Here is a 115,343-nt window from a genome sequence, read left to right as displayed (position 1 = left end):
TGTGGTAGCCACGGGCGAAAAAATTGAGGAAAGCTATCTTGATAATGACACAAAATTGACCATTTATAGGGAACCTGCGCCCGTTGCCATGAAGGTCGTAACCATTGGGGTCACAAGATTTGCCAGTAGGTTGTTGGGGGAAGTGTATGATATTCCCGTTACGGCATGGGTGTATCCGGAGAATCGTCTGGAGGGCTTTTCGGATTATGGCGTTGCCACGAAAGTCCTCCGATATTTTATTGAACAAATAGGTCCGTACTCCTATGCCAAACTGGCCAATATGCAAGCAAAGACCCAGTGGGGAGGCCTTGAAAACGCGGGAACCATTGCCTATTTTGAAAATTCGGTCAACGGGAAAAATGAAGTCGAGGGACTCATTGCCCATGAGATAGCGCATCAGTGGTTTGGAAATTCTGCTTCGGAAAAGGATTGGAACCATGTGTGGCTTAGTGAAGGTTTTGCAACCTACTTCGCCATTTTGTACCAAAAGAGCGTTTACGGGGACGAAAAAAGAAAAGAGGAACTGCTTTTGGACCGAAACCAAATATTGGATTATTACAAGAAAAACCCATCGCCCATCGTAGACCCTAGCATTAAGGACCCAATGAAGGTCCTGAGCGTGAATACGTACCAAAAAGGGGGCTGGGTGCTTCATATGCTCAGGCGGGAATTAGGGGACACCTTGTTTTGGGAAGGCATTGTAGCCTACTATAAAAAATACCAAAACTCCAATGCACTAACGGAAGATTTCAAAACCGTAATGGAAGAAATTTCAGGAAAAAATCTGGATACCTTTTTTCAGCAATGGATATACACAAAGGGTTATCCAGAAATAAAATGGGGATGGAATTATGAGAAAAACAAGCTTTTTGTAGACATAGAACAGGTGCAGGAACATGCTACCTTTTCCTTTCCTTTGGAAATTCAAATTGGAAATGAGCAGGGAAGAACCTTTACATTGGACGTGGTAGGCAAAAAAACCATTTTTGAAATACCCATGAAAGAAGCTCCCAAGTCCTTGACCTTAGACCCAAATGTCTGGTTGTTGTTTGAGGAAAAATCGTAATTGGGTCCCAAAAAAATCTTTCAGAAATATTATCTTACATACGTCATGGGTAACTTAGGTCCATGAAAAAAATTGGTATAATTATAGGGGTAGTAATTCTCATTTTTATTTTGCTTACCTATATCTCTGTTTCCTCTACCGAAAAGGAAAGTAAAACTTCCATAGTTCTGAATATCGAAGATTTAAAATCTATGGATTTTTCCAGAATAGATTCGGTTCTTATTGCCCCAACTACACTGTATAAAGCAAATAAATTAAAAACGATAATGCAAGGACAGCAATATCGTAAAGTATGGTCCACACCCTTTCAATTTCCAATATTACAATTGGACACTTTACATGGAGGTGCCAAGATTTTGGAGGAAGGCGGTGGAAAACAAACCCATAGTCTCAAACTAGAAACCAAAGATGGGTATATTTTTACCCTAAGAAGCATAAATAAAAATCCAGAACCATTAGTTCCAAAATGGGCAAAAACTCTTGGTTTAGAGAATATAATTGTTGATGGGATTTCCGCCCAGCATCCATATGCCGCCATAGCGGTGGCTAAATTGGCCGAAAAGTCAAATCTCTTGCATACCCAGCCAAAAGCTGTTTTTCTTCCTAGACAAAATGCTTTGGGTACTTACAACAAAGACTATGGCAATAAAATTTACTTGCTGGAACATGAAACGGATGGAGGAAAAAATTGGACACCCTTTAAACAGGTAAAAGAAATTGTGGATACAGAAAAACTACAAGAATCGAAAATGGAATTGGGTGCTATGCTAAAGATAGACAAATCAGCATTTATTAGAGCTAGGCTATTGGATATTGTAATCGGCGATTGGGACCGCCATTCCAAGCAATGGGGGTGGGTAGTGATTGAAAATGAGACTGGTCATATGGCAATACCACTTGCGGGGGATAGGGACAATGCATTTTTTAGTATTGACGGAATCATACCCTCGATTATTTCAAACAAATATATATTGCCGGACCTCCAATCCTTCCAAGAAGATATAGATTATCTACCTGGATTAGTTATGCCCATTGATATTTATTTTCTAAAAAATACCTCCAGGGAAAATTTCATTAAAGAAGCGGACCTACTACAAAATAAACTTACGGATTTGGCTATTGAAGAAAGTTTTAAGGCTTGGCCAAATTCCATATTTGAATTGGACGGTGAAGAAATTATCAACTCTATTAAATCAAGAAGAGATAAACTTCCCCAAATAGCAAATGAATTTTACGAAATCATAAAAGATAAAGATTACCTAACAGAGCCTCTTAAAGGTTCAGAAGATTTAAAACTACCTAGTTCCTTGATTAGATGTTTTGATTGTCCCTGATTTGGACTTAGAGTGTTTTCTTTTTCTGTTTTTCAAGTATTTATAGCCAATATACCCAAGTTGAGCTCCAATCAATATTAATTTTGTCTTCCTGCTTTTTACCAAAAGTTTAGCAAAACCTAATACGGGTGATATATTCATGATTTGTCCTTTTTGACAATTTCGCATAATTGACAAAAAGAAGCTACCACATTCAAATCAAAGTTTGGTTCAAAAACCTTTCCCTTTGATTAGAAGATTATGAATAAATGTCAATTTTGACTTTACAGGCTCTGATATTACAAAAGGGTAGGCATCGTCCTTTCCCATAGACCTGTTCATACTGTTCAATGTATAAAACAATGGAATCGCAGTTCGTAAAATAGCTTGAAAATCGTTCTCCATGTAAGGGTCGAAATTGGCATTCACGTCCAGGTCATTTGTCCCTCTCAATTTCGGGTATGTTTTTAGTCCAAAATTATATGCGGTTTCCAAAGTATCCATTAGATGGAGATAATGAGACCAGGTTTCTGCCCAATCTTCCCAAGCATGTGAAGATGCGTATTTGCTAATGTGAAAATTCTGCCAATCATGACGTGGGCCGTTGGTATAATAATTCTGTAAGGAATTCTCGTAAGAAATGGATTCGTCACCAAAAATTTCCCGAAAGTTTGACAACGTAACTTTATCATTGCGTATCAAAACATCCCAGTAATAATGACCTACTTCATGTCTAAAATGACCAAGTATCGTTCTGTAACGCTCTTCCATATTTTGCTTAACCTTTTCCCTAACAACGGCATCCGCCTCAGATATAAGAATCGTAATAACACCGTTGGCATGTCCAGTTTTTAGGTTGTCCCTGTTTTTTGGAGATAGGAAATCGAAACATAGTCCCTCGACAAAATTTTCCTTTTTGTTGAAAATGGGTAACCTTAATCGTAGGAGCTGATAAACGAGCCTGTGCTTTGCGATCTCAATTTTCTTCCAACTTTCCTGGTTCTTTATTATGGATAAATCAGGTATGGTCCTATTTAATGAACAGGCAAGACAAAATCCGGAAGGGCTGTCTAGGGGGACCAGCCAATTGCAGGTTCCATGTTGGCTATTGACACAATACTTGTATTGCCCATCGCCCAGGGAGGGTGTGTTCCATTGTGAAAGATTTGGGGAAAGGGAAACCATTTGATTATAGAACGAACTATAGGCCAGGTAATATCCGCAGGAAACACATCTATTATTTTCAAAAACAATTGAATTTCCACAGTTGGAACATTGGAATAATTTCATAGAAACTTAGGCATGGGCTACATTCATTTTATCATCTTAAAATTAATGACCTCCTGCTCGGTCAAGTATCTCCAATGACCTCTGGGTAAATCCTTTTTTGTGAGACCTCCATACACCACACGATCCATTCTTGCGATGGTATACCCCAATTGCTCAAAAAGTCTGTTTACAATTTTATTTCTGGAACTATAAATCTCTATGCCCACTTCCCTTTTTGGGGCATCGTCTATAAAACTGATATCCTGTACTTTGACGACCTTCTCATCCACCACCACGCCTTCCTGGATCTTTACCAGGTCTGCGTTTCTAAGATCTTTGTCCAATACCACATGATAAATTTTTCGCAATCCGTTGATAGGACTTTTAAGGCGTTTGGTCAAATCTCCGTCGTTGGTAAAAAGAAGAAGTCCGGTATCTTCCTTGTCCATTTTGTCAACTGGGAGTAGTTTTGATTTTGATGCACTGGATATCAATCCGGAAACATGACGTTTGCCCTTTTCGTCGCGAATGGTTGTGGAGAAATCCTTCGGTTTGTTCAAAAGCACGTATTCCTTTTTTACGGGATTCAACAACTGTCCGTCAAACCTAACTTCATCAGAAAGTTTCACTTTGTAGCCCATTTCGGTAACGGGTTTCCCGTTTACGGTAACATTTCCCGCAGAAATATAGATATCCGCATCCCTTCTGGAACAGACCCCGGAATTGGCTACATATTTGTTCAGGCGGATGGAGTTGGGGTCGCTTACCTGTTTTGGAGCGGTGTTTTTCTTGATAGGCGCATTGCCCCTAGCGTAACTTTTTTTCCTAAAAGTCCCCCCTTGTCTTCCCGATGCTTTATCCCCTTTGTTTGACTCTCCCCTACTCATAACGGTTTTATTTTGGACAAAGGTAAGAAAGGCGAGCCAATGCGTACACTAATTCCTGTACGTATCAAATATTATATTAAATAAGTACTTCTATATATTGAAGAAAATGAAAACATCCAATACTAAGGATTAAAGAATGCGATTTAAAACCAAGTCTACATCGATCAAGAGAATACTAAAAACGCCCACCACAATGACCAGTTTCAGGATGTTGTGCAGCCACAAAAAATGCTTTCGGGTGCTTGATTTAAAGAGGATGCCTAAAAAGAGCATAAAAAGAAGGATACATCCGGCAAAATAATAGTTCATATACCCCACATCGAACTTAAAAATCAGCAATAAGGCAGGTATCAGGGTCAATAACATCAGTATCGCTATCAGGAATTTGGACACGTTGACCCCATAAATAATGGGTATGGTTCGGTAATTTTGGGCGACATCCCCAGAAATATTTTCCAAATCCTTGATCAATTCCCGCGCCAATATCAACAAAAAGAGAAACATCGCATGCACAAAAATGACGGTTTCAAAATTCTTGTAGTACACAAAAACCGCAAAAAAGGGGGTGATTGCCAATGTAGCCGATACAAAGTTGCCAAAGAACGGGATTTTCTTCACTTTGTGGGAGTAGAACCATATACCGAAAATATAGGCCGAAAAGAAAAGCACTGCCCGAAAAGAAACGTAACTGGCCGCAAAAACGGCCAAAAAATTCAAAACGAAGTAGGTGCTCAATTTAAATCGCTGGCTCACCAAGCGGTCCAACATGGTCTTTCGGGGCTTGTTGATTAGATCTTTTTCCGCATCGTAAAAATTATTGATAATGTAGCCTGCGGCGATTACCAGAGCGGAAGCAATTACGATTACAAATAGATTTACATCAAAAACAACCTGTCTCAAGGGTAAATTTGGGGAAAGGATATAGATGGACGCCAGGTACTGTGCCAGAACGATCATCAAAAGATTATACCCACGTACCACGGAAAACAGACTCAATACTTTTAATAGCAAGAGTTTGTTTTTTCTACTAAGCATGAAAATGTTGGGTATATACTAGAAGTTGTAGACCACCTCCAATTTGTAATCCTTTAGGGCTTCCTGTGCTTTTTCAAAATCCTCTGTAAACCCAAGAAAGTAACCTCCGCCTCCAGAGCCACATAGTTTTAGATAGTAGTCATTGGTCTCGATTCCTTGTTTCCAAAGGTCATGAAATTTGGCGGGAATCATTGGTTTAAAATTATCCAATACCACATGGGAAAGCTTTTTCAAATTCCCGAAAAGTGATTTAATGTTACCGTTCACAAAATCCTCCACACAGGCATCGGTATGCTTAATAAATTGGTCTTTAAGCATATTCCTAAAGCCTTCATTCTTCATTTGTTCCATAAAGATTTGAACCATTGGGGCCGTTTCACCAATAGATCCACTGTCCAATAAAAATACGGCTCCCTTGCCTTCCAAATTTTGGGAGGGGATACTGGTAGATTCAATATTATCTTGGGAATTGATAAGTATAGGCAAACTTAAATAACTGTTCAAGGGGTCCAGACCGGATGACTTACCGTGGAAAAAGGATTCCATTTTACCAAAAATGAGCTTTAAAGATAAAAGCTTTTCCCGGGTCAGGTTCTCCAATACGGTAATCTTGTCCTTTGCATATTTATCGTAAATAGCCGCGACCAAAGCACCACTGCTACCTACTCCGTACCCTTGCGGGATGGAACTGTCAAAATACATGCCTTCCTCAATATCGGTATCCATCGCACTAAAATCAAAGGACACCAAATTTGGTTCCGTTATCGATAATTCCTTTAAATAGGACGCAAACTCACGCAACGCCTGATTGGATTTATTCGCCTTTTCAGAATCGTTATTGGTTTTCAAAGCACCTTTAAAAAAATTATACGGAATGGAAAGTCCTTTGGAATCCTTGATGATACCATACTCCCCAAAAAGAAGAATTTTTGAATAAAATAATGGTCCCTTCATTTGTTTAAGTAAACCGGCAACGCCTTAGACAATTTAAATATAGACAACTAATTTGCAACTTAGGTGCTATAACATCAAAAATATTATTTCAAATGCTTAAAATCCTACCTCAACAACGCTTGAATTGAATTAGAAGTGTAGCAATTAATTTAATTTTACCGCACCCTGCCCAATTCGATCACAAATATACTGCTGGTTTTCGCAGTATGCAACCAACTCATTCACAATAAATTGATTTACTTTTTCCTTTTCAGTTTCAGGATAAAGCACATGAACATTTGCACCTGCGTCCAAAGTGAAGCAAACATGTGATCCGGATTCCTCCCTAAACGCCCAAATTCTATTGATAATTTCCAGTGTATTAGGTTTCATCAAGACAAAATAAGGGTCTCCTGTCATCATAATGGCGTGCAAGGTCAACGCCTCACTTTCAATAACCTGTATAAATTCTTCCAAGTTGCCAGATTTTAAAATCGGTTTTAATCGGACCAAATTCCTATGCGCCTGCTGAAAACGTTGCTCGGCAAATGGATGCCCGTTGACCAAATCGTGCCCCACGGTACTACTTACCTGTTTTTGTCCTTTGTCCACTAAAAGGATGGTATCGTGATAGTTTTTGAAAATAGGGTGTACCTCCCCTTTATAGGGAATTCCGTATAAATCCGTACTGTCTGGAATTTCCTTATGGACACCCCAAGTTACCAAGGGTCCTTCCAAACTTCTACAGGCACTTCCAGAACCCAAACGCGCCAGAAAAGAGGCCTTTTTTATGAAGAAATCATCATCCATTCCAGGGTAAAGCATTCGTTCGATTTCCATGAGACAGAGGGCCAAAGCCGACATACCACTTGCCGATGAAGCGATGCCACTGCTGTGGGGAAACGAATTGGAGGTTTCTATGGTGAAGTGATATTCCGTTAAAAATGGACAATAGGGGCTTATACGTTTGAAGAAAGTCTCGATTTTTGGTCTGAAACTAGGCTTAGGGCTTCCCTCGAAAAAAAAATCAAAAGTAAATCCATGAGAAGGACTATCCAGTTTTTTAAATTGGATTTTGGTGGTTGTGGCACAGGCACTCAAGGTAAAGCTGATGGAAGGGTTTGCAGGAATCTGTCCTTCCCTTTTCCCCCAATATTTCACCAAGGCAATATTACTGGGAGATTTATAACCGACTTTCCCCGCTTCGATAAAAACCTTGGGCTTTGAAGGGATAAAATCTTTTTCTGTCATGAAGCCAACAATTTCCGCAAAGATAGTTTTTAGGAGGAGCAATAAAAATAAATGATTATTTTAGGGCATGAACACAGCCCTACTTAGAAAAAGACTCCCATTTGTTTTTATAAGTGTTACCGTGTGTCTCATAATTGGGTTCGTATCCAGTGTGGTTACCCAAAGTTCCGTGAACGATTGGTACCTTACGTTGAACAAGCCCGGTTTTAATCCCCCTAATTGGCTGTTCGCCCCTGTTTGGACTACACTGTATATCCTAATGGGCATTTCTGCAGGTTGGGTATGGGCCAAGGGTTTCCATCATAAATGGGTAAAGACCGCCCTATATCATTTTGGTTTTCAGCTTCTATTGAATGCCCTTTGGAGCATTGTATTTTTTGGGCTGCAATCGCCTTTTTGGGCCTTATTGGTCATCTTGACGCTACTGGTCATGATTGTATTTACCATAAAATGGTTTAGGCTGGTGAGCAAGATAGCGGCACTTCTGTTGCTACCATATTTGGCATGGGTCTGCTTCGCGACTATCTTAAACTACAAAATCTGGGAACTTAACTAGTTTCTCCCATTTCGATTAACTTCATCATCGTACGATAGTTTCTGGTGGTTGCCTGGACGTTTAATTTTCGTTCCACAAGATTGTTGTTCAATTTGGCGTTTCCATACCCATATTTGCAGCATAAATAGAGGCAATCTTCCACTAGCTCCCATGATTCGTCCGGATAGATTTCTTCCTTGAAAGAGGCTAATTTTTCCTTTTCCGGAGGACCGAAAAGCATGACAAAGTAAACCCTGTTGAACTCCAAATCCTCCTTTTTTGAAAAGGGATTATTGAGGATGATGTTTTGCAAATCGGGTAGGGACTTCACTAAAACGGGCACCTCAAAACCAAAATGGGCCCTAATGGTTTCTTCCAAAGTGACTTTTGCTTCTGGGGCCGAAACATGGGCTTCCTCAAAAATAATGTTGCCACTTTGTATATACGTACTAACGCCCTTAAACCCATTGTTGGTCAAGAGCGAACGCAATTCTGCCATGGGCACTTTCTTTTGTCCGCTCACGTTGATTCCCCTTAAAAAAGCGATTTGCTTGGGCATGTTTCTAGGTGTTATCAAAGCTATTTACGATTCCTTGGGCGGCCAAAAATCCGCCCGTCCAGGCATTTTGGAAATTAAATCCGCCCGTAATCGCATCAATGTTCAAAACTTCCCCCGCAAAGTACAAATTGGGGAGGACTTTGCTCTCAAAGGTCTTAAAATTGACTTCCTTTAGGTCTACGCCCCCGGCGGTCACAAATTCCTCCTTAAAGGTACTTTTCCCGTTCACAAAAAAAAGACCTTGTGTCAGTTGAGTCGTTAATTCCTGTAATTGGGCCTTGGTGACGTCTGGCCATGTAACATTGTCATCGATACCGGAAGCCCTTACCAAATTGGTCCAAAGTCTTTTAGGGATATCCAAGACCTTGGTCCGTAGAACGGTCTTTTTTTCCACCAGCTTAACCTTCAATAACAATTCCAGGAGTCCGGCCGGATGGTATTCCGGCACCCAATTGACCTTAATTTTGAACTCGTATTTATAGGAATCCAAAATTTGGGCTCCCCAAGCGGAAAGTTTCAAAATTGCCGGACCGCTCATGCCCCAGTGGGTAATCAACAAAGGACCTTCCGAAGAAAGGATTTCACTTTGGGAGGCGTTGTCGGTATTCCTTCGGGATTTAATTTTGTCCAAAACGGCAACTTCGGCGTGCGTACTTATCCCTGGAATATTTTTGATGCGTTCGTCCTGAATGTTAAACGTAAACAAGGAAGGAACTGGACTCACGATGTTGTGGCCCAACCTATGCAACAAATCCCAAATTTTGGGATTACTGCCCGTAGTTACCAATAGTTTTTTGCACTTGTACGTTTTTTTGGTGGTGTTGACTTGCCAGTAATCGTCTTTTGCGGAAGTAATATTTTCAAATCCCGTAACGGTACAAATCCTAAAAATTTTTACACCCAATCTTTCCGCTTCGGAGGTAAAACAATCGATAATGGTCTGTGAGGAGTCGGTTGTTGGAAACATTCTGCCATCCTCCTCAATTTTTAGGGGGATACCCCTTTTTTCAAAAAATCCGATGGTATCGCCTGTGGCAAAACTGTGAAAAGGACCTAACAATTCCTTTTCCCCTCTTGGATAATTGGACGCAAGGTCCGCGGGATTGAACTCGGCATGGGTAACGTTACATCTTCCACCGCCCGAAACCTTTACTTTGGTCAACACCTGTTTTCCGCGTTCCAAGATGGCGATTTTTACGTTGGGCCTAGCTTCGGCGATATGGATGGCCGCAAAAAAACCGGCCGCCCCGCCCCCGACGATGACCACATCGAACATTATTGTAGCCTTTCCGGGTAGTTGGTAATGATTCCGTCGACCCCAATACGCTTCATGGCGTCAATATCAAAATCCTCGTTGACGGTCCATACGTAAATTTTGAGTCCGGCTTCCCTAATTTTATTCGCAGTTTCCAAATCCAGATTTTTAAAATAGGGATTTATGGCAACCGCGTTCAGCTCCTTGGCCACGGGAATGGCGTCCACCGGGTTTTCCTCGGTCAACACCGCTATCTGTACATTAGGGTTCAGTTTTCGCATTTCCCGTAACTCGTCCCATTTGAAACTGGAAATGATAAAATTTTCGGGCGACCATCCTTGTTTCTCAATGTAATAGTTCATGATATGGTTGACCTTATCGGCTGTATCTTCCCCTTTTAATTCGATGTTTAAAGCGACTTTATTGTCTATCAATTTGAGGACATCCTGTAACATGGGTATTTTATGTCCCCCATTTACTATTAATCTGCTTAGGTCGAAAATGTTGTATTCCTCGATCTTTCCCGGGCCGTTAGTCAATCTGTCCACCGTTTCGTCATGGAAAACAACGATTTCCCCGCTCTGTATCTTGAACACATCGATTTCTATCATATCAACGCCCAAATCCATGGCTTTCTGAACGGAAGCCAAGGTATTTTCGGTCTCATGCCCCATGGCACCCCTATGCCCTATTACCAAAGGTTGATTCATATTGCAGGAAGATAATAGTATCCCAAATACCAAGGTTAATAATACTCTTTTCATTTGCTCTCTATATATCGTTTTTATCAGTCAAATATAAGTAACCCTGTTGATAGATATCAGGAGGATTGATCACATATTTATAAAACTTCAAAAATAAAGGACTCCAATGGGTCCAGATGCACATCTATATGCCCTTCATTATTAATGATTTTCAAGGTATATGTTTTTCCGTACAGTGTATCCCTTAAATCGTAGGCAGCTTTATTGAACCCCCATGATTGCAAGATCTCTGGCGGAACTTTTAAATCGAAGGAAAAAGAATCGGTCACATCAAAATTAACGATGATGATCAATTTTTGATTTTTGGACCATCGCACATACGAAAGCACCCTATGGTTATAACCTTTTGTACGCTCCTTGTTGTAAAAATGAATTTCCCTATATTTTCCCATTAGGGCTTCGCTTTCCAAGGTGAAATTCAACAACCTCTTATAAAAATCACGCAATTCCCGCTCCTGTTGGGTCAATTGACCCCCGTCAAATTTTTTATTGTTCAACCATCGCTGATGATGTGGCACGCCCACATAATCAAAAATGGAAGTTCTGGAAGCGCTTCCAAACCCGGGATTTTCAGCGGCAGGTTCTCCCACTTCCTGTCCGAAATAGATCATGGTGGGGGAAGTACTGATGGTGGCGGAAACCACCATGGCCGGTTTTGCTATTTCGGCCTTGCCCACAAATTTCGGACTCGCAATACGCTGTTCGTCGTGGTTTTCCAAGAAATGGAGCATGTGGTGTTCTATATCCTTCAGATTATTCTGCACTACCGGGATATGATCGGACCAACCATAGCCTTTCATGATATGTTTGAGGCCGTCATAAAAATCGACTTTATCGTACAAATAATCCATTTTCCCATTATGGATAAAGGTCCTGTAGAGATCTGGGTTATAGACCTCGGCCATTAAGAAAGCATCCTCGTTCCGCATCTTGATGTAGGAATTCATAAAGCTCCAAAATTCCACGGGTACCATTTCGGCCATGTCGTATCGGAAGCCATCCACTCCAAAATCCATCCAATACAGGGCAATGTCCCTAAATTTTATCCAGGAATCCGGAACGTCCCTATGCTGCCAAAACCGGAAATGTTCGGTATAATCCTTCTCCCCAAAATCATATGGCAGGAGGTCAAAATCCAAACCTCCATCGGGTCTTACCCCATAATTTACGCGTACGGTTTCGTACCAGTCGTTCATATCCGGCTTGGGACTTCTGGAACCGTTCCCTGTCCATTTGGCCGGATTTTCCTTGAGCGTACCGATGGATGTATGCTGTTCCCCGCCCAAGGGTTTATAGCCATCCTTCCAATCCGGCACTTCAAAACGGGCGCCGGGTATGTAATAAAAATCGTTGTTTTTCCGATACTCGTGATCGGTATCGTCATCGGCACCAAAACTGCGTACGCCATTGGGATTGGAGATACCTTGATAATCCCGGGCTACGTGATTGGGCACAATATCCATGATGACCTTCATACCATGTGCATGGGTCCTATCAACGAGCTCCTTGAATTCCTGTAACCTATATGCCGGATCCAGGGCCAAATCCGGATCCACATTGTAATAATCCTTTACGGCATACGGAGAACCTGCGCGCCCTTTGACCACGTTGGGGTCGTCATTGGAGATGCCATAGGCCGTATAATCCCTGATTACGGCGTGATGCGGAACACCGGTGTACCAAATGTGGGACACGCCGAGTTTCTTAATTTCGGATAAAGCCTTATCGGTAAAATCCGCAAACTTGCCCACCCCGTTCTCCTCGATGGTACCCCAAGGTTTGTTGGTGGTATTGGTATTTCCAAAAAGTCGGGTAAAAACGTGGTAGATAACGATTTTTCCTTGCATTTCAATTTCCTATTTCCAACAGATCGCTGGGAAGCCAAATTACGGGATTTTAGTTAACTTTTAAGGGCGTGTTGGGCAATAATTCATATGCTTCACCTCGCACCAGAATGGAAATTCCGTTGTCCCCGTTCAGTTCAAAGGTCAATTCGTTGGAAGCGACCTCTACCTTGATGATGCGGTTCCTAAAATTCACCTTAAAGGAATAAGCGTCCCATTGCTTTGGTATGCGGGGCTCAAAGGAAAGTGTATCATTGACCACACGCATACCCCCAAAACCTTCTACAATGCTCATCCAGGTACCAGCCATGGAGGTTATATGGAGTCCTTCCTCCACTTCTTTGTTATAATCGTCCAAATCCAATCGGGAAGTCCTCAAATAAAAGGTATACGCCTGCTCCATCCTTCCCAATTTTGCCGCCTGAATACTATGCACACAGGGCGACAAGGAAGACTCGTGCACGGTGAACGGTTCGTAAAAATCAAAATGCTTCTCCAGTTCCTCAGTGGTAAAATGATCCTCAAAAAAGTAGAACCCTTGTAGCACATCGGCCTGTTTTATATACGGCGAACGTAGAATACGGTCCCAGCTCCATTTTTGGTTAATAGGTCGTTCCGTTTTTTCCAAATCGCTCACCTTGACCAAATCCTTGTCCAAGAATCCGTCCTGTTGCAGGTATACGCCATGTTTCTCCGAATACGGGAAATACATGGAATCCGCCACTTTTTTCCAGGCATCGTATTCGGTAGGCGTAAGTTTGGTCTTGCCCATTATCCTTTTGTAATCCTCCGGATAGCCTTCCTTAACCTTGGTCAATTGTTCCAGGGTAAAATGGATACACCACTGGGCCAAGTAATTGGTGTACCAATTGTTGTTGACGTTATTTTCATATTCGTTGGGACCGGTTACCCCCAAAATGACATATTTGTTCCTGAAGGTGGAAAAATTCGCCCGTTGATGCCAAAAACGGGCAATACCAATGAGCACTTCCAAGCCCATCTCCGGTATATAGGAGTAGTCCCCTGTATATCGATAATAATTGTAAATGGCGAATGCGATGGCGCCGTTCCGGTGGATTTCCTCGAACGTTATTTCCCATTCGTTATGGCACTCCTCACCGTTCATGGTCACCATGGGATATAGGGCCGCCCCATTGGTAAACCCGAGTTTCTCAGCATTCTCAATGGCTTTTTCCAAATGGTTGTACCTATATTTCAATAATTTACGGGCAACCATTTCGTCCTTGGTGGCCATGTAAAAGGGAATACAGTAGGCTTCGGTATCCCAATACGTACTACCCCCATATTTTTCTCCTGTAAATCCTTTTGGACCTATGTTCAGCCTGGAATCCGTCCCTAAATAGGTTTGGTTCAATTGAAAGATATTGAACCGGATGCCCTGTTGGGCTTTCACATCGCCTTGGATGGTAATATCGCTCATTTCCCATATACCTGCCCAAGCCTCCTTTTGCTTTTTAAGCAAGTTTTCAAAGCCAAGCGACGAAGCCACGTCCAATACCTCGTTGGCAGCATCTACCAGTGCATCCTCGGGATGGTTTCTGGAAACGGTGTATCCCCCAAATTTTGTAAGGGTCAGTTTCTCCCCCTTTTCAGCTTTCTGCGAAAATCGTAAGGATACAAAGGTATCCTTGGATATATCCAAATTTCCGGGAACCGAAACACCTTTGTAATCCAAACTGGCCTGCATGAAAGTGCAGGTCTTGAAATTCGTTTTTAGGGTATGGGCTTCAATAAAGGCCCTGTTGCCTGATGAGGATACGTTGGTAGTGTTCCAGAATTTATCGTCCCAATTGCTATCCTCATTGGTGATACCGCTATCCAGATACGGAAGGAAAGTTATCTCTCCGCCTGTATTCTTCAAGGATATCTCAAATGAAATGGCCCCTACCTCGTCCAATGCCAAACTAAGGAATCTGGTAACAAGGACCTCAACTTGGGCGTCGTTGGCTAAAACCGCATCGTAGCTCCTTTTGTACCAACCTTCCTTCATATTAAGTTCGCGCCTAAAACCCGATACTTTCTTACAGGTAGCCAAATCGAGTTCGGTCCCATTTACCAGCACCTGTATACCAATCCAATTGGGCGCGTTCAAAACCTTGGCGAAATATTCCGGATAGCCATTTTTCCACCAGCCCACTCGGGTTTTATCCGGGTAGTAGACACCTGCGATATAACTGCCCTGGAACGTTCCCCCGGAATAGGCTTCCTCAAAATTGGCGCGTTGGCCCATGGCCCCATTTCCTATACTGAAGAGACTTTCGGAGGATTTTACCCTTTCCGCATCAAAGCCTTCCTCTATAACGGACCACTCGTTAGCTTGTATGTAATCCTGATTCATTATTTATTTGGGATAAAATTTTTGTTTCATTTTTAGTTAGCCGATACAGCCGATTTATGCTAGCAAGCCGTTCAAAAAATCGTCGGTCATTTCGGTGAAATCGTTGAAATTATAGTTCGCTTCGGTCAAGGTATTCGCATCCCCAATACCTATACTTGTCATTTGGGCATTGTTGGCTGCTTGTATTCCGGCCACTGCATCCTCAAAGACCACACAATCCTGGGGGGCTACTTGAAGATTTGTGGCGGCGATCAGGAATACTTCCGGATCTGGTTTCGCCTTGGTTACATTATTGCCATCAACAATACTCTCAAAATAGGGAAGCAACCCCACCTTTTCCAATATGGGCTTTGCGTTTTTACTTGCAGATCCCAAAGCGATTGGAGCCTTCTTATTTTTTAGAAATTCCAGGACACGCGGCACATCTGGTAAAATCTCCGATGCGTCCATCTTTGTTATATATTTCAAATAGTCCTCGTTCTTTTCGATCATCCAACGATCAAACTGCTCTTGACTGGCCTGGATGTTGCCTAATTCCAGAAGAATTTCCAGGCAGCGCTTTCGGCTTACCCCTTTAAAAAGTTCATTCTGTTGCAATGTAAATTCAAAACCTAATTCATTGGCCAGTTTTTTCCAAGCGAGGTAATGGTATTTAGCCGTATCCACGATAACGCCATCCAAATCAAAAATAAATCCTTTTTTCATGCGCTTAAAATTAGATTAATAGCTTTAATTAAAACATTTTCTATTTTAGTGGTATTTTACTTACCATAACAAGTCTCTCGCTAAGGGTCTTACAGATTTATATTTAAGGTCAACTATCCAAGATTTAAAAATTTCCCTCTTAATTTTGAAATAAAGGTTGCCTTACCCTATCCCTCGAAGAGGTTTTCATGCCGGCAAAAGTAACTAATTGATTGTGGATTCCCTATGGATGATAGTAGCGGATATCACTTCTGTTTTATGGTTTCCTTCCAAATCGTTTTCTATACGGTCTATCAACAATCTGGCAGCAGTTTCGCCCATGAGCTCTCCATGTTGGGCCACAGTCGTCAATTTGGGCGTTGAATATCTGGACAAAATTCCGTTAGTAAACCCAATGAAAGAAATATCCTCCGGCACTTTCTTTCCCTGCCTTTGAACCACGTCCATGCATTTGATCGCAAAAATTTCGTTTACGCAGAGTACGGCATCGATATCGTTGCTTTCGAAAAAGTCCCAAATTACCGTATCGTCCTCACTTTTGTAAGGCAAGGTCAAGACCAAGGCCTTGTCCACATCCAATCCGTTCATCTCCAGGGCCCGTTTATAACCCCTTGCCCGATCGAAACTTACATTAAAATAACCCTCCGTGGTTACCAACGCAATTTTCCTTTTTCCAGAACGGATCATGCCCTGTACCGCGTCATAAGCTATCTGCTCATCGTTCAAAATGACTTTATCGCATTCGATATCTTCTGTAACCCTATCAAAAAGGACCAAAGGAATACCTTGACCCAATACTTCCTTAAGATGGGTGTAGTCATTCTTTTCCTGAGTTTCCGCGGATAAGGACATTATAAAGCCATCGATACTACCATTGGCCAACAATTCCATGTTCAAAATCTCCTTTTCAAAGGATTCATCCGAAACACAAATCATGACATTATAACCCCTTTCGCCTGCGTAGTGTTCAATTCCCCTAAAAACAGTAGTAAAAAAATGATGGACAATATCAGGTATGATAACTCCTATATTCTTGGTCTTTTTGTTCTTAAGACTTAAGGCTATATTATTTGGTCGATAATTGTAAAGCTTGGCGAAAGCTTGAATCTTGTCCTTCGTATCCCTACTAATCTCTTCGCTGTTTTTCAAGGCCTTGGAAACAGTTGAAACTGAAACGTCCAATTCCTTCGCAATTTGTTTTAAAGTAACCCTTTTTTTCAATGTGTACGTGAAGTTCTAAGCTGAATTTTTTGGAATTTACACAAAATTTCAAACCTTAAATGAACGTGAACAATAAAATTGAAGATTAGATAATGTTAATAAGGGCTTAACGAAATTTAAAGAAAAATAAAATTTATATATTTGGCTAAAATTGCATTATTACATTAATAAGCCCTAACTTATTACGAATAGATTAATTAATAACTTGTATAATTAAGAATCCATAATTTAAAAAAGTTATTAACACGAAACCGTTTTCGTGAGTAAGCCTTTAGACTTACGATGTTCTTTATTGCTGTTTTTACATATTTTTAACGCTTGAATAAAATTAACTCAACTTAAATTAACATTTTATGAAGATTACGCTACTAAAATGCTTAGTTGTACTAGGAGCCTTTTTGACTTTTGGTATGGCTCAGGCTCAAGAGGTGTCTGGAACTGTTTCAGATGCTAGTGGTCCTCTTCCTGGGGCCAGTGTGGTCGTCAAAGGAACGACCAACGGAACTCAAACCGACTTTGATGGTAATTATACCATTGATGGTTTGGGTGATAATGCAGTATTGGTATTTAGCTACATTGGTTATAAAAACCAAGAAATACCAGTAGACGGTCAAACAACCATCGATGTAACCCTAGTGGAAGACACACAGGCATTGGATGAAGTAATTGTTGTAGGTTACGGTAACCAAGCAAAAAAGGAAATCACATCTTCAGTGGTAAGTGTTAGTACAGAAGACTTTAACCAAGGGGTGGTTCAGGAACCTACCCAGTTATTGCAAGGTAAGGTTGCCGGTTTGAGTGTTGTTAACAGAGGGGGAAACCCCAATGCCGAACCCGTTATACGGCTTAGAGGTATTTCTACCGTTGGAGGTAACCAACAGCCCCTAGTGGTAATTGACGGTATCTTGGGAGGTTCGCTAGCTAGTGTGGACCCAGCCGATATCGAGAATATTACCGTACTTAAGGATGGATCTGCCGCTGCAATCTATGGTTCACGAGGTTCTGCCGGTGTTATCGTAGTTACTACCAAAAGAGGTAAAGGCAATCAACCCTTACAAGTCACTTACAATGGACAAGTGGGTGTTTCTACCATTGCCAATCAAATAGACATAATGAATCGTGAAGAGTTTTTAGCTACTGGTGGTAATGATTTGGGAAGCGATACCGATTGGAGAGATGAGGTAACCCAAACAGGAGTTGCCCAAGTTCACAATATAGCAGCTTCTGGAGGTGGCGATGGTTTTAATTACCGTATTGCCGGTAACCTAAGGGATACCGATAATATCTTAATAAACACAGGTTTTCAACAGTTCAACCTTAGAACCAATTTCACCGGTTTTCTTTTTGACGATAAATTAAAGATTGATGTGAACGCTGCCTTTACACAGCGTGATTCACAAATAGGTTTTAACGAGGCAATGCGTTATGCCACCAGTTATAATCCAACCGCACCTATTTTCGGGGATGACGCGCCTTTTGCATTTAATTCTTCACAATTTGGTGGTTATTTTGAAACATTGGGGCTTTTCGACAGTTTTAACCCCGTTTCAATTGCCGAATTGAACAGAAACGATGCGGCCGCTACTACATTAAATTATGGTGTTAATTTAAATTATAAAGTTACAGATAACCTGACACTCAATCTGAATTATGCAGCACAAAACATTAAGAGGGATAATAACCAATACTATCCAACTACCAACTTGTGGAGAGGCAATGCTTTAAGTCCTACAAGACGTGGGCGTGCAGATTTTAGAAGCGAGGAAAGAAAATTTAGACTGTTGGAAGGTTATGCAGCCTACACTGGTTCTGCTGAAAAGTTTAATTACACGGTAACCGCAGGTTATTCGTTTCAAGAAAATGATTATAATTTCAATTACTTCCAAATTGGAGATTTCCCTCCAGGGGTAGATTTTGATTGGAGTAACAATATTAGTGTTGCACAAGACCTTTTGGAAGCTGGGCGAATCGTAGCTGACAGTGGCCGTGAAGACGGAGACCGTATTATTCGTTTCTTTGGTAGGGCCAATGTAACCTTTGATGATGCCATCTTCTTTGATGCTTCCATTGCTCGAGAAGGTTCCAGCCGATTTGGTTCTGAGAATCAATGGGGTATATTCCCATCGGTAGGTTTAGGTGCTGATGTGAATAAGTATTTGGAATTACCAAATGTTAATCTGTTGAAGGTACGTGCCGGTTGGGGTCTTACAGGGGCTATTCCACCTTCTGTAGGTCTTTACCAACAAATTTTCAACGTTCAAAATGGAGCCGATGGATTTAGCGGTGCAGCTACCACACAAGCTGGGGGTCGTGCTGCCAACCCAGACTTAAAATGGGAGGAAAAGTCCGAGTTCAACTTTGGGGTTGAATTTGCCATGGATCGCTTTGGAGCCACTGCAGATTACTTTGTTCGAGATATAAAAGACTTTATTACACTTGCAAACATAGATGCTGCAGAAAACAACGGATTCAGCCAAAGATGGCAAAATTCAGGTCAGTTAGGAGTAACAGGTATTGAGTTGTCCGCTAACTATGATGTTGTAAGAAATGATAAACTGAAGTATAATACGGGTCTAATCTTCACACACAACAAGAACATTTTGGAAGAGAATCCACAAGGAGACCAAGTTTTGGGTAACCTTGGCGCACCAGGTCAAAATAACACTTTCGTTGTACGTGTAAAAGAAGGCGAGGAAGTTGGACAAATTTGGGGGCCCGTTTTTTCAGGGGATGTTGATGCCAATGGAACGCCAATACTTGTAGATATTAACGGAGACGGTAATTTGGTTACCGGCCAAGGTAGTGCTTTGGACGATGATGCCGACTTTAGAGTATTGGGAAGTGGTATTCCAGATTTTGAATTGGGTTGGACAAACCAAATAAACTACGGTAATTGGGATGCCAATGTATTCTTTAGAGCCGTGGTAGGTCATAGTTTGGTAAATAGTTTCAGGGCCTTCTATGAACCCATCATTGGTTCACAAGCCTCCTACAACTTTGTAAATACCAGTTTGGCAAGGTCGGATATTAGAACAGCACAGTTTAGTGACTATTATGTAGAAAAAGCAGATTTCTTGCGTTTGGATAACATGTCCGTAGGCTATACCTTTGATATGAAGGAAGATAGCTATATTAAAGGTTTACGGTTGTCATTAGCCGGTCAAAATCTTTTTACAATCACTGGTTATACTGGCGTCGATCCAGAACCTTCTTTACAAGATGGTGGTTTGGGATTAAGTAATTTGGAAGGGTCTACTCCCAACCAAAATATACAACAGGTACAGGCGAACCCTCTAATTGCAGGTATCGAAAGAAGGGAAGCCTATTTTACAAGCACCACGATTACTTTAGGTGTTAATGTTAATTTCTAAAAAAAAACTATGAAACGTATACTAAAACTAACATTGGCAAGTGTAGCATTGATTGCCTACTCTTGTACTGATTTAGATGATGAATTGGAAGATACCGTTACCGAAGAATTCTCTATTGAAGGAGTTTCTGTAGGTGGTGGTGGTGCAGATGGAGGTCCTTTGTTGGCACCATTTGGAAGACTAAGGTCTGGATCTGCCGGCAACACGGGTTTCTTTGCTTCGCAAAGTGTACCTTCCGATGAAATGGCCGTAGGTCAAAAAGGAGGTGACTGGTTTGACGGTGGTATTTGGATTCAACTACACCGCCATACATGGGATGCTGCCCACGAAAGAATTGGTGAAGCTTGGAACGATGCCTATGGGGGAATCGGAGAGTGTAATATTGCTTTAGCCGGAGGTAATTTGAATACAAACCAAACCGCTCAGGTAAGAGCTTTAAGAGCTTATTTTTATTGGAGGTTATTAGATTTATTCGGACGTGTAAAAATCGTAACGGCACCGGGTGGTGATGCACCACAATCAGAACGTACTGAGGTATTTGATTTCGTAGAGAGCGAATTGTTGGCCGCTTTGGGGATTCCAGCAGTAACTGCAGGAATGGATTTATCCGGCAGTGACTTAGGAACTGAAGTCAATAATTATAGAATCAACCAGTATGCTGCATTGGGTCTATTGGCTAAATTGTACCTGAATGCAGAAGTATATACGGGCACACCAAGATACCAAGAAGCCGATTGGGCTGCATCCTACATCATTGACAACAGTCCATACATTCTTTGTGATGAGGGGTGCGTTGCACCAAACTTGTCGAAAAGGCCGGAAGTAGATTCTGACCCAGAGACTCTAGAAGGTTATGCAACCGTTTTCGCTCCTAATAATGAGAACAACCCAGAAATCATTTGGTCTATTGAATACAATAGTGTAGGGCTTGGGGGTATGAATTTTAATCAAATGACATTGCACGGCCCCAGCCAGTTGACTTACGGATTGGACGCCGCTCCGTGGAATGGATTCCAGGTTCTAGAGGAATTCTACAACAGTTATGAAGATGGGGATGCACGTAAAGAAGCAAATTTCTTGGTGGGTCCACAAACAGATTTCTCTGGGAATGCCTTAATTGATTTCGCATCGGATGACGATGATCTTCAAGTGGTTTACACTCCAGAAATCAACGAGTTGGAGCCCAATTCCATTAGACAATCAGGAGCCCGTATGAAGAAATTTAGTTTCGAAGTATTGGGAAGACAGGATATGAACAATGACTACCCAATTATACGATTGGGAGATGTTCACTTAATGCGTGGGGAAGCTCGTGCAAGGGCAGCTGGGGATTGGAGTCTTTCCTTGCCTGATGTCAATGCAATAAGAGCTAGAGCTGGGGTAGCACCGCTAACATCTATCGATGCAGCTGAATTCTTGGCGGAAAGAGGACGTGAAATGTTCCAGGAATCAAGCAGAAGAACAGATCAAATTCGTTTTGGAACCTTTGACGATGTGTGGTGGGAAAAAACCAACACGGATGCTTTTAGATCTTTGATGCCTATACCATTTTCACAAATCCAGGCTTCCAACGGAACCTTGACCCAGAATCCTGGATATTAAGAGATTTAGTAGTTATAATTTTGAAAGGGTTGTTCGTAAGAACAGCCCTTTTTTTACTAAGATATATACCTTTGTAATAAATTCTTGCTACCCAAGACAGGTTATCAATACCCATGAAAGCTATTCGTTCCCTATTCTTTTGGAATTTTATTTTCGCTTTTCTAACACTATCACTTTTTAGCTGTAAAAAGGAAGAAGCTAACCCATTTATTCCTCTATTTAATTTGCGTGACAGCAATACGGGTATTCATTTTGAAAATAATTTAGTGTACGATGAGCAATTTAACCCCTACCTCTACAGAAACTTCTATAATGGCGGAGGTGTAGCCTTGGGCGATGTAAATAATGACGGCCTTATCGATATCTATTTTACAGGCAACATGGTAGATAACAAATTGTTTCTGAATAAAGGAAATTGGCAATTTGAAGATATTACAATCAACGCAGGAGTAGCTTGCCCTAACGTGTGGTCCACAGGAGCTACCTTTGCAGACATAAATAAGGATGGCCTTTTGGACCTATATGTATGTAAAGCTGGAAAACCAGAGGGTTCCAATCGCCACAATGAACTCTTCATAAACAACGGTGACCTTACCTTTACGGAATCTTCCAAAGAATACGGTCTGGATATTGAAGGACTATCGGTGCATTCCGCCTTTTTTGATTATGACAAGGATGGGGATTTGGATGTGTATATCCTGAACAACTCGCTTCGTTCCATAGGCGGCTTCGATTTGAAAAAGGACTTACGAATGATACCCGATAAAAATGGCAATAAATTTCTTAGGAACGATGATGGCAAATTTATTGATATAACCCATGAGGTTGGAATATACTCCAGCAAAATTGGTTTTGGACTTGGAATAACATTAGGCGATTTCAACAACGATAATTGGACGGATATTTTCATTTCAAATGATTTTTTTGAAAGAGACTATTTATATATCAACGATACTAAAGGCGGTTTTACCGAAAATCTAGAAGAATACTTTGAATCGATATCCATGGGGTCCATGGGGGCGGATCTAGCGGATTTGGACAACGACATGTTGACAGACCTTATCGTTACAGAAATGCTGCCCGCCACGGAAGAACGTAAAAAAACCAAAACCCTGTTCGAATCCTGGGACAAGCAACAGCTTGCAGAAAAACAGGGCTATTTTAACCAATTTGCTAGGAATGCACTACAAAAGAATCTTGGTAACGGATCCTTTTTAGAAGTAAGTAGACAGGCCAATGTATCCGGAACGGAATGGAGTTGGGGTGCCCTCATTTTTGATATGGACAATGACGGATTCAAGGACATATTTGTAAGTAATGGAATTTACAAGGATCTATTGGACCGTGACTATTTGGCCTTTGATGCCAATGAGGAAAAAATTAGAAATAGAATTGCCCAAAAAGAAAAAAATGTCATCACAACGCTTATAGATGCCATGCCTTCACAAGCAGTCGCAAATTCCGTTTTTAGAAATAAAGGAAACTTTAATTTTGAAAACACTGCAGAAACTTGGGGTTTGGACACTCCCAGTTTTAGTAACGGAAGTGCTTATGGAGATTTGGACAATGATGGAGATTTAGATTTGGTAGTGAATAACGTAAATATGCCTTCCTTCCTCTATGAAAATACAACCGATACACTTAATCAACGAAGCATACAATTAGAATTTTTTGACAAAGAATTAAGGGCTATCGGTGCCAAGGCCATGATTAAGTCCAATGGCAAAGTCATAGGGTACGGAGAGAACTTCGTATCAAGGGGTTTTCAAAGTAGTGTGCCCTATGGCCTCCATTTTGGAGTTGGAAATCGCACAAAAATCGATTCCTTGATAATTACATGGCCAAACGGTACCGTTAGTACACAAACCGATTTAAGAACAAACCAAAAATATAGAATCGACCAACCCATTAAAGAAACCTCTCGATTGGAGTCCCTACCTAGCATGGAAAAGTATTCCTCTCCCCTTGGTAGAATCAATCCATTATTTCATTTTATGCATACGGAGAACCGTTATATTGATTTTGACAACGAAAGGTTATTGCCCCATATGAGCAGTAATGAAGGTCCAGCCCTGACCACAGCGGACATAAATGCGGATGGTAAACCCGACTTCTTTGTTGGAGGAGCAAAAAACCAAGCTGGTAAGTTGTTCGTTTCCAATGATAATGGGTATACTGAACATGCTACACCATTTCTAAAGGATGCAGGCTCCGAAGATACTGATGCCGTATTTTTTGATGGGGATGGGGATGGGGACCTAGATTTATATGTCTGTCACGGAGGTAAGGCTTTCTCTCCATATTCCATAGAACTTAATGATGCCTATTACATCAATGATGGCACTAGTTTTATAAAATCCCAAAGCTCGCCCAATTTTAGTTCTACATTTAGCTCTTCGGTTGTAACAGCTTCGGATTTTGACAAGGATGGAGATATTGACTTATTTGTTGGTGAACGCTACAAAACCAATTTGTATGGTCTGCCAGTATCGGGATATATTCTGGAAAATGATGGAAAAGGGAATTTCACCACAAAGGAAAAACCGCATTTTAAAAATTTGGGGATGATTACCGATGCCCAATGGGGAGATGTCAACGGTGATGGATGGGATGACCTTTTAGTGGTTGGCGAATGGATGCCTATAAAGGTTTTCATCAACAAAGGGGGAATTTTTGAAGATCAAAGTACTGCTTTTGGATTCTCGGGGAGTTCAGGTCTCTGGAAGGCCATCGAGTTAAAAGATATTGATGAAGATGGGGATTTAGACCTCATTATTGGGAATATTGGCCGCAATGCTTTTTACGAGAAGAATATGAAGATATTCATTGCCGATTTTGATGGGAATGGTTTTCAAGAACAATTGATTTGTAAAGAACGGAACGGTAAATATTACCCAATAGCGGATAAGGATGAATTGGTTTCCCAAATACCTTCCCTGAAAAAGAAATTCCTATACTATAAGGATTATGCCAAAGCCGATATGACCATGATCTTTTCCAAGGAGCAACTTGCAAAATGCTATATCGCCGAACTTGATATCATTGAAAGTACGTTATTTATTAACCAAGGCGGAAGCTTCAAAGCAAAGGTACTTCCAGATGAAATACAATATGCGCCAGTTTATGCAATCTCCATAAAGGATATTAATAACGATGGATACCAAGATCTATTTCTTGGTGGAAATCAATACATGGTAAAACCTCAATTCGGGAGGTATGATGCTTCAAAAGGATGGGCTATCTTTGGACCGATTATTTCTCAAAATTCTGAAGCTAACGTGAATCCTCTTTTTATAGAAGGGCAAATACGGGCTTTGGAATGGGTTACATTAAAAGGAAAAAAAATACTAACGATAGGTAATAATAATGAAGAAGTTCTTTTTTATGAGTTCAAGAATAATCAATAGAATTGGCATCCCCTTATTGTTTTTATTAATCTTGAACTGTTCTACTGGTTCAGAATATTCGAAACTTATAAAGCGTGAAATGGCTACCGGCATCATTCACGACTCTCTACTTTTTAATTTGAAATTCGGTCAACATAGAATGGAATTTTTTAGTGCTTGTTGGAAACTGAACCAGCAAGGTTTGGTCTCCAATGGCCCCCAGAATGAGTCCGTAAAATATAAATTACCTTTGAGGCCAGAGGCACCCATGGAATCAGAAATTACCCTTCTCTTTGCAGGAAATTTCAATAATGAAAAAATTATGACAGGAATGGATCTTCAGTTTTTCTATACCGCATGGTCCATTTGGAACAAAGAGTTGCAAGCAAATAAATTGGTTCCAGTAGTTATGGATACCTTAAAAAAGTGGTATCCTGGAAATGATTTCATTAAGGTTCCTTTAGAGAAGGATAGTACCCATCTACTCGTAAAAGTTGACGGAAACCGCAGAATAGTGATAAGGCCCTTGGATGACGATCGCATTGTAAAGGCAAAAATAGACGACCTAAGGTATGTGCTTGAAGAAACAAAATAAAACGACGTTTGATAAGATGCTTTTAAGAGTAGGTGCATTTGCTTTTTTGACTTTGCTCCTGCCCTCTTGTAAAGACAAAACCAATGAGCCCGCCAATGATGTAAAAGGAACAGTTTTCAAATTACTATCGGCCCAAACTACTGGCATTGATTTCGTAAACGATTTAACATATGACCAAGAGTTCAATGTCTACAGATATCGTAACTATTACAATGGTGGAGGTGTTGCCATTGGCGATATAAACAACGATAGTCTGCCCGATATTTACTTCATTGCCAATCAAAAAGAGAATAGACTCTATCTCAACAAAGGCAATTTTCAATTCGAGGATATTACAGAAAAGGCCCATGTTGGGGGTACAAGGCCATGGTCAACCGGTGTAAGCATGGTAGATATCAATGCAGATGGTTATCTGGATATATATGTTTGTAATTCAGGTGACTTAAATGGCGAAAACAAACAGAACGAACTTTTTATCAACCAACAGGATGGTACCTTCAAAGAAATGGCGGCCGACTATAATTTGGATGATAAGGGTTATTCTACGCACGCGTCTTTTTTTGATTTTGACAAGGACGGGGATTTGGATGTCTATATACTGAATAATTCCTACAAAGCCATCGGTGGTTTTGATCTAAAAAAGAACGAACGTAACAAACGCGATATCCTTGGTGGTGACAAACTCATGGAAAATGTAGATGGCACCTTTGTGGATATTAGCGAAAAGGCTGGGATTTATGGAAGTGTCATAGGTTTTGGACTGGGGGTTACCGTTGGCGATGTGGACAACGATGGCTGGGAGGACATTTATGTTTCCAATGATTTTTTCGAGCGTGATTATCTATATATCAACAATCAGGATGGCACTTTTACGGAATCTCTGGAAAATCAAATTACCGCCACAAGCGTCGCTTCCATGGGAGCGGATATGGCGGATATCAATAATGACGGCTATAACGATATCTTCGTTACGGAAATGCTTCCATCGGAATATGATCGATTAAAGACGGTAACCACTTTTGAAGATTGGAATAAATACCAATTAAACCTTAATAGTGGATATTACCATCAATTTACAAGGAATACCTTCCAGCTAAACAATGCGGACAATACTTTTAGCGAAATAGGTAGGCTAAGTGGTGTGGAAGCATCAGATTGGAGTTGGGGCGCCTTGATATTCGACATGGACCATGATGGCCTTAAAGACCTTTTTATCGCCAACGGAGTGTATCAGGATTTAACGGACCAAGATTATCTAACTTACATTTCCAATACCGAAATTCTCAAATCCATGATTACAACAGATTCGGTGAACTATGCCAAACTCATTGACCTAATTCCTTCGAACAAAGTTGAAAACCATGCCTATAAAAACCTTGGTAATTTGGAATTCGAAAAATACGAGGAATCCGGTTTACTTGTGGAGAGTTTTTCAAACGGGGCTGCCTATGGGGATTTGGACAATGATGGTGACTTGGATCTAGTAGTAAATAACCTTAACATGGAATCTTTTGTCTATGAGAATACCACCATGGATTCCAAAAAATCGAATTACCTCAAGTTTGATTTACGGGGCGAAGGCAATAACACCTATGCCATTGGTACTAAAATTGAGGTGCTACCGTACAATATCTCGGTGGAAAATCAGCCCGTACGGGGATTTCAATCCAGCATGGACATTAGGCCGAATATCGGATTGCCCAAGAATCAAAACGTTTCGGTAAGAATCACTTGGCCCTCAGGAAAGATTACCAAACTAAATGACGTCAAAGTAAACCGGACACTTATTGTTTACGAAAAAGATGCGCAAGACCCAACATTGGATAAATCTCCTTCGGAACCCAAACTTTTCGAAAAAGTAGCGGGGCTATTGGATTTCGTCCATCTGGAGAATCGCTTCGTTGACTTTGACAGGGACCGTCTTCTTAATCACATGGTAAGTACCGAAGGTCCTAAAATGGCTTTTGGCGATGTCAATGGTGATAAAAGGGTAGATTTATTCATAGGTGGGTCAAAAGGGAACCCCCCAAGTCTTTTTATGAACACCGAAAATGGTTTCATCCTAAAAAAGACCACCGACTTTGACCAAAGCAAAAATTCTGAGGATATGGAAAGTATTTTTTTCGATGCCGATGGGGATAACGACCTGGATCTGTACGTGTGCAGTGGTGGTATCGAATATTCACAGTATTCCGCTGAATTCTTGGACCGTCTCTATGTAAACGATGGTAAGGGGAATTTTAAATTATCCGATCAAAAGCTTCCTGTTAGCAATACCTTTCATAGTTCTTCCACTATCGATGTTTCTGATATAGACCAAGATGGTGACTTGGATATATTTGTGGGGGAACGTATGATTCCTTTAAAATATGGCATGGCCGGTTCGGGCTTTTTGTTGGAGAATGACGGAACCGGCAATTTTACCGATATCACGATGACTGCCGGAACAGATTTTCAGGGCATGGGTATGATTACCTCGGCCCTCTTCCAAGATCTGGATGATGACGGGGATGAAGATTTGATCATTGTTGGTGAATTTATGGCAATCGAAATATTTATCAACGAAGCAGGAAAATTTGTTAGAAAGGCAGATAATCCGTTATTGGATTTAAAAGGCTGGTGGAACACCATTGTCCCCAGTGATTTGGACTGTGATGGCGATGTTGATTTCATTGTTGGAAACCATGGGTTAAACAGTCGGTTTAAAGCCAGTAAAGACCGGCCTATACGCTTATACGCTGCCGATTTTGACAAAAACGGATTTATTGACCCCATACTCACATTTAGAAGAGAGGATGGACAGGATTACCCCTATGCACTTAGACATGATTTGATCGAACAAATAAAGGCTATTACAAAAAAATATCCAGATTATGAGTCCTTTAAAGATGCATCTGTGTCAGCTATTTTTTCGGAGGAGGCCTTGAAAGAAGCAAGAACATTGGAAGCCAACACCCTTGAATCCGTTATACTTGTAAATAACGGTAACTTGACTTTCGAGGTTTTGCCACTCCCCATCGCTGCCCAATTTTCAACTACCTATGCAATTGCCACGAACGATTTTGATGGAGATGGCGACCAGGACATCGTGTTGGGAGGCAATCTATACAATGTAAAACCAGAGGTGGGACGATATGATGCTTCCTATGGTGTATACCTGGAAAACAAGGGAGGACTTAAATTTGAAACAATAAAAAGCGGAAAGGGCTTCAAAGTTAAAGGTGAAATTAGGGACATGGGCATCATCGACCAAAAGTTATTCGTAAGTAGAAATCGAGACTCCTTGGCAATATTTAAATTCAACTAATGAAAGCTAATCTCCTACTAGTAACAGCTACATTCCTATTCTTAGCGTGTAACAAAGTACCAGAAGATAAGGCTACTTTGGAAAAGGCTCCTATTTACTTCAGGGATGTTCCTTCGGATAGCAGCGGAATCGATTTTTCCAATGACCTTGAGGATACGGGAGATCTAAACATCATCGAATATTTATATTACTACAATGGTGGTGGCGTGGCGATAGGGGATATCAACAACGACGGATTGGAAGACGTCTACCTAACGGCAAACCAAAAACCGGACCGTCTCTATTTGAATTTAGGTGGGTTAAAATTTAAGGATATTACTGAGGACGCTGGCCTTCTTATGGATACTAGCTGGTCAACCGGGGCTACGATGACCGATGTCAACAATGACGGCTTTTTGGATATCTATGTCTGTAAGGTTGGCGATTACAAAAGTCTTATGTCCCAAAATGCACTTTATCTAAATAATGGTGATGCTACTTTTAAAGAGGTTTCCAAAGAATATGGTCTGGATTTTTCCGGGTTTTCAACCCAAGCCGCTTTTTTCGATTACGATAATGACGGAGATCAGGATATGTATCTCTTAAACCATTCCGTTCATACGCCCAGAAGTTATGGTAATATTTCCCTACGCCAAGAAAAAGATTCCTTGTCCGGCGATCGGTTCTATGAAAACAAGTTGGATGAAGGGGCTTCCTTTTTTGTTGATGTGACAGATGCCAGCGGTATTTACAGCAGTGCCCTAGGATATGGTCTGGCAATAAGTGTTTCCGATATCAACAACGACGGGTTTTTAGATATCTACGTAGGCAATGATTTCCATGAGAACGATTATCTCTATATAAACCAAGGTGATAAAACGTTTAAGGAATTTGTGGCAGATTATTTTAATCATACCTCACGTTTTACGATGGGTGTTGATATTGCCGATATAAACAACGATTTGCTTCCCGATGTCTTTTCGCTGGATATGATGCCTTTTGACGCACAAATCTTTTTGAGATCGGGCGGTGAGGACTCGGATAAGGTGAACCTCATCAAAAAAGGTTTTGGTTTTGAGGACCAATACGCCAGAAATACGTTCCAACTGAATACGGGCCAAGGACATTTTGCGGATGTTACCCTTTTAACAAATACACATGCCACGGACTGGAGCTGGTCTCCATTGATACAGGATTTTGACAATGATGGACAAAACGACATATTTATAACCAATGGCATCTATAAAAGACCCAACGACCTGGATTACATAAATTATCTAAGCAATATCGACTTTTCAAAATACCAACAAGAAGAACAAAATGAAATTGAATCCAAGCTCATTGCGCAAATCCCTACGGTAAACATTCCCAATATAATCTTTAGGAATACAGGAAACCTGACCTTTGAGCGCCTTTCGGAAGCTTCTGGACTCAGTGCCTCTTATTCGAATGGAGCCGCGTATTCAGATTTGGACAACGATGGTGATCTTGATCTCTTGGTGAACAACATCAATCAAAAGGCAAGCCTTTTGGAGAATACAAGTAATCGTGGCGGAAACAACAATTATGTCTCTGTCAAATTGCAGGGAAATCAGGAATATAAGAGTCCATATGGGGCCAAAGTACTGGTGTTTTCAGGAGAAAATCGGTTTATAAAAGAACTGACGACCGTAAAAGGGTTTCAGTCTTCTTCTACGCATAGGTTGCATTTTGGATTGGGAAACAACACTAGCATAGATTCTATTCAAATTCGATGGTTGGATGGAAAAGTACAATCGGAAACAAGATTAGGCATCAATCAAGAACATGTTATTACAAGAAAATCGAACTTACCTGATACACCAAAAAAGGAACTGGGAGAAGCCACCGATTATGAATTTTTCAATTTTGTCCATTTAGAGAACAATTATCTTGACTACGAGCGAGAACGCCTAATTCCTGAAAAATTGTCCACCGAAGGCCCTGCCTTGGTCAAAGCAGACTTTAATGGCGATGGTTTGGAGGACCTTTTTATTGGCGGTGCCAAATATCAATCCCCATCCCTTTACTTTGGAAATAACGATGGTACTTTTTCCGAAGTTAAAAATACCAGCCTTAGAAAGGATGTCATTTATGAAGATGTTGATGCCGTCGCATTCGATATTGAAAATGATGGCGATCTGGACCTTTATGTAATGAGTGGGGGCAATGAACTTGTGGAAGGAAATCCCAATTTGGAAGACCGTATCTATGTGAACGATGGAAAGGGTACATTTGAACGCCTCAACATCCCTTTGATTAAAACCAATGGAGGTAGTGTTTCTGCCGCGGATTTTGATGGAGACGGCTATGACGATCTTTTCATTGGCAATCGTTCCATTCCCGGTGGTTATGGATTGTCTCCCGTTAGTTATATTTTAAAAAATGATGGTACCGGAAAGTTCGTGGTTTTACAACAGGAAAGAATAGGTATGGTAACGGACAGTGAATGGGCGGACTTGAATGCCGATGGTCTATTGGACCTAGTAATCGTAGGTGATTGGATGCCCGTTACGGTTCTCATAAACCAAGGCGGTTCCCAATTATTGAACGAGACCCAGAAAATGGGCCTGGAAAACACAAACGGAATGTGGAATACCGTATCGGTAGCGGATTTGGACAACAATGGCCAACCGGACCTATTGGTGGGGAATGCCGGTTTAAATTTTAAGATAAAGACAAGTGTAGAGCGTCCCTTAAAATTATACATCGATGATTTTGATGAAAACCAACAACCGGATCCTATTATTTTTTATGATTTCTTCGGTAAATATGTACCTTTTGCCTCTAAGGATAAGCTCACGGAACAACTACCCTATTTAAAGAAGAAGTTTTTGAGCTATACCAAGTTTTCAAAAATTGAAGGTATCGAGGATTTGACGGGTAAAAAGGAAGAAGAAATTATGGAGACCAAACAGGTACAGGAACTTCGTTCCATGGTCTATCTAAACCTAGGAGAAAATATCAAAGCAGTTCCATTACCAATACCTGCACAAATGAGTAGTATTCAGGACTTCTTTATATCGGAAGATGGGAGTATATACTACGTTGGAAATTTCAAGGGGCAAACAAACGAATTGGGCCAAAACATTGAAAACCCCGGGGGGATTCTTCAAATGGATTCCAATAGGAACTTTATCCATAAAAGATTCCTGGAACTTCCGAAAGGTTCAGATTCGAGAAAAATAGCCCCAATTTCCCAAAACAAACTTCTGATTTTGACAAATAACGATCGTTCCTATATCCTTAAAGGAAATTGATACTTGGATTGTTAGGATTTGCCCAGCAACTCCCATAACACAATATTCTTTCTGTAATGCGCGTATCTTTTATTTTTATAATTCAGGTAGGCCATTTACCACTGACCGGGACTAAATTCATCGATAAGACTCGTTAGAACTAATAGGACCATTTATAATAAGAATGAAGCCCAATGTCAAAGTTTTACTCTTAGTCACAAATTGGATTAGAACATTTTACATATAAAAAACTAAAAAGGTTTAAGGAAAGTTTAATGTAGACCTTTTAGTCTCATTTTTAACCCTAAAGAATTGATTGGCAGTCAAAATAATGTAATTTTGTTGCTAAATCGAGGGCAAATTGATGATGAAAAATAAAATGAAATTAAAGATGTTCAAGAAAGTTTTGGCAGTATTGCTTTTAGCGGTCTTTTTTTCCTGTTCCCCGGAAAAGCAGCCTAGCACTGAACCGATCAAGGTAACGGCAGAAGACCTGCATACATCCATTGATAAGGTGGTAGAGATAATGATACACGACATTTTTTCCCCACCTGTGGCCAGTAGAATATTCGCCTACCCCAATATTGCGGCCTACGAAATCATTGCACAAGTAAATCCGGAATATAATTCCTTGGCCGGACAGGTAAATGAATTGACCCCGATACCAAAGATGGACTCCTTACAAAATGTGAATCCCAATTTGGCGGCACTTATTGCCCACATGAACATTAGCAAACAACTGATATTTTCAGAGGACAAATTCAACGTTTTACAGGATAGCCTTTTCAACAAATGGGAAACCATCAACAAGACGGAATTTGAAGCCTCAAAAGCCTATGGGGAAAAAGTTGCGGAGCATATTAAGGCATGGATGAACAAGGATAACTACCCGCAGACCCGCACCATGCCCAAATTTACGGTGGATACGGACGACCCTGCAAGGTGGCAACCCACCCCACCTGCCTATATGGACGGTATTGAACCCCATTGGAACAAAATACGTCCCTTTTTCCTGGATTCCGCAGCACAGTTCAAACCGGTACCGCCTCCGGCCTTCTCCATGGACAAGAACTCCCAATTCTATAAGGAGCTTCTGGAGGTCTACGAAACCAGTAACCGGATTACCGCCATTGGCGATGCGTCCGAAGAAGTGGCCATAGCCAAATTTTGGGACTGTAATCCGTATGTATCCGTAACCCGCGGACATTTGATGTTTGCCACCAAAAAGATTACCCCAGGGGCCCATTGGATCGGTATCACCAAAATTGCCTGCAGAAAGACAGATAGTGATTTTCAAAAATCACTTTATGCATATACCAAAACTTCTATGGCCATCGCAGATGGTTTTATCAGCTGCTGGGACGAAAAGTACCGGAGTAATCTTATCCGCCCGGAAACTTTGATAAATCAACATATTGACGAAAACTGGGTTCCCATACTTCAAACCCCTCCCTTCCCGGAATATACAAGTGGGCATAGCGTTGTTTCAGGTGCGGCCGCCACTGCCTTAACGGATATCTTTGGGGACAATTTTAGCTTTGATGACGATACGGAGCTTCCTTATGGTCTTCCCGTTAGAAGTTTTACTTCTTTCAACCAAGCTGCGGACGAGGCTGCAATCAGCAGAATGTACGGGGGTATCCATTACCGGGCCGCTGTAGAAGTGGGCGTGGGCCAAGGAAGAAAATTAGGTTCCTTGCTTATTGACAAGATAAAAATGAAAAACGACAACGCGGTCGCAACAAATCACGAATAAAAAAGTACCAAAGGAAAATTCTCGAAGTACAGACCCCTTTGGCGATGCCAATAAATTTTAGATTCGTAAATTCATACGTTCGTATCAAGATGTTACCCTATGATTAGAACGTTTCTTTTTTTACTATCCCTCACCTTCTTTTCCTGTACAAATTACGGTCAACTAAAGGTCGTTACAGATTTGCCTAGCAGCCTCAAGGAAAACTCAGGAATGGTTAGCCTAAAGGATTCCACGGTTTGGATTATTGAAGATGGAGGGAATAAGGATGAGTTATATAAGGTCGATTTTAAGGGAAATATCCTAAAGACCTTGAAGATGAAAAACGGGGACAACGATGACTGGGAAGATCTTACCAAAGATTCGTTGGGAAATGTATATATCGCCGATATAGGCAATAACAACAACAGCAGGAAAAACCTGAAAATTTACAAGGTTCCCAATCCGGAAATAGAACCTGGCGATAAAATCGATGCCGAGAAAATTGAACTAAGCTACCCCAACCAAAAAGAGTTTCCCCCTAAGAAATCGGGCCGTTATTTTGATGCCGAAGCTATCTTCCATCATAACAACAAACTGTTCATCGTAACCAAAAACAGGGCCAATCCCTTTACCGGTAGTGCTTACATCTATAGTGTCCCGGATCAAAAGGGAGTATACGAGGCCAATTTAGTTGGGGAAATCAATGTGTGTAAGAATTGGAAGACCTGCCAAATTACGGGCATAGCTATTTCACCAAGCGGCAAGAAGATAATCGCACTCAGTTACGGAAAGCTGTTCATTTTTACGGATTTTACCTGGGATAATTTCTCTAACGGAAAAATTGAGGAAATAGATTTGGGCATTAGGACGCAATTAGAATCTATCTGTTTCTTAAATGAAGATTTGATTTTATTGTCCGATGAAAGCTCTCATGGTTCTGGCAACAATCTATACTCCCTGGACTTAAGCAAGGTCAAAATCCAAAGCCGAGACCAAAGGTAAAACGAGGTCCGTCCTCGCTATGGAACAGGGCAAGGTTCAAGGTCAGGATATTCGCACTATTCAGATAAAAACCACCACCATAGGAAGTATGCCAAGTGTTTGAGGAAATTCCGGGCGACCATACCCTACCATAGTCAAATCCTCCGAAAAGCCCCAATGCCGAAGGTAAAATTCGGGTGCGCATTTTACGTAAGCTAAACCTCACATCCGTATTTTGGTAATAGGAAGCCTTTCCTGTAAAGCGTTGGTTTCGATAGCCCCTTAATCCATCGGTTCCCCCTATACTGGCAGCCTGATAGAACTCATAACCATTCCCCATATTTATGTGCCCTTTCCACTTGGTCGCCAAAACGAGTCGGCCACTAGGAATCAATTTATAGTCGAGGGAGATACTTGGAATCAAATATCCAAAATTCCTATTGGCCACACCAATGTTCTCCTTGAAGCCCAAGGCAATGGAGGTCGCCATGCCCATGGTAGGAAAGCTCCGGTTGTCATGGTTTTCATAGGAATAGGTTCCTTGGACGCCTACAAAACTATTGCCAGTCTCCTGTCCGTTCTGTTGGTAAAACGTATTGATGAAACGATTTGAAGTTTCCTCTACTTCAATGGATTCATATGAAACCCCCAGGTCGAATTTGGCACCCAAAGGGCTTCTCCATACCAATGATGGGGCAAATTCAAAATTCTGGATACGTACCCTGTTATAATCCAAGCCCAAGTCATCGTCCAAATTTTCGCTTTCATTCCCAAATCCAAAAAAGTTTATGGCAAAATTAGGGGTGGTAAATCGTGTATCCAGCGACAAGTTCCAACTCTCGAATACATTGGCAAACTCCCCCTTGTACCGTAGTTCTACGCCACTTGTGGCAAAATAATAGGAAGCACTTAAGGAATGTTGTTGGGTAAAGGGGTTTTGCCTGAAACCATTGTAGGTGTAGGTATCCATAAACCCTATTTTGACACCATCATCTGGATTGAAGCCTACCGTTGGGATCACTTGGTTATTGCTACTTCTAATATTTAAGGGGTTATAGGTGTTCACCGGATAATCGTCAGTCAGTTTGACCTTGGTTTTTGTCACCTCCTCAAAGGTGTTCTTTTTACTTTTGTAGTCATAGACAGCTACTCCCCTACCGTTCCCAATCCTATAAATATCATTGTTCTGTCCGCCAATGATCCTGACTTTAATACCACCGTAATTGTCTGGATTCTTTACCTCAAAAATATCATCGTCATCCAGGCCATAAACCCAGATTTCATTGGTGTTGGAAGTGTAAAAGACCTTATCAAAAAACTGCTTTTTCCTTTCCCCATCAATAATCCTATAGGCGCTCACTTGGGTTCTTTGCTCATCCAATCGGGTGATTACGAACCAATCATCCTTGTCAGTACCCACTACCGTGGCAAATTTGTTCAAGACTTTAAAATATTCGATAGCGGTATTTTCAATACCTTGAACCCTTGACAGCAGAATTCTTTTGATTTCTTGAACACCTGCATCCTGCACCTCCTTTGGAAACATGGTAAACGCTTCGTCAATAACCCTCTCATCAATCCTTTGCCGTAAAAATTTGGCCTGATTCCTCCAATCTTCCAAGGTACTTTCGGATAATAAGGCGAGATCCAGTACATACGTTTTTGGAGAGGAATTGAATCCTTTGACGTTTCTAATTTCCTCATGGAAACCTTCCATTAACCTGAGTCCGGGGATGATACGGGTGGCAAGACCCATAAAAATGCCATCGCCCATTTGGGAATAGGCCTGATCACGATCCCTGGGAACCGGTCTATAGACAACCTTTCCATCCTCCTTAAACTCCGCCCATCGCCATTGGTCCACATGACGGTCCCAATCTCCTATGACCATATCGAACAATCTGGCCCTGATGTAGGCATAAGTGTCTACTTCATACTTCTCGTCATCCCGAAGGTCTTCAAGCATGGAATCCGTGCTTTTCAGTTCATTGGAATATCCAAAACTCTCCAAATCCCCATGTCCATCTCCGGCATGCTCTTCGATCATATAGAGTTCGTTTCCAAAAACCTCGTTGTACTCACCCAACGCTTCCTGTTTTGGAATATAATAGAGTACCGGATTGGTATGAAGGATTCCAACGGCATCGGAAAGTTTACCAACCGTGAACGGGGCGTAGGGATGTGAACCTGTATAAAAGTCCTCCAGCAGTTCCTTTGTATAAGTTTCCTTTAAATCGTCCATAAGGTACTGATCTTGAAAAGCCATGGATTGCAAATACAGTTCAGGTAGTTTTCGAAGGGCGCGCATGACATATTCCTTTCCGGAAGCATGTCTTAAACGCAAGGACTTGGACTGATGCCCTCCTCCCTTTTTAACGGGTGTAAGTCCCCCGAACAAGGTATCTATATAGACCACGGGTGCGGTCACTTCCCTGCCATAATAGCTACGATAACGTTCTCCCCAAATCGCCTTGAAAAAACCGGATTTATCGATTTCCTCTTTGGTGTAAACGGATGCTTTTAGTTCCTTGTTGGGAATTCTAGGAAATATAGTGTCCAATTTCTGTGCATTTGGGGGCAATACTGCAGAAGTAAAAAGGAATTCCTCATTCCCCTGACCATCAACACCGTAATACCGAACCCGTGAAGACCCATCGGTATAGACTTCCAAGGTAGCGTAACCCATTCTACCGGTGGAAAACCGGGATCCATTCAATAACCTTGTTTCTCCCTTTTTAGCTCCGGAACCACTTACAATCTGAGGCGTACTGTTTTCAACGATATACTGTAATGTATGTTCGTGGCCAGAGGCAAAAATGACCCTATCCGAGTATTGCGCCAAGGTCGTTACCCTTTTTACAAGATCTAAATATCGTTTGTTTCCCATATCCTCTGTGGAAGCCCCGGATGTCCGCCTCAAAATATTTATAAAGGTTCCCAAACCTGGCAAAGGAACGGGTTGGTCCTTTGGATAAAAGTGTTTTTTGAAAGAGTATTGACCACCGTGAGGACCATAACTAGTCATTGGATGGTGCATGGCAATCAAGGTAGTTCTATCCCTGTAATCCTTTATGGCATCTTCAAGCTCCAAAAGAAATTTTTCCCGGCTTTTTATTTCACATTTATCGTTGATACCCGGCCTCCTGTTCCAGTTGGTGAGGTACCATTCCGTGTCCAAAACAATGATGGCCAGTGCATCGTTCACCTCTATTACGTCAATTGGACAACCATTTTTTGGCAAAAAGGCATCTTTATCATTCAGTTGTTCCTTGATATAATCCTCTTCCCGTTCCAATCCAATGAGGCCTTCCGTGTACCAATCGTGATTGCCCGGTATAAAAAGCTTTCTTCCCTTAAAATTGGTAAGCGTTCTCAATTGTGCATCCAAATGGCTCTTAGCGGTTAAATAAGCTACGGTAGAATCCTTGGGGTCCGGCAATCCTGCCGGATAAATGTTATCGCCCAAAAAAATGGCCGTACTATTTTCATCCGCTTGATCCAGTTTATTTTTGAAGATTTTTAAAGCCGGGTTCATACCCCCTAAAGGAGAAAGGCCCGCATCGCCAATGAGATAAAAGGTATGTTCAACTTCCTTGTGGATTTCAATGTCCTCTGCATCCCGAATGTCCGCATATTTTGTCCTATAGGTAGCACAACCCGTAATCAAAATAAGCAATAAAAGAGCGGTACCATATTTTTTCATGAAGACGTCCCTATGTTCTATTTTTTGTAATTTGGAATTCCTAAAAATATTTCCTCATGGCGGATATTCTTCAGAATACCAAAAATCACGTTGTAACCTTGCTGACAAAGGAGTTGGATTCAAACTATCTCTACCACAATCTAAGGCATACGCAACGTGTTGTTAAAAGTACTAAAGAATTATCTAAAGCATGTGCGATATCGGATAAGGAAAAAGAAGTATTGGAAATTGCCGCATGGTTCCATGATACTGGATATACGGTGGGGACTAAAGATCACGAAAAAAATAGCTGCATCATTGCGACAAAATTCCTTGAGGACCAAGGTTATGACCCGGACCTGATTTCCAAAGTAAACCGATTAATTATGGCGACGGAGAAAGATTCAGTGCCCAATTCCATTGAGGAAGAGATCATCAGGGACGCAGACGCTTCGCACTTTGCGCAAATAAGCTATTTGGAAACATCGGAACTATTACGCGAAGAGCTTAAACTATTGAACATAGCCGACTATGCTTACAAAGATTGGGTGGATGTCAATATAATAATGTTGGGCAATCAACATCGCTATTATACGGATTACGCCAAGGAAATCTGGCAAGAGAAAAAGGATGACAATTTAAAGAAGCTCATAAAAGAGAAAAAATCCATCAAGAAAATCGCAAAAAAAGAGAAGTTAAAGGCAAAATTCAAGGGTGAAAGCCCGGATAGGGGCATACAAACTTTATTCCGTGTTACGCTCAGGAACCACCTTACTTTGAGTGACATAGCGGATACAAAGGCGAACATCCTACTTTCGGTCAACGCCATAATCATCTCATTGGCTTTATCAAACCTTATCCCCAAATTGGATAATCCCTCTAACGATTATCTCATTTATCCAACCGCAATCTTTGTCCTATTCAGTGTCATATCCATGATTTTGGCCGTATTGGCCACTAGGCCAAATGTTACCAGTGGGGAATTCACTAAGGAAGATGTTGCAAAAAGAAAGGTGAACCTTTTGTTTTTTGGAAATTTCCACAAAATGGACCTACCCGATTATGAATGGGCCATCAATGAATTGGTAAAGGACAAGGACTATATCTATTCGTCACTGACCAAAGATCTCTATTTTTTGGGTGTTGTCTTGAACAAAAAATACAACTTGTTACGTTGGACGTATACAACCTTTATGATTGGAATGATTATTTCAGTTATAGCATTTGCATTGTCCTTTAAATTTTTTGGCCCGGAGAGACAGCTACAGGAACTGGTATCCCAAGCATTAGTCTTTTAAAGTAGCCATTAGATCTTCGTAGGTATAGGATTCCTGGGATTCTTGATCGGTCTTGTATAAAATTTCTGCCCTAATGGCCTTTAGACCGGAAACTCCTTGCAGTCCTTCCAACTCAACGATTTCTATCTTGTCTGTAAAGTATTTTTTGGATTTTAAAAATTTGATATATCTCAAATATTCCAGCTCGTCCTTTTTCTGAGAATAGACGATTGCAATTTTGCCAGTCTGGGTAAGTCGCTCGTTGGTTCCTTTGATATATGCCTTATCGATACGCTTTTTAATGACTTCATAACGGGCATTGTAGGTTCCATCCACATCGAATTTTTTCTCATCCATTCGAAACCGAATGGACAATGAGGAACTGTAAACCAAAATCAGGGACGTGGCATCCAAGGGAATTGGCAACTCAGGCTTCAGTTTATAATGAACATTTTCCATCTCGCACATGACCTGTAACTGCCACAACCTAAGATTGCTCAAATAAAGTGAATTAAAAACTCCATTTTCGCTAATACTCTCCCCAATGTACATGTTGTGTTCCACTCCATCCGTTTTATAGCGTTCAAAATAATGTGGGAACATTGCCTGTGCATTTTCTTGTTTTCTATCTAGTATGGAGACCAATTTTTTATTGATCATGGTCACACTTTCATCATAGTTCTTTCTATGATCGTAATAGGAACCCGTTCCCATATCGATCTTGGCTTCATAAGCCTGTATTTGTTTTGCAATTTTGCCATCCGTCTTTTTTAGATGTTCGAAAATGGGGTCGATTTCCTCCTTTACAAAATCAAAAATGGCCTGCTCGCTATTGGTATAGAGCATTTCCTTGATACTGTCCAAATGATTGTTTACCCTAAAAATGAGTTCCTCGTAAATAGGCAGGCTATTTTTTGCCAATGCTTCCTCCAAAATGCCATTTACGTGGGAAAGTTGGATCATTAGATCTCTCTGAATGGCCTTATTACGGGCTTTGGACGAATCCTTAATATCGATTTGACCATATAGCGGATAAACATCCTTAAAAACGATTTCCTTGAAGGACGGAGATCTACTCTCCAACTGATCTTTTATAAAGTATTTTGCCTCTTCCTGAAATCTCCAATAGACGGAAGAATGCACAGAGGTACACTCATTTTGAATAATGGCATCAATGAGGTTTTCCTCCTCTACCTTGGACCGCACCACTGCAGAAACTATAAAGGGCATTACATCATCCAGCTTTCGAGCATTGACTCCGTTCAATTCGTTTTTTCGATTGGAAACTACTTCCAAAACACCCAAAAGCTCGCCTTCAAAGGCTATTGGCGCCAATATGGCACTTTTAATCTCTTGTCCTTCCAGCACGTGGTATGGATCACTTTCATTCGATGTCTTGTTATATTTTTCTACATCGGAAATGGCAAAATAACTATTTTCTTGAATTAGCTTCTTATAGGAATAATTACAGAGGGCATCATGGCAAGGCTTCGAATCCTTTCCGTTGAGGATAAAGCTTGTCATATTTTTCCCGTATACTGGTTCAAATTGGTCCTTTTTTGCATTATAGACCACAAAACCAACCTTTATATCGGGCAACCTAAAGAATGACCGAAAGGTTTCCTGTAGGTTTTCCATAAAATTGTCGCTGGACCGCTTGTCGCTCGCGATTAAGCTGGATTTTATTTCAGAAATGGAATGCTCCGAAGTTACATCGAACATATTGGCAATAATAAAGCCCTTGGCCACAAAGCTATCGGGCGGAATCTTATCCTGCCAAAGGCTAAGGTTATCCGGGCTTTCCATAAGCTCATTGATATCTTCTTCAGACAGTTCTTTGGATTTATCCGTAGGAAGAATTTCCATGAAGTCCGCATTGTACATGATGCGGTAATGGTGCATTACCCCATTCGAATCCGGTATATCATAAAAATAGGGCCTGCTAAAATCAAGTTCAACCCCATAATGGAACTTGAGAATAACGATACAACCCATGATGTAATCCACCCCAATTTCCTGGTTCCTTATTTTTGGTTTATACGTTGGACCAGCCTGTTTGACGATTTTTTGAAAACGTTTGGAGGGATTGAAAAAGAAATCGAAATAAGGAATGGATGCTACCTTAATTTCGTTCTCGCCCAAGATAGGCGAAAAACTATCCTGTAGGATTAAGGAAATGACCTCCCGGTGCTCTTTTATCAATTCAAGATCGGAAAAACCGTCCCGCAACATTGGATAGGGCTTTTGGGCATCAAGAACTTGCTTGGCCCTTGCCGCCAATACAGGGTCATCGCCATCAAGCATACTTTCATACTCCCTTAAAAGTTTATCAAAACTTATTTGATAAACCAAGGGTCTTAATTTGTCATCACATCCCATATTGCGTTGGTCTCCCATACTCTCTCAAAATTACAAAACATACACCTGTTTTTTGTTAAAGTTTTACATTGCGATTTTACGGTTTTTCGGATATTTATAAAAACTTTGTAGATGTCCTCCTCAAATAGACTTTCAAGAGCGTATTCAAACGCAAAATATATTTCGTTTGATGATACCTCTAAGTTTATCCTTTTTAGTGATTGTCACCGGGGAGACAATAGTTTCGCCGATGATTTTGCCAATAACAGGAACATTTATTTCCACGCCCTAAACCACTATTACAATGAAGGTTTCGATTATTGCGAGTTGGGTGATGGTGACGAACTTTGGGAAAACCTTCATTTTGAATCAATCTTTGAGGCCCACAAGAATGTCTATAAACTCTTGAAAAAATTTCATTTGGAAAAGAGGCTACATATGATATGGGGAAACCATGATATGGTCTATAAGGATAAGGCCTATGTAGACAAGTATCTCTCCAGTTATTTTGAGCCTATTGACAATACCGATAAGGAGTTGTTTGAAGGTATAACCTACAACGAGGCCATCGTATTGAAACATACCAAGACCCAACAGGAATTGTTTCTTACCCACGGGCACCAGGCAGATTGGTGGAACTATACCTTTTGGCGATGGGGTAGGTTTTTGGTGCGCATTCTTTGGAAACCCTTGCAGGTTTGGGGTATAGCGGATCCCACCAGCCCGGCAAAGAACTTTAAGGAACTGATAAAGCTGGAGCGCCGGATCAAACGATGGATATTACAGAACAACCTACTCATTACCATTGTAGGCCATACTCATAGACCTAGGTTTCCGGAACCCGGAGATATTCCCTTTTTCAATGATGGTAGTTGTGTACATCCAAGGAGCATAACGGGCATTGAAATCGAAAATGGTCAAATTTCGCTTATAAAATGGCAAATCGATACTACTTTGGATGGAACACTAAAAGTTGTAAGATTACTGCTTGAAGGACCTCAAAAGTTAGTGGACTATATGAAAAAAAAGTAATTGTGGAACTTGACAGGCTTATCGAATACATTCCAATACGTCATAATCTTATTTCAACCATAATGTTTTTGGGGGTAGTCCAAAGCTCCTTCCTGTCAATTGTACTCCTTCTTAATTCCAGCAACAATGTTGGCCTTAAATGGTTGGGGTTTTCCATATTGGCTACCGCCCTTATTTTTTTGGATGTTTATGTTTGCTACACAGGTCAAATTAAATATGTGCTGTTTCTAAACGATTCCACAGAAGCATTGGTTTTAACTATAGGACCAACACTTTATCTGGCCATTTACTGCTTTTTGAAACGAGAGAATGTTACTTTCAAAAAACATTGGTTGCACTTTATGATACCAATTGGATATTTTTTGTCGCAGATTCCATTCTATTTGGCTCCAATATCGGTGAAATACAATGCCTATATTGGTGCCTATTATTCGAAGTTTCCTAGTGCCAGGATACCGGAATCTTTTAACTACAGCTATCATTACATAAAAGATATTTTTGATTGGCTGATACTTGCTACATTTCTTTTTTATACAATATTGTCCTTAAAAATGGTATGGGAAGAAAAATCCAGATTAAAAGAAATTGGGGTAAAGAACAAATCCAGTAAATATATTTTCACACGAAATACGGTTATAGTTCTGTTCATATTACTGGTACTCATATTTTCAATCTTCTATTCATTTGATGACGATGGAGGAGATCATTACTTGGGTATTTTCAACAGCTGTCTTGCATTTTTAACAACCTATGTCTTGGTCTCGGAATCCCGGTTTTTTGAAAAATCCTGGGTTGCGGACAAGTATGAAACCATTGGTCAATCTAAATCAAACCTAAATCTTGTTAGTATTGAATCCTATGTAGATGAAAACAATTATTTTCTTCTCCAAGATGCTTCACTAAACGATTTGGCCACTATTCTAAAAGTTCATCCAAACCATATATCAAAAATTATAAATCAAGGTAAACATTCCAATTTCAACGATTTTATAAATCAGAAAAGAATAGTCTTCTCCCAAGGGAAATTGATAGACCCCGGCTTTTCCAATTTGACCATAGAGGCCATAGGAGCAATGGCGGGTTTTAAGTCGAAATCCGCGTTTTATTCTGCATTTAAAAAGCACACAGGCACTTCACCATCCGCATATATAAGGTCTTTTTCTCCAAAATTGTAATTCAGGACAGTAAGCGTACCCTAAAAATTTGTCCATTTTAAGGTCAGGTCGATATTTGCCGTAAAAGTAAATCATGGAGACCACAATTAGGAGATACGATTTGGACTGGTTACGGGTTATCGTATTTGCATTGCTTATTTTTTATCATGTAGGTATGTTTTTTGTACCCTGGGGATGGCATATCAAAAACAACGTTATTTACGATTGGCTAAAGTGGCCCATGCTATTTTTAAACCAATGGCGATTACCTATATTGTTTGTTATATCCGGCATGGGTACCTACTATGCCTTTTCAAAAAGAAATCTTGGCCAGTTCAGTTGGGAACGAATTAGAAGATTAGGGATTCCTCTTATATTCGGGATGATCTTCATTGTACCGCCTCAAGTTTATATAGAACGATTGGCCAAAAACCAATTTTCAGGATCTTATCTAGACTATTTTACCTCAATCGCTTTTAAGGGTGTATATCCGGCAGGCAACATTAGTTGGCATCACTTGTGGTTCCTACCTTATCTACTTGTTTTTTCACTTTTATTAGGGCCTTTGTTCGTTTACCTAAGAAATTACAAAAACCGTTTTAGCAATTGGATTAAAAAAATCATTGGCAAGCCCTTTGGTATATATTGGTTCGTTTTGCCACTCTACCTTTTGGAAGCATTGGTAGAACCTTTTTTTGATATAACCCATGCATTGATAGACGACTGGTTCAACTTTAGCTTTAGTTTGGTCTTGTTTTTTTACGGCTTTCTTCTAATTTCTACCGCAGATATATTTTGGAAAGTTGTGGAGGAATTAAAATTCAAAGCACTTTTAATAGGTGTTTTCACCTTTCTGAGCCAAGTTTTCATTTGGATATTTTTGGAAGACGGATATGTGGTCCATTTTACCGAAGCATTACTTAAAGTAGGCAATATTTGGTCTTGGATTTTGGTGCTTTTTGGGTTTGCAGCAAAATATTTAAACCATAAAAGTTTCTCTCTTTCCTATGCCAATAGGGCCGTGTATCCCTTTTATATCCTTCACCAAACAGTCACCGTTGTTTTGGCTTACTTCTTAATGGACCTTTCTTGGGGACTATTTCCAAAGGCATCACTCCTTATTTTGGGAACTTTTGGATTTAGCTGGTTGATATATCATTTCTTAATTCTAAAAATTCCGTTATTACAGCCCTTCTTTGGTTAAAAAAAGAAACGACAGCAATGATCTAAACTCTATTCGCCAATGTCTTCAATGCAATTATAAATGCATCAAGTTCCTTGGTGGTCGTATAAATATTTGGGGTAATCCTACAGCCCTGAACATTGGCATAATCAATCGCTACGGTAAATATGTTGTATTCTTCCAACAAGCTTTTGGCCAAGTCGGCCGGTTTCATGTGTGCTATGCCAACATTGGCAATACCACAGCTTCGGTGGGGATCTACAGGGGTATTTACCACAATGTGTTCCACGTTTCGGACTGCATCGCTCCAATACCGTTGTAAATAACGGAGTCGGTCTTCCTTTCTTTGTAGTCCGATATTTTCCAAATAATCTATAGCATCGTCTATGGCCAAATCGGTATGAACGGGCAATGTCCCCGTATGGTTAAGTCTTCTGATTTCGGGCACCTCATCCGTATGGTCAGCGAAAAGGGGCCAAATCTTGGCGATGTGTTTTTTTGCAACGAACAACATGCCACTGCCCAAAGGAACACTTAGCCATTTATGAAGGCTACTGCCATAATAATCACACCCAAGTTCCGCGATATTTACATCAATATGTCCAACACAATGCGCACCGTCTACCATTACCTCAACCCCGTGGCTATGGGCCATATCACATATTTTCTTGATAGGTAGGATTTGTCCCGTGATGTTAACCATGTGGCAGACCATCAACAATTTCGTCCTTGGGGTTATTTGGGATTCGTATAGGGAAACGATTTCTTCATCGGAGGCCGGATGGTTGGGAAGGGAAACGACCTTATTGACAACACCAAACCTTTTTGCCACCAAACCAAACTGGTCTTTCATGGCCCCATAATCCTGTTGTGCAAAGATGGCCTCGTCTTTCTTTTGCCATGGATAACCCCCAATGATCATATCCAAGGACTCCGTTGTATTTCTTGTGATAATCAGTTCCTCTGGAGAAGCACCTACCAATTGTGCCAAACGGTCCCTAACCTTGTCCTTATTTTCCCATTGTACCGTACGCATGTAATAGGAGGCCTCATAGTTCACCATATGGATGTGCCGTATATACTTTTCCATGGTAGGTTTTGGAATGAAGTTATAGTAGCCGTTTTCCAGATTGATATAATCCGGTTTTAGGTAGTAATCCTCGCGTATCCGCTGCCAGAAAGCATCCTCATTTTTGGGATATGGGGTTTGGGATTCTTCCAAAGGGTACTGGGGAAGTGCCAAAAACGGGGAAAGGAGCGCCGCACCACCCAATTGCTTTATAAAATCTCTTTTGTTCATCAGGATAGGGTCTTTTCTTAAAAGTATTAAAAAAGGAGCACTTGCATTTTACAAACCTTAAAAATTACGGATAGGTCAGGAAATTTATACTTTTTAAGGAAAATGGAATCGGCATGGAAGCGATACCTTCCTCCTAAAAAATTATCTTATATTCGGGTTTACAAACCAATCCAATAACAACCCATGCCTCTTGTCATCGTAGTCCTTGGAATCCTTCTTTTGTTCCTTTTGGTCGCAAAATTCAAACTCAACGGTTTTATCTCCTTTATTTTGGTTTCCCTTTTTGTGGGAATTACCGAAGGAATGGAACCCATTGCCGTTGTTAGTTCCATTCAAAAAGGTATTGGAAACATACTGGGCTTCCTCGTTCTCATATTAGGGCTTGGCGCCATGTTGGGCAAGCTGGTTGCGGAAAGTGGGGCCGCACAACGAATAACCACAAAGTTGGTGGATAAATTCGGGAAAAAGAACATTCAATGGGCCGTAGTGCTCACAGGTTTTATTGTGGGCATTCCCATGTTCTATTCCGTTGGTTTTGTGATTTTGGTGCCTCTGGTATTTACGATTGCCGCAGCCACAGGTTTACCACTACTTTATGTGGGCCTTCCCATGCTTGCTTCCCTTTCCGTTACCCATGGCTACCTTCCCCCACATCCCGCCCCTACGGCTATAGCGGCGACTTTTAATGCGGACATCAGCAAAACGCTCCTGTATGGTATCATCGTGGCCATTCCGGCTATAGTGGTAGCGGGACCGTTTTTGTCCAGAACAATGAAAAATATCAAGGCCTCCCCTTTAAAAGAATTGATGAACCCCACCATACTTACGGATGATGAAATGCCAGGAACCGGAATCAGTATTTTTACGGCCCTACTTCCGGTAATCCTTATGGCGATTGCGGCCCTGGCCGCACTTTTTCTTCCTGCCGATTCCTTCCTAACTTCTATTTTAGTTTTTTGCGGGGACCCAGTGATGGCCATGCTTCTTTCGGTATTGGTAGCAATCTACACGTTAGGTTTGGCCCGTGGAAAATCAATGAAGGAAGTAATGGATACCGTTGGTGAGGCCGTAAAGGGTATTACCATGGTTTTATTGATCATTGCCGGGGCAGGTGCCTTAAAACAGGTATTGGTAGATAGTGGGGTAAGCGAATATATTGGAAATGCCCTAAGCGGATCTTCCATTTCACCGCTAATATTGGCATGGTTGATCGCAACGATCATAAGGGTTTGTGTAGGATCGGCCACGGTCGCAGGGTTGACCGCTGCAGGTATTGTTCTGCCGCTGATCGAAGGTACGGGCACCAGCGCGGAACTTATGGTTTTGGCCATTGGATCTGGCAGTCTTATGCTTTCGCATGTAAATGACAGCGGATTTTGGTTATTTAAAGAGTACTTTAATCTTTCCATAAAGGATACCATTAAATCATGGACTTTGATGGAAACGACCGTAGGTGTCATGGGTCTTATAGGTGTTTTGATCTTGAATCAGTTTATATAAATTATAGTAGCATGGGTATCTCCAAAAAAATACAGGAATTAGGTCTGGAACTTCCTCCTGCTCCCCCACCGGCCGGTCTATACCGACCTATATTGGTGGTCGATAATTTTTTATACGTTTCCGGTCAAGGACCGGTTTTAAAAGATGGATCGCTCTACAAAGGAAGTGTGGGCCATGACCTTGATTTGGCCGGAGGAAAGCTGGGTGCAAGACACGTTGGCCTTACCATGTTATCCACCATCATTACCCATTTTGGGGAGGTAGACCGGATCAAACGCTTGGTGAAAACACTGGGAATGGTGAACTGTACCCCAGATTTCCAGGACCATCCCTTGGTAATAAACGGTTTCAGCGAACTAATGTCAGATGTCTTTGGTGCCGAAAATGGCGTAGGCGTACGAAGTGCCGTGGGCATGATGCTTCCGGGAGGTATCGCCGTGGAAATCGAGGCAATGTTTGAACTTCACAAATAAACTCTTATTCAGGGATTTGTTTTGGAAATACTAATGAACTTGCCCGCATACGTATTAAAATATCGATTTGTTAACTAAAAATTATGGGAGAAGAAACATGGTATCGGCTGAAGGATAGTACAAAGGTCATTTCCCCATCCTTATTAGTCTATAAGGAGAGGATCATCCATAACATTGAGGAGATGATACGTATGACGGGGGATGCGAAGAAGTTGTGCCCCCATATCAAGACCCATAAATGTGCGGAAATCGTTCAGATGCAACTGGAACGTGGCATCACAAAATTCAAATGCGCTACCATCGCCGAAGCCGAACTGCTGGGAAATTGCGGTGCTCCCGAAGTACTTTTGGCCATGCAGCCCGTGGGCGCCAATATAGACCGATTTATCACCTTGATGAAAACCTTCCCCAATACCAAGTTTTCGGCACTGACGGATACCTCTGCCATTGCCGATACATTGGCAACATCGGGGAAAGAGAACGATGAAAAAATCGGTCTGTATATCGATTTGAACGTGGGCATGAACCGAACGGGCATTGCCCCAGATGAAAAGGCCTTTCAATTATATGAATATGTATCCGTAAATCCCCATTTGAAAATTCTCGGCTTACACGTATACGATGGTCATCTGAGAAATCCCGATTTTGATACCAGAAAACAGGATTGCGATAAAGCCTTCGATTCGGTCTTGGAATTGAAAGAAAGAATTTTGGAGGCCAAGCTTCCAAACCCCATTATCATCGCCGGGGGATCACCAACTTTCCCCATTCATTGTAAAAGGGAAAACGTCATAGCCAGTCCGGGTACAACGCTCTTATGGGATGCAGGTTACGGCAATCTTTTCCCCGAAATGAATTTTCTTCCCGCGGCCGTATTGTTCACTAGGATCATTAGCAAGCCCAAAGCGGGCATCCTATGTTTTGATCTGGGCCATAAATCCATTGCCCCGGAAATGCCCTTTCCAAGGGTGGAGTTTCTAAGCTTGGGACATGAAAGACAAATTGGCCAATCTGAAGAGCACTTGGTCGTGGAATATGATGACCTGAAAGTAATGGAAATAGGCTCGGAGCATTATGCGATACCCAAACATATTTGCCCCACGGTGGCCAAATACGACGAACTTCTGGTAGTGGACAAGGGTCACATTACCGATGCATGGAAGGTAGCCGCCCGTAACCAAAAAATTACCATTTAGCATGTTTATCCTGGATGCCCATTTAGACCTTTCCATGAACGCCATGGAGTGGAACCGAGATCTTACATGGTCCGTTGCCGCCATCAGGGCCAGTGAAAAAGGCATGACGGACAAGCCCGATCGGGGGAAGAACACGGTTTCCTTTGAGGCAATGCGAAAGGGAAACATAGGTATCTGTGTGGCGACACAGATTGCCCGTTATGTAAAGCCTGGCAATAATTTACTGGGATGGAAATCTCCACACCAAGCTTGGGCACAGACCCAAGGGCAATTGGCTTGGTACAGGGCGATGGAAAAAGAGGGACACCTGATTCAGATTCGGTCAAAAACCCAATTCACGAACCATTTCAAGCGATGGAACCAAGATAAATCAAATTCGCCCATTGGTTATATTTTGAGTTTGGAAGGTGCGGATTCCATTGTTACCATGGAGTATCTCCACACCGCTTATGAAGAGGGCCTGCGCGCCATTGGGCCTGCGCATTACGGCCCGGGAACCTATGCGTATGGAACGGATTCCGTTGGGGGAATCGGCATCAAAGGAAAAGAACTGCTAAAGGAAATCCAAAAGCTCAACCTGATTCTGGACGCGACCCATCTGTGCGACCAAAGTTTTTGGGAGACCATGGCCGTATATGAAGGCCCGGTTTGGGCCAGTCATAACAATTGCCGGAAATTTGTGGATCATAACCGTCAGTTTTCGGACGAACAGATCAAGGAACTCATTACCCGAAAGGCTGTAATAGGTATGGCATTGGACGCTTGGATGATGGTACCCAACTGGGTTCGTGGGAAGTCAACTCCAGAAAGTACCGGAGTGTCTTTGGAACATACCATTCAGAACATTGACCATGTTTGCCAGTTGGCCGGAAACTCGGAACATGTTGGAATCGGGACCGATTTGGACGGTGGTTTTGGTTTGGAACAGTCACCAAAAGATATCGATACCATTGCCGATCTACAAAAAATTCCGGGTATGTTGGAAAAAAGAGGCTATGCAAAAACGGACATCGAAAATATCATGCACGGAAATTTCGTTCGCTTCCTACAGGAACATTTACCGGATTAAGAAGGCAAGGGTTACGATAATCGAATTTAACACCCCGTTAAGTCCCTGTGGCAGGGTATTTGCTATCTTTATTCCGATTATGGATATCCTAATGAACGGACGTAATTCATTTACTAGTTTCCTTTGCCTTTTGTCTTTTGGGTGGATTCAGGCCCAAACGGACCTACCTACGCAGAAACCCTTGAAGATTGAATCGGTCAACCCTATCGATAATTCGGGTACCACTAATTCCGGCAGTGTTCTGAACATTCCATCGGTCATAAAGGAACAGCCCAAACTGGATATGACCACTAAAAATCCAGTGAAAATGCTTCCGGACGAGGAACTCGTACAAGCAGGAACGGGACTTAAGATAGATCCGCGCATTGGCCCAGGCGAGCGCATGAACGGGTCGGGCCAATTCTTCCCGGACCAATATCTTGGTGATATCAAGAGTAATGGAAAATTCATAGGCATCGTTTGCAGGGACCACGAATATGTGGATGGTGATCGGGTCAAGATCTATGTCAATGATGTAGTGGTCGAATACAACCTTTTGTTGACAGGAGCCTTTAAAGGGGTCAACGTAGACCTACAGTCAGGGTTCAACAAAATAGACTTTGAGGCATTGAACCACGGTTCTTCCGCACCAAATACGGCCCAAGTGGATGTATACGATGAAAAAGGACAGCTCCTATATTCCAACAAGTGGTTGTTATCCACGGGCTCAAAAGCCACACTAATCGTTACCAAAGAATAATCCGTACCTCTGGAAATTTATAACTTAGGTTTAATTGCTCCTTTAATCTGGGGCATTCATCTTCTATTTAATATCTTTAATTTTCAAAACAATCATTTTTAGATGTCAAAGAATTACAAAGTCGCCGTTATACAGCTCAATTTGAATAATACCGCCGATGAAAATCGGAAAAAATGCTTGGAGTGGATCAAAAAGGCCGCGCACCAAGGGGCCGAAGTTATCTGCCTCCCGGAACTGTATAGCAGTCATTATTTTTGCCAGAGCGAGGATGTGGAAAATTTTTCCATAGCCGAACCTTTGGGCGATGTTTCCTTTACAGCTTTCAGTGCCTTGGCCAAGGATTTGGGTGTAGTGATCATCGTTCCTTTTTTTGAAAAAAGAATGTCCGGCATCTACCACAACAGTGCCTACATCATTGATACCGATGGAAGCCAAGCAGGCCTGTACCGCAAAATGCATATTCCGGACGATCCCCATTTTTACGAGAAATTTTACTTTACCCCCGGTGATTTGGGCTTTCAATCCATCGGTACAAAAAAGGGAAATATTGGAACATTGATCTGTTGGGACCAATGGTATCCGGAAGCTGCCCGATTGACCGCCTTAAAAGGTGCCGAAGTATTGTTTTACCCCACGGCCATTGGCTGGCATCCTGCTGAAAAAGCACAATATGGCCAAAACCAATACGGGGCATGGATGAACGTCATGAAGGGACACGCGGTCGCCAATGGCATCTTTGTAGCTGCGGCCAACCGGATAGGTCTTGAAAAATATATCCCGGATACGGATGGTATCGAATTCTGGGGAAAATCATTTATCTGTGGACCACAAGGCGAAATATTGGCCTTGGCCTCCCATGACAAGGAAGAAATACTAATGGCCGAAGTAGATTTGGCCCTTCAAGAGAATGTCCGCCAAAACTGGCCCTTTTTTAGGGACAGGCGCATCGATGCCTTTGGGGAACTGACTAAACGTGCCTTGGATTAAGCTATATGGGTAAAAGAAGATTTCCCGCAGAATGGGAACAACAGAAAGGTATTTTGCTTTGTTTTCCACATAATGGGAAGGACTGGCCAGGAAAATTTGGGGCCATTAAATGGGCCTTTGTAGAGTACATAATAAAAGTAGCGGCCTTTGAAACCGTTTTTTTGGTGGTCGCATCTGAAGCGCATCGCAAAAACATAACTGAAATGCTCGAAATGGCCCATGTTGACCTTTCCAAAGTATCTTTTATTGTACATAAAACCAATCGCAGCTGGATGCGCGATTCCGGACCCATTATGGTCAAAAATGGAACGCAATGGGAAGCACTGAATTTCAACTTCAATGGCTGGGCCAAATACAATAATTGGCAATTGGACAAACACGTCCCTTCTTTAGTGGCCAAACATTTGAATGTTCCTATGACCCAAGTCAACTATAAAGGCAAAAAAGTGATTTTGGAAGGTGGCGCCCTGGAAGTCAATGGAAAAGGTACGTTGATTACGACCGAAGAATGCCTATTGCACCCCTCCATTCAGGTCCGTAATGTAGGATTCACCAAAGCCGATTACGAAGCTATATTCGAGGAGTACTTTGGAGTTACAAATACCATTTGGTTGGGCGATGGAGTCCAAGGGGACGATACCCACGGCCATGTAGATGATTTATGCCGATTTGTTAATGCCGATACAGTCGTGACAGTAGTGGAAACCGACCCTAAAAACAAAAATTACAAACCGCTGCAAGAAAATCTGAAAAGGCTCCAAAAAGCAGTTTTGGAAGATGGTTCCCCTTTGAAGATAGTGGAATTGCCCATGCCAAAAACCATCCTATTTGAAGGTTTGGAACTTCCGGCCAGTTATGCGAACTTTTTAATCATAAACGGTGCCGTTTTGGTCCCAACATTTAATGATCCCAATGACCGTTTGGCACTCAATATACTATCCGATTGTTTCCAGGACCGGGAAATCATCGGCATCAATTGTATCGATTTGATTTGGGGCTTTGGGACGTTGCATTGTTTGAGCCAACAGATTCCGGGGTAGCAAATTCAAATGCAAACACAAATACAAGTTCAAGTGTCAAGTTCAAGCTCAAAAACAAATGGACCGACAACCTTGCTATCAAAAGAGATTACCTTCTTTCTCCAGGCCGATAGGTTTTTATAGCCCTTTTCAAAACATCTTCCCTATAATAAGCGGCATCTTTCCAATCAATATTGATGTAGCGTTCCGTTTGGTCATCAAAATGCGGTGAAGCCGGGTCGCCACTTTGTCCCCCCGCCAAAATGGTCTTGGCTTTCACTTGGTCACCAAATTCCACCACTGCGGCAAAACTATTACCCCTTGTACCGTATATTTTTTTGGCGCCTGGGGTAGTATATCTAGCTCCATACGCCGCCAATGCACCCCAACGACCGGAGGCAAACCCAACCCCCACGCTGGGCAGGCTGTCGTTAAATTCCTGAACAATGTCCCCGTTCAGACGTTGATAGCGATTGACCTCGCCCCAAGGCATTTTCCAAGTACCGAAATCCGAAATCAATTGATCGACAACTTCCTCAAAAATGCGTAAGCCCTCATCCGTGTGTTCGCCAAAATAAATCATCCGTTCCATATCGCTGAGACCTTGAGGGTAGTTGGCCCGCTGCCCCATGGCGGTGCCATAATAATGCGCCAAGGTCATGGCAACGGATTCTTTCGAGGTCTTATAATCCCATTCTTCAAGAATTTCTATGGGTTCCTGCAATTTTGGATTTTTATCATCGTGGGAATTAAAGGCTTTTACCAGTCCCGGAATCAAAGCCTTGAAAGCAGGTAAATACGGGTCGTGGGCCAATTGAATAAGGCTATCAATGGTATACCCTTTCCGATCAGTCAATAATTCAATCGCATGAATCCCTCTAAAATTTTCCTGGTCTTTGGACATGTAGTAAGGATACGCCTCTCTTTTTGGGCTAAATTCAGCAGCAGAGGTATATGGGGTTGAATTACAATTCTGTATCCATCCGTTTTCCGGGTTCAATACCAAAATATTTTCATCCACGGTATGAAGTCCCTGCCAATCGGTTTGGGGGTTGCTCCCATCTACAGGTTCAGAATAATCAAAGCTGACATCCCGCTTCGGAATAAAATTACCGTGGAAGTAGGCGATATTTCCCTCGGCGTCGGCATAGACCGTATTGTTGGAGGAATTGGTGCGAATGTCCATCATCTTTCGAAAACCATCATACCCATCCTGTTTAGTGCGAATATACGACTGCTCCAAAGCCTTGACCGGTTCCCACATCATCGCCGATGCCGTCCATTGTCCGTCCACCGCATGCGTGATAGGTCCGTGGTGGGTACGGTACATGGGGAAGGTACGTTCCTTGATCCCCGTATCCGATGTATATTTTAAGGTTACCGATGTGGAATCTACCGGCCGCAGCTCCTCCCCATATTGGTAGTACAATTTTCCGTCGTTCTTTACAATGGTCTCCTTGAATTCGTCCATAACATCGGTATAGGTAGATGTGTGCATCCAACCTGTTTTTTCATTGAAGCCCTGATATACAAAAAACTGTCCCCAGGTAACAGCACCATAAGCATTCAGTCCCTCTTCGCTGACCACGTGAACCTCTCCCCTAAAATAAAAGGAAGTGTGCGGATTGATCAATAACATGGGGTTGCCCGATTCCGTTAATGATCCCGATATCGCTATTCCATTGGATCCTTGTGGTTCCGCCATTTCTTCCTTCTTCTGTATTTCCAACAACTCCATTACGGGAAGTTCCATCCAACTCTCGTAAAAGGATTCAATTTTTTTGGTAGAAATGCGTTCGATATCCCCACCGATACTGCCTTCGCTAAAATACATGGGCATCCAAGGTTCAAACCGGGTCAATAATTTGGGCTTCACTTCGGGGTGGGTATATAGGTAATAATTGATACCATCGGCAAAGGCGTCGCACAATTTTTTTAACCACTCCGGACTTTTTTCGTAATTGGCCTTGGCCTCTTCTTCGGTCATAAAAAGTTTCGCCCTTAAATCGCTGTAAATGGCATCCTCACCATCAACTTCGGCCAACCTACCGGTTGCCCAAATATAATTCTGTTCCACACGGTTGAAATCGTCCTCACATTGGGCATAAAGCAATCCAAAAACGGCATCTGCATCGGTCTTGCCATAAATATGGGGCACACCAAAATCATCACGAATGATTTCGATTTGGGAAGCCTGGTCCTTCCATTTTTCAACTTCTGAATTCTTTTCTTTACTTGATTGACAGGCAAATAGTAAAAATGCAAAAACGAGAAAAAATACTTTATTCATATTTTTAATATTTACGAATTGGAAGATACATAATTGTATGCCCTTATTCAAAAAGTATATGACCATGGTCATATTTATGAAATAGGAATTAATGTAGGTTTGGATACAGATTTTGAACTAACATGTCCATTATCATAGGTTATTATGTTTACAAACTATTTTAGATATCCCTTTTTAAAAAAAAGCATTCTATTGTTCGCCATGTTATGGTTGTTTTCATGTGGAGAAAAAATCGAAAAAATCTACCCGAAAAAAATGGCCATGACAGAATCAGTCTATGCCTCCGTAACTGTACAACCGGACAGTTTATACCAAGCGTATGCATCCGTTTCTGGAATTCTGCATAGAAACTTGGTAGAGGAAGGAGACTTGGTTCCTAAAGGATTTCCCTTAGTTCAGATTGTTAACACGGCACCGGAACTCAATGCGGAAAATGCAAGATTGAACTTTCAATTGGCGGAAGAAAATTATCAGGGTAGTTCTGGCGTTTTAAAGGCCTTGGAAGACGAAATAAAGTCAGCAAAATTATCCTTGGAAAACGACTCCGTCAACTATTTTAGGCAAAAAAGGCTTTGGGAGCAGCAAATTGGTTCCAAAGCACAGTATGAGAATAGAAAATTAGCCTATGAGCTCTCCCAGAACAACTTTCGTTTAACCATCAATCGTTACCAACGAACCAAAAATGAGCTTACTACACAATGGCAACAAGCACGTAACAATTACATTACAGCGCAGAGCAATACCCAAGATTTTACAATAGAGAGCAACATAAACGGAAAAGTGTACGCCTTGTTTAAAGAACCCGGGGAAATTGTAAATACGATGGAACCCATTGCTACGGTAGGTAGCAGTGATACTTTTATAATAGAAATGTTGGTAGACGAGGTAGACATAGTAAAACTTTCCAGAGGACAAAAAGTACTGGTCATCTTGGACTCATACAAAAACGAAGTTTTTGAAGCTAATGTTTACAAAATTTATCCAAAGAAGGATCAACGCTCCCAAACCTTTAAGGTTGAGGCTTCTTTTATTGACCCTCCAGCAGTCCTATATCCTGGATTGGCAGGGGAAGGCAATATCATCATTGCACAAAAAAATGAAGTATTGACTATACCCAAATCCTACCTCAACAAAGGAAATCAAGTACAAACAGAGGATGGCCCAGTAACCTTAAAAATTGGTCTTCAGAGTCTTGAACTAATCGAAATCCTCGAGGGGATAGACGAAAATACAGCTATCCTAAAACCCATAGAATGATAAATTGGAGCGTAATAATAGGAATAGCCAAAACACATCTACTAACCAAGATGAAAAGTACGGTGACAGCGGCCTTAGGTGTTACTTTTGGGATAGGGGCCTACATTACCATGGCAGGCTTCATGACCGGCTTGAACAACTTATTGGATGGACTCACGCTAAACCGGACACCCCACATCAGATTGTATAACGAAATAGAACCTTCCAAAAAGCAACCAGTTTCCTTATACGCAGATTTTGAAAATACCTTTAATGTAATTAACTCCATAAAACCCAAGGAAAGCCAAAAAAAAATCCATAATGCGCTACCTATTCTACAGTATTTAAAGACCGATGATGCCGTCAAAGGGGCCACACCTCAACTACAGACACAAATATTCTATCTATCAGGTTCCATTGAACTTGGAGGAATGTTGATAGGCGCTGATATTATGGAGGAAGCCAGACTCTCCAATATTAAAGACTACATAGTAAAAGGTAGCCCAGAAGCCCTTAGGAACAATGCCAACGGAATTCTTTTGGGAGCTGGGTTGGCGGACAAAATGACTCTTACCGTAGGAGACCGTATACAGGTTAGTACGGTGTCTGGCGACATTTTCCCGCTAAAAATCGTAGGGATTTATCAAAGTGGATTGGCAGAGATCGACAATGCACAAAGCTACGTGAACCTAAAGACAGCCCAACGAATATTGGGACAACCCGAAAACTACATCACGGATATACATATTAAACTTTTTGATATAGAATTGGCTCCAACAATGGCAAAAAGATTAGAGCGACAATTTGATATCAAAGCGATAGATATTAAAGAAGCCAATGCCCAGTTTGAAACGGGTTCCAATATAAGAAACTTGATAACCTATGCTGTTTCCATAACCTTATTGATTGTAGCGGGTTTTGGAATATACAACATTCTCAACATGCTCATATATGAAAAAATGAAGGATATTGCCATTTTAAAAGCCACCGGGTTTTCGGGAAACGACGTAGCACTTATCTTCATCAGTCAAGCAGTTATCATAGGATTCATGGGAGGCATTTTGGGTCTCTTGGTTGGATTTGGCCTTTCTGCTTTGATTGATAATACACCGTTTGAAACTGAGGCATTGCCAACTATCAAAACTTATCCTATAAATTATAGTCCTTTATATTACATAATAGGTATCGTTTTTGCCCTACTCTCCACTTTTATTGCTGGATATCTTCCCGCCAACAAAGCGAAAAATATTGATCCGGTCAAAATAATTAGGGGCACATGAGGTTAAACAAAGAAATATTTTGAAAAAGATGAGTTTGGTCCTGGAAACAAGAAACATTGACAAACATTTTTATAAGCCCAAGGACTTTCATGTGCTTAAAGATATTTCCTTTAAAATTAAGGAAGGTGAATTTGCTTCCATAGTCGGGAAGTCCGGTTGTGGAAAATCTACCTTGCTCTATATTCTTTCTACTATGGACACGGAATATACCGGAGAACTGTTTTTAAATGAGCAGCTTATTACCGGAAATTCCAAAGAGGAACTATCACGGATACGCAACAGGAATATTGGTTTTGTTTTTCAATTTCATTATTTGTTATCGGAATTTAGTGTTATTGAAAACGTGATGTTGCCAGCTAAAAAACTTGGAGAAAAATCCCCAAAAGAAATAAAGCAAAACGCAAGAGAGAAATTGGAAATGCTTCATATAGGCCATTTAGCAGAGCAAAAGGCTTCACGAATATCGGGCGGAGAAAAACAGCGCGTAGCCATAGCTAGGGCACTAATCAACAATCCAACGATTCTTATGGGCGATGAACCTACAGGTAATCTTGATAGCCATAATTCTGAAAATGTATTTAATATTTTCAGACGGCTTTCCATTGAAGAAGGTCTTTCTCTCTTGATAGTTACTCACGACAATGATTTTGCACAACGTACAGACCGAATCATAGAAATGGAGGATGGCCGGATTATAAGTTGACGATATCAGAAGAGGTTGAAACCTTTCCAAGCAAAGTGTATTGATAGAAAAACTACCTCTATCGTACTCCATTCATTACACATCCCCATAAAAAGGTATTTTTGTACTATGGCAGATAAAAAAGTAAGTATTCTACAGGCATTTAAGACCATCATTTGGCCTAGGAGAAAATTGGTTTTGATCGGGTTGCTATTAATCGTAATAAGTAAAGCGGCCAGTTTTGTGGCTCCCATATCCTTGCGCTATTTTTTGGATGACGTAGTACCCAATAAAAAATACGACTTTTTAAAGTTACTCGTAACCGTAGTCATCCTTTCATTTTTGGTCCAAGCAGTAATGTCGTTTCTTCTCACCAAAGTTCTCAGTATACAGGCCCAATACATGATTTCGGAATTGCGGGCGCAGGTTCAAAAAAAGGTATTGGCTTTGCCTATCCGGTTCTTTGACAATACCAAGTCTGGCTCATTGGTTTCAAGAATTATGAGCGATGTGGAAGGGGTTCGCAACCTCATCGGTACAGGATTGGTCCAATTGGTAGGAGGTACTTTGACCGCAGTGGGGTCATTGATCCTCTTGTTACGAATCAGTGCCACAATGACCCTGTTGACCTTTATTCCCTTGATTCTTTTTGCGGTCATCGCTCTAAAAGCCTTTAAAATCATACGCCCTGTTTTTAGGGACAGGGGCAAGATAAATGCGGAAGTAAAAGGCCGATTGACAGAAACGCTTGGCGGAATCAGGGTGATTAAGGGGTTCAACGCCGAAGCACAGGAAGCCAAAGTTTTTGAAGATGGTGTGGAGCGGCTTTATAAAAACGTGAAGAAAAGCCTAACGGCTACCGCAGTAATGACCAGTTCCTCTACCTTTCTTTTAGGTTTGGCCACAACGGGGATTATGATGGGTTATGGGGGGTACAAAATGATGCAGGGCGAACTCACCACGGGCGAATATTTTGAGTTTACCTTTTTACTGGCACTCATGGTAGCCCCTATTGTACAGATGAGCAATATTGGAAGTCAGCTGACCGAAGCCTTGGCAGGATTGGACCGTACCGAAGAACTCATGAACGAAATGACGGAAGCCGATGACAAACAACGAACCCTAGAACTGACCGAGATTAAAGGGGATATGCGCTTTGAAGATGTGTCTTTTGCCTATGAGGAGGATAAGGACGTATTGCACAATATCAGTTTTGAGGCCAAGGCCGGGGACGTAATCGCTTTGGTGGGAAGTTCTGGTTCCGGAAAATCGACCATTGCAGGTTTGGCGGCCAGCTTTTTGAATCCTGATTCTGGAATGATTACCATTGATGGCCAGGACTTGGCCAAAATCGATTTGACCAGCTTTAGACAATTTCTGGGGGTGGTCTTACAGGACGATTTTCTCTTCGAGGGTACCATACGCGAAAATATACTTTTCCCACGGCCCAATGCCACAGAAGAAGAACTAACAGAAGCGGTCAAAGCGGCCTATGTAAACGAGTTTACAGATAGATTCGAAAAAGGATTGGATACGATAATCGGGGAACGTGGCGTAAAACTATCCGGTGGTCAGCGTCAGCGCATTGCCATTGCCCGGGCCATTTTGGCCAACCCGAGAATATTGATCTTGGACGAGGCCACCTCTAATCTGGATACCGAAAGTGAATCCCTGATTCAAAAAAGCTTGGCCGAACTTACCAAAGGACGAACCACTTTCGTAATCGCCCACCGTCTTAGCACCATTCGAAAAGCGAACCAGATATTGGTCATAGAAAACGGTCGTATTGCCGAGCTGGGCACCCATGAGGAATTGATTGCTAAAGAAGGTAGGTATTACAATCTGTTTACGTATCAGGCGAGGATATAGATGGTTGTTGGTTGTGTTAGTTATTGGTAAAAAGTATACAACCTGACCGTTCGAGCGCAGTCGAGAACAATTGGTAATCAAAAGTTCAAATACAAATTCAATAGTAACTATCCTGATAAGTAATTTCTAGTTTCTAGTTTCTAGTTTCTAGTTTCTAGTTTCTAGTGCAAATTTAAATTTTCGCTTGGTCTTGAACTTGACTCTTATATTTGAACTTGAATTTGAATTTATTAGAGTTCCTCAGGTGCAAGCTCCACTTCCAAGCCGTCCATAGCCTCCGTAATATGCAATTGACAACCTAGTCGACTATTTTCGCGTACGTTGAACGCCTCCGCTAACATCGCTTCCTCATCATCACTTTTCTCCGGTAATTCATGGTCAGATTTTACATAGCATTGGCATGATGCACACATGGCCATACCGCCACAGATTCCAATAGTTCCTTCAGGAGCCAATTCATAAGAGCGTACCACTTCCATCAGGTTCATGTTCATATCTGTGGGTGCGTCTATTTCGTGGAGGACACCATCACGGTCGATTATTTTGATTTTTATATCCATAAAGGGGTTAGGGGTTAAGGGTTAAGGGTTAAGAACTAATAATTTTTCATGGAGTTGATTAATCCATAAATCCTCCTTGAAATTTCATTGGAACTATCTATTAACTTTTGTGTTTCGCTACTATTTAAAAAGTTCAACCTTTGAGATAACCAAAGCCTAGATCTAACCTCACTTTTAGAACTTGTGGCAATGTAAAGAAATCTTATGAAATCAATATTGGTTTTTCGGTCAAAACCCTCTCCTCTATTCTTGGAAATTGAAACGGAAGCCTTGAATATCTGGTCTTTATAGAAGTAGTCCTTTAAGCCTGAAAAGGATTTATATTTCGAAATTGCAAAATCTTGTGATTTTTGCCACACCACTAAATCCTCATATTTTTGAACGGTCATTATTACTGAACTCTGCTTCCTAAGTACTACTTCCTAAAATCAATCAATCGCTTTTATTACTGCCTTGGGAGCTTCTTTTTTGGAACCATCAAAACCACTAACACCCCCCACAGTGGTATATTTCATCACGTATTTTTTATCTGGGAAAATTCTTTGATAGGCACTTTGGCACATTAAAGTGGCTTCATGAAAACCACAAAGAATCAGTTTTAATTTACCGGGGTATGTATTTACGTCCCCAATGGCATAAATTCCTGGTACATTGGTCTGGTAGTCAAACGTATCTACTTTAATGGCGTTCTTTTCTATTTCCAAGCCCCAGTCCGCAATAGGTCCCAATTTAGGGGACAATCCAAAAAGCGGAATGAAGTTATCCACATCTAAAGTAATATCTTCCGCGGCATTTGAAGTCTTTCGGATCACCACGGATTCCAGTTTTTCGTTCCCGTTAAGACCAACGATTTCCCCTGGTGTTATCAAATTTATCTTTCCTTGGTTCTTGAGATGCTGCACTTTCTCCACAGAATCCAAAGCGCCTCGAAACTCGTTCCTTCTATGTACCAAAGTGACTTCAGAAGCTACATCGGCCAAGAAAATACTCCAATCCAGGGCGGAGTCCCCGCCACCTGCTATGACAACGCGTTTGTTTCGAAAGGCTTCTGGATCCTTGATAATATAGGAAACCCCATTGTCCTCGTAATCCCCAAGGTTCTCCAATAGCGGTTTTCTTGGCTCAAAACTACCTAGTCCGCCTGCAATGGCTACGATTGGGGCATTATGTTGGGTTCCCTTATTGGTGGTAACAACAAAAGAACCGTCCTCCAATTTTTCAATGGTTTCAGCCCTTTCGCCCAAGGTAAAACCGGGTTGGAAAGGCCTGATTTGTTCCATGAGATTGTCCACCAAATCCCCAGCAAGAACTTCCGGAAAACCTGGAATATCATAGATGGGCTTTTTAGGATAAATTTCGGAACATTGTCCACCTGCCTGTGGCAATGCATCGATTAGGTGACACTTTAATTGTAATAATCCTGCCTCAAAAACGGCAAAGAGGCCTGTTGGACCGGCCCCTATAATAAGTATATCTGTTTTAATCATGAAAAGCGCTATTAGCTAGCTAAACTACTTTCGGGAAAGCTTAAAAATTATGACTTTTATCAAGTTATCAATCCACATTGATAACCTCCTCGATTTGGGGGGCATACTTTTTTATGGTCATTTCCACACCACTTTTTAAGGTCATCTGATTGACACTACAGCCTACACAGGCGCCGTGAAGTTTTACCTTGACGGAATTTCCATTATCAATCGAAATCAAGGAAATATCCCCACCATCACTCTGTAAAAAAGGTCGGATTTCCTCCAATGCCTTTTCCACTTTTTCCTTTAAGTCGTCCGAAGTCATTGTTGTCATAACTACTTCTTTTTAACGGCAGAACAACCTGCCATTGTCGTTATTTTAATCGCCTCTGTGGGCGGTATATTTTCATTCCTTTCCACTACTTGTTGAACTACATTTTTTGTGAGTTCCTCAAAAGCGGCCTCAATAGGCGTAGCGGTTTGTAAGGCTGCCGGTCTCCCTACATCGCCGGCCTCCCTGATGCTTTGGACCAACGGAATCTCTCCTAAAAAAGGAACGTTCAAATCTTCCGATAGATATTTGGCACCTTCCTTTCCAAAGATGTAATACTTGTTCTCCGGAATTTCGGCAGGAGTAAAATAGGCCATATTTTCAACAATTCCTAAAACCGGTACGTTAATGGAATCCTGTTGGAACATAGCTACCCCTTTTCGTGCATCGGCAAGGGCCACCTCTTGCGGCGTACTTACCACGACAGCTCCCGTTACCGGCATGGCCTGCATGATGCTCAAATGGATGTCTCCAGTTCCGGGAGGCAAATCCAATAACATAAAGTCGATTTCACCCCAATAGGCATCGAAAATCATTTGGTTCAGCGCCTTGGAAGCCATGGGTCCACGCCAAATTACGGCCTGATTGGGCTGGGTAAAGAATCCAATGGACAATAATTTTACCCCGTAATTCTCAACAGGCTTCATTTTGGATTTTCCGTCCACATTCACCGCCAAAGGTTTTTCCTGGGCCACATCGAACATGATGGGCATTGACGGACCGTAAATATCCGCATCCAACAGCCCTACCTTGAACCCCATTTTGGCCAAGGTCACGGCCAAATTTGCGGTTACGGTTGATTTGCCAACGCCTCCTTTACCGGAAGCCACCGCTATGATATTTTGAATTCCCGGAATGGGCTTCCCTTTTATTTCGTTCTTTTTTGGAGGCGTGGCCGGGGCATCTACCTTGATGTTCACCTTTATCTTGGCTTTCTCGTATACCTCCCTATGGATTGCCTTGAGAATTTCCACCTCCGTTTTTTTCCTGGCCTGAAGACTCGGGTTTTTTATGGTAATATCCACCTCGACCTCATCCCCAAAAATCTGTATGTTTCGCACGGCCCCGCTCTCCACCATATTATGTCCTTCACCTGGAACCGTAATGGATTCCAAAGCCTTTAAAACCTCCTTCTTATCTATCATCATTATGTAAATTCATTCTAAACAACAAAGATAATCCTTAGGCTTGAGATAAGGAAGCTATTACATTGAAATTGAAGATAAAACGATAGGAACAGTTTATAGGGTAAACCATTCAAATTTGGCTAGAAAACATTTTAACTACCGATTATAAATACCGAATCAGTGTAATGTAGTATTTTAGGCCAAAACCAATACTGACTATCCATGCGGCACACCCTCAAAAGAAAACCCTTCCTTTTAGTATTTTTCATTTTTGTCTTCCTGATGTATGCCTGTGGAGGGACGAAGCGCGAATTCAACAAAAGGGACGTAAAGCGAGCTCAGAACTTGGTGGGCGTTGCCTTTACCAAAAAACAGCTTGATACACTTTATCCGTATTTGGAACGCAATAGGGAAGGATTCGACTCGCTACGAGCCTACGAATTGGATTATACGGTATTCCCTGCTATCAAATTTGATCCGCTGCCCTTGAATTTCGTCCCAAGGCCGCAGGACTCCTTCCCTATTTGGGAGATTCCTAAGGGTGTTGAACTACCTGCCAATAAATCCCAACTCGCCTTTTATACCATACCACAACTGGCATCGCTCATCAAGTATGGAAAAATAAGCTCAGTAGCATTGACCCAGTTTTTTATGGACCGAATCAAAAAATACGACGGAGTACTCCAATCCACCATCACCATTACCGAAAAAATGGCCATGGAACAGGCCGAAAAAATGGATGCCGAATTGCAAGCGGGAAAATACCGTGGAATTTTACACGGTATTCCTTATGGCGTAAAAGACTTGATTTCTGTAAAAGGATATAAAACGACTTGGGGAGCAGAACCGTATAAGGAGCAGGAGTTCGATATGACGGCCACCGTAGTCGAAAAACTTCAGGATGCCGGGGGCGTATTGATTGCGAAACTGGTATCCGGTTCCTTGGCGCGTGGTGATGTATGGTTTGGTGGGAAAACTAAAAATCCATGGGATATTAAAGAGGGCGCAAGCGGTTCATCCGCAGGTTCAGGGTCCGCCACTTCAGCGGGGTTGGTTCCTTTCGCCTTGGGTACCGAAACTTTGGGAAGTATTACTTCTCCCAGTACCCGTAATGGCATTACAGGGCTACGCCCTACCTACGGCCGGGTGAGCAGGTATGGCGTTATGAGCCTGAGTTGGTCCATGGATAAAATTGGCCCTATGGCCAGAAATGCGGAGGATTGCGCCATTGTCTATAGTATTATTTCGGGAAAAGATGCCATGGACCCCACTACTACGGACTATCCTTTTGGGTTAGACAAAAACAAGGATGTTACTACCCTTAAGGTAGGTTATCTGAAAAAAGACATCGACAAGGACACCTCCAAATCCAAGGACAACATGGTAAAGGCATTGGAGGTTATTAAAAAGATGGGTGTGCAAATGGACTCTCTGGAATTGCCGGAAGATGTTCCCTATAGTGGTTTCGATATCATATTACGGGCCGAAGCGGGGGCCTTTTTTGATGACCTGGTACGTTCATCCGACGTAGACAAGATGGTGGAACAGGACCAGCGCTCACGAGCGAATTCCCTGCGCCAGGCTCGGTTCATTCCCGCTGTAGAGTATCTTCAGGCCAATCGGCATCGGGAAGTCCTGATCGAGAAAATGCACGAACTGATCAAGGACTATGATGTTATTATCTCCCCCTCCTTCGGAAACAGACAATTGGTTATCACGAATCTGACGGGACATCCCGTTATTTCCATTCCAACGGGTTTGGACAAAGACAAACACCCGACCAGCATCACCTTGGTTGGGAATCTGTATGACGAGGCGAGTATTCTTTTATTGGCAAAAGCGTTCCAAGAACAAACGGAGTTTGATGAGATGCATCCGGAAGGGTATATGGATTAAACCTTCCTGCCGTCCAACAAATTGATAATCCGGGAACCGTAAGCAGCGTTTTTTTCTGAGTGCGTAACTTGAATAATGGTAACACCTTCCTCTTTATTCAGTTTCTTGAAAAGCTGCATTATTTCCTCGCTCTGTTGTGAATTGAGGTTTCCAGTAGGTTCGTCGGCCAAGATGAGTTTTGGATTGGCTATCAAGGCCCTGGCAACACCCACCAATTGTTGTTGCCCTCCACTTAATTGTGCCGGAAACAAATCCTTTTTGCCCACAATATTGAATCGGTCCAACATATCGGCCACCATGGCCTTCCTTTCGGAACCTTTAAATTTTTTATACAGAAGGGGCATTTCCAAATTTTCCTGTACCGTTAAATCATCCAGGAGATGATAGGATTGAAAAACAAAACCGATATATTCCTTATACAGGTTGGAACGGTGCTTTTCTTTTAGGGTGTGCACAGATTCGTCCAAAAAATTATATTCGCCCTCGTCAAAGGTATCCAACATCCCTATAACATTCAATAAGGTAGACTTTCCAGAACCCGAAGGGCCCATTACCGAAATAAACTCACTTTCCTCTACCTCTAGATTGATATCCTTCAATAAAAAAATCCGCTGACCGCCAGAGTTCACCCACTTGAAAATATTTTTTAGTTGTAATAACATAGTTGTTAGATTTTAGATATTAGACGATAGTATTTAGACAATTGCAGAAAGACGAAACTTATTCAGTTCGCAAGCTTTTAACAGGATTGGCCCTTGCTGCTTTAATGGTCCTCGTTCCAATAGTAAGCAATGCTATAATAATAGCCAGAGCACCGGCCCCGATAAAGAACCAAATACTCAAATCTATCCTGTAAGCATAGTTTTGCAACCATTTCTTCATTACATACCAAGCAATAGGGGAAGCTATAAGGAAGGCGAACAAGACCAATTTAAGGAAATCTTTGGTGAGGATATAAGTAATGGAAGTTACACTGGCACCAACTACCTTTCTAATCCCAATTTCTTTGGTACGTTGCGAAACAATTAACAAGGACATAGCAAAAAGTCCCATACAACTTAACACAATGGCTATTAAAGAACCACTGGTAATCATTTTGGCGGTTGTTTTTTCACTTCTAAAGGTCCTGTCTACATTCTCGTCCAAAAAAGAACCCAAAAATGTAGCGTTCGGTTCCAGTTTGTTCCAAGTACGCTCCAAGGCATCATAGGAGTTTGCCATATTTTGAGGTGCCACTTTTGCATAGGCATAGGTAAGCCCCCATTCCCGGCTCATAAAAAAGGTAATGGGTTCAATAGCTCGGTCCAAATCATTGAAATTATAGTCTTTAATGACCCCAAGAACCGGATAATAAACACCATCCTCAATTTCCAATTGCGCTGTAAGTGGGTCTTCTTCCCCTAATTCCTTAGCCATGGATTCGTTAATGACCACCCCTAAGCTATCTGCAGCACTCACAAAATCCCTACCTGCCACTACCTCTAACCCCAAGGTTTTGATATAGTCATGATCTATTACCAAAAAATTGGTAATTACGGCTCTCCCCTTATATTCGAAACCAACTTTACTGTGAGATCTACTACCATCTTTTCCAAGTCCCAAATTACTATCCGCCCCACTAACAGATATGATATCCGGGTTACCCTGTAATTCATCCTTTAGCAAGTCTACCACATCATTGCTATTGCGTTTTCCGTTCAACGGAAAGGAAACTACCTGTTCCTTGTCGTATCCCAGGTCTTTGTTGCGCATATACTCAATCTGCCCCCATAATACCAAGGTGCCAATGATCAATAAAATAGCAATCCCAAATTGAAAAACCATAAGTATATCCCTAACCTTGTTGCTGCCCGTAGATTCCAGTTTTCCTTTTAAAGATTGGATGGTTCCCAAACGACTCATTAACATAGCTGGATAGCCCCCTACAAACATCGATATGATTAGAACCAATCCAAGCAGCCCAAGAATTACCATAGGTTTCAACAACATTTCCACTGAAATATGGGTGTTGAACATCGTTTTAAACTCATTCAAAAAGACCAAACTCAACAAAACCCCTATACTTATGGATACTAGAAATACAAATAGACTTTCACTCCAAAACTGAAGGAAAAGTTGTTTTTTTTGAGCTCCCAAGGTTTTACGCATTCCTATTTCCTTAAGGCGTTTTGCCGATTTGGCAATACTCATGTTGATGTAGTTCACACAGGCAATGAATAGAATCAAAAAGGCAACTCCCAAAATGAGATAGGGCATGCTCCTACTTATCTGAATCGTCCCATTTTTTAAACTGGTGAAGTGAACATCGACCATGGGTACCAATTTCAAGTCCATAAATCGACCATTTGAATCAGGGGAAGCCCCATCCCTTTTTAAAATATCTATGCTCTCTTTGTAGTGAAGGTCCACAAAGGAGGTGGTACTATTTTCAAAACCAGAAGCGGTCACTCCCTTATCCAATTCAACATATACATCATGGTATTGGGAATCCCACTCCTCCCTGTTATCAAAATAGTCCCAGTGACTTTCAAAACGGGCCGCAATTTCAAATTCCAAGGTACTTTGAGGTACAATATCATCCGTAATGGCACTTACCGTAAATGGTTTTTGAGTGCCATTTACCAATAGATTTAGCGTTTTACCAATAACATCCGTAGAACCGAAAAGTTTATCTGCCGCTTTTTTAGTTAATACCACAGAGGAAATCCCATTTAAAGGTTCCTTTTCATTTCCGTTGGAAATCGGGAAACTGAACATGGAAAAGAAATCTTTGTCTACCCAAACAATATCCATATCCACTTCATTATCGTTGTGAAATGCAAGGGTACCGTCCTGTAAATACCTAGTAATCCGTTTCACTCCTGGGACCTCAGCCTCTAAGGCAGGTGCCAAGGGTGCAGGTTGTACCGTACCTGCTTCAGGACCTTTTGGGGTTTGTTGGGTTCTGATAATTTTATAGATGGATGACCCATTTTCATGAAAATTATCAAAGGAAAGCTGATACAAAGCGGCCATTCCCAATAAAATAGCTACCCCAAAAGCAACTGATAAGCCAATAATATTTAAGGACGTGTTTGTTTTATCCTTGATTAAATTTCTCCAAGCGACTTTGATATGATTCTTAAACATGATTATTCGTTCTTTGATTGATTCGAATTGATTACCTCCCTTCTTTCAATACAAGAGAATCGATTACCATGCCAAAGGATTAACGCATTGAATATTAACCGGTTAAATCAATCTGAATATATAACACTGTCCAATATTTTTACAAAAGATGTAAATTAAGTTTACAACAGTTCAGTTAAAATTATATACCGAAACCCAGTCCTATTCCGTCCGTAAACTTTTTACCGGGTTGGCCTTGGCTGCTTTAATTGCCTGAAAACTTACCGTTAGCAGGGTTACGGCGAGCGCACCTAACATTGCCAAAGCAAAAATCCACCACTTTAAGATTACACGATACGGATATTCCTGAAGCCAGCCGTTCATGATAAAATAAGCGATGGGTACAGCGATAAAACAAGAGATAATGACCAGCTTTAAAAAGTCTTTGGAAAGCATGTTCCATACATTGAATATAGAAGCTCCCAATACCTTCCGAACACCAATTTCCTTCTTGCGCTGCTCTGCAACAAAGGATGTCAGCCCAAAAAGTCCCAAACAGCTGATCAGAATGGCCAAGGCGGTAAATATGCCCGAAAGTGTACCGATTCGCTCCTCGGAGGCGAATTTTTCGCCATACTCCGCGTCTATAAACTCATACTCGAATGGTATCGCTGGAAAATGCTCTTTAAAGACCCTCTCTATGACCGCAATATTCTGATTGGCACTTTGCTGCGGATTTAACCTTAGGTTGTAGTAGCTGGAATTGTTATACCGATCATATACATAGACACCTTGTTTTACCGGCTCGTATGGCGATTGGGTGATCATATCCTGCACCACGCCAATAATTTTTAAAGGTGGATTTGGATCTTCCTCATCGTCGTCCTTTAAAAATTTACCTACTGGATCGGGCATTCCTAAATATTTTTTGGCCGTTTCATTGATAAGCACGCCTAAAGAATCTGTAGCGTACTCCCTTGAAAAATCCCTGCCCTCTACTATTTTCAAGTTGAGTGACTTTGCATATTCCGGGGAGACCTCGGTCCAAGCTAGGTCTTCTTGAAACCCCTCCGGCTTTCCTTCCCAGGTAAAACCTCCCCTGTTCGACCAGATCCGAGTGGTAGGGCTGCTAGAAGAAGACATTTCCACCACTGCTCCGGATGCTAGAAATTCGGTTCGCATCAGATCATACTTACCGTTAAAATCCTGACTGAACGTTGGAATTTGTATCAATCCCTCCTTATCATAACCAACCGGTCGATTTTTGGCATGATTGATTTGTTGCATCACAATGACCGTCCCTATAATAAATGCCACCGAAACGGTAAACTGCACTACCACCAATATTTTTCTGGGTAATCCGGCATATTTCCCCACTTTAAAATTTCCCTTCAGCACATCCACAGGTCTAAAGGACGAAAGATATAAGGCAGGGTAGCTACCTGCCAATAAGGACGTGAACAAAATAAAAATTAGGGACACCAACCAAAAAAGTCCGTTACCCCAAGGAAAAGAAATTTCCTTTCTTGCCAGTTCGTTAAAACCGTTAAGGGATAGCAGTACGATCAATAGTGCCAAGAAAAAGGCGAATAGTACGACCAAAAAGGATTCGCTTAAAAATTGATAGATCAATTGCCCCCTTTGGGAGCCAATAGATTTCCGGATTCCCACCTCCTTGGCCCGTTTTTCAGAGCGAGCCGTACTTAAGTTCATAAAGTTGATACAGGCCAACAGTAACACAAATGCCCCGATAATACCAAAAAGCCATACATATTTTATGCGACCGCCTACTTGCTTTCCGTTTTCGAAACTACTTCTTAGGTACCAATCTTTCATTGGAAAGAGGAAAATCTGGGGATTGAATTCCGCCGTATCCTCATTCAAATTTTTCTTTACGTCCTTTATGGTTCTTGTAACTGCATCAATGGAGGTGTTATCTGCTATTTGAACAAACATTTGAAAGGAATTATTGCCCCACTGGTCCTCCGCATTTCGTATCCATTCGTTATTGGCCAAATACTTTTCCCACGAAATAATCCAATCCGTATCATTGAAAGAATTATTAAAGGGAATATCCTTGTAGACGGCACTTACGTTCATATCGTGCTCATTGCTTACCCTTACGATTTTACCGATTGGGTCTTCACTTCCAAAGAGAGCATTGGCCGTGGACTCCGATAGCATTATGGAATTGATTTCCCTTAATCCGTCCTTTTCTCCTTTTATAATTTGGAGATTAAAAAGTTCCGGACCTACACGCTGCATATAATTGCCCGATCTGGAAATACTTTTCTCCCCATATTTAAGGTAATGGTCATTGGTCCAGGAACACATGATCAAATGCTCAAAATTGTCGCTATAACCGTCCCTCAATGCTTTTTCAAGGGGTCTTGGTATGGCCGGTCCTGTACCTGTTTCTCCATTGAAGGTTTGGGATTGATAAATCTGGGCGATTTTTTCCTTGTTCTTATAATAGCTGTTGTATGAAAGTTCATCCTGTATCCAAAGGCCAATAATCAGGGTGACGGCCATTCCCAATGCCAGTCCACCGACATTGATTAAAGTATAACCTTTATTTTTTAGAAGGTTTCTCCAAGCGATTTTTAGATAGTTTTTAAACATGATTGATGATTTCTTTGATGCTTCGACTATGCTCAGCAAAGGTTGATGTTTTTATAAAGACTACCTTTTTTTAAAAATGTGTCACTCTGTACGTAAACTTTTTATTGGATTCACCTTAGCTGCCCTTACCGCTTGATAACTCACCGTTAATATGGCCACTAGTAAGACTCCAATAATTGCAGTTCCAAAAACCCACCATGGCATGTTCGTTCGGTAAGTATAATTTTCCAACCACTGTTTCATAAAATGGTATGCAACGGGAACCGCGATAAGACCAGAAACAATTATCAAGACCACAAATTCTTTGGAAAGTAGTTGGAATAGGCTCGGAACGGAAGCACCCAAAACTTTTCGGATGCCAATTTCCTTGGTGCGCTGCTCAGCCATAAAAGTGGCCAATCCAAAAAGACCCAGACAACTAATGAATATCGCAAGAATCGAGAAAATTTCAGACAATTTTCGCATACGCTCCTCAGTCTTGAACTTTTTTCCAAAAGCAGCATCTACAAATTGATAGTTGAACGGAACGCCAGGCGAGAACTTATTAAGGACCGTTTCGATTTGACCGAGCGATGCCGCTAGGCTTTTTCCAGATGCCAGTTTTAAATTAATCCAGTTGGTCTGATTATAATTAAGGGAATATATGGCCGGCTTAACGGGCTCAAAAGGTGATTCGGTCAATAGGTTCTTAACCACTCCAATGACCTCATGTTGCCCATCATACCAACGAATCTTTTTACCAATCGGATTTTCCAATCCCATATACTTTACAGCAGCCTCATTTAAGATGTAACTGGTAGAGTCCGAAGCAAAATCCCTTGAAAAATCGCGTCCTTGGGACAAATCCCAGTCCACAGTATTTCCATAATCATGGGATACATAAAAAGCAACAATATTGGTAATGAAATCGGGGTCTTTACCTTCCCATTCGTAACCGGCATTACTGTTCCAAACCTCGGTCAAAGGACTTGAGGATTCCGCCATTTCCTTTACCACGCCAGTTTCTTTCAAAGCATCGCGAAGCGCATTGTATTTGCCTTGATAATCTTCTGTAGTTTTTTCGATCATGACCAATCCATTTTTGTCGTACCCAACAGGTCGGTCCTTGGAATGTTGAATCTGCCGATTAACCACCACCGTACCGGCTACCAGAATTATGGAAACCGTAAATTGGACGACAACCAGTACTTTGCGAAATGATGTCGCCGACCTCCCCGTACGGATAGTTCCTTTCAACACCTTTACAGGACGGAAAGAGGAAAGGTATACTGCCGGATAGCTGCCGGCCAAAAGACTCGTAACCAAAATTAATCCTGCGCAAATAATCCAAAAAATAGGGTTGACGACAGGAAACAAAATCTGTTTGTTGGCCAATTGATTGAAAAAGGGCAGGAATAACAATACAAGTCCACAGGCCAAAATAAAGGCACAAAGGGTAACCAACAAAGATTCGAACATGAACTGACCCACCAATTGGTTCCTCCGGGAACCCACTGTCTTTCTTATCCCTACTTCCTTGGCACGTTTTTGGGCCCTGGCCGTACTTAAGTTCATAAAATTAATACAGGCCAACAATAGCACAAATATGCCTATAATGCCAAACATACGTACATATTGGATGGTTCCCCCAACGGATTGTCCATTATGAAAAGTAGACCGTAAATGCCAATCCTCCATAGCATGCAGAAATATTTGAGGATTGCTCCGTTTAGTGCCCTCGGGTACATGCTGGTAAATAACATTCTTTATTTTATCGCTTACGGATTGCATGGAAGAATTATCCGCTATCTGTGCATAAAGCAAATAAGAATTATTGTCCCATAACTTTTGATCGCGCGCCGTCTTCACCCAATCGTTCATGGTCACATACAAATCCCAAGAAGCGACAAATTGAAGGGCCTTTGGCTCAGAAAATGCACTAAGGGCATCAAAAATATTGGCATTGTTCGGTAAATTTTTAAAAACACCTTTCACCGTAACCACCGCGTCGTTATTCAACTGCATTGTTTTTTCCATGGGATCTTCATCACCGAAAAACGCTTTAGCAGTGGATTCGGAGATGATAATGGCATTGGGATTACTGAGTGCATTTTGATTCCCCTTCAACATAGGAAACGAGAACATACGAAGGACACCTTTCTCCATAAATGCCCCGTATTCATTCAGGTGTTTATCTTTTACGGACAACACATTGTCTCCGGGAAAGGAACTCATGACCACCTCTTCAAAATCTTCACCGTATGTGCTACGCAATTCATCGGCCAGTGGATAGGGATGATTGTACCGGGTTCGGGTTTCCCCATTTCCAGTCTTGTTCATCAAAACCTGAGCTATGCGTTCATGGTTTTTAAAATTGGTATTGAAGGATAATTCATCATGTACCCATAAGCCAATGAATAGGGCCACTGCAATACCCAACGCAAGACCTCCAATATTTATGATGGTATATCCTTTGTTCTTAAAAAGATTGCGCCATGCGATTTTCAAATAGTTTTTAAACATGTTTTTCGTTTGTAATTGATGAGTCTATTCCGTTCGTAAACTTTTTATCGGGTTCTTTTGAGCGGCATTAAAGGCAACTATTCCAACAAGAATTGAAGTACCTACAAATACAAGCAAGCCAACAATTAAAAAGACATATTGCCCTATTTCGATCCTATAGGCAAATCCGTCCAACCACTTACTACTTCCATAGTAGGCAATTGGCCATCCTATCAACAAGGCAATCACACTGAAAAAAATGTATTCCTTTACCGTGGTTTTAATTATATGACCGTCTGAGGCACCTAAAACCTGGCGAATGCCAATTTCCTTTCTCCTCGCAAGAACCAAGAAAATCGTTATTCCTATAATACCTATAGCGGATAATAAAATCGCCAAAATATTCAAATAGAAAATCAATTCAAGAGCCTGTTGTTCTTGTTTGTAGAGTCCGGCAAGATTATCACTTAAAAAATTGACTTCCAAAGGAAAAGACTCGTTGAGGCTTTCATATACTTGGTTGATCTTGCCTACAACTTCGGCTCTTTGTTTTGGATCAAAAGATATAATGCTCCTACCGTTCATTCTTACCGCTGGGGAAAGTGTGATAAAATAAGGGGTGACTTCCTCTTTCAAAGAAAAGAGATTGATATCCTCAAATATACCTCCAATGGTGAAAGGAAACCCCACTTGGCCCTCCTCCGAAACATATTCGGGTTCTGTAATGACTACTGTCCCAATTAACTCCTCCGGTGAAACATTTTTAGCTTTGGCAAATTTTTCTGCCGCAGTTCTATTTATAATCGTAGTTCTTTCTAATGGGGCATCGACGTTCAGGGTGGTTTCAATACCATAGGCCTTAACGGCCTCATAGTCTAAATATAATTGATTGGCATCATCAAAAATGGCATCTACCCCTTGTAATTGATAAGTACCCTGATTATAGGTTTCAATACCTAAATTAGATCCATTACCCACATATTCTATCTCTGGTATCTGACGCAATTTTTCCTGGAAAGCGTCTAGTTTTTCCCCAGAGGAATAGGCGTATAATATACCCTCCCTATTAAACCCCAGATCCTTGTCTTGAATATAATTCATCTGTCCGTTCACGAAATAAGAAACGGAAATTATGATAATGAGAATGGCAAACTGACTTATGACCAAATACTTCCGAATTGAAAAATGCTCGAACCTATTGTCCTTTAAATTTTCCTTGAACAGGCTCAACGTCTTTTTGTTGGAGAACAAAACGGCAGGGGCAATACTCGCCAATAGCCCTAAAATTATGGCCAGGGCGACCATCATCACCAAGATTTTGGGGTTGTTTAAGAAATTTTCACTGATATCCACACCCATCAAATCGTTAAAGTAGGGAACCACTAAATGCATCAAAATCGCCAAAAGCGGTAAGGATATTAATGCCAATACCACCCCCTCGAGCATAAATTGAAATGCGACCGAACTATTCTTGGCTCCCATGGCTTTTTTAATACCGATAGATTTACCCTGTTTTGACTTCGTCGCCAAAGTAAAATTTGCATAATTGAACAAGGTGATCAAAAGAATAAACAGGGCAAAACCGGTAATCAAGGTTATAAATGAGTAATTACCCGGTGTTTTTAATTCATAAAGAATATTCGATTTTAAATGAATATCCTCTATAGGTTGTAAAAAGTGTTTTTTATAATAGGGGTCGTTTACTAAAGTAGGATTAAAGGTCCCCACCGCAGCATTGATTTTTTCGGATATATCGAGATAATTTACATTTTCAGCCAGTCCCAAATAGATTCTACTCCCCCAATAATCAATCCTCGGTTTATTGATGGCTATCGAGAAATCAAAATGGGAGTTGCCGGGAACATCTTCGATTATGGCAGAAACGCTATAATTATCTCCCATTATACTTAGGTTTTGGTCAATAATTTTAGAAAAATCGTCTGAATTATCCCCCACTAGTTTTCTTGCCGTAGTAGCTGTCAAAATAACTTTGTTCAGGTTTTGACCGAAGTCATCCAAGTTCCCTTCCAAAGTTTTCCAAGAAAATAGATTAACAAATTCTGATGGGGTGTTGGTAGTTAAAAATCCTTTTTCCTGAATCCTCTTTTCATTCGATTCTATATACTCCAAGTTTTCCGAAGTAATAAACTGGGCCGCTGTTTTCACTCCGGGAATATTTTTTAAACCCTTAATGGAATTTAACTGTTCGGCAGCTGTGGACTCGTTCCATCTTTCAAAACCTACAATACTATAATCTTGTGAACGTGTAGTGCGCCCAAGCCTATAAATATTTTCGGAATTTTTGTGATACTCATCGTAACTATACTCATAATCTAGATAGCTTATGGCGATAAAAACAACAAACAACCCTGCTACCAAGCTAAAAAGGTTGAATGCCGTAAAAAATTTATTTCTGATAAATCCCCTAAGGGCTATCTTTAGGCTTGTACGTATCATTGTTTTAATTTTATTCTGTTCGTAAACTTTTCACTGGATTGACCGAGGCTGCTTTATAACTCTGCCAACTAACTGTAAGTATGGTAATGAGCACTACTGAACCACCAGCCAGAAGAAACATCGATGGAGTTAGTGGTATACTATAGGCAAAACCCTTTAGCCAAGCAGATACCGTAACGTATGCGATTGGCATCGCCAATATAAGTGCCAATATTAAACATTTGAAAAAGGCACTGTTTAAAAGGGTCAGTATTTCAATTCTACTGGCTCCGTTTACTTTGCGGATACCTATTTCCTTATAACGACTCTTCGATACCATTAAAGAAAGCCCCAAGACACCCATTATACTAATGAAAATGGCAATTGAGGAAAAGATAAGTATCAGTCGTTTTTGCAAAAGCTCAGTTTTATATACATTCTGATAGATTGTATCGACCTCTACATAATCCAACGGGTATTCTGGAAACAAATCGTCCCAAATATTTTGAATACTCTGGGTCACTCCATTTTGGGATTTGGATTTATAGGAAATGACAATACTATTCAACCAACTGTTCTCCCTTTTAAATATCACCAATGGTTCTACCTTGCTTTGTAATCCGGCCAAGTGAAAGTCCTCAACAACCCCAATAATTCTTCCTTCTGGCAAATCCACACCTTCTACAGGTGAAATCAGTTGAAAAGCTTTATCAACAATAGAGCTGGGGTCTTGAAATCCAAGTTGCCTTAGGGCACTTTCATTGATAATATATTCGCCATTTCCATTTTCGTCGGTATTTCTTTCCGTAAAATTTTTCCCGCCCAAAAATGAAAGACCGAACACCTCGGCAAAAGAATAGTCGGCGGCAAAGACACCAATGGCATTGTTGCCGTCTTTTGGTTTAGGTGAGTCGGCAATTGCATACTGGAACATATCATGGGTTTCACTCCCCGGAGTATCCATCATTGCGGATACTGACGTGATATCGGTTTGTTTGAGAAGTTCTTTCTTGAAAAGCAAGAAGTCTTTTTGCACTTCGGAGTGCACCAATGGCAAACAAATAATATTTTCGTTCGCCCCCATGGCCTTATCCAACCCATAGTTGATCTGTTTTGAAATTACGACCACTCCAATCAACAATATGATGACCAAGGTAAATTGGGCTATCAATAACGGATTATACGCTTTCACCTTTCCTGTTTTATGCAAGGATTGATTGAGCGACAAGCGTACAAACCGATTCTTGACAATCGGTTGGAGCCCAGCAAGCAAAATCAAAAGCGAACAGCAAAGAATCACTATTATGGTAAAAAGCCAGTTACCTTTTAGGAGGTCAATCTGATAGTTTTCAGAAATCAATGTATTGAAATGAAACATGCCCAAGAAAACAAGTGCTACTGCCAATAGCACAACAATGGTACTTTCGATGATTAAATATTTGCCTATAATGCGTTTTGACGAACCCATGATTTGGTTCAGTGCTAAAAAAGTTGACAGATAGCCCACCATCCCCAAATTGAGACTTGTAAAGTTGCTTATTGAAATAAACAATAAAACAAACCCTGCTATTGCCAGGACCCAAATGTTGGAGAGACTGCCGTTTGGCTCAATTTCACGGAATAAATTGGATTTAAGATGGATATCGGCAATGTTCATCAAATATGCTTTGACCGCCACATTATCCGTAGCTCCCTGGGGTGTAAACAATAACGCAAGTTCCTTGGATAGTTTGCCTGCAACAGCTTCTACATTGGTATTCTCTTTAAGGAGCAGATAGAGATAGGCCCATCCCTCTATGCGGTCATTACCGGGTATAAATAGAATATCTGGGTGAAAATGACTTTGTTGCACAAAATCTTGCATCACCCCGGCAACCTCAAAATCAGATTGGGTAGCGTTAAAATGTCCCTCTGGTAGTGATATGACCTTCCCAATTGGATCGGAATTTCCAAAAACCTTTTGGGCAAGTGAAGTGGAAATGACAACAGAACCAGGATTGGTAATGGCGTTGGTTTGTCCTTGCAAAAGCTGAATATCAAAAACTTTAAAAAAGCTTTCATCAACAGCAAAACCCTGATTTATTCCATAATACTGTTCTTGGTTCCGAATCAGTTTTCCACGAATGGGTTGCAGGCGCACATATTCCTCTATTTCTGGGACATTTTCGGCCAATTTGGGAAGTTCTTGAGAAGCAAAAAACCGGGCAAAATGATTGTTTTCCAAAAAATCAGGACTTGTAAATGTCAATCTATAAATTCGGTCGGCGTTTTTTTGCTGTTGGTCATAGCCCAGTTCATTTTTTATGAAAAGGGCAATAAACAAAAGACCACATAGCCCGAGCCCTAGCCCAATAATTTTGATACCATTTAAAATGGGTCTTTTTTTAAGATTTCGTAATGCAAATTTTATGAGCATACATACTACAGTTTCTAATTATTAGTATCCCTTAAAATGGTCTTTATCACGAGCCAATTTTTTTGGCACATTTGGTTAAAGGTTCCTTTCATTCTGTCCGCAAACTTTTTACGGGGTTTGATCTTGCAGCTTTGATTGCCTGATAGCTGACCGTGATAAACGCGATGCCAAGTGCTGCTAGACCGGCCAAACCAAAAATCCACCATGAAAGTTCTATCCGGTATGCAAAGTCTTGCAACCAACGGTTCATCATATACCATGAAACGGGTATGGCAATCAAAAGTGAAATGCAGACCAATTTTAAAAAATCTTTTGATAATAAGGCCGTAATGCCGTTTACCGAAGCACCTAGCACTTTGCGAACACCTATTTCCTTAATTCTATTTTGGGCCATATAACTAGCCAAGCCAAAGAGTCCCAAACAAGAAATTAAAATAGTCAAAAGGGTAAATAAGCTGGCCAATTTTTCTATACGTTGCTCACTTATGAATTTTTGGGCATAGTCGGCATCAACAAATTCGTAATTAAAGGGATAGTTTGGATTGTATTTTTTAAAGATTTCTTCTGTAGATGCCAAATTAGATGCAATGGGCTTGTCCTTATTGAATTTTATATGAACCATATTGAACCACCCTTTAGCACCCTCGATTACCATAGGCTCTATTTTTTGAAAAGGGGAGTTGTACACAAAATCCTCCACAACGCCAACAATATGCCAGTCAATACCGTTGTCCCTGACTACTTGTCCCAAAGGATCATCAAACCCCATAAGTGCAACGGCAGACTCGTTCAAAATCATGGCCGTGGAATCGGTAGGATATTTTTTTAAGTCTAAATCCCGCCCTTCCAAAAGCTGCAATCCCATCGTTTTAATGATATTATTATCAGCTATAAGCCTATGCACTAAGGTTTTGTTGTCTTCACTTTTTCCCTTCCAATTTAAACCCCAAGAATTACTCCAGCTTTCGGTTATGGGAGAATTCGTTTTTGAAATCGATGAGGCAAAACCACCATCCAAAAGTTCCCTAATGATATTGGAATAATTTTTTTCAATATCGCCCTCCATTTGTACGTAAATAAGCTGGTCCTTGTTGTAGCCCAATTTGCGGTTTTGAACCGAACTGATTTGTTGCTTTATCACAAGGGTTGCGGTAATCAGGACAATGGCGACCGCAAACTGTAGTACTACCAAGACCTTGCGAGGTGTGACTAACGTATTGATTTTGTTGAAAGTACCCTTGAGTACCGCATTAGGTTTAAACGACGATAAATAAAGGGCAGGATAACTTCCGGCGAGTACGCCGGTTAAAAGAATTATAGATAAGGTGATTGCCCAAAACATGGGGTTTAACCAATCAATACTTAACTCACGATCAATGAGTTGGGAGAATGCCGGGAGAACCAGTACCAAAACAATCAAAGCCACTACGGCCGCCAATGTAGAGATTAACAAAGACTCCCCTATAAACTGTAATATCAATGCTCTTTTTCGAGCGCCGACTACCTTTCGCACACCAACCTCTTTGGCCCTTTTTTCACTACGGGCGGTACTCAGGTTCATGAAGTTGATACAAGCGATTACCAGAACAATAATGGCTATTATTGTAAAAAGACGAATCACATCGATCAATCCGCCAACCTCCACCCCATTCTCAAATTCAGAATACAGGTGAGAACGTGTATATGGATAGAGATAAGTTATCATGTTTGGGGCATCCTTATCGTAAGTTTTTCGCAGTGTCTTGATTTTTTCTGAAAATGTGGTATAATTTGTACCTTCTTTTAATAGGACGTATGTGGCAATGGAATTGTTTCCCCAATTCTGATCCTCCCACCCCTTTTGTTTCAGATAGGCCCACGGTATTAGATATTCAAAATTGAATTCGGTATTTGATGGAAGATCTTTTAAAACTCCTGTTACCTTGAAATTATCAGAATTGTCCATTTTCACGATTTGTCCTACTGCCGGTTCATTTCCAAACATCTTTTTTGCAAAGGTTTCGGTAACGACCAAAGCGTTTACATCATCAAGAACGGTTTCTATGTTTCCTTCCACCAATGGAAAACTGAATATTTTTAAGAAACTAGGGTCCACAATGGTTCCTGTAGATTTTAAGTTCTTATCTCCTTTACTGAATAAAAACGTATTCTCGTAGAAATAGCGTGAAACCTCCTCCACTTCAGGATAATCAGTTTTAATGACCGTGGCCATAACCTTGGGAGTGGAATTCCATGTCCAGATTTCGCCATCAACCTCATATTTATTATAGACCTCGTAAATACGATCCTTATTCTCATGAAACTGATTGAAACCCATTTCGTAATTGACCCATAACAGAATCAGTGCGGTTACCGTAAGTCCAATAGACAAACCTAAAATATTCAACAATGAAAAGCTTTTGTTACGAAACAAATTTCTCCAAGCGATTTTCAGATAGTTTTTAAGCATAATTGGTGTTTTTTGATGATATAGCGCTCTATTCCGTCCTTTTTTTATTGTTATTCTTAATTCTCAAGGTTTTCTGTTTCATCCATTGAATTGAAATATCAAAAGGTGTTGTATCACTGTCTAATGTAGTATTGTGCCCTAATGCAGGAAATAAAGCATATTCAAACGGTTTCCCTTGAACTTTCAAGGTATTTAATTGCTCAATACACATCTTTACAGGAATCTGTATATCCTTTTCCCCAAAAAGCCAAAGTCCAGGAATTGAAAGAGAGTTCAAAGAGTTTTTTGGGTCTGTCGCCACAAATTGATATTTATCCGGGTCATTTAGAGTATGCTCACGAGCATCTGCTTCTGTATGATTTTCCCAAAAATTGTTGTTTCCGTTAGTATAAAACTGAAATCGGAGTTGTTCTAACGTGGTAATTGTTGGGCAACTAAACAAAACCATAAATTCTATTTGTGGGTTTTTGTTCGCAGTAATTGGGATTATCCATCCTGCTTGACTGAAACCGACCAACCCGATTGGAGTTTTTTTATCTTTCAAATAGGTTCGAAATGTATTTACTGCAGAACTTGCATCTTGCGATAATAAATTGAGATTAGCAGTGTCAATATTATTCGTACCAACAGAAGGCCCTACATAAACACCACCAGATTCTCCGACTCCACGTTTATCATATGTCAATACAGCAATACCTTCCTTGGCAAGACGTTTGGCGAACTCCATTTCTCTTTTTACCGGGTCAGATCCATGAACAATCACTACTGCTGCAAAAGGGTTTGAGGGTGTTAAAATTGAGCCTGCAAGCGAGACACCCTGACTTTCGAACTTTACTTCTTGAACGTTAAAGTAGGATTGCGAAAACGCCATTTCTGGCAATGCCATTAATAATAACAAAAGAAATAAGTTAGAAAAAAAGTTAGTGTTCATTTTAGTTTTATTTAAATTTGGTTTAATCGGTCTTCTTTAGCATTGCCTACAACTATTGATTAATCCTCTACTGCACGTTTAGGAGCAGTTTTATGATTCATTCTGAACGCAAACTTTTCACTGGATTCACAATTGCTGCTTTTATACTTTGATAGCTTACCGTTAATATAGCGACGCCTACTGCCAATAAAGCTGCTAATAAAAATACCCACCAAGGGATATCAATTCTATAGGAAAAATCCTGTAACCACTTGTCCATAGCATACCATCCTAGTGGCAAAGAAATTAAAATGGCAATACCTACCAATTTGAGAAAATCTACCGTAAGCCGATATGAAATTTGGCTTACACTTGCCCCCATTACCTTTCTTACGCCTATTTCCTTGGTTCGCTTTTGGGCATTAAAAGCTGCTAATCCAAATAATCCCAAGCAGGCAATAAAAATGGAAAGAACAGTAAATATGATAAAGATTTTACTTAGGCGCTGCTCTGCTTCATAAGTGGTATTAAAGGAATCATCCATAAAGCGATAATTAAAGGGTTGTCCTGGGGCAAAAGTTTCCCAAACATTCTCTAGTTCAGCAAGGGTTTCGGTGTATGCACCTGGACTAATTTTCGCTGCTAGAATTCCTGGGGTCTGATTCCAAAAAAGACCAAGAGCACTAATATTTTCTCTTAAGGATTCATAATGAAAATCTTTCACTACCCCTATAACCTTGTAGAATTGCGGTCGTTCTAAATCTATATCCTGAGAGATTTGCGTTCCAAGGGCCTCTTCGGCATTCATCCCCAAAACTTTCAGGGTCGCCTCATTGATTATTACTGCTGTAGAATCTGTTGCATATTGCTTATTGAAGTTTCGACCGGCCACCAACTCCATGCCCAAGGTGCCAATATAATCGGGGTCTACATTCCAAGTCTGCATCTGAATAGCGTTTTCTTGCGTCATAGCTCCCTCCATAAAATACGAACTGTTAGACCTTGAAGACGGCGTTGGCAAATAGTAACTTATCGTCGCATTTTTTACATCACCAATTTTTAACACCTCTTCCTTAAATGAAGCCAACCTATCGTCCACCGCAAAAATATCTTCAACAAGAACTATTTGACCTTTGGAAAAACCTAAATCCTTGCTCTGTATATAATTTAACTGTTGAAATACGACCAGTGTACTTACAATTAAGAAAACAGTTATCGTAAACTGAAAAACAACCAAAGTATTTCTAATATTTCCTCCCCCAACACTACTTTGCGCTCCACCCTTAAGTGTTTTTACCGGCTTGAATTTTGACATAAAAAAGGAAGGGTAACTTCCAGAGAGTAATGCTAACAGAATAGTAGCTAAAAGTAAAATCCCCCAAAATATTGCATTAGAAAAAGGAATTGATACAGCCTTACCGGATAGTTCATTGAAAAATGGAAGGACTATCATTGTTAATATAAGAGCCACCAACAAAGAAATAAATGAAATCAAACCCGATTCTGTTAGAAATTGCCTGATTAATTCCATCTTATTTGAGCCAAGCGTTTTACGTACTCCTACCTCTTTGGCACGTTTTAGAGAATAGGCCGTAGAAAGATTCATAAAATTCACACAGGCCAGAACTATCAAAAAAAAACCTATAAATGAAAGAATATAGATATTCTGAATACTGCTGTTAGCACTCATCTCGGAATCTCGATTGGAATAAAGGTGGATATCCGTAAGTGCCATAGTATGGTATCTTAAATAATTACCTGCTTCAATAAAAGACTTTTTAGTTATTCCCGGAAAGTGTTGTTGCGCCCATGGTAGCATATAGGTATCCAACATTCCCTCTAACGGTTCTTGAAAGTCTGCCACATCTGCCGAAGGAATGAGCTTTACGAACGTGTAATAATTATTACTTCCCCAATTAATCAATTGGGCATCCGCATAACCGGACATTGCCATAAAAACAGTATGCTCCCTTAGAAAGGAGTTTTTTGGCAAATCATCAATTACTCCAGTAACAGTATACGTATCACTATTGTTCAACAACATGGTCTGCCCAAGTGCATTGTCAACTCCAAAGTGTTTTTCTGCCGCAGTTTTGGTCAGTACCATAGTATTTGGTTGCTCCAGAGCGGTATTTGCATCCCCAACCAATAATTCGATTCCAAAAAAATCGAACAAAGTAGAATCGGCAAACGACACCCTTAATTCCTTTGTATTAGTCTCCGTCCCAGTTCTTCTTAGTAATAAGCTCCCTCGGTCACGAAACCTAACGGTAGATTCTACCTGTGAAAAATCCTTCTGCATGGCAGCGGCCATAGGAGCGGCTGCCTCAGCCGACCTCATTTCAGCTCCTCCAAATTTAATATCGGTATCAATTCTGTAAATACGTTCAGCATCGGCGAACGTCTTATCAAAACTTAACTCATCATGAATATATAATGAGATTAAAAGGGCTCCTGCCATACCAATAGCAAGTCCGAAAGTGTTAAGGAAGGTAAAAAAAGGTTGTTTTTTTAAACTCCTCCAGGCAATTTTGATGTGATTTTTAAACATGATCGACGGTTTTTTGATTGATGCTTCGACTACGCTCCGCACAGATTGATGTATTGGCTCATAAAACGTAATGTCCAATTTCATGCCAATTAGACAATCGTTTGTTTTACAAGCACTTGAATAATTTTTTCTTTTTAAGGGTGTAAAATATTTTGACAAACAATGTACAATATATTTACAGGAAGCTTCTTAAAAAAGCACTATGATCTCTTTATAATCGATACATTTAAATCAGAAAACGATATTGTATTGTGCTACTCCGTTCGTAGGCTTTTGACTGGATTCGAAGTTGCGGCATTAAATGCTTGAAAACTTATAGTTAAAAGAGCGATGGTAACAGCGGTAAATCCGGCAATTATAAACACCCATATATTTATTGATATTCTGTATGCAAAGCCTTCTAGCCAATTCTGCATAAGATACCAAGCGATGGGTACCGCTAGAATAAATGCCAAGATCACAAGTTTTAAAAAGTCTTTTGATAACAGGCCCACAATCCCTGATATACTTGAACCCAATACTTTTCTGACACCAATCTCCTTTCTACGCTGATCCGTAGTAAAGGCGGACAATCCAAAAAGACCAAGACATGAAATGGCAATTGCGATAAGTGCAAAAACCTTTGAAAGATTTCCAATAAGCCTTTCCTTATTAAACTTGGCTTCATAGGCGTCATCCACAAATTCATATTCAAAAGGAAATGCCGGATTGTGTATTTTCAAAACTCCTTCTACTGAGGAAAGTGCCCGCTCGGTAGACACTCCATTTTTTGTTTTAATGTAAAGATATCGAGCCTCAGAAGGGTCATTAAAGAAAATAACAGGGTCACTGGAACCGTACATATCATCATATAAATAATCCTTTACCACCCCAATTACCGGATAATCATTTTCAACTGTTTTTCCAATGGCACTGCCGGGACCCATGAGTTTCGCAAAGGACTCCGTAACTATTATATTGGTGCTATCCTGCGCTGGGTTATCGCTAAATCCCCTTCCTTCCACCAATTGCATTCCCATGGTATTGAAAAAATTGGTACTTATTTGACGTATAGAGACCAAAACCCCCTCCGTATCCACACCGCCTTGCCAAGATAGCCCAGAGGTATTATTTCCTCCTGATAAAACTGTAGAGTTACTAACCCCAATATTTTGAATATTGCCAGTGGCAAGCATATCCTCTTCTATAGGATTTAGATTTTTTATAATATCCCCATTCACAGGTATTCTTACTACATTGTCTTTGTCGTATCCAAGATTTCTAGACTTTACATGTTGTACTTGCTGATAAACAATCAATGTGCTTATAATAAAGATAATGGAAACTACAAACTGGGCAGCCACCAACCCCTTACGGATTGCCTTTGCACCTCCAGAGGTTTTATTCGTTCCCTTCAAGACCGAAACAGGTTTGAAGGATGACAGGTAAACAGCGGGATACAATCCGGCCACAATTCCACAAATAAGGCCTATAGCCAGAAAAACCATCCAATGTTTGGGGTCGAAAAAACTTATGCTGAGGGACTTTCCAATAATGGTATTGAAATATGGTAATACTAGCTTTATCAGCAAAATGCCCAAAAAGGAAGCAAAGAAAGAAGCCAGTAAAGCTTCGGTCATAAATTGGGACAATAATCCTTGCCTACTGGAGCCCAAAACCTTTCTTACACCCACTTCACCTGCTCTTTTTTCACTTCGCGCAGTTGCCAAATTCATAAAATTGATGCAGGCCACCAGTAAAATCACCAAAGCAATTAGACTAAAAAGTTTTACATAAACTATTTGCCCGCCAACGTTTATACCTCCATCAAAAGTTGACCTTAAGTGCCAATCCTTTAATGGATGCAAAAAGGCGTAGATTTCATCGTCTTCGGTTTTGGCAGGTAGGAGTTCCTTTACCTTCCTATTGACCTCATCAAAGTTGGCTTGGGGAGAAAGTTCTACAAAAGTGTCGGCGAAGTTGGAACCATATTCCTCTATCCATGCTTTTCCCTGGGCAAAAATTTCAAACGGAGCGACCCAATCGTATGTGTAAGTTACATTCTTGGGCAAGTCTTTATATATCCCAGCTATGGTATAAGTTGATTGGTTATTTATCCTAACAGTTTTATTATGTGCAGCCTGACTTTCGCCGAATAGGTTTTTTGCCAGGCTTTCAGAAATCAAAATTATATCGGTACTATGAAAATCTACAGCCTTACCCCCTTCTAAAAAATGGAAATCGAACATTTCCAGAAAATCGGGGTCTACGTATCTGCCGTTTTTTGTGAACGAGTGGTCCCCTACCTGAAACAATAGATTGTCCGATTTGGTGCGGGCCGCACGAACGATACCGGGAACTTCGTTTTTAAGATTCTCTGCCAAGGGTCCAGGTGTAGCTTCGAAAAACGTTCGCCATTCCCCATCGTATTTCTGATTTGTAGGCAAGTAATATATTTGATCCTGTTTGCTTATATAGGTGTCATAGTTGAGTTCATCCTCTACCCATAGCAAAATGATACAGGCACAAGTAATACCAATGGACAACCCAAAAATATTAAGTAGGCCATAATCCTTTTTTTTCCAAAGATTACGCCAAGCGATTTTTAGATGGTTCTTAAACATGGCCTAATTCATTTTTTGGATAGTGGCCTCGCCAATAACCAATCCCTTTTTAACTTCGGGTGAACCTTCATAGGCAATGATAGCTTCGCCAAAGGCCGTGACTTTTAGCTTGTCCTTTACCGATAGTCGATAACTTCCTTCACCATAGGCCGTTATTTTTGCATCATTGCAATCAACATTCAAAGTATTTACCTTGGATTCTCCATATGCGGTAATTTTTTGGCTGTCAATACTACCTTCTTTAAGTTCAAGAAAACTTTCTCCATAAATGGTCGTGGACAAGTCACCTAATTTGACTTCGTTAAAATACACTTGAGATTCGCCAAAGATTTTAAGGATAAATTCATTTTGGTCGATTGTACTTTTACAAATGAATTTTTCCTCCCCACGCAAAGACAATTCTTCCAGGTTTTTATAAGTAACCGTGGCCTTGACCACTGTGCCGTTATAGATTGGAACTTTGTAATCATAATTATCTCCCTCTATGTCTTTACTTTCCGTGTAGGTCTTGGCGCCATCTAGGTACAGTCTAAGGGTTTTGCCAATAACTTCAATATTCAATTTTGAAAGCGGTTGGGTGCTAGCATGTACTTCCACCATTTCAGTAGTACCTTCTACAAAGGTCACTTCAATATGTGGGCTTACGATCACCTTTTCAAAAGGGTCCACTACTTTTTCCAACTGGGCAGAAACCGATGTAATTGCGAATAAAAAAGTGAATGCAACTGAGATTGTTTTAAAAAATGGAATCTTACTTTTGAAAATTTTCATGACCGTTCGTTTTTTAATTGTTTTTGATTGTTTTTGATTGACCCTTTGCTTCGACTTGGGTCAGCACAAGCTCGATCAGGGCTAGTGAATAAACTCCTTTTTAAATCATGGCACCAATTGCTCGGTTCTGGCTTTCAGTAACGATTTGTCCATCGAATAAGTTAACTACCCTATGCGCATAATGGGAATCTCTGTCCGAGTGGGTAACCATGACTATGGTCGTTCCTTCTTGGTTCAGCTCTGTTAGCAAATTCATGACCTCGATACCATTTTTGGAATCCAGGTTACCCGTGGGCTCATCCGCCAATATCAATTTTGGATTGGTTACCACGGCCCTTGATATGGCTACACGTTGTTGTTGTCCACCGGACAATTGCTGTGGAAAGTGTTTTTCGCGATGCGCAATTTTCATACGCTCCAGCACTTTCATTACTTTTTCCTTACGTTCACTCTTCCCCATTTTTAGATAGATGAGTGGTAGCTCCACATTTTCATAAACCGTTAGTTCATCGATCAGGTTAAAGCTTTGGAATACAAAACCAAGGTTACCTTTTCGCAATTGGGTACGCTGGCTTTCCTTTAGCCCACCTACTTCATGGCCCGCAAAATTGTAACTTCCATCGGTAGGGTTGTCCAACATGCCTATAATGTTCAACAAGGTGGATTTGCCGCAACCCGAAGGCCCCATGATGGCAACAAATTCGCCGTCCTCTACTTTAAGGTTCACGTTATTCAATGCTAAGGTTTCCACTTCCTCGGTACGAAAGCTCTTTTTTAAATTCGTAATAGTTATCATCATCTTTTTTTGATTTTATTGATTGTTATAAAGACACCACGACTGCGCTTGATGTGACACTTTCTAATTTATTTTAGTACGATTCTTTCTGCTTCCCCAAAACTGTCATAGTTGCTGGTGATTACTTTTTCACCTGCATCCAATCCTTCAAGCACTTCATAGAATCTTGAGTTTTGTTTCCCAATTCTGATAGGCCTTTTTAACGCTTCTTCCCCGTTTTTACCTACTACAAAAATCCATTGTCCTCCTGTACTTTGGAAAAAGCTTCCTTTTGGTATTAACAAAGCGTCATTGGATTCTCCCAATTGTAATCGTATGTTGTAGCTTTGACCAGTACGTATTGTTTCCGGTTTTTCTTCCGTAAAGACCAAATCTACCCGAAACCTTCCATTGCGGACTTCAGGATACACTTTTCTAACCCGTAAGGGAAATTCATTTCCGTTACGCTCAAGTACAGCGTTCAAATCCCTTTTCACGCGGTCAATGTAATGCTCGTCTATATCCGCTTCAATCTTATAATCCGTTAGCACATTTATTTGACCTATTCGTTGTCCTTGGGAAATATTCTGCCCAATTTCGGCATCCAAAAAGCCCAATTGGCCATCTGCAGGGGCTCTAACATTTAAGTGGTCCAATCTTTGGTAGACCATCCCCAAAGTTTTCTGCATTCTTGCCAAATCATTATCCAAACCCGTCAGGGACGTTTCTCGTAACTCATCATCGTTCTCTGTCTGAAGCTTGATTATTTCATATTGCTTTTGGGACAGCTCATAGTTCTCCTTTGAGGTGAGGTAGGCTTCCTGGGAAATAAGTTCCTCGTCATATAGGGCCTTATTCTGTTCATAATTTCGCTTTAAGCGCTGAAGGTCCGTACTCGCAGTGGCCAAGGACCGCCTACCCTCCACTTGGCGAGAATCAAAGGTCAGTTTTGTAGAACGAAGGTCATTTTGTTTTAGTGCCAAATTACTTTCGCTGGCCAAAATCTGCTCGTACAGGTTCATGTTTTCCAGTTTTAGGATAATGTCCCCCTTTTTGACCATGGCACCTTCCTCAATCAATTTTTCGGTAACCCTTCCACCTTCATAAGCATCCATATAAATGGTGGTGATCGGTGCTACATTCCCGTTTATAGTGATGTAATCATCAAACTTGCCCTGGGACACTTCTGCAATGGAAAGTTTATCCTTTTCTGTTCTAAATGTGGAAATAGAACTGGCAAAAAGCAATTGATACCCCACAAATAACAACAATAACCCCAAAGCTATATACCCGTAGTGTTTGGGTCGCAATCCTTTTTTCTTTTCTAATTTAATATCCATGCTATTCTCTAATCTAATTCTAGTTAATGTTAAATACGGGAAGTCCCCTATAAAAATCCAAAGTGCTTTTATTGATTTCTGATCTTAGTCTTACTTGCAAATTCTCATTTTGCGCACTGGCGAACAGGTTTTTTGCGGTGAACAGTTCTATGGCGTTAATCATGCCTTTCTCGTACCGTTTTTGGGCAATGGTAAAGGACAATCGCTGTGCTTCCATATTTTGCCGACTCTGTTCCGTTTCCACCAATAGTGAATTGTATTCCTGAACCAACTGTTGAATGGTCTGGAAAAGCACTTGCTCCTGAACTTCCAAATTGTTTTCTTGACGTAACCTTTCAATTTTGGCCTGTTTCACCCTTGATCTTGCAGACCATCCATTACTTATGGGAACACTAAGACTGATACCGTAAAACCTAGACGTATTGTCCCTGAACTGTTGACGAAAAGGGAAGGTATTGCCCAGGGAATCCTGAAAGGTTTCAAAGTAACCTGTACCAATACCCGCGAAAAGGCTCAACGACGGATATAGGTTTCCACGGGCAACGCCCACCTGTTTCTTAGCGGCTTGTGCCCTTAGTTCCTGAGCCTTTATCAAAGGCAAAAAATCCCTAGCCTTCTCGTATACGGAATCAGATTCCATGATCCCTAAAACTTGGGCTTCTGCCTTGTGGCCCATATCCGTGATAATTTGAATGTCTGAAGTATTCTCTAGGTTCATTTCCTGTATCAGGGTTAACTTGGCCGCAGCCAATTGGTTTTCTGACTGGGTTAGGTTTAGCTCATCGGCCAATAAAAGGGATTGTGCCTCGTACAAATCGGCACCCGCCATCAATCCCAGTTCAATCTGCTTCTCCACCAGTTTATAATTGGTTTTGGAAACATCTACTTGCTCATTGGCAATTGCTACCAAGCCCTCAAAAAATTGGATGTTGTTAAATGCCTGCATTACCCTAAAGGCCAAAAGATACTTTTGTTGCAACACCTCTTCTTTAGTGGCACTGTACAATAACTTGGACGCCTTAATGGAATTAATTTTTTGAAAACCCCTGAACAAATCGATGTTGGACTGCAACGAATAGCTATTGGAAAAGAAATCCTGAACCACAAAGGTACCCGTATTGGGGTCTTCGGCCCTACCTGAATTAATGGTATAATCTGAATTGGCGTTCAAAACCGGCAACAAGTTACGTACAGACTGTCGATACATCTCCTTATTTGAAAGATTGGTATATTCAAAATCGTTCAATTGTAAGTTATTTTCCAAGGCATAGGAGATGCATTCATCCAAGGTCCATGACTTTTGCGCCATTAGGGACGTACTCCATAATAAAAAGATAATTAGTAATAATCTTAGAAAATGTATCATACTTTTTTTGCTATGCCAAAAAACATACTATTTACATGCCACAAATACAAAAAATTGATTTTCAATACATTAAAATTTTGGTATGGTGTAAAATAATAATGTACTGTAAAATAGTTGTACAGATATTGTAAAATATTTTGACACTTACTATAAACCAATCTCCTCTATTTGTAGTTTTATCCGTATCAACCCACAAATTATTCCCAATTATGGTGGATGCAAAAATATTGGTCATTGATGACAATAAGAGTGTTTTAAGTGCTTTGGAAATACTATTGCAATTCGAGTATAAGAGCGTGCAGACCATCTCAAACCCCAATCAAATCACGTCCTTTCCAAATTTCAATTCGTTGGACATCATTTTGTTGGACATGAACTTTTCCGCTGGTGTAAATACCGGAAATGAAGGACTTTACTGGCTTCGGGAAATAAAGAAAAAAGCCCCCCACATTTCTGTAATCATGATGACCGCATACGGCGCAATAAACCTTGCCGTAGAAGCTTTAAAGGAAGGGGCATCCGACTTTATCCTAAAGCCTTGGAACAATGAACGGTTATTGACTACCGTAAAATCTGCCTATGAGCTTAGAAAAACACAAAAAGAAGTAGTACAACTTAAAGAGAAGGAAACAAACCTTAAACAGGTAATCAACCAAAATTCCAACTACATCATTGGGAATTCCAAGGCCCTGAACAGGGTGTTATCCCTGGTACGAAAGGTAGCCAAAACCGATGTGAACGTACTGGTTACCGGTGAAAATGGAACCGGTAAAGAGCTTATAGCAAGGGAGTTGCATAAATTATCCGCAAGGCAAAATGAGGTTTTTATTTCTGTGGACATGGGTTCCATTTCGGAAAACTTATTTGAAAGCGAATTATTTGGACACGTTAAAGGTTCTTTTACAGATGCAAAGGAAGATAGGGCCGGAAAATTTGAAGCGGCCAATGGAGGGACCTTATTCCTGGATGAAATAGGCAATCTTTCATTGCAAATGCAAGCCAAATTATTATCCGCCATACAAAACCGGGTTATTGTAAGAGTCGGTTCCAACAAACCCATTCCCATTGATATCAGGCTTATATGTGCGACCAATTGTAATTTGGATAAAATGGTTTCTGATGGCTTGTTTCGCGAAGATCTCCTGTACCGCATAAATACTATTCGGGTAGAAGTACCACCTCTAAGGGAACGAGAGAACGATATACTGGTATTGGCCGATTTCTATTTGAACAAATTCATCAGCAAGTACGGAAAACAGGGGCTGCGAATAAACCAACAGGCCCAAGAAAAATTGATGTCCTATGCTTGGCCCGGAAATGTACGCGAATTGCTTCATACCATGGAGAGGGCCGTCATCTTGAGCGAAGGTAATGTTTTAAAGCCTGATGATTTTTTATTGGAACCCAAAAATTCCATTAGCATGGAAAATGTTCCCAGCACTTTAGAGGAAATGGAACTGCTCATGATTACCAACGCCTTGAACAAGCATGATGGTAATTATAGTGCCGCAGCCGAACAATTGGGAATTTCAAGGCAGACGCTATATAACAAGCTTAAAAAATCCTCCAAATAAAATGGTCAGCCGTAATATATATCTTCAGTTGGTTTTAAGGATTGTCTTTATAGTCCTTACCGTTGTAATCTCTACATATCTCTTTTTCAAGGAGAGTTATGTAGGCTGCGGTATTGGCATTTTGATTATAATAGCCCAAACTTCGGCCTTGATCAATTACGTAAACCAGACCAATCGAAAAATAGCCTATTTCTTTGATGCCATCAAAAATGAAGATTTCACACTGAGGTTTCCGGAGAAATTGAGCGTAAAATCCCTGGAAGAGCTAAATCATAGTTTGAACATGCTCAATAACATGATACAGGATATCCATCTAAAGAAGCAGGCCCAAGAGCAATACTATCAGGAAATACTCAGGCAAGCGGATATTGGAATTTTCACCATAAATCCAAAGGGGCATATCCTTTTTGCCAACCCAACGGTGCAAGAGCTGCTCAATTACAGGCCATTGAACCATATAAAACAGTTGAACCAGGTAGACCAAGAGCTATACCAGCTCTTTCAAAAATTAGAACCCTTTGAAAATAGAATCTATCAACTTGGAAATGAACGGGGAAAACGGGATTTAAGTATTAAATGTACCCCATTGACCATTGAAGGACAAGATTTATTATTGGTTGTGGTGCACGATATACATCGGGAATTGGACGAAAAGGAAACGGATTCTTGGGTAAAACTGATTCGGGTTCTCACCCACGAAATCATGAACACCATTACTCCTATCACCTCAATTTCGGAATCCATCCTTAAGTATTTCAAGAAGGGAAGTTCCAATACCCATCCTACCGAATTTAGTAAAGACCAAATAAAAAATACGGCAAAAGGATTGGAGGTAATCAAGGACCAAGGGAATGACCTTATGAGTTTTGTTCAATCCTACCGTAAATTCCTTAGTGTACCAGAGCCTGAAAAAGAGCTTGTTTCCGCCAAAAAACTTTTGGAAAGGGTAAAGCTTTTGTTAGAGGAACAGACGGATGAAAATCCGGTGAAAATAGAAATTGGGGTCCACCCGAAAGAACTGGAGCTATATATTGATTCCCAACAAATATCGCAAGTGTTGCTAAATCTGGGCAAGAATGCCAAACAATCCTTGGAAGGTCAGGAGAATGGAAGGATAAAATTCATTTGTGGTATCAACGAAATGAACAAGAAGTTTATACAGGTCTGGGATAATGGAGTAGGAATCCCTCCTGAATTGTTAAATGAAATTTTTGTTCCCTTCTTCACTACAAAAAATTCCGGAACAGGTATCGGGCTAAGTCTTTCCAAACAAATCATGCGATTGCACGGGGGAAGCATACAGGTGCTTTCAGATGAAAACACGGTATTTACCTTGATCTTTGATTAATTGGTTTCTCTCAATTCTTTCCAAGGATCCCAAAAATGTTTTTCCAAATCCTGTATCTGGTTGTCCTTGACCTTAACACCTTCACTTTCCAACAATTGCTGCATGAGATTTGTTCCCTCAAAATGGTGCTTTCCCGTTAAAAGTCCCGCTTTGTTGACCACCCTATGGGCGGGAATGTCGTCCCTGGTATGGGAAGCGTTCATGGCCCACCCTACCATTCTGGCACTACGGGCAGCCCCTAGATATTTGGCAATGGCACCATAGGAGGTAACCCTCCCATACGGAATTTGCATGGCGACCTCGTAGACCTTTTCAAAAAAATTATCGTTATCTGCCATATCACTGCCTGTTTAGCACCCGTACCACGGTGATGATCAACAAAAGTACCATGAGAAAGGAAAGGATGTAGTTCGCATTTTTTTCAAACCGATTCGTCTTGTGCTCCAGTTTGTCAAAGTAAAAAACGTACAGGTACAGCACCGAAAACGTGCCCAAACCGGCCGCCAGAACAAAAATGGCAATATCCAAAAACATGAACTTTATCCAGCCCGATGCATTCCACATAATATTGAGTCCGCTGTAGTAGGGAATGGTCAAAAAATTAAGGGTTGCCAAAAACATACCCTTGAGGTAGCTGTTTCGCTTACTGATTTTGATGGCCTTGATTTTCGTTTTTTTATTTCGTTTGGCCGCCACAAAAAAATAGACCGCCAAAGCTGCAAAGACAGCAATGGCAACTTCCAAAAGACGGGAAACAACTTCAGGATTCCTATCCAAAAATTTAGAGATGAATACCGCAATGGTGGCCTGCAACATAATAACGGTGGACACGCCCAAACTAAAGATAACACCGTTCAATTTATCCTTTTCCACACTGGTCTTGGCGGCATTTAAATTGAGAAGCCCGGGTGGTACAGTGGCCATAAAGGCCGCCGAATAGGTAGCGAAGAAAAGAATGAGTAAATGTTGCATCTACTTAGTGTATCCTAAATTGGATATAGGTTATGGGTTTGCCTTTCTCAAGATACTGATTTTCATAGAATGTCTGAATTTCCAGAACATCCTTGGGACTACCCTCATTTTTATACACATCGTGATTGGCGTAGACAACCTCCAGTGCCAAACCATGCAGGAGTCCCAAGGTATACCCGTGCATGAATTCGCTATCAGTCTTAAGATGCATCAATCCATTGGGTGCCAAAATACGCTTGTACTTTTCCAAAAAGGCCGCGTTGGTCATCCTATGCTTGGTCCTTTTGTACTTTATTTGGGGATCGGGAAAGGTGATCCATATTTCCGAGACCTCTTCCTTACCGAACAAAAGGTCCACCAGTTCTATTTGAGTCCGTAAGAAAGCGACGTTTTGCAAACCTTCCTCCAAGGCGGTTTTGGCTCCCCTCCAAAATCGGGCACCTTTGATATCGATGCCTATGAAATTTTTATTGGGATTTTTTTTTGCCAGTCCTACCGTATATTCGCCCTTACCGCAGCCCAGTTCCAAAACAATTGGGTTATTGTTTTTAAAGTGTTCCTTCCAATTTCCTTTCAGTACAAAACCATCGGTAACTTCTTGCCGAGTTGGCTGTATCACATTTGAAAAGGTTTCGTTCTCCTTGAATCTTTTTAGCTTGTTCTTGCTGCCCACTTGGTTCCTTTTATAATGGCAAAGCTAATAAAATTGATTCCGGTCACTATTTTTTGGAGTTGGTATTTTCGGTTTTACTTTTCTCCAGGGTGAAGGAAAATTCGGAGCCCACATCCTCAGAACTTTCCACGTAGATTTTTTCACCGTGTGCCTCTATTACATGCTTTACAATAGATAGACCCAGGCCACTTCCTCCTTCCTTTCTACTTCCACTAGGGTCCACCCTATAGAAACGTTCGAACAATCTGGGCAGGTGATTCGCCGGGATGCCCTCGCCGTTATCGGTTACCCGAACTATAACTTTATTCTTGACCAAATTCTCCACACTTACCTCCGTAGTACCGTTCTCGTTACCATATTTAATGGAGTTTACTAAGAGATTGGTCAATACCTGCTGGATTTTTTCCTTATCAGCATATACCATGATCGGGTTGGGATAGGCCATATCAAAGGTGAGGACAATTTTCTTTTTGCTGGCCTTCATTTCCAAGAGGTCGAACACATTTTGAATGAGCTCCACGATATTGAAATTCTCCTTTTCCAAACGCAGATCGCCCACTTCTAGTTTGGTGATCAAATCCAGGTCCCGTACAATGTAAATAAGTCGCTCCACTGCCTTGTTGGCCCTGGAAATATATTTTCTTCGGATATTTTTGTCCTCTATGGCCCCGTCCAAAAGCGTTTCCAGATAGCCCTGTGCGGTGAACAATGGAGTCTTTAGCTCGTGCGACACATTGCCCAAAAAATCCTTACGATACTCTTCCCGGATCTTAAGCGTATCGATTTCTATCTTCTTGTCCTTGGCGAATTTCTCAATTTCCGCGGTCAAGGTGCGCATGTCGGTAGTTACGGGGTTGGTTGCCAAGGGCGTGGACTCCAACAGTTCCACATCGTCATATATTTTCTTGATACGGCGGTATATGAAGCGTTCAATTCTGAACTGAAGGGCCCCGAAAGAAAAAATAAAAATTAGCAAGGAGGCAATGGCCAAAAACATCCAGTTCATTATGTTGAAGAGCCACAGCAGACTCCCAATAACAAAAAAGGAAATAACGCCTATATAGAAAGCAGACCTGAAGGCAAACCTATAGGACTTTTTTGATCGAATGGCCATTATAATACAAACTTATAGCCTACCCCTTTAACGGTCTTAAAATGATCTTCTCCTATTTTTTCCCGTAGCTTACGGATATGTACATCGATGGTCCTTCCGCCAACGACCACCTCATTGCCCCAGACCTTATCCAGAATTACCTCGCGTTTGAATACTTTATTGGGTTTTGAAGTGAGCAGGGCCAGAAGTTCAAATTCCTTCCGAGGGAGTATTATTTCCTCGCCCTGATTTATAATCTTGTATTCTTCCCTGTTGATTACAATATCACCAACTTTTGTAATATCCTCTCTGGGCCCCTCTTCTTTGGATAACCTTCGTAAAAGGGCATTCACTTTGCTCACCAATACCTTTGGCTTTATGGGCTTGGTAATGTAGTCATCGGCCCCGGCATCAAAACCGGCCACTTGGGAGTAATCCTCTCCGCGTGCGGTCAAGAACGTAATTATGGTATTTTCCAATCCGGGTGTCTTCCGCATGATTTCACAGGCCTCAATACCGTCCATTTCGGGCATCATAACGTCCAGAATAATCAGATCCGGTTGCTTCTTTTTTGCTTTGGATACGCCCTCCGCACCGTTTTTGGCCGTGATTATCTCATACCCTTCAGAAGAAAGGTTATAACTCAAAATCTCCAAAATATCCGGTTCGTCATCCACTAAAAGTATGGTAATATCCTTTTTCTTCATCTTTTCCTATGGTTTGGTCTTTTTAGGTCCGAGACAACTAAAAGTATTAAAAAGCAACGGTTTAGCAGTATCCCCGATCGATTTTTGGTCGTGTTAATGTTTCAAAAGTACAGATTAAACCCGTATGACAAAATCGCTTAACGTTGATTTAATATAGTAACGTTTAGGTAACATTTTTGCAAAACACATTTAACTTGACCGTAACCCGACTTTTACAACCCCTATCGTTCTTTGCGGCGTAAATCAAATTAAACTATTATGAAAATTAAAAACGTAAATTCTATGAAAAAGCTATTGGGTCTTTCCCTTATATGTTTTTCATTCGCCTTTGTTGCCTGTAGCGACGATGACGGTCCTGTTGATCCAGTTGTTATTACAGATGAGGATTTTGACAATGATGGTGTAAACAACGATGTGGACAACTGTCCAGGAACAGCGAATCCAGACCAGGCCGATTCTGATGGTGATGGTATAGGTGATGTTTGTGACCCAACCGATAATGGTGCTACCGACCCAGTTGGACAAACTGTTGTAGTAGATAGCGATATTACCGAAGATACTACTTGGAGTGCCGATAATCTTTATAATTTGGATGGTAGGGTATTCGTTACCAACGGTGCTACCTTAACTATTGAAGCTGGTGTTATCATCAAAGCAAACGCAGGTTCCGGTGTAAACGCATCCGCGCTTATCGTAACCAGAGGAAGTAAGATTGAAGCGGTAGGTACTGCAAACGCTCCAATTATTTTTACATCTGCGTCAGACAACATCGCTTACGGCGAAACTGCAGGTACTAACTTAACCGAAAATGATAGAGGTCTTTGGGGCGGATTAATCGTTTTAGGTAACGCTCCCGCTTCTTTTGACGGTGATGCCGTTGCAGCGCAAATTGAAGGTATCCCAACAGATACGGATGGTGACAAAGGTTTATATGGCGGTACTGATCCAGCCGATAATTCCGGTACGCTTCAATACATCTCTATTCGTCATGGCGGTGCCTTGATCGGGGAAGGAAATGAAATCAATGGTCTTACTCTGGGAGCCGTTGGTTCAGGAACTACAGTCGATAATATCGAAGTTGTTGGAAATGTGGATGACGGCATCGAATTCTTTGGTGGTACTGTAAACGCTACTAACCTGTTCGTTTGGGCACAAGGCGATGACGGTCTGGACATTGACCAAGCCTATTCCGGTACTATCGATAACGCCATGGTCGTTCAGGGAGGTATTTCCGATCATGCTTTGGAAATAGATGGCCCAGAAGGTTCTTTACAAGGTGCTTATACCCTTACAAATGCTACTTTGGTTGGTCTTGATGACAATGCGACCGGTGGTGAGATCGCGGACTTCCGTTCCAATGCACAAGGTACAAACAGCAATATCTTGGTTACAGGTTTTACCGGTATTGGAACAGACCTGCAGCTATCAGATGTAGAATTGGACAATGCGGGTGTTGCCGCCAACTACACGGCAGGAACTTTAGTTTTCACCAATTGGGAAATCGTATTGCCAACAGGTGTAGCTACCTCTGCTGAAATCTTCAATGATACAACGGATAGTACCACATTTGAAGCGGATGCCGCTACATTCTCATCGGCTGTAGCTGAGGGGACAACCGGAGCGGATACTTCTGCTTTTGCTTGGACATACTCCAATGCCAAAGCAAGTTTAGGCTTCTAACAAATACATAAAATCAAGTATATATATACTTTTAATTAAACAGTTGCTCGTCTTACGATTTTGGTAAGGCGAGCAACTTAATTTCTATAAGAATACCCGTTATAACTCAACTCACATGAAAATTAAATCGCTTTTAGTTCTACTTGCCGCATTTTCCATACAGTCCATTCTTGCACAAGAAGGCATTATTTCGGGAACAGTGATGGATGGTGAATTTAATGACGTATTGCCTTTTGCGAATATTACCATAAAAGGCACTACCAAAGGAACGACCTCGGATTTTGATGGAAAATACGCTTTGGAGCTAGAGCCAGGCACGTATACCGTAGTGTTTTCGTTTTTAGGATATGAGACCAAGGAAATCTCCGAGGTAGTCATCGCCCAAGGTGCGGAAGAAATAATCGATGTTACCTTGAACCCACTGCCAAACGCATTGGACGAAGTGGTGGTAACCACTACGGTTTCCAAAAACACGGAGGCTTCCGTACTTAATCTACAAAAGAACTCGGTAGCCCTTTTGGATGGTCTGTCCATTCAAAGTATTAAAAAATCAGGGGCGGGAGACATCGCCAGTGCCATCAAGGCCGTGCCCGGTGTATCCGTACAGGGAGGAAAATTTGTCTATGTTAGGGGTTTAGGTGACCGATACACAAAGTCGATTCTAAATGGTGTGGACGTACCCGGTTTGGATCCCGATAGGAACACACTTCAATTGGATATTTTCCCTACCAATATCCTGGACAACATCATTGTGGTAAAATCCGCAACGGCAGACCAACCGGCCGACTTTACGGGAGGTGTTGTGGATATTGTGACCAAAGATTTCCCTTCAAGGGCCGAGTACAGCGTTTCCACAGGTCTTGGGTATAATTCTTCCATGCATTTTAAGGACAATTATTTGACTTATGACGGCAGTGTTTCAGACCCATTAGGCTATGATGGAGGAAAGCGGGATTTGCCCATTTCTCAAAATTTTGAAACCCTTTTACCTCAGCAAAATGGACAGGTTGCAAGAATTACAACGCAATTGTTCGACTCCAACTTAAAGGCCCTACAGGAGCAAAGCGGTATGGATTTCAGTTTTGGCCTTACGGCTGGAAACCAATACAATGCCAACGAGGATGGCACCAAAAAAATTGGCTATTTGGCATCCCTATCCTATAGAAACAATACGGAGTTTTACGAGAACATAGTCAACGGTCAGGTCTTTCGTAAACAAGATCAAGACCCCTCCGTTTTGGAACTGATCGACGATAGAACCCAGTCCGGGGATTTGGGTGTCAACAATGTTTTGATAAGCGGACTTGCAGGGGTATCTTTTAAAGGCCGGACTTCAAAATATAAATTGAACGTACTTCACATTCAAAATGGTGAGTCCAGTGCCGGATACCTTAGGCAAGAAAACTTTAGTGTAAATTCCAATATCATTTTTAAGGATGTGTTGACCTATACCCAACGCTCTATCACCAATGCATTGTTGAACGGGGAACACTCCAACGAGGATGGCTCTTGGAAGGTCTCATGGAAATTGTCACCAACCATTTCTAAAGTATACGACAAGGACCTTAGAACAACACCGTTCAGGTTTGACCCAGATGCCGAAAATTTTATCATTTCGCCTAGTGAATCTGGAGACCCCAGCAGGATTTGGAGGGATTTAGAGGAGATAAACATTGCCGGAAAACTGGATTTTACAAGGAGACATCAATTTTTTGGCAGGGAAGCAAAATTAAAGTTTGGGGGAGCCTACACTTTGAAACAACGGGAGTTTGTAGTAGATCAGTTTTCACACCCTGTACAATCAAGACGTGGTAACTTCAGCCTAGGATTTGGCGGCGATGCTGACCAGGTATTGGCTCCTGAAAATATCTATGACCCAAGTACTGGCGAAGGAACTTTCGTGCGAAGGGATTCCAATGTTTCGGATTCCTTTGACTCCGAAATGTCCGTAGCCGCCGGATATATTGGTGATGAATTTAAACTATCGGAAAGACTGAACGCCATACTGGGCGTACGTTTTGAAAAGTTCGACCTTTATTATACCGGTATAAATCAGGATGGTGAGGTTTTTGACAATGTAAACCTTTTGGACAAGGCGGATTTCTTTCCATCAGCCAACCTTATCTACGACCTTAACGAAGAGGCAAGCAGGAAATTTAGGGCTTCCTTCAGCAGCACCACGGCAAGACCTTCTTTCAAGGAAGCTTCCAATGCCCAGATTTTTGATCCTGTTTCCAGTACCTTTTTTATTGGAAATATCAATATCCAGCCTACCTATATAAATAACTTTGATTTACGATTTGAAGCCTATGGTGAAAGGACCAATTTCTTTGCCGCAAGTGCTTTCGCAAAAACCTTTGATGACCCTATTGAACTATCCTTTATCCGTGAGGCAAGAGGCCAGTTCATACCTTTAAACCTAGGTGACGCTGTAGTTTTTGGTGGTGAGCTTGAGTTTAGAAGAAGTATGGACTTTATACCTGGTTGGCAAAATTTTTCCTTCAATGCCAATGTCTCCGTCATTGAGTCTCGTCAGTCCTTTAGTGAAGATGAGGAGGAGGCAAGAAGGGACAACTTGAGGGAAGGCGAGGAATTTAAGGATTATAGAACATTGCAAGGCCAATCACCCTTTCTGTTAAACGTTGGATTCAACTATGACAACAATGACAATGGATGGCAAGGTGGCCTAGTCTATAACGTTCAAGGGAAAACCTTGGAAATTGTAGGAAATGGGGATATTCCAGATGTATTTACCCTGCCCTTTCACAATCTTAAATTCAATTTGAGCAAAGAGTTTGGCGAGGAGAAAAACAGCAAACTGACCCTTCGTTTTGAAAACGTGCTAAATGACAAGATTGAAAGTGTGTACCAATCCTTTGGTGCTACGGATAGGCTATTTTCATCAAGATATCCAGGTCAGGCCATCTCATTGGGGTATAGCTATCAATTTTAAAACCGAATAAAAAATATAAAAAAGCCCGTCCCGAACCATTCGCGGACGGGCTTTTTGCATTTCATCGAAAAATTTAAAGAAAGAGTCCTATCCTATTGACGTCCAGAGGCTATAATTCCTATATTTGTGGCATAGCATTTGTAACCTGCTATATATGAAGCAACTTTACCTTGTTATTTTCTTTCTTTTTTGTGCTGTTGGTTTTGGACAAAGTCCAAAAAACCAAGGGGATATAGAAGGTTTTAGCATGTATCCAAATCCGGTTACGAATGGTAAGGTCTATATTACAACGGCCAACAATAGTCCTAAGGAAATTTTTATTTACGATGTTTTTGGAACATTGATCCTAAAAACGACCATTCTAGGCAAGGAACTCTCCCTAAACGATATGGATGCCGGAGTATACGTTCTACGCGTATTTGAAAAGGACAAAATGGCCACCAGAAAGCTTATCGTCAAGTAAGTTTTACTCTTATATCTTATTTATTTCTTGTCGATAATCGGTATAAAAAATCCGATGTATTGCAAGTGCTATTTTATTGACATACAAAATAGTATCGTTTACAACATTTTTATATTGAACCTAGCGGATTGAAGTAACTTTAGGGTGTTGATCCCAAATCGATGCCCAATGAAAAAAATCTACTTTATCCTTTTAATGGGGTTTTCCTTTACGATTTATGGCCAGGACACAATTGATTTTCGAAATTTAAAGAATGAGGAAATCTCCGGTTTTAAACTATATCCCAACCCTGCAACGGCAGACATGGTTTATGTGACCACGGAGAACAACGACACCAAGGAAATACGAATCTATGATGTCTTTGGTGAGTTGGTTTTGACCGATCGTATCTCGAACAAGACCTTGGATATCTCCAGACTTTCTCCTGGCGTTTATGTTATCCAAGTAACCGAAAACAAAAAAACGATCAATAGGAAATTGGTGGTAAAGTAACCGTTTTTAAACCCGATTTACCCTACTTTTTAAGATACATTCTTCAAGGTTCTTTACCTTTACGGGGAATAGAATATTCCATGGTCCCAAAAGGTATTTTTGATATTTCATCCAAGACCGAATTTGAAGCCAAATGTTTGGAAATATTTCAGTTTCAGTATCAAAATAATCAGGTTTACCAAAGGTTCTGCGATTATCTAAATATAGAACCTGAGCGAATTAAAACGCTTACCGAAATTCCATTTCTACCCATTCAATTCTTCAAGAAACACAAGGTTGTTAGTACTTTGGACAATGAAGAAATCATTTTTACCAGTAGCGGAACCACGGGCTCCGTTGCAAGTAAGCACTATGTTACGGACCTCAACCTGTACGAACAGAGCTACCTAAAAGGCTTTGAAAACTTCTACGGGCCTATTGAAAATTATTGTGTTTTGGCCCTGCTGCCCTCCTATTTAGAGCGCGATGGTTCTTCCCTGATTTACATGGTGAACGATTTAATCGATAAAAGTAAACATCCCTTTAGCGGATTTTTTCTCAATGACCTGTCTAAATTGGCATCCGTCCTTAAGGAACTGGAAGCCCAAAAACAAAAGACCCTTTTAATTGGTGTTTCCTTTGCTCTTTTGGATTTTGCCGATGCGTTTAAATTAGAATTAGAACATACCATCGTGATGGAGACAGGCGGCATGAAGGGACGTAGAAAGGAATTGATACGTAAGGAACTGCACGAACAACTAAAACGGGGGTTTGGTGTACAACATATTCATTCCGAATACGGTATGACGGAACTCCTCTCACAAGCCTACTCCCTAGGTGATAGCCTATTTGAATGTCCCCCTTGGATGAAAATTTTAGTTAGGGATACAGAAGACCCTTTTTCCTTACTACCCATAGGAAAGACCGGAGGCGTCAATGTAATCGATCTAGCCAATGTGAACTCCTGCTCCTTTATTGCGACCCAGGATTTGGGAAAATTAAATGAAAGCGGAAAATTTGAAGTTCTGGGGCGTTTTGACCATTCGGATATCAGAGGGTGTAATTTGATGGCGCTTTAATGGTCTTCCTTTTCATAGAAGAGACCAGGTCCGTCACATGCCATCCATGAACTTTGAAGCCTATCCTCGTTAACATATTGTAAGGTTTCCCTACCAAATCCATAACAACCGCCTGCCAACTCCCCTCCTGTCTCGAAAAGTAGCTCTAGATAATCAGCATCATCATTATCGTACTCGACCATCTCAAAGGTTCCTGTAGCTTCCAAAACGGCCCCATCGCGCTCCCTGCTTTTAATAAATGAACCATCTGGATTGAAAATATAGTATTCCTGCCAATCCATAGCATCGCCCACAGTTGTTGAATTAACAAAACTCCCTGTCATTTGAACCAATCTCCACTTCTGACTTGAAAATTGCAAATCTCTGTCCTTAAGGACTAAGTCATCGTTAGTGCATCCTGCCGAAATAAGCAGAATCGTTATTAAAAACAAAAATCGCTTTTGCACAACTACCAGGGGTTAACTAATTCTTCCTTAAGATACTACAAATCACAATGGGTTGCGTTAAGGGAATGTGAAGAGTGCTGAATTAGAAGATTTGTAGAAATCGTTTTTAATCCCAAAACAAGTCCAATAATCGATTATAAATACGATTAAATGGTATAAGTCGTTATATTTCGGACATTTCTTACATAATTTATCTACAAACTTCCTACCAATGCGCCGTTTTAAGCTTTTATTTCTTTTTGTTAGCATATCTTATTTGAGTACTGCCCAAAGGGTACAAAAATTCGCAATTCCAGATTGGGTAACCCCTATCAGTACCGATTTGAACAACAGTGTTATAGAAGAAGGCGGCATTGCTTATCTACTGATAGACTATCAAGACAATCTTGAAACAAAAGAACAATATGTGCATTACGTCTTAAAGGTTTTAAATTCAGAAGGCATTCAAGATGCATCGGATATAACTGCAACCTATGACCCTGCCTTTCAATCCATTTCATTCCATATGGCCCAAATAAAACGGGCAGATAAGACGATTGAAAAATTAAGTGAATCCAAAATCAATACATTTCAACGAGAAACAAACCTTGAGCGATCACTTTATGACGGTTCAAATACGGCAGTCATCAATCTGAGCGACGTTAGAACAGGAGACATCGTCGAATTTTCATATTCCATCAAGGGATTTAACCCTATAAACAAGGGAAACTATTCCAGCGTACTATACCAGGAATTCACCTTGCCAGTTGGCAAAATATATCATAAGCTCATTACCAACGAAAAAAATCCCCTTACCTACAATCTATTAAACGATGCAGAATCCCCTACAATTGAAAACACGGCATTTGGCAAAGCATATATATGGAATATTGACAAGCCAAACTATGTAAGATATGATTCAAATACTCCATACTGGTTGAATACACAGAAAAGAGTATCCGTCTCAACGTTTAACGATTGGTCAGAAGTGACTGATTTGCTCTTGCCACATTACGAAATGTCGCCTGGGGATATAAAATCACCGGTATTGTGGGAAAAAGAAGTCGACTCAAAAGAAGAATTTATAACCAAAACGATACGGTTTGTTCAGGACGATGTTAGATATTTGGGCTTTGAGTCCGGTATTGGGGCATACAAGCCTAATACACCAAAAAAGGTTTTGGAGAATAGGTACGGTGATTGCAAGGACAAATCCCTACTTCTTTCGACACTGCTACAAAACGAAGGTGTGCCAGCCTATCCTATGTTGGTCAATACCGAGTCGAATAAAAACTTGGATGCCATGGCCCCAAGCCATAATTTATTTAATCATTGTATTGTATACTTCGAATTTGGCGATAGGGAATATTTTGTAGACCCAACCATTACCAATCAAGGAGGGGATTTATACCATTTATGGACGCCAAATTACTATAAAGGCCTTATTTTAAGAAAAGGCTCAAATGGATTAAAACAGATACCCGAGTCCATAAAATCACGATTAACCATAATCGAGGACATAGAGATAGATTCCATTGGAGGAAAAGCAGATTTTTCGATTAAAACCGAATACTCAGGCAATAAATCTGATTATATGCGATCTTATTTCAAGAACAACACCCTTGAAAGTATTGGACAGGAATATCTAACCTACTATAGTAATTTATATCCCAGTATCTCAGCATTGGAACCTGTAAAATTTAAGGATGATTCCAGACCTTGGGAGAACATCTTGACCACCAATGAATCCTATACCATTGAAACTCCTTGGGAAACGGATGAAGATAGTGGCATACTTTATTTTAACTCCTATTCTTTAGTTTTGGAAAACCTTATAAATTATGGGGCATCCGCGCAAAGAACCATGCCCTATTATGCAGGGCTTCCCTACTCCTTTTCCCAAACGACACGAATAACAATGCCAGAAGTTTGGCCCGTTGATGTGGATGATATAAAAATTGAAAACGAGTTGTTTTCATTCCATAAAACCACCGATCAACTGGGCAGAATGGTAACTATTAAATATGATTATGAACTAAAAAGTGAAATAATTCCTGCCGATCAACTCAAGACTTTTTTGGCGGAACATGAAAAGATAAATGATAATTTAGGTCTACAACTTACCTATTCTTCAATGGAAGGTAGTTCTAAATATAGTTGGTTATCAATTCTATTGGCCTTGTTAAGTCTTGTTATAAGTGGACTTGTAGGAGTAAAGTTATATAAGGACTACAATCCAGAACCTGAATCCAATAACTTGGAAAACCCCAGAAGTATTGGTGGTTGGTTGGTATTACCTACAATTGGGCTGGTAATTACTCCCTTCGTTCTCATTTACCAGATCTTCTCTTCAGAATATTTTTCAGCTGGTATATGGCAGGGTTTTGAGTTGGGCGGATATGAAAATGCCCAATTCCTAACAATTTATTTAGGTTTTGAAATAGTATATAATGTGTTCTTTTTGGTATTTACCATACTAGCCATTATTCTATTTTTCAACAAAAGAACCAGTGCTCCAAAGTTCATGATCTTTTTTTATGGGACCAACTTGGTACTCACCATCGTAGAATCATTTGTAATGAACCAAACAGGTTTACCTGACCCCACCGGAGCCTCGGATATTATTAAGTCCATACTATCCGCAGCAATATGGATACCTTACTTCTTAAAATCAAAAAGGGTAAAAGAAACATTTGTAAATACGTACAAAAAAGAAAACAAAGGCATACCTGAGCTTGTTCAAAACTAGTACGACCAATTATTACGGCCTTCTAAAGGAATAGACCACCTCATCATCCGCAATCTGAGGGTTGTCCAAGTAGATTAAAGTCAATTGGTTCCCGTCGATCTCAAATTGATAGCTGGTATTATCGGTAAAATCTAGAATATTGTTCTGACCGCCATACCGGTATTCCCCCGATTCCTTGAAAAACCGATCGGTACCCTCATTAATGACGGTAAGAGTGTTGGCATCGGTATCAAAAATCAGCCTTGTTTCCGAAAAATCAACATTGGCATCAAACGCGCAGAAACAACTCACTTCCTGTAATATCCATTCTCCGTTCAAACCGGTATCTTGAATAATAGTATCGTTGTCCGACTCACAGGAAATCAGAAAAACCAAAATCACCAACCCTAAAAATCGTTTCATAAAAACCATTTTTTCAGTAGATGACGAAATGCTGCAAAGGTTGCCTATTCCGTTACCGTAAGTACAAAATAATTCTTCTTGCCGCGCTGAAGCAGCACAAACTTTCCGTTGATAAGATCTTCCCTTCCAATCAAATAGTCCTCCTGCACCTTTTCCTTGTTTACGGAAATGGAATTCTGTTTCAATTCGCGCCTAGCTTCTCCGTTGGACCCTAAAAACCCGGTCTGTGCGGACAGGGCCGCGATCATATCCAAACCGCCTTCCAAAGAGGCCATGGGAACCTGGGCCTGTGGAACCCCTTCAAAAATATCCAAGAAGGTTTTTTCGTTCAACGCTTTGAGGTCTTGGGATGTGGACTTACCAAAAAGAATGTCACTGGCCTTTATCGCGTTTTCCAAATCTTCTTTGGAATGGACCATTTCAGTAATTTCCTCTGCCAATTTCTTTTGTAACAACCTTAAATGGGGGGCCTGCGAATGCTCCGCGACTAGATGCTCGATTTCCTGCTTTGAAAGAAAGGTGAAAATCTTGATGTATTTTTCCGCATCGGCATCGGAGGTATTGAGCCAGTATTGATAAAATTTATACGGGGAGGTCCGCTCTGCATCCAACCAGACGTTTCCGCTTTCGGTCTTTCCAAATTTGGTGCCATCGGCCTTGGTTATTAAAGGACAGGTAAGGGCATAGCCCTTTGCTCCGCCAATTTTACGAATCAATTCCGTGCCCGTTGTTATATTGCCCCACTGATCGCTACCGCCCATTTGTAGGGTGCAATTATGGGTCCTAAAAAGATGGAGGAAATCGTACCCCTGTACAAGTTGATAGGTGAATTCCGTAAAGGACATCCCTTCCTTAGCTTCGGCAGAAAGTCGCTTTTTAACCGAGTCCTTTGCCATCATGTAGTTTACGGTAATGTGCTTGCCTACGTCCCGGATAAAATCCAAAAATGAAAAATCCTTCATCCAGTCGTAATTATTCACCAAGACAGCGGCATTATCGGCATCGCTTTCAAAATCCAGAAATCTGGAAAGTTGGTTTTTTAAGGCTTCCTGATTATGTCTGAGCGTAGCTTCGTCCAACAGGTTACGCTCTGAGGATTTACCGGAAGGATCCCCGATCATACCGGTTGCACCTCCTACTAGGGCAATAGGTTTATGTCCTGCCAATTGAAAGTGTCTCAGCATCATAACACTAACCAAATGACCGATGTGCAAGGAGTCTGCCGTTGGGTCTATCCCCACATAAGCAGATTGCATTCCCTCCATAAGGTACTCTTCCGTTCCAGGCATTGCATCATGCAACATTCCTCTCCATTCCAGCTCTTTTACAAAGTTTAAAGCCATTTGAAACTATTTCATTTTAATTCTTTGCAAATATAAAAGGAAATACGCCGTTGATCATACCTATCTAGGGAGGAATTTATCCAAGTCTATTTCCTACATTTGAAACGTCATAGAGGGATTTGGCAGTACAATCCAAGATGCTTAAGCAAAAGTAATTGTTTAAATATCAACTGATTGACATTGCTATAAACACATGGAATATGGTTTTAGTTACCGGAGGTACAGGCTTGGTGGGATCCCACTTACTTTTAAGATTGGTGCTGTCTAAGGTAAAAGTCCGCGCTATTTACAGGTCCAAAGAAAAACTGGGGGACGTTAAAAAAGTCTTCTCCTATTATGAAGAAACTCCAGAAACCATTTTTAATCAGATAGAATGGGTACAGGGAGATATTCTCGATGTACCCTCCTTGGAATCGGCCTTTTTGGACATTGAACAGGTATACCACGCTGCAGCACTTATTTCATTTGACCCAAATGATTATAAAAGATTACGCAAAGTGAATGTAGAGGGAACGGCGAACATTGTCAACCTGTGCGTTCACCATAAAATAAAAAAACTCTGTCATGTAAGTACCATTGGAACCATTGGTAGAAGCATTGCGGGCAAGGAAGCTACTGAGAGCAATGATTGGAACGAATTGCACACGAACGTCTACGCCCTTACCAAATATTCGGCTGAAATGGAGGTGTGGCGGGGTTCCCAAGAAAACCTGGACGTGGTAATCGTAAATCCTGGGGTGATCATAGGTTCGGGATTTTGGAATAGCGGCAGTGGAAAGTTGTTTACCACGGTAAAAAAGGCCTATTCCTATTACCCACCGGGAGGAACGGGATTTGTATCGGTATCCGATGTTGTTTCCGTTATGACGCGTCTCATGGAGAGCACTATTAAAAATGAACGATTTATCCTTGTAGCGGAAAATCGTACCTACAAAGAAATAATGACCTCCATAGCCACTGCCCTAGGTAAAAAACCACCCGGGAAAGAACTCAAAAAATGGCAGTTGGAGATTGGCAGGTATTTTGACTTCCTCAAAACCCTGTTCACTGGAAAACCAAGGACCATTACCAAAAATGCAATCTATTCCCTCTTACATCCTGAAAGTTATTCGAGCGAGAAAGTAAGGACGGTGCTTCACTACGAATTTGAACCGCTAGAAGAATCCATCGTATTTGCTTCCAAAAAGTTTATGGAAGACTGTCCTTGACAGCAGCGGGTTTTGTTTTCAAACTGTCCAGAACCCCTTCCTTACTTCGCTTGTTTTCAAGAAGTTTCAGACTATCGGTTATTTTCTTTTCCTGTTCGAGGGCGATTCTTTTGGCTTCCAACGAAGCTTCCACTTCGGTGTAGATGGCCTCATACTCTGTTGGCAGGGAGGCATAGTATCGGTCACTTATCACAAATTGTGCGCTATCTATCCCAAACTTTTCAAAAACATAGGTGGTAGGCTCCACACCGTTATCCTTTAAAATACCCAAATTCACGCCCTTGGCGGCATTTATCAATGCCATCTCCTGTAAAATCATGACCATCTTATCCTTTGGAATAAGGTTTTCTGGTTTTTCTATAAGTTTTTCACCGCAAGCAGCTAAAACCAACCATATGAATAGGACCTTCTTAAAACTTTTCATCTGTTTATATTTAATATTATTAAAAGGTCAGATGCAATTAGCCAATAACCATCAAGGTGGATATCAAGACTTGTTATGGCTCATTTCATGGGTTTATAAATTATTAATGCTCGTTTTATCTATTGAAGGTGAGTCTTTTAGCATTTCTTTTATCCGATAGTTTTCCGTTTTCATACGCCAAATGTCCGTTTACAAAAGTATGTGTGACACGGGCCTTGAACGAATTTCCTTCAAACGGTGACCAGCCACACTTGTACACGATATTCTCCTTGGAGACCTGCCATGGGTCGTTTAGGGAAACCACGGCCAAATCGGCAAAATATCCTTCCTTGATATAGCCCCTTTTGTCTAAATCGAACAATTTGGCCGGATTGTGGCACATTTTTTCTACGATTTTTTCCAAACTGATAACACCTTCCAAATATTTTTCCAACATAGCGGGTAACGCATGTTGTACCAAAGGACCACCACTGGGAGCACTCGTGTAAGGGTTTTCCTTTTCCGATAGTAAATGCGGAGCATGATCCGTTGCTATCACATCGATCCTGTCATCCAGCAAAGCTTTCCAAAGGATATCCCGATCCTGGGCGGTCTTCACCGCAGGATTCCATTTTATCAACGTTCCCTTGTCCAAATAATCCGCGTCTGAAAACCAAAGGTGATGGATGCAGACCTCGGCCGTAATTTTCTTTTCCTCCAATGGAATATCGTTTTTGAACAAATCCATTTCCTTCCCCGTTGAAAGATGGAAAACGTGCAGTCTTGCACCTGTTTTTTTGGCCAAGGAAATCGCTTTGGAAGAAGAAATATAACAGGCTTCCTCACTTCTGATCAGCGGATGGTATTGGATTGGGATATCCTCGCCATATTTTTCCTTATATGCTTCCAAATTCTGCCGGATGGTCGTTTCATCCTCGCAATGCACGGAAATGACCATTTCCGTATTGCTGAAAATACTTTCTATGACCAATTCATCATCCACTAACATATTCCCTGTAGAGGAACCCAAAAACAACTTGATTCCAGAACAGGCATTTTTGTCCAAACGTTTTAACTCCTCCAGATTATCGTTGGTTCCCCCAAACAAAAAAGAATAATTGGCATAAGAAGTCTCCTTTGCCATAGCATGTTTTTCCTCCAGTTTGGTAATCGTTGTGGTCTGTGGGTTGGTATTGGGCTGCTCCATAAAGGTGGTGATTCCCCCGGCCACGGCCGCCCTACTCTCAGATGCAATAGTGCCCTTGTGCGTAAGGCCCGGTTCCCTAAAATGTACTTGGTCGTCTATGATTCCCGGTAGTATGTATTTCCCCTCCAAATCGATGACCGTCGCATCCGCATCGGATATATCCTTGGAAATTCGGGAAATATAATCCCCTTCCAAAAGAAGGTCTAGTTCCTCAATGACACCTTCATTTACGACATTCGCGTTCTTTAACAATGTCTTACCCATTTTAAAATCTATTTTTTTGGAAAAGGCTTCGGAGTTTCATCACAAATACACCCCAGATAGCTTCGCTAATTATGGATGAACTCATTTTGGATTTCCCTTTTACCCTATCCTTAAAGATAATGGAAACCTCGTCTATTTTATAATTCTTCAGGTAGGCCCTGAACTTCATTTCTATCTGAAATGCATAACCCACAAAACGAACGGAATCCAAATCGATATTCTCCAAAACATACCTTTTATAGCAAACAAACCCCGCCGTTGGATCATGCACCCGCATACCCGTAATCATTTTTACATAAAAGGACGCCCCGTAGGACAACAAAATCCTATACAACGGCCAGTTGACCACGTTCACTCCTTTTTTATATCTGGACCCGACCGATACGTCCGCTCCCTTTTCACATGCCTTGAGCAATCGCAATAGGTCTGTAGGATTATGTGAGAAATCGGCATCCATTTCAAATATATAATCATATTTTTTGCCGATGGCCCATTTAAATCCATGGATATAGGCAGTTCCCAACCCCGATTTCTCCTGCCTAACTTCCAAAAACAGCTTATCCTTAAACTGTTTCTGTAATTCCCGTACACGTTGCGCAGTACCATCGGGCGAGTTGTCATCTACAATAAGAACATGGAAGTCTTTTGGCAATTCAAAAACAGCATTGATTATCGCGTCAATATTCTCAATTTCATTGTAAGTAGGAATGATTACAACACTGTTGGACATCGGCATACTATATGGGCACAAAAGTAGTGTTTTAATCCAAAAGATTTCGTGGAAGCTTGGCTAGGGGATTTTATTCTGAATGTCATTTCCGCAAGTGCAGAAACCAAAACTATAGTTTAAGTACCTAGCGGAATCGTTTTAAATCAAAGAGTTATGTACATGGCGAAAGTTATGTGTTTCAACAAAAATAAGTGATTATCAAGACCTGAAAGGTTTTGAAAACCTGTCAGGTCTAATTCCTAAAAAATCTGTCTTTCTACATCTTACATCTTTGGAACAATTATTTGTCCTGTACTAAAATCAAAGAGTCAAAACGAAAACCATCGGAATTTGTAATTTTACGGTCTTAAAGTCCGCCCATGTTCGAAAAAATTCCAAGGCAATTCTATTATTTTCTTACGGCATTTTTTGTTCTCAACCTTATACAATCCGTATTTACGGAGTTAATCTTCGATGAGGCCTATTATTGGTACTTTAGCCAGCATATGGCCTGGGGCTATTTTGACCATCCACCTATGGTGGCCCTGCTTGTAAAAATCAGCAGTCTGTTTTTTAACGGGGAACTTGGGGTTCGCTTTATGAGCTGTATTATTTCCTCCCTAAACCTGTTGGTCCTCTGGTTATTAATCGATAGAAAGGAAAAGAATCGCTACATACCCCATTTCTTTGTTTTGGTCTTTTCTATGACCCTATTGAATGCCTATGGATTTTTTACCCTTCCGGATACTCCATTGCTGTTTTTTACCTCCTGTTTTCTACTTACGTATAAGCATTTCCTAAAAGACCCGAAATACTCTACTGCTATCCTATTGGGTATATTTATGGCGGCCTTGATGTACAGTAAATACCACGC

83 protein-coding genes (2 of these 83 only partly in view) are annotated in these 115,343 nt (G+C 41.0%); 37 read left to right on the top strand and 46 right to left on the bottom strand.

Translation table 11 applies throughout. The features are described 5' to 3' along the window. A protein-coding gene (locus tag FEK29_RS03695; protein WP_138257028.1) for a M1 family metallopeptidase crosses the window boundary here: on the top strand, positions 1 to 1,066 show its 3' portion. The gene continues 530 nt to the left of window position 1, outside the view; only the last 1,066 of its 1,596 coding nucleotides appear in the window; its start codon lies off the left edge, out of view; its stop codon occupies positions 1,064 to 1,066. Positions 1,067 to 1,128: 62 nt separating this feature from the next. Next, positions 1,129 to 2,400, top strand: a complete 1,272-nt coding sequence (locus FEK29_RS03690; RefSeq protein ID WP_240042652.1) for a hypothetical protein — start codon at positions 1,129 to 1,131, stop codon at positions 2,398 to 2,400. 210 nt (positions 2,401 to 2,610) lie between these two features. Here the strand turns inward: FEK29_RS03690 and FEK29_RS03685 are convergent, their stop codons facing one another. The 5 genes from FEK29_RS03685 to FEK29_RS03665 form a co-directional block, all read right to left on the bottom strand. Continuing rightward, positions 2,611 to 3,669 (bottom strand): zinc-binding metallopeptidase family protein, encoded by a 1,059-nt coding sequence (locus tag FEK29_RS03685; RefSeq protein ID WP_138257027.1) that lies wholly within the window; start codon positions 3,667 to 3,669, stop codon positions 2,611 to 2,613. Positions 3,670 to 3,692: 23 nt separating this feature from the next. Further along, entirely contained in the window at positions 3,693 to 4,535 is an 843-nt protein-coding gene (locus tag FEK29_RS03680) for a pseudouridine synthase (protein ID WP_138257026.1), read from the bottom strand. Between the two features lie 129 nt (positions 4,536 to 4,664). Beyond that, positions 4,665 to 5,570, bottom strand: a complete 906-nt coding sequence (locus FEK29_RS03675) for a geranylgeranylglycerol-phosphate geranylgeranyltransferase (protein ID WP_138257025.1) — start codon at positions 5,568 to 5,570, stop codon at positions 4,665 to 4,667. Between the two features lie 18 nt (positions 5,571 to 5,588). Then, positions 5,589 to 6,524, bottom strand: a complete 936-nt coding sequence (locus tag FEK29_RS03670) for a mevalonate kinase family protein (protein ID WP_138257024.1) — start codon at positions 6,522 to 6,524, stop codon at positions 5,589 to 5,591. Positions 6,525 to 6,668: 144 nt separating this feature from the next. Next, positions 6,669 to 7,754 (bottom strand): diphosphomevalonate/mevalonate 3,5-bisphosphate decarboxylase family protein, encoded by a 1,086-nt coding sequence (locus FEK29_RS03665; protein ID WP_138257023.1) that lies wholly within the window; start codon positions 7,752 to 7,754, stop codon positions 6,669 to 6,671. Between the two features lie 67 nt (positions 7,755 to 7,821). Here FEK29_RS03665 and FEK29_RS03660 point away from each other — a divergent pair, with 67 nt between their 5' ends. Continuing rightward, entirely contained in the window at positions 7,822 to 8,310 is a 489-nt protein-coding gene (locus tag FEK29_RS03660) for a TspO/MBR family protein (protein WP_138257022.1), read from the top strand. Here the strand turns inward: FEK29_RS03660 and FEK29_RS03655 are convergent. The 7 genes from FEK29_RS03655 to FEK29_RS03625 form a co-directional block, all read right to left on the bottom strand. Then, positions 8,303 to 8,848: a DUF1697 domain-containing protein gene (locus FEK29_RS03655; protein WP_138257021.1), complete on the bottom strand. Its 546-nt coding sequence runs from the start codon at positions 8,846 to 8,848 to the stop codon at positions 8,303 to 8,305. The two genes, FEK29_RS03660 and FEK29_RS03655, sit on opposite strands and share 8 nt — an antisense overlap. A 4-nt stretch (positions 8,849 to 8,852) precedes the next feature. Further along, complete coding sequence (locus FEK29_RS03650) at positions 8,853 to 10,124, bottom strand: BaiN/RdsA family NAD(P)/FAD-dependent oxidoreductase (protein ID WP_138257020.1); 1,272 nt, start codon at positions 10,122 to 10,124, stop codon at positions 8,853 to 8,855. Next, a complete protein-coding gene (locus tag FEK29_RS03645; RefSeq protein ID WP_138257019.1) occupies positions 10,124 to 10,867 on the bottom strand; it encodes a glycerophosphodiester phosphodiesterase in 744 nt (247 codons plus the stop codon). Before FEK29_RS03645 ends, FEK29_RS03650 begins: the two co-directional genes overlap by 1 nt. Before the next feature lie 77 nt (positions 10,868 to 10,944). Beyond that, positions 10,945 to 12,714 carry an alpha-amylase family glycosyl hydrolase gene (locus tag FEK29_RS03640; RefSeq protein WP_138257018.1) on the bottom strand — a complete coding sequence of 590 codons (1,770 nt, stop codon included), beginning with the start codon at positions 12,712 to 12,714 and terminating at the stop codon, positions 10,945 to 10,947. A 49-nt stretch (positions 12,715 to 12,763) separates the two neighbouring features. Then, entirely contained in the window at positions 12,764 to 15,070 is a 2,307-nt protein-coding gene (locus FEK29_RS03635) for a glycoside hydrolase family 65 protein (RefSeq protein WP_138257017.1), read from the bottom strand. A gap of 54 nt (positions 15,071 to 15,124) precedes the next feature. Next, entirely contained in the window at positions 15,125 to 15,775 is a 651-nt protein-coding gene (gene pgmB, locus FEK29_RS03630) for a beta-phosphoglucomutase (protein ID WP_138257016.1), read from the bottom strand. Between the two features lie 204 nt (positions 15,776 to 15,979). Beyond that, positions 15,980 to 16,996 (bottom strand): LacI family DNA-binding transcriptional regulator, encoded by a 1,017-nt coding sequence (locus FEK29_RS03625; protein WP_138257015.1) that lies wholly within the window; start codon positions 16,994 to 16,996, stop codon positions 15,980 to 15,982. A 353-nt stretch (positions 16,997 to 17,349) separates the two neighbouring features. Between FEK29_RS03625 and FEK29_RS03620 the strand changes: the two genes are divergently transcribed. From FEK29_RS03620 to FEK29_RS03585, 8 genes are all read left to right on the top strand, one after another. Continuing rightward, positions 17,350 to 20,367, top strand: a complete 3,018-nt coding sequence (locus FEK29_RS03620; RefSeq protein WP_138257014.1) for a SusC/RagA family TonB-linked outer membrane protein — start codon at positions 17,350 to 17,352, stop codon at positions 20,365 to 20,367. Positions 20,368 to 20,376: 9 nt separating this feature from the next. Next, the gene (locus tag FEK29_RS03615; RefSeq protein ID WP_138257013.1) at positions 20,377 to 21,969 is read left to right on the top strand and encodes a RagB/SusD family nutrient uptake outer membrane protein; all 1,593 of its coding nucleotides are present in this window, start codon (positions 20,377 to 20,379) and stop codon (positions 21,967 to 21,969) included. A 113-nt stretch (positions 21,970 to 22,082) separates the two neighbouring features. Then, positions 22,083 to 25,376 (top strand): VCBS repeat-containing protein, encoded by a 3,294-nt coding sequence (locus FEK29_RS03610; protein ID WP_138257012.1) that lies wholly within the window; start codon positions 22,083 to 22,085, stop codon positions 25,374 to 25,376. After that, complete coding sequence (locus tag FEK29_RS03605) at positions 25,354 to 25,950, top strand: hypothetical protein (RefSeq protein WP_138257011.1); 597 nt, start codon at positions 25,354 to 25,356, stop codon at positions 25,948 to 25,950. Before FEK29_RS03610 ends, FEK29_RS03605 begins: the two co-directional genes overlap by 23 nt. Before the next feature lie 16 nt (positions 25,951 to 25,966). Next, positions 25,967 to 29,257 (top strand): VCBS repeat-containing protein, encoded by a 3,291-nt coding sequence (locus FEK29_RS03600; RefSeq protein WP_138257010.1) that lies wholly within the window; start codon positions 25,967 to 25,969, stop codon positions 29,255 to 29,257. Beyond that, entirely contained in the window at positions 29,257 to 32,514 is a 3,258-nt protein-coding gene (locus tag FEK29_RS03595; RefSeq protein ID WP_138257009.1) for a VCBS repeat-containing protein, read from the top strand. Before FEK29_RS03600 ends, FEK29_RS03595 begins: the two co-directional genes overlap by 1 nt. A gap of 370 nt (positions 32,515 to 32,884) precedes the next feature. After that, on the top strand, positions 32,885 to 34,249 hold the full coding sequence (locus FEK29_RS03590) for a vanadium-dependent haloperoxidase (RefSeq protein WP_240042651.1): 1,365 nt from the start codon (positions 32,885 to 32,887) through the stop codon (positions 34,247 to 34,249). Between the two features lie 99 nt (positions 34,250 to 34,348). Continuing rightward, positions 34,349 to 35,230 (top strand): hypothetical protein, encoded by an 882-nt coding sequence (locus FEK29_RS03585; protein ID WP_138257008.1) that lies wholly within the window; start codon positions 34,349 to 34,351, stop codon positions 35,228 to 35,230. Here FEK29_RS03585 and FEK29_RS03580 read toward each other — a convergent pair. Beyond that, positions 35,202 to 38,912, bottom strand: coding sequence for a metallophosphoesterase (locus tag FEK29_RS03580; protein WP_138257007.1), 3,711 nt, complete (start codon positions 38,910 to 38,912; stop codon positions 35,202 to 35,204). The two genes, FEK29_RS03585 and FEK29_RS03580, sit on opposite strands and share 29 nt — an antisense overlap. Before the next feature lie 56 nt (positions 38,913 to 38,968). Between FEK29_RS03580 and FEK29_RS03575 the strand changes: the two genes are divergently transcribed. Then, positions 38,969 to 40,189, top strand: coding sequence for a Pycsar system effector family protein (locus FEK29_RS03575; protein WP_138257006.1), 1,221 nt, complete (start codon positions 38,969 to 38,971; stop codon positions 40,187 to 40,189). Here the strand turns inward: FEK29_RS03575 and FEK29_RS03570 are convergent. After that, positions 40,178 to 42,565, bottom strand: a complete 2,388-nt coding sequence (locus FEK29_RS03570; protein WP_240042650.1) for a GAF domain-containing protein — start codon at positions 42,563 to 42,565, stop codon at positions 40,178 to 40,180. The genes FEK29_RS03575 and FEK29_RS03570 overlap by 12 nt on opposite strands. A 93-nt stretch (positions 42,566 to 42,658) precedes the next feature. Between FEK29_RS03570 and FEK29_RS03565 the strand changes: the two genes are divergently transcribed. The 3 genes from FEK29_RS03565 (at position 42,659) to FEK29_RS03555 (ending at position 45,916) form a co-directional block, all read left to right on the top strand. Further along, a complete protein-coding gene (locus tag FEK29_RS03565; RefSeq protein WP_138257005.1) occupies positions 42,659 to 43,558 on the top strand; it encodes a metallophosphoesterase family protein in 900 nt (299 codons plus the stop codon). Positions 43,559 to 43,560: 2 nt separating this feature from the next. Further along, the gene (locus FEK29_RS03560; protein ID WP_138257004.1) at positions 43,561 to 44,733 is read left to right on the top strand and encodes a helix-turn-helix domain-containing protein; all 1,173 of its coding nucleotides are present in this window, start codon (positions 43,561 to 43,563) and stop codon (positions 44,731 to 44,733) included. A 73-nt stretch (positions 44,734 to 44,806) separates the two neighbouring features. Beyond that, positions 44,807 to 45,916: an acyltransferase family protein gene (locus FEK29_RS03555; RefSeq protein ID WP_193554875.1), complete on the top strand. Its 1,110-nt coding sequence runs from the start codon at positions 44,807 to 44,809 to the stop codon at positions 45,914 to 45,916. A 22-nt stretch (positions 45,917 to 45,938) separates the two neighbouring features. On the opposite strand, the gene FEK29_RS03550 is transcribed toward FEK29_RS03555, so the two are convergent. Next, complete coding sequence (locus FEK29_RS03550; RefSeq protein ID WP_138257003.1) at positions 45,939 to 47,195, bottom strand: aminotransferase class V-fold PLP-dependent enzyme; 1,257 nt, start codon at positions 47,193 to 47,195, stop codon at positions 45,939 to 45,941. Positions 47,196 to 47,378: 183 nt separating this feature from the next. Here FEK29_RS03550 and FEK29_RS03545 point away from each other — a divergent pair, with 183 nt between their 5' ends. The 7 genes from FEK29_RS03545 to FEK29_RS03515 all read left to right on the top strand — a co-directional run bounded on the left by FEK29_RS03545 (position 47,379) and on the right by FEK29_RS03515 (position 54,199). After that, the gene (locus FEK29_RS03545; protein WP_138257002.1) at positions 47,379 to 48,695 is read left to right on the top strand and encodes a gluconate:H+ symporter; all 1,317 of its coding nucleotides are present in this window, start codon (positions 47,379 to 47,381) and stop codon (positions 48,693 to 48,695) included. An 11-nt stretch (positions 48,696 to 48,706) separates the two neighbouring features. Next, positions 48,707 to 49,168, top strand: a complete 462-nt coding sequence (locus FEK29_RS03540) for a RidA family protein (protein WP_138257001.1) — start codon at positions 48,707 to 48,709, stop codon at positions 49,166 to 49,168. An 83-nt stretch (positions 49,169 to 49,251) separates the two neighbouring features. Continuing rightward, positions 49,252 to 50,364, top strand: a complete 1,113-nt coding sequence (locus tag FEK29_RS03535; protein ID WP_138257000.1) for a D-TA family PLP-dependent enzyme — start codon at positions 49,252 to 49,254, stop codon at positions 50,362 to 50,364. A 1-nt stretch (position 50,365) separates the two neighbouring features. Next, positions 50,366 to 51,433 carry a dipeptidase gene (locus FEK29_RS03530; protein ID WP_138256999.1) on the top strand — a complete coding sequence of 356 codons (1,068 nt, stop codon included), beginning with the start codon at positions 50,366 to 50,368 and terminating at the stop codon, positions 51,431 to 51,433. Then, on the top strand, positions 51,360 to 52,172 hold the full coding sequence (locus FEK29_RS03525; protein WP_317129162.1) for a hypothetical protein: 813 nt from the start codon (positions 51,360 to 51,362) through the stop codon (positions 52,170 to 52,172). The genes FEK29_RS03530 and FEK29_RS03525 overlap by 74 nt, the downstream gene beginning before the upstream one ends. Positions 52,173 to 52,274: 102 nt before the next feature. Next, the gene (locus FEK29_RS03520) at positions 52,275 to 53,159 is read left to right on the top strand and encodes a carbon-nitrogen hydrolase (protein WP_138256998.1); all 885 of its coding nucleotides are present in this window, start codon (positions 52,275 to 52,277) and stop codon (positions 53,157 to 53,159) included. Positions 53,160 to 53,164: 5 nt separating this feature from the next. Continuing rightward, the gene (locus tag FEK29_RS03515) at positions 53,165 to 54,199 is read left to right on the top strand and encodes an agmatine deiminase family protein (RefSeq protein ID WP_138256997.1); all 1,035 of its coding nucleotides are present in this window, start codon (positions 53,165 to 53,167) and stop codon (positions 54,197 to 54,199) included. A gap of 88 nt (positions 54,200 to 54,287) precedes the next feature. Here FEK29_RS03515 and FEK29_RS03510 read toward each other — a convergent pair whose 3' ends face one another. After that, a complete protein-coding gene (locus tag FEK29_RS03510; RefSeq protein WP_138256996.1) occupies positions 54,288 to 56,468 on the bottom strand; it encodes an acylase in 2,181 nt (726 codons plus the stop codon). 261 nt (positions 56,469 to 56,729) lie between these two features. Here FEK29_RS03510 and FEK29_RS03505 point away from each other — a divergent pair, with 261 nt between their 5' ends. The 4 genes from FEK29_RS03505 (at position 56,730) to FEK29_RS03490 (ending at position 61,535) form a co-directional block, all read left to right on the top strand. Further along, positions 56,730 to 57,725 carry an efflux RND transporter periplasmic adaptor subunit gene (locus FEK29_RS03505; protein WP_240042649.1) on the top strand — a complete coding sequence of 332 codons (996 nt, stop codon included), beginning with the start codon at positions 56,730 to 56,732 and terminating at the stop codon, positions 57,723 to 57,725. Beyond that, on the top strand, positions 57,722 to 58,984 hold the full coding sequence (locus FEK29_RS03500) for an ABC transporter permease (RefSeq protein WP_138256995.1): 1,263 nt from the start codon (positions 57,722 to 57,724) through the stop codon (positions 58,982 to 58,984). Before FEK29_RS03505 ends, FEK29_RS03500 begins: the two co-directional genes overlap by 4 nt. Positions 58,985 to 59,012: 28 nt before the next feature. Beyond that, the gene (locus tag FEK29_RS03495; RefSeq protein WP_138257342.1) at positions 59,013 to 59,687 is read left to right on the top strand and encodes an ABC transporter ATP-binding protein; all 675 of its coding nucleotides are present in this window, start codon (positions 59,013 to 59,015) and stop codon (positions 59,685 to 59,687) included. A gap of 108 nt (positions 59,688 to 59,795) precedes the next feature. Next, positions 59,796 to 61,535: an ABC transporter ATP-binding protein gene (locus tag FEK29_RS03490; RefSeq protein WP_138256994.1), complete on the top strand. Its 1,740-nt coding sequence runs from the start codon at positions 59,796 to 59,798 to the stop codon at positions 61,533 to 61,535. 230 nt (positions 61,536 to 61,765) lie between these two features. Here the strand turns inward: FEK29_RS03490 and FEK29_RS03485 are convergent, their stop codons facing one another. The 5 genes from FEK29_RS03485 to FEK29_RS03465 form a co-directional block, all read right to left on the bottom strand. After that, positions 61,766 to 62,095 carry a 2Fe-2S iron-sulfur cluster-binding family protein gene (locus tag FEK29_RS03485; RefSeq protein WP_138256993.1) on the bottom strand — a complete coding sequence of 110 codons (330 nt, stop codon included), beginning with the start codon at positions 62,093 to 62,095 and terminating at the stop codon, positions 61,766 to 61,768. Between the two features lie 35 nt (positions 62,096 to 62,130). After that, positions 62,131 to 62,484 carry a four helix bundle protein gene (locus FEK29_RS03480; protein ID WP_138256992.1) on the bottom strand — a complete coding sequence of 118 codons (354 nt, stop codon included), beginning with the start codon at positions 62,482 to 62,484 and terminating at the stop codon, positions 62,131 to 62,133. Positions 62,485 to 62,523: 39 nt separating this feature from the next. Further along, positions 62,524 to 63,582, bottom strand: a complete 1,059-nt coding sequence (locus FEK29_RS03475) for an NAD(P)/FAD-dependent oxidoreductase (protein WP_138256991.1) — start codon at positions 63,580 to 63,582, stop codon at positions 62,524 to 62,526. Between the two features lie 67 nt (positions 63,583 to 63,649). Beyond that, positions 63,650 to 63,889 carry a NifU family protein gene (locus FEK29_RS03470; RefSeq protein WP_138257341.1) on the bottom strand — a complete coding sequence of 80 codons (240 nt, stop codon included), beginning with the start codon at positions 63,887 to 63,889 and terminating at the stop codon, positions 63,650 to 63,652. 11 nt (positions 63,890 to 63,900) lie between these two features. Next, positions 63,901 to 65,043 carry an Mrp/NBP35 family ATP-binding protein gene (locus tag FEK29_RS03465; protein WP_138256990.1) on the bottom strand — a complete coding sequence of 381 codons (1,143 nt, stop codon included), beginning with the start codon at positions 65,041 to 65,043 and terminating at the stop codon, positions 63,901 to 63,903. Between the two features lie 201 nt (positions 65,044 to 65,244). Between FEK29_RS03465 and FEK29_RS03460 the strand changes: the two genes are divergently transcribed. Next, positions 65,245 to 66,918: an amidase gene (locus tag FEK29_RS03460; protein WP_138256989.1), complete on the top strand. Its 1,674-nt coding sequence runs from the start codon at positions 65,245 to 65,247 to the stop codon at positions 66,916 to 66,918. Here the strand turns inward: FEK29_RS03460 and FEK29_RS03455 are convergent. The 14 genes from FEK29_RS03455 to FEK29_RS03390 all read right to left on the bottom strand — a co-directional run bounded on the left by FEK29_RS03455 (position 66,915) and on the right by FEK29_RS03390 (position 92,746). Then, the gene (locus FEK29_RS03455) at positions 66,915 to 67,580 is read right to left on the bottom strand and encodes an ABC transporter ATP-binding protein (RefSeq protein WP_138256988.1); all 666 of its coding nucleotides are present in this window, start codon (positions 67,578 to 67,580) and stop codon (positions 66,915 to 66,917) included. The two genes, FEK29_RS03460 and FEK29_RS03455, sit on opposite strands and share 4 nt — an antisense overlap. Positions 67,581 to 67,638: 58 nt before the next feature. Then, positions 67,639 to 70,047, bottom strand: coding sequence for an ABC transporter permease (locus tag FEK29_RS03450; RefSeq protein ID WP_138256987.1), 2,409 nt, complete (start codon positions 70,045 to 70,047; stop codon positions 67,639 to 67,641). 201 nt (positions 70,048 to 70,248) lie between these two features. Then, complete coding sequence (locus FEK29_RS03445; RefSeq protein WP_138256986.1) at positions 70,249 to 72,648, bottom strand: ABC transporter permease; 2,400 nt, start codon at positions 72,646 to 72,648, stop codon at positions 70,249 to 70,251. An 81-nt stretch (positions 72,649 to 72,729) separates the two neighbouring features. Then, positions 72,730 to 75,150, bottom strand: a complete 2,421-nt coding sequence (locus FEK29_RS03440) for an FtsX-like permease family protein (RefSeq protein ID WP_138256985.1) — start codon at positions 75,148 to 75,150, stop codon at positions 72,730 to 72,732. 24 nt (positions 75,151 to 75,174) lie between these two features. Next, entirely contained in the window at positions 75,175 to 77,586 is a 2,412-nt protein-coding gene (locus FEK29_RS03435) for an ABC transporter permease (protein WP_138256984.1), read from the bottom strand. Positions 77,587 to 77,596: 10 nt separating this feature from the next. Next, positions 77,597 to 79,981: an ABC transporter permease gene (locus tag FEK29_RS03430; RefSeq protein WP_138256983.1), complete on the bottom strand. Its 2,385-nt coding sequence runs from the start codon at positions 79,979 to 79,981 to the stop codon at positions 77,597 to 77,599. An 88-nt stretch (positions 79,982 to 80,069) separates the two neighbouring features. Continuing rightward, positions 80,070 to 82,430 carry an ABC transporter permease gene (locus FEK29_RS03425; RefSeq protein WP_138256982.1) on the bottom strand — a complete coding sequence of 787 codons (2,361 nt, stop codon included), beginning with the start codon at positions 82,428 to 82,430 and terminating at the stop codon, positions 80,070 to 80,072. 28 nt (positions 82,431 to 82,458) lie between these two features. Beyond that, positions 82,459 to 83,361, bottom strand: a complete 903-nt coding sequence (locus FEK29_RS03420) for an alpha/beta hydrolase family protein (protein WP_138256981.1) — start codon at positions 83,359 to 83,361, stop codon at positions 82,459 to 82,461. A gap of 97 nt (positions 83,362 to 83,458) precedes the next feature. Continuing rightward, complete coding sequence (locus FEK29_RS03415; protein ID WP_138256980.1) at positions 83,459 to 85,891, bottom strand: ABC transporter permease; 2,433 nt, start codon at positions 85,889 to 85,891, stop codon at positions 83,459 to 83,461. 254 nt (positions 85,892 to 86,145) lie between these two features. Further along, positions 86,146 to 88,494, bottom strand: coding sequence for an ABC transporter permease (locus FEK29_RS03410; protein ID WP_138256979.1), 2,349 nt, complete (start codon positions 88,492 to 88,494; stop codon positions 86,146 to 86,148). A gap of 3 nt (positions 88,495 to 88,497) precedes the next feature. Continuing rightward, a complete protein-coding gene (locus tag FEK29_RS03405) occupies positions 88,498 to 89,265 on the bottom strand; it encodes a head GIN domain-containing protein (RefSeq protein WP_138256978.1) in 768 nt (255 codons plus the stop codon). Positions 89,266 to 89,365: 100 nt separating this feature from the next. Further along, positions 89,366 to 90,061: an ABC transporter ATP-binding protein gene (locus FEK29_RS03400; RefSeq protein ID WP_138257340.1), complete on the bottom strand. Its 696-nt coding sequence runs from the start codon at positions 90,059 to 90,061 to the stop codon at positions 89,366 to 89,368. Between the two features lie 68 nt (positions 90,062 to 90,129). After that, complete coding sequence (locus FEK29_RS03395; RefSeq protein ID WP_138256977.1) at positions 90,130 to 91,380, bottom strand: efflux RND transporter periplasmic adaptor subunit; 1,251 nt, start codon at positions 91,378 to 91,380, stop codon at positions 90,130 to 90,132. Between the two features lie 19 nt (positions 91,381 to 91,399). Continuing rightward, entirely contained in the window at positions 91,400 to 92,746 is a 1,347-nt protein-coding gene (locus tag FEK29_RS03390) for a TolC family protein (RefSeq protein WP_138256976.1), read from the bottom strand. Between the two features lie 209 nt (positions 92,747 to 92,955). On the opposite strand from FEK29_RS03390, the gene FEK29_RS03385 reads away from it, so the two are divergent. Both FEK29_RS03385 and FEK29_RS03380 read left to right on the top strand, forming a co-directional pair. Then, positions 92,956 to 94,320 carry a sigma-54-dependent transcriptional regulator gene (locus tag FEK29_RS03385; RefSeq protein WP_138256975.1) on the top strand — a complete coding sequence of 455 codons (1,365 nt, stop codon included), beginning with the start codon at positions 92,956 to 92,958 and terminating at the stop codon, positions 94,318 to 94,320. 1 nt (position 94,321) lies between these two features. Continuing rightward, positions 94,322 to 95,668 carry a sensor histidine kinase gene (locus FEK29_RS03380; protein WP_138257339.1) on the top strand — a complete coding sequence of 449 codons (1,347 nt, stop codon included), beginning with the start codon at positions 94,322 to 94,324 and terminating at the stop codon, positions 95,666 to 95,668. On the opposite strand, the gene FEK29_RS03375 is transcribed toward FEK29_RS03380, so the two are convergent. From FEK29_RS03375 to FEK29_RS03355, 5 genes are all read right to left on the bottom strand, one after another. After that, on the bottom strand, positions 95,665 to 96,006 hold the full coding sequence (locus FEK29_RS03375; protein ID WP_138256974.1) for an MGMT family protein: 342 nt from the start codon (positions 96,004 to 96,006) through the stop codon (positions 95,665 to 95,667). The genes FEK29_RS03380 and FEK29_RS03375 overlap by 4 nt on opposite strands. 1 nt (position 96,007) lies before the next feature. Beyond that, positions 96,008 to 96,640: a LysE family transporter gene (locus tag FEK29_RS03370; protein ID WP_138256973.1), complete on the bottom strand. Its 633-nt coding sequence runs from the start codon at positions 96,638 to 96,640 to the stop codon at positions 96,008 to 96,010. Positions 96,641 to 96,644: 4 nt separating this feature from the next. Beyond that, complete coding sequence (trmB, locus tag FEK29_RS03365) at positions 96,645 to 97,313, bottom strand: tRNA (guanosine(46)-N7)-methyltransferase TrmB (RefSeq protein WP_138256972.1); 669 nt, start codon at positions 97,311 to 97,313, stop codon at positions 96,645 to 96,647. A gap of 46 nt (positions 97,314 to 97,359) precedes the next feature. Continuing rightward, positions 97,360 to 98,310, bottom strand: coding sequence for a sensor histidine kinase (locus tag FEK29_RS03360; RefSeq protein WP_394347766.1), 951 nt, complete (start codon positions 98,308 to 98,310; stop codon positions 97,360 to 97,362). A 116-nt stretch (positions 98,311 to 98,426) separates the two neighbouring features. After that, complete coding sequence (locus FEK29_RS03355; protein ID WP_138256970.1) at positions 98,427 to 99,113, bottom strand: response regulator transcription factor; 687 nt, start codon at positions 99,111 to 99,113, stop codon at positions 98,427 to 98,429. A gap of 282 nt (positions 99,114 to 99,395) precedes the next feature. On the opposite strand from FEK29_RS03355, the gene FEK29_RS03350 reads away from it, so the two are divergent. The 5 genes from FEK29_RS03350 (at position 99,396) to FEK29_RS03330 (ending at position 105,759) form a co-directional block, all read left to right on the top strand. After that, complete coding sequence (locus FEK29_RS03350; RefSeq protein ID WP_161595305.1) at positions 99,396 to 100,793, top strand: thrombospondin type 3 repeat-containing protein; 1,398 nt, start codon at positions 99,396 to 99,398, stop codon at positions 100,791 to 100,793. 115 nt (positions 100,794 to 100,908) lie between these two features. Further along, complete coding sequence (locus tag FEK29_RS03345) at positions 100,909 to 103,746, top strand: TonB-dependent receptor (protein WP_138256968.1); 2,838 nt, start codon at positions 100,909 to 100,911, stop codon at positions 103,744 to 103,746. 154 nt (positions 103,747 to 103,900) lie between these two features. Then, positions 103,901 to 104,209, top strand: a complete 309-nt coding sequence (locus FEK29_RS03340; RefSeq protein ID WP_138256967.1) for a T9SS type A sorting domain-containing protein — start codon at positions 103,901 to 103,903, stop codon at positions 104,207 to 104,209. 168 nt (positions 104,210 to 104,377) lie between these two features. Continuing rightward, positions 104,378 to 104,701 carry a T9SS type A sorting domain-containing protein gene (locus FEK29_RS03335; protein WP_138256966.1) on the top strand — a complete coding sequence of 108 codons (324 nt, stop codon included), beginning with the start codon at positions 104,378 to 104,380 and terminating at the stop codon, positions 104,699 to 104,701. An 80-nt stretch (positions 104,702 to 104,781) separates the two neighbouring features. Beyond that, a complete protein-coding gene (locus FEK29_RS03330; RefSeq protein WP_138256965.1) occupies positions 104,782 to 105,759 on the top strand; it encodes a LuxE/PaaK family acyltransferase in 978 nt (325 codons plus the stop codon). Here FEK29_RS03330 and FEK29_RS03325 read toward each other — a convergent pair. Next, positions 105,756 to 106,205: a hypothetical protein gene (locus tag FEK29_RS03325; protein WP_138256964.1), complete on the bottom strand. Its 450-nt coding sequence runs from the start codon at positions 106,203 to 106,205 to the stop codon at positions 105,756 to 105,758. The genes FEK29_RS03330 and FEK29_RS03325 overlap by 4 nt on opposite strands. 211 nt (positions 106,206 to 106,416) lie before the next feature. Between FEK29_RS03325 and FEK29_RS03320 the strand changes: the two genes are divergently transcribed. Then, the gene (locus FEK29_RS03320) at positions 106,417 to 108,933 is read left to right on the top strand and encodes a DUF3857 domain-containing protein (protein ID WP_138256963.1); all 2,517 of its coding nucleotides are present in this window, start codon (positions 106,417 to 106,419) and stop codon (positions 108,931 to 108,933) included. Positions 108,934 to 108,945: 12 nt separating this feature from the next. Here the strand turns inward: FEK29_RS03320 and FEK29_RS03315 are convergent, their stop codons facing one another. Both FEK29_RS03315 and tyrS read right to left on the bottom strand, forming a co-directional pair. Further along, complete coding sequence (locus FEK29_RS03315) at positions 108,946 to 109,335, bottom strand: hypothetical protein (RefSeq protein ID WP_138256962.1); 390 nt, start codon at positions 109,333 to 109,335, stop codon at positions 108,946 to 108,948. 44 nt (positions 109,336 to 109,379) lie between these two features. Then, positions 109,380 to 110,678, bottom strand: coding sequence for a tyrosine--tRNA ligase (tyrS, locus tag FEK29_RS03310; protein WP_138256961.1), 1,299 nt, complete (start codon positions 110,676 to 110,678; stop codon positions 109,380 to 109,382). A 200-nt stretch (positions 110,679 to 110,878) separates the two neighbouring features. Between tyrS and FEK29_RS03305 the strand changes: the two genes are divergently transcribed. Next, positions 110,879 to 111,886, top strand: coding sequence for an NAD-dependent epimerase/dehydratase family protein (locus FEK29_RS03305; protein WP_138256960.1), 1,008 nt, complete (start codon positions 110,879 to 110,881; stop codon positions 111,884 to 111,886). On the opposite strand, the gene FEK29_RS03300 is transcribed toward FEK29_RS03305, so the two are convergent. The 3 genes from FEK29_RS03300 to FEK29_RS03290 form a co-directional block, all read right to left on the bottom strand. Beyond that, entirely contained in the window at positions 111,867 to 112,310 is a 444-nt protein-coding gene (locus tag FEK29_RS03300) for a DUF4296 domain-containing protein (protein ID WP_138256959.1), read from the bottom strand. The two genes, FEK29_RS03305 and FEK29_RS03300, sit on opposite strands and share 20 nt — an antisense overlap. A 115-nt stretch (positions 112,311 to 112,425) precedes the next feature. After that, positions 112,426 to 113,760 (bottom strand): dihydroorotase, encoded by a 1,335-nt coding sequence (locus FEK29_RS03295; RefSeq protein WP_138256958.1) that lies wholly within the window; start codon positions 113,758 to 113,760, stop codon positions 112,426 to 112,428. Position 113,761: 1 nt separating this feature from the next. Then, complete coding sequence (locus FEK29_RS03290; protein WP_138256957.1) at positions 113,762 to 114,490, bottom strand: polyprenol monophosphomannose synthase; 729 nt, start codon at positions 114,488 to 114,490, stop codon at positions 113,762 to 113,764. 359 nt (positions 114,491 to 114,849) lie between these two features. Here FEK29_RS03290 and FEK29_RS03285 point away from each other — a divergent pair, with 359 nt between their 5' ends. Continuing rightward, positions 114,850 to 115,343: the beginning of an ArnT family glycosyltransferase gene (locus FEK29_RS03285; protein ID WP_138256956.1), read on the top strand. The gene runs 1,177 nt beyond the window's last position; 494 of the gene's 1,671 nt are visible here — the first part of the coding sequence; the start codon lies at positions 114,850 to 114,852; its stop codon lies off the right edge, out of view.

Source organism: Maribacter aurantiacus (assembly GCF_005780245.1).
Classification (GTDB): Bacteria; Bacteroidota; Bacteroidia; order Flavobacteriales; family Flavobacteriaceae; genus Maribacter; species Maribacter flavus.
This window is presented reverse-complemented; position numbering and strand designations above follow the sequence as displayed.

Excerpts from the sequence above, each read along its gene's own strand:
- FEK29_RS03375 (WP_138256974.1), bottom strand. The coding sequence starts at position 96,006 with ATGGCAGATAACGATAATTTTTTTGAAAAGGTCTACGAGGTCGCCATG.
- FEK29_RS03465 (WP_138256990.1), bottom strand. The coding sequence starts at position 65,043 with ATGATGATAGATAAGAAGGAGGTTTTAAAGGCTTTGGAATCCATTACG.
- FEK29_RS03495 (WP_138257342.1), top strand. The coding sequence starts at position 59,013 with ATGAGTTTGGTCCTGGAAACAAGAAACATTGACAAACATTTTTATAAG.
- FEK29_RS03355 (WP_138256970.1), bottom strand. The coding sequence starts at position 99,113 with ATGAAGAAAAAGGATATTACCATACTTTTAGTGGATGACGAACCGGAT.
- FEK29_RS03650 (WP_138257020.1), bottom strand. The coding sequence starts at position 10,124 with ATGTTCGATGTGGTCATCGTCGGGGGCGGGGCGGCCGGTTTTTTTGCG.
- FEK29_RS03555 (WP_193554875.1), top strand. The coding sequence starts at position 44,807 with ATGGAGACCACAATTAGGAGATACGATTTGGACTGGTTACGGGTTATC.
- FEK29_RS03455 (WP_138256988.1), bottom strand. The coding sequence starts at position 67,580 with ATGTTATTACAACTAAAAAATATTTTCAAGTGGGTGAACTCTGGCGGT.
- FEK29_RS03645 (WP_138257019.1), bottom strand. The coding sequence starts at position 10,867 with ATGAAAAGAGTATTATTAACCTTGGTATTTGGGATACTATTATCTTCC.
- FEK29_RS03385 (WP_138256975.1), top strand. The coding sequence starts at position 92,956 with ATGGTGGATGCAAAAATATTGGTCATTGATGACAATAAGAGTGTTTTA.
- FEK29_RS03295 (WP_138256958.1), bottom strand. The coding sequence starts at position 113,760 with ATGGGTAAGACATTGTTAAAGAACGCGAATGTCGTAAATGAAGGTGTC.
- FEK29_RS03450 (WP_138256987.1), bottom strand. The coding sequence starts at position 70,047 with ATGTTTAAGAATCATATCAAAGTCGCTTGGAGAAATTTAATCAAGGAT.
- pgmB (WP_138257016.1), bottom strand. The coding sequence starts at position 15,775 with ATGAAAAAAGGATTTATTTTTGATTTGGATGGCGTTATCGTGGATACG.
- FEK29_RS03345 (WP_138256968.1), top strand. The coding sequence starts at position 100,909 with ATGAAAATTAAATCGCTTTTAGTTCTACTTGCCGCATTTTCCATACAG.
- FEK29_RS03685 (WP_138257027.1), bottom strand. The coding sequence starts at position 3,669 with ATGAAATTATTCCAATGTTCCAACTGTGGAAATTCAATTGTTTTTGAA.
- FEK29_RS03545 (WP_138257002.1), top strand. The coding sequence starts at position 47,379 with ATGCCTCTTGTCATCGTAGTCCTTGGAATCCTTCTTTTGTTCCTTTTG.
- FEK29_RS03540 (WP_138257001.1), top strand. The coding sequence starts at position 48,707 with ATGGGTATCTCCAAAAAAATACAGGAATTAGGTCTGGAACTTCCTCCT.
- FEK29_RS03525 (WP_317129162.1), top strand. The coding sequence starts at position 51,360 with ATGCAAAAACGGACATCGAAAATATCATGCACGGAAATTTCGTTCGCT.
- FEK29_RS03290 (WP_138256957.1), bottom strand. The coding sequence starts at position 114,490 with ATGTCCAACAGTGTTGTAATCATTCCTACTTACAATGAAATTGAGAAT.
- FEK29_RS03430 (WP_138256983.1), bottom strand. The coding sequence starts at position 79,981 with ATGCTCATAAAATTTGCATTACGAAATCTTAAAAAAAGACCCATTTTA.
- FEK29_RS03500 (WP_138256995.1), top strand. The coding sequence starts at position 57,722 with ATGATAAATTGGAGCGTAATAATAGGAATAGCCAAAACACATCTACTA.
- FEK29_RS03635 (WP_138257017.1), bottom strand. The coding sequence starts at position 15,070 with ATGAATCAGGATTACATACAAGCTAACGAGTGGTCCGTTATAGAGGAA.
- FEK29_RS03585 (WP_138257008.1), top strand. The coding sequence starts at position 34,349 with ATGATTAGAACGTTTCTTTTTTTACTATCCCTCACCTTCTTTTCCTGT.
- FEK29_RS03480 (WP_138256992.1), bottom strand. The coding sequence starts at position 62,484 with ATGACCGTTCAAAAATATGAGGATTTAGTGGTGTGGCAAAAATCACAA.
- FEK29_RS03330 (WP_138256965.1), top strand. The coding sequence starts at position 104,782 with ATGGTCCCAAAAGGTATTTTTGATATTTCATCCAAGACCGAATTTGAA.
- FEK29_RS03370 (WP_138256973.1), bottom strand. The coding sequence starts at position 96,640 with ATGCAACATTTACTCATTCTTTTCTTCGCTACCTATTCGGCGGCCTTT.
- FEK29_RS03605 (WP_138257011.1), top strand. The coding sequence starts at position 25,354 with ATGAGTTCAAGAATAATCAATAGAATTGGCATCCCCTTATTGTTTTTA.
- FEK29_RS03640 (WP_138257018.1), bottom strand. The coding sequence starts at position 12,714 with ATGCAAGGAAAAATCGTTATCTACCACGTTTTTACCCGACTTTTTGGA.
- FEK29_RS03415 (WP_138256980.1), bottom strand. The coding sequence starts at position 85,891 with ATGTTTAAAAATCACATCAAAATTGCCTGGAGGAGTTTAAAAAAACAA.
- FEK29_RS03575 (WP_138257006.1), top strand. The coding sequence starts at position 38,969 with ATGGCGGATATTCTTCAGAATACCAAAAATCACGTTGTAACCTTGCTG.
- FEK29_RS03485 (WP_138256993.1), bottom strand. The coding sequence starts at position 62,095 with ATGGATATAAAAATCAAAATAATCGACCGTGATGGTGTCCTCCACGAA.
- FEK29_RS03620 (WP_138257014.1), top strand. The coding sequence starts at position 17,350 with ATGAAGATTACGCTACTAAAATGCTTAGTTGTACTAGGAGCCTTTTTG.
- FEK29_RS03340 (WP_138256967.1), top strand. The coding sequence starts at position 103,901 with ATGAAGCAACTTTACCTTGTTATTTTCTTTCTTTTTTGTGCTGTTGGT.
- FEK29_RS03590 (WP_240042651.1), top strand. The coding sequence starts at position 32,885 with ATGTTCAAGAAAGTTTTGGCAGTATTGCTTTTAGCGGTCTTTTTTTCC.
- FEK29_RS03610 (WP_138257012.1), top strand. The coding sequence starts at position 22,083 with ATGAAAGCTATTCGTTCCCTATTCTTTTGGAATTTTATTTTCGCTTTT.
- FEK29_RS03390 (WP_138256976.1), bottom strand. The coding sequence starts at position 92,746 with ATGATACATTTTCTAAGATTATTACTAATTATCTTTTTATTATGGAGT.
- FEK29_RS03535 (WP_138257000.1), top strand. The coding sequence starts at position 49,252 with ATGGGAGAAGAAACATGGTATCGGCTGAAGGATAGTACAAAGGTCATT.
- FEK29_RS03445 (WP_138256986.1), bottom strand. The coding sequence starts at position 72,648 with ATGTTTAAAAACTATCTAAAAATCGCTTGGAGAAACCTTCTAAAAAAT.
- FEK29_RS03395 (WP_138256977.1), bottom strand. The coding sequence starts at position 91,380 with ATGGATATTAAATTAGAAAAGAAAAAAGGATTGCGACCCAAACACTAC.
- FEK29_RS03505 (WP_240042649.1), top strand. The coding sequence starts at position 56,730 with ATGACAGAATCAGTCTATGCCTCCGTAACTGTACAACCGGACAGTTTA.
- FEK29_RS03580 (WP_138257007.1), bottom strand. The coding sequence starts at position 38,912 with ATGAAAAAATATGGTACCGCTCTTTTATTGCTTATTTTGATTACGGGT.
- FEK29_RS03300 (WP_138256959.1), bottom strand. The coding sequence starts at position 112,310 with ATGAAAAGTTTTAAGAAGGTCCTATTCATATGGTTGGTTTTAGCTGCT.
- FEK29_RS03435 (WP_138256984.1), bottom strand. The coding sequence starts at position 77,586 with ATGATACGTACAAGCCTAAAGATAGCCCTTAGGGGATTTATCAGAAAT.
- FEK29_RS03670 (WP_138257024.1), bottom strand. The coding sequence starts at position 6,524 with ATGAAGGGACCATTATTTTATTCAAAAATTCTTCTTTTTGGGGAGTAT.
- FEK29_RS03675 (WP_138257025.1), bottom strand. The coding sequence starts at position 5,570 with ATGCTTAGTAGAAAAAACAAACTCTTGCTATTAAAAGTATTGAGTCTG.
- FEK29_RS03660 (WP_138257022.1), top strand. The coding sequence starts at position 7,822 with ATGAACACAGCCCTACTTAGAAAAAGACTCCCATTTGTTTTTATAAGT.
- FEK29_RS03515 (WP_138256997.1), top strand. The coding sequence starts at position 53,165 with ATGGGTAAAAGAAGATTTCCCGCAGAATGGGAACAACAGAAAGGTATT.
- FEK29_RS03600 (WP_138257010.1), top strand. The coding sequence starts at position 25,967 with ATGCTTTTAAGAGTAGGTGCATTTGCTTTTTTGACTTTGCTCCTGCCC.
- FEK29_RS03315 (WP_138256962.1), bottom strand. The coding sequence starts at position 109,335 with ATGAAACGATTTTTAGGGTTGGTGATTTTGGTTTTTCTGATTTCCTGT.
- FEK29_RS03350 (WP_161595305.1), top strand. The coding sequence starts at position 99,396 with ATGAAAAAGCTATTGGGTCTTTCCCTTATATGTTTTTCATTCGCCTTT.
- FEK29_RS03335 (WP_138256966.1), top strand. The coding sequence starts at position 104,378 with ATGAAAAAAATCTACTTTATCCTTTTAATGGGGTTTTCCTTTACGATT.
- FEK29_RS03425 (WP_138256982.1), bottom strand. The coding sequence starts at position 82,430 with ATGCTTAAAAACTATCTGAAAATCGCTTGGAGAAATTTGTTTCGTAAC.
- FEK29_RS03510 (WP_138256996.1), bottom strand. The coding sequence starts at position 56,468 with ATGAATAAAGTATTTTTTCTCGTTTTTGCATTTTTACTATTTGCCTGT.
- FEK29_RS03470 (WP_138257341.1), bottom strand. The coding sequence starts at position 63,889 with ATGACTTCGGACGACTTAAAGGAAAAAGTGGAAAAGGCATTGGAGGAA.
- FEK29_RS03305 (WP_138256960.1), top strand. The coding sequence starts at position 110,879 with ATGGTTTTAGTTACCGGAGGTACAGGCTTGGTGGGATCCCACTTACTT.
- FEK29_RS03530 (WP_138256999.1), top strand. The coding sequence starts at position 50,366 with ATGTTTATCCTGGATGCCCATTTAGACCTTTCCATGAACGCCATGGAG.
- FEK29_RS03550 (WP_138257003.1), bottom strand. The coding sequence starts at position 47,195 with ATGAACAAAAGAGATTTTATAAAGCAATTGGGTGGTGCGGCGCTCCTT.
- FEK29_RS03690 (WP_240042652.1), top strand. The coding sequence starts at position 1,129 with ATGAAAAAAATTGGTATAATTATAGGGGTAGTAATTCTCATTTTTATT.
- FEK29_RS03405 (WP_138256978.1), bottom strand. The coding sequence starts at position 89,265 with ATGAAAATTTTCAAAAGTAAGATTCCATTTTTTAAAACAATCTCAGTT.
- FEK29_RS03440 (WP_138256985.1), bottom strand. The coding sequence starts at position 75,150 with ATGTTTAAAAACTATTTGAAAATCGCATGGCGCAATCTTTTTAAGAAC.
- FEK29_RS03410 (WP_138256979.1), bottom strand. The coding sequence starts at position 88,494 with ATGTTTAAGAACCATCTAAAAATCGCTTGGCGTAATCTTTGGAAAAAA.
- FEK29_RS03520 (WP_138256998.1), top strand. The coding sequence starts at position 52,275 with ATGTCAAAGAATTACAAAGTCGCCGTTATACAGCTCAATTTGAATAAT.
- FEK29_RS03680 (WP_138257026.1), bottom strand. The coding sequence starts at position 4,535 with ATGAGTAGGGGAGAGTCAAACAAAGGGGATAAAGCATCGGGAAGACAA.
- FEK29_RS03615 (WP_138257013.1), top strand. The coding sequence starts at position 20,377 with ATGAAACGTATACTAAAACTAACATTGGCAAGTGTAGCATTGATTGCC.
- FEK29_RS03570 (WP_240042650.1), bottom strand. The coding sequence starts at position 42,565 with ATGGGAGACCAACGCAATATGGGATGTGATGACAAATTAAGACCCTTG.
- FEK29_RS03655 (WP_138257021.1), bottom strand. The coding sequence starts at position 8,848 with ATGCCCAAGCAAATCGCTTTTTTAAGGGGAATCAACGTGAGCGGACAA.
- FEK29_RS03320 (WP_138256963.1), top strand. The coding sequence starts at position 106,417 with ATGCGCCGTTTTAAGCTTTTATTTCTTTTTGTTAGCATATCTTATTTG.
- FEK29_RS03420 (WP_138256981.1), bottom strand. The coding sequence starts at position 83,361 with ATGAACACTAACTTTTTTTCTAACTTATTTCTTTTGTTATTATTAATG.
- FEK29_RS03475 (WP_138256991.1), bottom strand. The coding sequence starts at position 63,582 with ATGATTAAAACAGATATACTTATTATAGGGGCCGGTCCAACAGGCCTC.
- FEK29_RS03360 (WP_394347766.1), bottom strand. The coding sequence starts at position 98,310 with ATGTTTTTGGCCATTGCCTCCTTGCTAATTTTTATTTTTTCTTTCGGG.
- FEK29_RS03490 (WP_138256994.1), top strand. The coding sequence starts at position 59,796 with ATGGCAGATAAAAAAGTAAGTATTCTACAGGCATTTAAGACCATCATT.
- FEK29_RS03400 (WP_138257340.1), bottom strand. The coding sequence starts at position 90,061 with ATGATAACTATTACGAATTTAAAAAAGAGCTTTCGTACCGAGGAAGTG.
- tyrS (WP_138256961.1), bottom strand. The coding sequence starts at position 110,678 with ATGGCTTTAAACTTTGTAAAAGAGCTGGAATGGAGAGGAATGTTGCAT.
- FEK29_RS03595 (WP_138257009.1), top strand. The coding sequence starts at position 29,257 with ATGAAAGCTAATCTCCTACTAGTAACAGCTACATTCCTATTCTTAGCG.
- FEK29_RS03565 (WP_138257005.1), top strand. The coding sequence starts at position 42,659 with ATGTCCTCCTCAAATAGACTTTCAAGAGCGTATTCAAACGCAAAATAT.
- FEK29_RS03665 (WP_138257023.1), bottom strand. The coding sequence starts at position 7,754 with ATGACAGAAAAAGATTTTATCCCTTCAAAGCCCAAGGTTTTTATCGAA.
- FEK29_RS03460 (WP_138256989.1), top strand. The coding sequence starts at position 65,245 with ATGCGGCACACCCTCAAAAGAAAACCCTTCCTTTTAGTATTTTTCATT.
- FEK29_RS03380 (WP_138257339.1), top strand. The coding sequence starts at position 94,322 with ATGGTCAGCCGTAATATATATCTTCAGTTGGTTTTAAGGATTGTCTTT.